The sequence below is a fragment of the Novosphingobium ovatum genome (genome assembly GCF_009909235.1).
GTDB lineage: Bacteria > Pseudomonadota > Alphaproteobacteria > Sphingomonadales > Sphingomonadaceae > Novosphingobium > Novosphingobium ovatum.
The window spans coordinates 114,460-229,802 of record NZ_JAAAPO010000001.1 but is presented as its reverse complement, the minus strand read 5'-3'; the positions used below and the strand labels follow the sequence as shown (position 1 = coordinate 229,802).

Annotated in this window: 101 protein-coding genes, 2 tRNA genes and 1 pseudogene (1 of these 104 running past the window's edge); 51 read left to right on the top strand and 53 right to left on the bottom strand. The window is 64.4% G+C overall.

Annotation, left to right across the window (positions count from 1 at the left end; translation table 11 throughout):
* The first annotated feature begins 58 nt into the window (after positions 1 to 58).
* Positions 59 to 793: an HD domain-containing protein gene (locus tag GTZ99_RS01005; protein WP_161716422.1), complete on the top strand. Its 735-nt coding sequence runs from the start codon at positions 59 to 61 to the stop codon at positions 791 to 793.
* 79 nt (positions 794 to 872) lie between these two features.
* On the top strand, positions 873 to 1,802 hold the full coding sequence (locus GTZ99_RS01000) for an energy transducer TonB (protein WP_161716421.1): 930 nt from the start codon (positions 873 to 875) through the stop codon (positions 1,800 to 1,802).
* 42 nt (positions 1,803 to 1,844) lie between these two features.
* Here GTZ99_RS01000 and der read toward each other — a convergent pair whose 3' ends face one another.
* Complete coding sequence (der, locus tag GTZ99_RS00995; protein ID WP_161716420.1) at positions 1,845 to 3,227, bottom strand: ribosome biogenesis GTPase Der; 1,383 nt, start codon at positions 3,225 to 3,227, stop codon at positions 1,845 to 1,847.
* A 185-nt stretch (positions 3,228 to 3,412) separates the two neighbouring features.
* Between der and GTZ99_RS00990 the strand changes: the two genes are divergently transcribed.
* Entirely contained in the window at positions 3,413 to 4,051 is a 639-nt protein-coding gene (locus GTZ99_RS00990) for a CHAP domain-containing protein (RefSeq protein ID WP_227711013.1), read from the top strand.
* A 256-nt stretch (positions 4,052 to 4,307) separates the two neighbouring features.
* Here GTZ99_RS00990 and GTZ99_RS00985 read toward each other — a convergent pair whose 3' ends face one another.
* Positions 4,308 to 4,625 carry a DUF3297 family protein gene (locus GTZ99_RS00985; RefSeq protein ID WP_406818572.1) on the bottom strand — a complete coding sequence of 106 codons (318 nt, stop codon included), beginning with the start codon at positions 4,623 to 4,625 and terminating at the stop codon, positions 4,308 to 4,310.
* Between the two features lie 103 nt (positions 4,626 to 4,728).
* Between GTZ99_RS00985 and GTZ99_RS00980 the strand changes: the two genes are divergently transcribed.
* A tRNA-Val gene (locus GTZ99_RS00980) sits at positions 4,729 to 4,803 on the top strand.
* A 159-nt stretch (positions 4,804 to 4,962) separates the two neighbouring features.
* Here the strand turns inward: GTZ99_RS00980 and GTZ99_RS00975 are convergent.
* Both GTZ99_RS00975 and GTZ99_RS00970 read right to left on the bottom strand, forming a co-directional pair.
* On the bottom strand, positions 4,963 to 5,931 hold the full coding sequence (locus GTZ99_RS00975; RefSeq protein ID WP_161716418.1) for a sugar phosphate isomerase/epimerase family protein: 969 nt from the start codon (positions 5,929 to 5,931) through the stop codon (positions 4,963 to 4,965).
* Positions 5,928 to 6,884 (bottom strand): sugar phosphate isomerase/epimerase family protein, encoded by a 957-nt coding sequence (locus GTZ99_RS00970; RefSeq protein WP_201742329.1) that lies wholly within the window; start codon positions 6,882 to 6,884, stop codon positions 5,928 to 5,930. Before GTZ99_RS00970 ends, GTZ99_RS00975 begins: the two co-directional genes overlap by 4 nt.
* A 256-nt stretch (positions 6,885 to 7,140) precedes the next feature.
* Here GTZ99_RS00970 and GTZ99_RS00965 point away from each other — a divergent pair, with 256 nt between their 5' ends.
* From GTZ99_RS00965 to arsH, 7 genes are all read left to right on the top strand, one after another.
* A complete protein-coding gene (locus tag GTZ99_RS00965) occupies positions 7,141 to 7,812 on the top strand; it encodes a TetR/AcrR family transcriptional regulator (protein ID WP_161716417.1) in 672 nt (223 codons plus the stop codon).
* Between the two features lie 206 nt (positions 7,813 to 8,018).
* Positions 8,019 to 8,378, top strand: a complete 360-nt coding sequence (locus tag GTZ99_RS00960) for an ArsR/SmtB family transcription factor (protein WP_161716416.1) — start codon at positions 8,019 to 8,021, stop codon at positions 8,376 to 8,378.
* Positions 8,375 to 8,896, top strand: coding sequence for an arsenate reductase ArsC (locus GTZ99_RS00955; protein WP_161716415.1), 522 nt, complete (start codon positions 8,375 to 8,377; stop codon positions 8,894 to 8,896). The genes GTZ99_RS00960 and GTZ99_RS00955 overlap by 4 nt, the downstream gene beginning before the upstream one ends.
* The gene (arsC, locus tag GTZ99_RS00950; RefSeq protein WP_161716414.1) at positions 8,893 to 9,336 is read left to right on the top strand and encodes an arsenate reductase (glutaredoxin); all 444 of its coding nucleotides are present in this window, start codon (positions 8,893 to 8,895) and stop codon (positions 9,334 to 9,336) included. Before GTZ99_RS00955 ends, arsC begins: the two co-directional genes overlap by 4 nt.
* An 8-nt stretch (positions 9,337 to 9,344) precedes the next feature.
* Complete coding sequence (locus GTZ99_RS00945) at positions 9,345 to 9,851, top strand: arsenate reductase ArsC (RefSeq protein ID WP_161716413.1); 507 nt, start codon at positions 9,345 to 9,347, stop codon at positions 9,849 to 9,851.
* Positions 9,848 to 10,507, top strand: coding sequence for an aquaporin (locus GTZ99_RS00940; RefSeq protein WP_161716412.1), 660 nt, complete (start codon positions 9,848 to 9,850; stop codon positions 10,505 to 10,507). Before GTZ99_RS00945 ends, GTZ99_RS00940 begins: the two co-directional genes overlap by 4 nt.
* Positions 10,504 to 11,244: an arsenical resistance protein ArsH gene (arsH, locus tag GTZ99_RS00935; protein WP_161716411.1), complete on the top strand. Its 741-nt coding sequence runs from the start codon at positions 10,504 to 10,506 to the stop codon at positions 11,242 to 11,244. Before GTZ99_RS00940 ends, arsH begins: the two co-directional genes overlap by 4 nt.
* A gap of 98 nt (positions 11,245 to 11,342) precedes the next feature.
* Here arsH and GTZ99_RS00930 read toward each other — a convergent pair whose 3' ends face one another.
* Complete coding sequence (locus tag GTZ99_RS00930; RefSeq protein ID WP_161716410.1) at positions 11,343 to 12,332, bottom strand: aldo/keto reductase; 990 nt, start codon at positions 12,330 to 12,332, stop codon at positions 11,343 to 11,345.
* A 114-nt stretch (positions 12,333 to 12,446) separates the two neighbouring features.
* On the opposite strand from GTZ99_RS00930, the gene GTZ99_RS00925 reads away from it, so the two are divergent.
* From GTZ99_RS00925 to GTZ99_RS00910, 4 genes are all read left to right on the top strand, one after another.
* Positions 12,447 to 13,340: a LysR family transcriptional regulator gene (locus GTZ99_RS00925; RefSeq protein ID WP_161716409.1), complete on the top strand. Its 894-nt coding sequence runs from the start codon at positions 12,447 to 12,449 to the stop codon at positions 13,338 to 13,340.
* A 106-nt stretch (positions 13,341 to 13,446) separates the two neighbouring features.
* Positions 13,447 to 13,989: an RrF2 family transcriptional regulator gene (locus GTZ99_RS00920; protein ID WP_161716408.1), complete on the top strand. Its 543-nt coding sequence runs from the start codon at positions 13,447 to 13,449 to the stop codon at positions 13,987 to 13,989.
* Between the two features lie 153 nt (positions 13,990 to 14,142).
* Positions 14,143 to 15,351, top strand: a complete 1,209-nt coding sequence (locus tag GTZ99_RS00915) for an NAD(P)/FAD-dependent oxidoreductase (protein WP_161716407.1) — start codon at positions 14,143 to 14,145, stop codon at positions 15,349 to 15,351.
* Between the two features lie 295 nt (positions 15,352 to 15,646).
* Positions 15,647 to 16,315, top strand: coding sequence for a spermine/spermidine synthase domain-containing protein (locus GTZ99_RS00910; protein WP_161716406.1), 669 nt, complete (start codon positions 15,647 to 15,649; stop codon positions 16,313 to 16,315).
* A 6-nt stretch (positions 16,316 to 16,321) separates the two neighbouring features.
* On the opposite strand, the gene GTZ99_RS00905 is transcribed toward GTZ99_RS00910, so the two are convergent.
* From GTZ99_RS00905 to GTZ99_RS00855, 11 genes are all read right to left on the bottom strand, one after another.
* Positions 16,322 to 16,546 (bottom strand): hypothetical protein, encoded by a 225-nt coding sequence (locus tag GTZ99_RS00905; RefSeq protein WP_161716405.1) that lies wholly within the window; start codon positions 16,544 to 16,546, stop codon positions 16,322 to 16,324.
* 55 nt (positions 16,547 to 16,601) lie between these two features.
* Complete coding sequence (locus tag GTZ99_RS00900) at positions 16,602 to 16,739, bottom strand: hypothetical protein (protein WP_161716404.1); 138 nt, start codon at positions 16,737 to 16,739, stop codon at positions 16,602 to 16,604.
* A 227-nt stretch (positions 16,740 to 16,966) separates the two neighbouring features.
* Complete coding sequence (locus GTZ99_RS00895; protein WP_161716403.1) at positions 16,967 to 17,173, bottom strand: cold-shock protein; 207 nt, start codon at positions 17,171 to 17,173, stop codon at positions 16,967 to 16,969.
* A 331-nt stretch (positions 17,174 to 17,504) separates the two neighbouring features.
* Complete coding sequence (locus tag GTZ99_RS00890; protein ID WP_161716402.1) at positions 17,505 to 18,383, bottom strand: tyrosine-protein phosphatase; 879 nt, start codon at positions 18,381 to 18,383, stop codon at positions 17,505 to 17,507.
* A 23-nt stretch (positions 18,384 to 18,406) separates the two neighbouring features.
* Positions 18,407 to 20,764, bottom strand: coding sequence for a TonB-dependent receptor (locus GTZ99_RS00885; protein WP_161716401.1), 2,358 nt, complete (start codon positions 20,762 to 20,764; stop codon positions 18,407 to 18,409).
* Positions 20,765 to 21,111: 347 nt separating this feature from the next.
* Complete coding sequence (locus GTZ99_RS00880; protein ID WP_227711061.1) at positions 21,112 to 21,324, bottom strand: ketopantoate reductase C-terminal domain-containing protein; 213 nt, start codon at positions 21,322 to 21,324, stop codon at positions 21,112 to 21,114.
* Positions 21,325 to 21,343: 19 nt separating this feature from the next.
* Complete coding sequence (locus GTZ99_RS00875; RefSeq protein WP_161716399.1) at positions 21,344 to 21,628, bottom strand: ketopantoate reductase family protein; 285 nt, start codon at positions 21,626 to 21,628, stop codon at positions 21,344 to 21,346.
* Between the two features lie 99 nt (positions 21,629 to 21,727).
* The gene (locus GTZ99_RS00870) at positions 21,728 to 22,747 is read right to left on the bottom strand and encodes a cyclase family protein (protein WP_161716398.1); all 1,020 of its coding nucleotides are present in this window, start codon (positions 22,745 to 22,747) and stop codon (positions 21,728 to 21,730) included.
* A 3-nt stretch (positions 22,748 to 22,750) separates the two neighbouring features.
* Entirely contained in the window at positions 22,751 to 25,429 is a 2,679-nt protein-coding gene (locus GTZ99_RS00865; RefSeq protein WP_320076607.1) for a TonB-dependent receptor domain-containing protein, read from the bottom strand.
* Between the two features lie 278 nt (positions 25,430 to 25,707).
* Positions 25,708 to 26,724, bottom strand: coding sequence for an MBL fold metallo-hydrolase (locus GTZ99_RS00860; protein ID WP_161716396.1), 1,017 nt, complete (start codon positions 26,722 to 26,724; stop codon positions 25,708 to 25,710).
* Positions 26,725 to 26,741: 17 nt separating this feature from the next.
* On the bottom strand, positions 26,742 to 27,836 hold the full coding sequence (locus GTZ99_RS00855; protein WP_201742328.1) for an MBL fold metallo-hydrolase: 1,095 nt from the start codon (positions 27,834 to 27,836) through the stop codon (positions 26,742 to 26,744).
* A 170-nt stretch (positions 27,837 to 28,006) separates the two neighbouring features.
* On the opposite strand from GTZ99_RS00855, the gene GTZ99_RS00850 reads away from it, so the two are divergent.
* Genes GTZ99_RS00850 through GTZ99_RS00835 form a run of 4 tightly spaced genes read left to right on the top strand, consistent with a single transcriptional unit; the run spans position 28,007 to position 33,844 of the window.
* The gene (locus GTZ99_RS00850) at positions 28,007 to 29,305 is read left to right on the top strand and encodes an MFS transporter (protein WP_227711012.1); all 1,299 of its coding nucleotides are present in this window, start codon (positions 28,007 to 28,009) and stop codon (positions 29,303 to 29,305) included.
* A 42-nt stretch (positions 29,306 to 29,347) separates the two neighbouring features.
* Positions 29,348 to 32,158: a TonB-dependent receptor plug domain-containing protein gene (locus GTZ99_RS00845; protein WP_161716395.1), complete on the top strand. Its 2,811-nt coding sequence runs from the start codon at positions 29,348 to 29,350 to the stop codon at positions 32,156 to 32,158.
* A gap of 34 nt (positions 32,159 to 32,192) precedes the next feature.
* Positions 32,193 to 32,873 carry an RraA family protein gene (locus tag GTZ99_RS00840; protein ID WP_264960534.1) on the top strand — a complete coding sequence of 227 codons (681 nt, stop codon included), beginning with the start codon at positions 32,193 to 32,195 and terminating at the stop codon, positions 32,871 to 32,873.
* Positions 32,870 to 33,844 carry a hydroxyacid dehydrogenase gene (locus GTZ99_RS00835; RefSeq protein WP_201742327.1) on the top strand — a complete coding sequence of 325 codons (975 nt, stop codon included), beginning with the start codon at positions 32,870 to 32,872 and terminating at the stop codon, positions 33,842 to 33,844. The genes GTZ99_RS00840 and GTZ99_RS00835 overlap by 4 nt, the downstream gene beginning before the upstream one ends.
* A gap of 16 nt (positions 33,845 to 33,860) precedes the next feature.
* Here the strand turns inward: GTZ99_RS00835 and GTZ99_RS00830 are convergent, their stop codons facing one another.
* Positions 33,861 to 34,586, bottom strand: coding sequence for an IclR family transcriptional regulator (locus tag GTZ99_RS00830; protein WP_161716393.1), 726 nt, complete (start codon positions 34,584 to 34,586; stop codon positions 33,861 to 33,863).
* Positions 34,587 to 34,766: 180 nt separating this feature from the next.
* Between GTZ99_RS00830 and GTZ99_RS00825 the strand changes: the two genes are divergently transcribed.
* The 6 genes from GTZ99_RS00825 to GTZ99_RS00800 all read left to right on the top strand — a co-directional run bounded on the left by GTZ99_RS00825 (position 34,767) and on the right by GTZ99_RS00800 (position 40,130).
* Positions 34,767 to 35,543 carry a helix-turn-helix transcriptional regulator gene (locus GTZ99_RS00825; protein WP_161716392.1) on the top strand — a complete coding sequence of 259 codons (777 nt, stop codon included), beginning with the start codon at positions 34,767 to 34,769 and terminating at the stop codon, positions 35,541 to 35,543.
* A gap of 139 nt (positions 35,544 to 35,682) precedes the next feature.
* Complete coding sequence (locus tag GTZ99_RS00820) at positions 35,683 to 35,871, top strand: hypothetical protein (protein WP_161716391.1); 189 nt, start codon at positions 35,683 to 35,685, stop codon at positions 35,869 to 35,871.
* A 189-nt stretch (positions 35,872 to 36,060) separates the two neighbouring features.
* The gene (locus tag GTZ99_RS00815) at positions 36,061 to 36,834 is read left to right on the top strand and encodes a TIM barrel protein (RefSeq protein WP_161716390.1); all 774 of its coding nucleotides are present in this window, start codon (positions 36,061 to 36,063) and stop codon (positions 36,832 to 36,834) included.
* A 37-nt stretch (positions 36,835 to 36,871) separates the two neighbouring features.
* Positions 36,872 to 38,176 carry an MFS transporter gene (locus GTZ99_RS00810; protein ID WP_161716389.1) on the top strand — a complete coding sequence of 435 codons (1,305 nt, stop codon included), beginning with the start codon at positions 36,872 to 36,874 and terminating at the stop codon, positions 38,174 to 38,176.
* Positions 38,177 to 38,229: 53 nt separating this feature from the next.
* Positions 38,230 to 39,186 (top strand): sugar phosphate isomerase/epimerase family protein, encoded by a 957-nt coding sequence (locus GTZ99_RS00805; RefSeq protein WP_161716388.1) that lies wholly within the window; start codon positions 38,230 to 38,232, stop codon positions 39,184 to 39,186.
* Positions 39,187 to 39,206: 20 nt separating this feature from the next.
* Positions 39,207 to 40,130 (top strand): sugar phosphate isomerase/epimerase family protein, encoded by a 924-nt coding sequence (locus GTZ99_RS00800; protein WP_161716387.1) that lies wholly within the window; start codon positions 39,207 to 39,209, stop codon positions 40,128 to 40,130.
* Positions 40,131 to 40,194: 64 nt separating this feature from the next.
* Here GTZ99_RS00800 and GTZ99_RS00795 read toward each other — a convergent pair whose 3' ends face one another.
* A complete protein-coding gene (locus tag GTZ99_RS00795) occupies positions 40,195 to 41,433 on the bottom strand; it encodes an MFS transporter (protein ID WP_320076606.1) in 1,239 nt (412 codons plus the stop codon).
* A gap of 114 nt (positions 41,434 to 41,547) precedes the next feature.
* The gene (locus tag GTZ99_RS00790) at positions 41,548 to 43,821 is read right to left on the bottom strand and encodes a TonB-dependent receptor (protein WP_161716386.1); all 2,274 of its coding nucleotides are present in this window, start codon (positions 43,819 to 43,821) and stop codon (positions 41,548 to 41,550) included.
* A gap of 346 nt (positions 43,822 to 44,167) precedes the next feature.
* On the opposite strand from GTZ99_RS00790, the gene GTZ99_RS00785 reads away from it, so the two are divergent.
* Positions 44,168 to 46,795, top strand: coding sequence for a glycoside hydrolase family 2 TIM barrel-domain containing protein (locus tag GTZ99_RS00785; RefSeq protein WP_227711011.1), 2,628 nt, complete (start codon positions 44,168 to 44,170; stop codon positions 46,793 to 46,795).
* A gap of 141 nt (positions 46,796 to 46,936) precedes the next feature.
* On the opposite strand, the gene manD is transcribed toward GTZ99_RS00785, so the two are convergent.
* A complete protein-coding gene (gene manD, locus GTZ99_RS00780; RefSeq protein WP_161716384.1) occupies positions 46,937 to 48,145 on the bottom strand; it encodes a D-mannonate dehydratase ManD in 1,209 nt (402 codons plus the stop codon).
* Positions 48,146 to 48,255: 110 nt separating this feature from the next.
* Between manD and GTZ99_RS00775 the strand changes: the two genes are divergently transcribed.
* From GTZ99_RS00775 to GTZ99_RS00760, 4 genes are read left to right on the top strand one after another with little or no spacing between them, the layout of a single operon-like run.
* Entirely contained in the window at positions 48,256 to 49,011 is a 756-nt protein-coding gene (locus tag GTZ99_RS00775) for a FadR/GntR family transcriptional regulator (RefSeq protein ID WP_161716383.1), read from the top strand.
* 20 nt (positions 49,012 to 49,031) lie between these two features.
* Positions 49,032 to 50,450: a glucuronate isomerase gene (gene uxaC, locus GTZ99_RS00770; RefSeq protein WP_161716382.1), complete on the top strand. Its 1,419-nt coding sequence runs from the start codon at positions 49,032 to 49,034 to the stop codon at positions 50,448 to 50,450.
* Positions 50,447 to 51,820 (top strand): mannitol dehydrogenase family protein, encoded by a 1,374-nt coding sequence (locus GTZ99_RS00765; protein WP_320076605.1) that lies wholly within the window; start codon positions 50,447 to 50,449, stop codon positions 51,818 to 51,820. The genes uxaC and GTZ99_RS00765 overlap by 4 nt, the downstream gene beginning before the upstream one ends.
* Positions 51,817 to 52,830 (top strand): sugar kinase, encoded by a 1,014-nt coding sequence (locus tag GTZ99_RS00760; RefSeq protein WP_161716381.1) that lies wholly within the window; start codon positions 51,817 to 51,819, stop codon positions 52,828 to 52,830. Before GTZ99_RS00765 ends, GTZ99_RS00760 begins: the two co-directional genes overlap by 4 nt.
* A 7-nt stretch (positions 52,831 to 52,837) precedes the next feature.
* On the opposite strand, the gene pbpC is transcribed toward GTZ99_RS00760, so the two are convergent.
* From pbpC to GTZ99_RS00740, 4 genes are all read right to left on the bottom strand, one after another.
* Positions 52,838 to 55,000, bottom strand: coding sequence for a penicillin-binding protein 1C (gene pbpC / locus GTZ99_RS00755; protein ID WP_320076604.1), 2,163 nt, complete (start codon positions 54,998 to 55,000; stop codon positions 52,838 to 52,840).
* Positions 55,001 to 60,742, bottom strand: coding sequence for an alpha-2-macroglobulin family protein (locus GTZ99_RS00750; protein ID WP_161717012.1), 5,742 nt, complete (start codon positions 60,740 to 60,742; stop codon positions 55,001 to 55,003).
* 106 nt (positions 60,743 to 60,848) lie between these two features.
* Entirely contained in the window at positions 60,849 to 62,930 is a 2,082-nt protein-coding gene (locus GTZ99_RS00745) for a discoidin domain-containing protein (protein ID WP_161716380.1), read from the bottom strand.
* Between the two features lie 234 nt (positions 62,931 to 63,164).
* Positions 63,165 to 64,112, bottom strand: coding sequence for a transferrin-binding protein-like solute binding protein (locus GTZ99_RS00740; RefSeq protein ID WP_161716379.1), 948 nt, complete (start codon positions 64,110 to 64,112; stop codon positions 63,165 to 63,167).
* A gap of 228 nt (positions 64,113 to 64,340) precedes the next feature.
* Here GTZ99_RS00740 and GTZ99_RS00735 point away from each other — a divergent pair, with 228 nt between their 5' ends.
* Complete coding sequence (locus GTZ99_RS00735; RefSeq protein WP_161716378.1) at positions 64,341 to 65,534, top strand: hypothetical protein; 1,194 nt, start codon at positions 64,341 to 64,343, stop codon at positions 65,532 to 65,534.
* Positions 65,535 to 65,614: 80 nt separating this feature from the next.
* On the opposite strand, the gene GTZ99_RS00730 is transcribed toward GTZ99_RS00735, so the two are convergent.
* Positions 65,615 to 66,613 (bottom strand): MBL fold metallo-hydrolase, encoded by a 999-nt coding sequence (locus GTZ99_RS00730; protein ID WP_227711010.1) that lies wholly within the window; start codon positions 66,611 to 66,613, stop codon positions 65,615 to 65,617.
* A 109-nt stretch (positions 66,614 to 66,722) separates the two neighbouring features.
* Between GTZ99_RS00730 and GTZ99_RS00725 the strand changes: the two genes are divergently transcribed.
* Positions 66,723 to 67,346, top strand: coding sequence for a TetR/AcrR family transcriptional regulator (locus tag GTZ99_RS00725; protein WP_161716377.1), 624 nt, complete (start codon positions 66,723 to 66,725; stop codon positions 67,344 to 67,346).
* On the opposite strand, the gene GTZ99_RS00720 is transcribed toward GTZ99_RS00725, so the two are convergent.
* Positions 67,343 to 68,281, bottom strand: a complete 939-nt coding sequence (locus tag GTZ99_RS00720; protein ID WP_161716376.1) for a LysR family transcriptional regulator — start codon at positions 68,279 to 68,281, stop codon at positions 67,343 to 67,345. The genes GTZ99_RS00725 and GTZ99_RS00720 overlap by 4 nt on opposite strands.
* Positions 68,282 to 68,730: 449 nt before the next feature.
* Here GTZ99_RS00720 and GTZ99_RS00715 point away from each other — a divergent pair, with 449 nt between their 5' ends.
* The gene (locus GTZ99_RS00715) at positions 68,731 to 71,142 is read left to right on the top strand and encodes a TonB-dependent receptor (protein WP_161716375.1); all 2,412 of its coding nucleotides are present in this window, start codon (positions 68,731 to 68,733) and stop codon (positions 71,140 to 71,142) included.
* 89 nt (positions 71,143 to 71,231) lie between these two features.
* On the opposite strand, the gene GTZ99_RS00710 is transcribed toward GTZ99_RS00715, so the two are convergent.
* From GTZ99_RS00710 to GTZ99_RS00695, 4 genes are read right to left on the bottom strand one after another with little or no spacing between them, the layout of a single operon-like run.
* A complete protein-coding gene (locus tag GTZ99_RS00710; RefSeq protein ID WP_161716374.1) occupies positions 71,232 to 71,597 on the bottom strand; it encodes an ArsR/SmtB family transcription factor in 366 nt (121 codons plus the stop codon).
* Positions 71,594 to 74,791 (bottom strand): efflux RND transporter permease subunit, encoded by a 3,198-nt coding sequence (locus tag GTZ99_RS00705; RefSeq protein WP_161716373.1) that lies wholly within the window; start codon positions 74,789 to 74,791, stop codon positions 71,594 to 71,596. Before GTZ99_RS00705 ends, GTZ99_RS00710 begins: the two co-directional genes overlap by 4 nt.
* Positions 74,788 to 75,765, bottom strand: a complete 978-nt coding sequence (locus GTZ99_RS00700) for an efflux RND transporter periplasmic adaptor subunit (RefSeq protein ID WP_161716372.1) — start codon at positions 75,763 to 75,765, stop codon at positions 74,788 to 74,790. The genes GTZ99_RS00705 and GTZ99_RS00700 overlap by 4 nt, the downstream gene beginning before the upstream one ends.
* A 28-nt stretch (positions 75,766 to 75,793) precedes the next feature.
* Positions 75,794 to 76,132, bottom strand: coding sequence for a rhodanese-like domain-containing protein (locus GTZ99_RS00695; RefSeq protein WP_161716371.1), 339 nt, complete (start codon positions 76,130 to 76,132; stop codon positions 75,794 to 75,796).
* A gap of 113 nt (positions 76,133 to 76,245) precedes the next feature.
* On the opposite strand from GTZ99_RS00695, the gene GTZ99_RS00690 reads away from it, so the two are divergent.
* Together GTZ99_RS00690 and GTZ99_RS00685 are read left to right on the top strand one after the other, a co-directional pair.
* Entirely contained in the window at positions 76,246 to 76,593 is a 348-nt protein-coding gene (locus tag GTZ99_RS00690) for a carboxymuconolactone decarboxylase family protein (protein ID WP_161716370.1), read from the top strand.
* A gap of 108 nt (positions 76,594 to 76,701) precedes the next feature.
* A complete protein-coding gene (locus tag GTZ99_RS00685; protein WP_161716369.1) occupies positions 76,702 to 77,712 on the top strand; it encodes a LacI family DNA-binding transcriptional regulator in 1,011 nt (336 codons plus the stop codon).
* A gap of 51 nt (positions 77,713 to 77,763) precedes the next feature.
* Here the strand turns inward: GTZ99_RS00685 and GTZ99_RS00680 are convergent, their stop codons facing one another.
* The 5 genes from GTZ99_RS00680 to GTZ99_RS00660 are packed head-to-tail and all read right to left on the bottom strand — an operon-like array spanning position 77,764 to position 86,249.
* Positions 77,764 to 79,683, bottom strand: a complete 1,920-nt coding sequence (locus GTZ99_RS00680; protein ID WP_161716368.1) for a sulfatase family protein — start codon at positions 79,681 to 79,683, stop codon at positions 77,764 to 77,766.
* Between the two features lie 8 nt (positions 79,684 to 79,691).
* Positions 79,692 to 81,497: a sulfatase family protein gene (locus GTZ99_RS00675; RefSeq protein WP_227711009.1), complete on the bottom strand. Its 1,806-nt coding sequence runs from the start codon at positions 81,495 to 81,497 to the stop codon at positions 79,692 to 79,694.
* Positions 81,498 to 81,499: 2 nt separating this feature from the next.
* Positions 81,500 to 82,978, bottom strand: coding sequence for a sulfatase family protein (locus tag GTZ99_RS00670; protein WP_161716367.1), 1,479 nt, complete (start codon positions 82,976 to 82,978; stop codon positions 81,500 to 81,502).
* A gap of 5 nt (positions 82,979 to 82,983) precedes the next feature.
* Positions 82,984 to 84,420, bottom strand: a complete 1,437-nt coding sequence (locus tag GTZ99_RS00665) for a sulfatase-like hydrolase/transferase (RefSeq protein ID WP_161716366.1) — start codon at positions 84,418 to 84,420, stop codon at positions 82,984 to 82,986.
* The gene (locus GTZ99_RS00660; protein ID WP_227711008.1) at positions 84,417 to 86,249 is read right to left on the bottom strand and encodes an arylsulfatase; all 1,833 of its coding nucleotides are present in this window, start codon (positions 86,247 to 86,249) and stop codon (positions 84,417 to 84,419) included. Before GTZ99_RS00660 ends, GTZ99_RS00665 begins: the two co-directional genes overlap by 4 nt.
* A 203-nt stretch (positions 86,250 to 86,452) precedes the next feature.
* Here GTZ99_RS00660 and GTZ99_RS00655 point away from each other — a divergent pair, with 203 nt between their 5' ends.
* Entirely contained in the window at positions 86,453 to 88,855 is a 2,403-nt protein-coding gene (locus GTZ99_RS00655; RefSeq protein WP_161716365.1) for a TonB-dependent receptor, read from the top strand.
* 104 nt (positions 88,856 to 88,959) lie between these two features.
* The gene (locus tag GTZ99_RS00650; protein WP_161716364.1) at positions 88,960 to 89,883 is read left to right on the top strand and encodes a formylglycine-generating enzyme family protein; all 924 of its coding nucleotides are present in this window, start codon (positions 88,960 to 88,962) and stop codon (positions 89,881 to 89,883) included.
* Between the two features lie 7 nt (positions 89,884 to 89,890).
* Here the strand turns inward: GTZ99_RS00650 and GTZ99_RS00645 are convergent, their stop codons facing one another.
* From GTZ99_RS00645 to GTZ99_RS00630, 4 genes are all read right to left on the bottom strand, one after another.
* Positions 89,891 to 90,715, bottom strand: a complete 825-nt coding sequence (locus GTZ99_RS00645; protein WP_161716363.1) for a Rossmann-like and DUF2520 domain-containing protein — start codon at positions 90,713 to 90,715, stop codon at positions 89,891 to 89,893.
* Position 90,716: 1 nt separating this feature from the next.
* On the bottom strand, positions 90,717 to 91,499 hold the full coding sequence (gene map, locus GTZ99_RS00640) for a type I methionyl aminopeptidase (RefSeq protein ID WP_161717007.1): 783 nt from the start codon (positions 91,497 to 91,499) through the stop codon (positions 90,717 to 90,719).
* 1 nt (position 91,500) lies between these two features.
* Entirely contained in the window at positions 91,501 to 91,704 is a 204-nt protein-coding gene (locus GTZ99_RS00635) for a ParD-like family protein (RefSeq protein ID WP_161716362.1), read from the bottom strand.
* Positions 91,705 to 91,786: 82 nt separating this feature from the next.
* The gene (locus tag GTZ99_RS00630; RefSeq protein ID WP_161716361.1) at positions 91,787 to 92,287 is read right to left on the bottom strand and encodes a DUF3237 domain-containing protein; all 501 of its coding nucleotides are present in this window, start codon (positions 92,285 to 92,287) and stop codon (positions 91,787 to 91,789) included.
* Positions 92,288 to 92,421: 134 nt separating this feature from the next.
* Here GTZ99_RS00630 and serS point away from each other — a divergent pair, with 134 nt between their 5' ends.
* The 3 genes from serS to GTZ99_RS00615 all read left to right on the top strand — a co-directional run bounded on the left by serS (position 92,422) and on the right by GTZ99_RS00615 (position 95,769).
* Positions 92,422 to 93,696, top strand: a complete 1,275-nt coding sequence (gene serS, locus GTZ99_RS00625; protein WP_161716360.1) for a serine--tRNA ligase — start codon at positions 92,422 to 92,424, stop codon at positions 93,694 to 93,696.
* 238 nt (positions 93,697 to 93,934) lie between these two features.
* Positions 93,935 to 94,699 (top strand): 5'/3'-nucleotidase SurE, encoded by a 765-nt coding sequence (gene surE / locus GTZ99_RS00620; RefSeq protein ID WP_161716359.1) that lies wholly within the window; start codon positions 93,935 to 93,937, stop codon positions 94,697 to 94,699.
* A complete protein-coding gene (locus GTZ99_RS00615; protein WP_161716358.1) occupies positions 94,696 to 95,769 on the top strand; it encodes a M23 family metallopeptidase in 1,074 nt (357 codons plus the stop codon). Before surE ends, GTZ99_RS00615 begins: the two co-directional genes overlap by 4 nt.
* Before the next feature lie 16 nt (positions 95,770 to 95,785).
* Here GTZ99_RS00615 and GTZ99_RS00610 read toward each other — a convergent pair whose 3' ends face one another.
* A complete protein-coding gene (locus GTZ99_RS00610) occupies positions 95,786 to 96,196 on the bottom strand; it encodes a DUF1761 domain-containing protein (RefSeq protein ID WP_161716357.1) in 411 nt (136 codons plus the stop codon).
* A 47-nt stretch (positions 96,197 to 96,243) separates the two neighbouring features.
* Between GTZ99_RS00610 and rimO the strand changes: the two genes are divergently transcribed.
* The 4 genes from rimO (at position 96,244) to GTZ99_RS00590 (ending at position 99,902) form a co-directional block, all read left to right on the top strand.
* Complete coding sequence (rimO, locus tag GTZ99_RS00605) at positions 96,244 to 97,650, top strand: 30S ribosomal protein S12 methylthiotransferase RimO (protein ID WP_161716356.1); 1,407 nt, start codon at positions 96,244 to 96,246, stop codon at positions 97,648 to 97,650.
* A gap of 306 nt (positions 97,651 to 97,956) precedes the next feature.
* Positions 97,957 to 98,745 carry a competence/damage-inducible protein A gene (locus GTZ99_RS00600; protein WP_161716355.1) on the top strand — a complete coding sequence of 263 codons (789 nt, stop codon included), beginning with the start codon at positions 97,957 to 97,959 and terminating at the stop codon, positions 98,743 to 98,745.
* Positions 98,745 to 99,284 (top strand): hypothetical protein, encoded by a 540-nt coding sequence (locus GTZ99_RS00595; RefSeq protein ID WP_161716354.1) that lies wholly within the window; start codon positions 98,745 to 98,747, stop codon positions 99,282 to 99,284. The genes GTZ99_RS00600 and GTZ99_RS00595 overlap by 1 nt, the downstream gene beginning before the upstream one ends.
* Positions 99,285 to 99,341: 57 nt before the next feature.
* Positions 99,342 to 99,902 (top strand): YqgE/AlgH family protein, encoded by a 561-nt coding sequence (locus tag GTZ99_RS00590; RefSeq protein ID WP_161716353.1) that lies wholly within the window; start codon positions 99,342 to 99,344, stop codon positions 99,900 to 99,902.
* 3 nt (positions 99,903 to 99,905) lie between these two features.
* On the opposite strand, the gene GTZ99_RS00585 is transcribed toward GTZ99_RS00590, so the two are convergent.
* The 8 genes from GTZ99_RS00585 to GTZ99_RS00550 all read right to left on the bottom strand — a co-directional run bounded on the left by GTZ99_RS00585 (position 99,906) and on the right by GTZ99_RS00550 (position 105,589).
* Positions 99,906 to 100,256: a hypothetical protein gene (locus GTZ99_RS00585; RefSeq protein ID WP_161716352.1), complete on the bottom strand. Its 351-nt coding sequence runs from the start codon at positions 100,254 to 100,256 to the stop codon at positions 99,906 to 99,908.
* A gap of 113 nt (positions 100,257 to 100,369) precedes the next feature.
* Positions 100,370 to 101,071, bottom strand: a complete 702-nt coding sequence (rplA, locus tag GTZ99_RS00580; protein WP_161716351.1) for a 50S ribosomal protein L1 — start codon at positions 101,069 to 101,071, stop codon at positions 100,370 to 100,372.
* A 4-nt stretch (positions 101,072 to 101,075) separates the two neighbouring features.
* Positions 101,076 to 101,507, bottom strand: coding sequence for a 50S ribosomal protein L11 (gene rplK / locus GTZ99_RS00575; RefSeq protein WP_161716350.1), 432 nt, complete (start codon positions 101,505 to 101,507; stop codon positions 101,076 to 101,078).
* Positions 101,508 to 101,682: 175 nt separating this feature from the next.
* Positions 101,683 to 102,663, bottom strand: a complete 981-nt coding sequence (locus GTZ99_RS00570; protein ID WP_161716349.1) for a nucleoside hydrolase — start codon at positions 102,661 to 102,663, stop codon at positions 101,683 to 101,685.
* 142 nt (positions 102,664 to 102,805) lie between these two features.
* Complete coding sequence (gene nusG, locus GTZ99_RS00565) at positions 102,806 to 103,342, bottom strand: transcription termination/antitermination protein NusG (RefSeq protein ID WP_161716348.1); 537 nt, start codon at positions 103,340 to 103,342, stop codon at positions 102,806 to 102,808.
* A gap of 32 nt (positions 103,343 to 103,374) precedes the next feature.
* Positions 103,375 to 103,542, bottom strand: a complete 168-nt coding sequence (gene secE, locus GTZ99_RS00560; protein WP_227711058.1) for a preprotein translocase subunit SecE — start codon at positions 103,540 to 103,542, stop codon at positions 103,375 to 103,377.
* 195 nt (positions 103,543 to 103,737) lie between these two features.
* Positions 103,738 to 105,342, bottom strand: a complete 1,605-nt coding sequence (locus GTZ99_RS00555; protein ID WP_161716346.1) for a hypothetical protein — start codon at positions 105,340 to 105,342, stop codon at positions 103,738 to 103,740.
* Between the two features lie 171 nt (positions 105,343 to 105,513).
* Positions 105,514 to 105,589 (bottom strand) — tRNA-Trp (locus GTZ99_RS00550).
* Positions 105,590 to 105,633: 44 nt separating this feature from the next.
* Between GTZ99_RS00550 and aat the strand changes: the two are divergent.
* Positions 105,634 to 106,551, top strand: a pseudogene (gene aat, locus GTZ99_RS16745) (leucyl/phenylalanyl-tRNA--protein transferase); the annotation flags it as partial.
* Between the two features lie 71 nt (positions 106,552 to 106,622).
* Here the strand turns inward: aat and GTZ99_RS00540 are convergent.
* The 3 genes from GTZ99_RS00540 to GTZ99_RS00530 all read right to left on the bottom strand — a co-directional run bounded on the left by GTZ99_RS00540 (position 106,623) and on the right by GTZ99_RS00530 (position 108,560).
* Positions 106,623 to 107,282 carry a DUF2155 domain-containing protein gene (locus tag GTZ99_RS00540; protein ID WP_227711007.1) on the bottom strand — a complete coding sequence of 220 codons (660 nt, stop codon included), beginning with the start codon at positions 107,280 to 107,282 and terminating at the stop codon, positions 106,623 to 106,625.
* An 8-nt stretch (positions 107,283 to 107,290) separates the two neighbouring features.
* A complete protein-coding gene (locus GTZ99_RS00535; protein ID WP_161716344.1) occupies positions 107,291 to 107,683 on the bottom strand; it encodes an NADH:ubiquinone oxidoreductase subunit NDUFA12 in 393 nt (130 codons plus the stop codon).
* 166 nt (positions 107,684 to 107,849) lie between these two features.
* Positions 107,850 to 108,560, bottom strand: a complete 711-nt coding sequence (locus GTZ99_RS00530; RefSeq protein WP_161716343.1) for a regulatory protein RecX — start codon at positions 108,558 to 108,560, stop codon at positions 107,850 to 107,852.
* A 161-nt stretch (positions 108,561 to 108,721) separates the two neighbouring features.
* Here GTZ99_RS00530 and GTZ99_RS00525 point away from each other — a divergent pair, with 161 nt between their 5' ends.
* The 4 genes from GTZ99_RS00525 to GTZ99_RS00510 all read left to right on the top strand — a co-directional run bounded on the left by GTZ99_RS00525 (position 108,722) and on the right by GTZ99_RS00510 (position 112,647).
* A complete protein-coding gene (locus tag GTZ99_RS00525) occupies positions 108,722 to 110,503 on the top strand; it encodes a fatty acyl-AMP ligase (RefSeq protein ID WP_161716342.1) in 1,782 nt (593 codons plus the stop codon).
* A gap of 197 nt (positions 110,504 to 110,700) precedes the next feature.
* Entirely contained in the window at positions 110,701 to 110,994 is a 294-nt protein-coding gene (locus GTZ99_RS00520; RefSeq protein ID WP_161716341.1) for a YggT family protein, read from the top strand.
* The gene (folD, locus tag GTZ99_RS00515; RefSeq protein ID WP_161716340.1) at positions 110,991 to 111,899 is read left to right on the top strand and encodes a bifunctional methylenetetrahydrofolate dehydrogenase/methenyltetrahydrofolate cyclohydrolase FolD; all 909 of its coding nucleotides are present in this window, start codon (positions 110,991 to 110,993) and stop codon (positions 111,897 to 111,899) included. Before GTZ99_RS00520 ends, folD begins: the two co-directional genes overlap by 4 nt.
* 22 nt (positions 111,900 to 111,921) lie before the next feature.
* Positions 111,922 to 112,647 carry a hypothetical protein gene (locus tag GTZ99_RS00510; RefSeq protein WP_161716339.1) on the top strand — a complete coding sequence of 242 codons (726 nt, stop codon included), beginning with the start codon at positions 111,922 to 111,924 and terminating at the stop codon, positions 112,645 to 112,647.
* Between the two features lie 104 nt (positions 112,648 to 112,751).
* On the opposite strand, the gene GTZ99_RS00505 is transcribed toward GTZ99_RS00510, so the two are convergent.
* Positions 112,752 to 113,465 (bottom strand): tetratricopeptide repeat protein, encoded by a 714-nt coding sequence (locus tag GTZ99_RS00505; protein ID WP_161716338.1) that lies wholly within the window; start codon positions 113,463 to 113,465, stop codon positions 112,752 to 112,754.
* A gap of 114 nt (positions 113,466 to 113,579) precedes the next feature.
* Between GTZ99_RS00505 and GTZ99_RS00500 the strand changes: the two genes are divergently transcribed.
* Positions 113,580 to 114,209, top strand: a complete 630-nt coding sequence (locus GTZ99_RS00500) for a MarC family protein (protein ID WP_161716337.1) — start codon at positions 113,580 to 113,582, stop codon at positions 114,207 to 114,209.
* 29 nt (positions 114,210 to 114,238) lie between these two features.
* Entirely contained in the window at positions 114,239 to 115,150 is a 912-nt protein-coding gene (locus tag GTZ99_RS00495) for an energy transducer TonB (protein ID WP_161716336.1), read from the top strand.
* Positions 115,151 to 115,170: 20 nt separating this feature from the next.
* Here the strand turns inward: GTZ99_RS00495 and argB are convergent, their stop codons facing one another.
* Positions 115,171 to 115,343, bottom strand: the 3' portion of a protein-coding gene (gene argB, locus GTZ99_RS00490; protein ID WP_161716335.1) for an acetylglutamate kinase. Its footprint extends 754 nt past the window's final position; 173 of the gene's 927 nt are visible here — the last part of the coding sequence; the start codon falls outside the window, past its right edge; it ends in the stop codon at positions 115,171 to 115,173.

The window sequence follows — 115,343 nt, the reverse complement described above, 5'->3', positions numbered from 1 at the left end:
GGCTTGCCTTGGACGGCGCGCGCGCCATATCCTGCGCCCCGCAGACAGGAGAGGCAGCATGACCGACGACACCCGCCCTTGGCCACAGGAAGGGCGCGAACGTCAGATCTATCCCAGCCCGGTGGGATGGGTGGGTACCGATTTCGTCGATAACGAAATGGAGTTGCTGGCGCGGCTGAACCCCAAAACGGTGATGATGATGGGCGACAACCCCGCCCTGCCCCGTATGCCCGAACGCCCCTGTCTGCTGGATTTCTTCCGCCTGCGCTTTGGCGAATTGACGCGGCGGCATCTGCTGGTCTCGGCCAAACGGGCGCTGGATGATGGGCAAAGCGAGACGGTGGTGATCGCCTGTCTGTTACATGACATCGCCAATGGCTGTCTGATCCGGTCAGACCACGGTTACTGGGGGGCGCAACTGATCGCGCCCTATGTGTCCGAAGAAGTGGCGTGGGCGGTCAAGTATCACCAGGCCTTGCGCTATGTACCCGATCCGGCGGTGGGCTATGCCTATCCTGACAGTTACCACCGCTTTTTCGGGGCAGATTATCAGCCGCCGGAATATCTGATGCGCGACGCGGCCGAGGCGCAGGGCCACAAGTGGCACGCCACAGCGCGGGCGGTGACACTGTATGATACGTATTTCTTTGACGATTTTCCCGATGTTGACCCGTCCGAACTGGAAGGCATCATCGCCCGCAACTTTCGCCAGCCGGCCGAAGGGTTGGGCTTTGACGGGTCGCCCGTGGCGCATATGTGGCGCACGATGATCTGGCCGAACAATTTCCTGTAATCGTAAGGACAGCGACCGATCAATACAAGGCAATACATGCGATAACCGACAGTCGGATGCGTATATTACTGTATTTCATTTGACGAAGCCGCACAATCGCATCACCCTGTGCCGCCAACAGGGGATGGAGGAAGAATTGCGCATCACGCAGCCGCGAAAGTCGGGGGTGTGGATCGCTGGCATGGCGTGGCTGGGCCTGACGCTGGGCGCGCCAGCGACCGCCCATGCCCAAACCGCGCCGCTGGAACTGGCCCCGTCCTCGCGCTGGAACCTGAATTACAGCGACGACAGTTGCCGCCTGATGCGCGAATTCGGTCAGGGTGAGGACAAGGTGATCCTGATCATGGATTCCTATGCCCCCGATATGGACGGCTATATCACCTTGGTGGGGAAACAGTTTGTCGGCTCCGACCCGTACAAGAAGGTCAGCTATGGCTTTGAGCCGGGCGAGCCAAAGAGCGGCGCGACCGCCATACGCGGGGTGATTGGCGCACAGGCAACGCCCTTGTTGATTCTGGGCATGGCCCTGCCCAAGATACAGGCGATCTGGCAAAATCAGGACATCCTGTTTCGCCTGACGCCCACCAGCGGCCGCGCCATGACGCTGAAAGTGGGCCCCATGGCCGAGGTGGCCAAGGCGCTGAACACCTGCACCGCCGCGCTGGTGACGCAATGGGGCTTTACCCCCGAACAACAGGCCGCGTGGAAGCGCCTGCCCGAACCGATCGGCGAGCCGCAAAAGTGGATGCGCGATGGCTGGGACTATCCGCTGACCGCGGAAATGCGCAATTTGAATGGGGTGGTGCATTACCGCCTGATGGTCGATGCCGCCGGCACCCCCACCCGCTGCATCCTGCAAAGCGAGACGCAGCCAGCCGAGTTCGGCAATGAGGTGTGCACGGTGCTGATGCGCCGCGCCCGGTTCAAACCCGCGCAGGACCGCGCCGGAGCGCCAGTCGCCAGCTATTTTACCGGCACCGTCCGCTTTTTCGACGATCCTGACCACTGAGCCCCGGTGACCACAGCCACCGGGCACAGGCACCGTTTTGCCTCAGTCCTTTTTGGCGAACGGGTTCTTGGGCGTGCGCAGGAACAGGCGCACCGGCACCGCGTCAAAGCCCAGCTCGCGGCGGATGCCGTTGACCAGATAGCGCTGATAGCTGACCGGCAGATCGTCCAGACGCGTGCCGAACAGCACAAAACCGGGCGGGCGGGTCTTGGCCTGGGTGATAAAGCGCAGCTTGATCCGCCGTCCACCGGGCGCTGGCGGCGGGTTGGCGGCCAGCGCATCGTCAAACCAGCGGTTGAGCGCGGCGGTCGGCACGCGCTTGCTCCACGCCGCGCGCAGTTCAAATGCCGCCCCCAGCATCTGGTCCAGCCCCTTGCCCGTGCGGGCCGAGACCGCCAGCAGCGGCAACCCACGCACCTGCGCCAAACCTTCGTCCAGCGCGGCGCGGATGCCGTTGAACAGGCTGCTCGCCTCCTCGGCCACGTCCCATTTGTTGATGGCGATCATCAAGGCGCGGCCTTCTTCCAGCACCATGCTGGCAATCTTCAGGTCCTGATGCTCCAGCCCGCGGGTGGCGTCCAGCAACAGCACCACCACCTCGGCAAAGTCGATCGCGTGGCGTGCATCGGCCACGGCCATGCGCTCCAGCTTGTCAGTCACCTGTGCTCTTTTGCGCATCCCGGCCGTGTCGATCAGGCGGACGGGACGGTCCTCGCCGGTCTTGGGATCGCGCCACTGCCAATCGATGGCGATCGAATCGCGCGTGATGCCCGCCTCTGGCCCGGTCAGCAGCCGGTCTTCGTTCAGGATGGCGTTGATCAGCGTCGACTTGCCCGCATTGGGGCGGCCCACGATCGCCAGCTTCAGCGGCGCCGCGTTCAGCGCTTCCTCGTCCTCGTAATCGATAGGGGCGATGTCGTCATCGTCCTCACGCTCGACGTGGGGCAGCAGCGCTTCGAACAGGTCGGCCATGCCCTCGCCATGCTCGGCGCTGATGGCAACGGGTTCGCCCATGCCCAGGCTGAACGCCTCATACAACCCGCTTTCGCCCGCGCGCCCCTCAGCCTTGTTGGCGCACAGGATCACCGGCACCGGCTGTTCGCGCAGATAACGCGAGATTTCCTCGTCCAGCGGAGTCAGTCCGGCACGCGCGTCGATCACAAACAGCGCGACATCAGCGCCCACCAGCGCCGCCTCGGTCTGGGCGCGCATGCGGCCGGGCAGGCTGGAGGGATCGTCCTCCTCCCAACCGGCCGTGTCGACGATGGTAAAGTCCAGCCCCAACAAATGCGCCTCGCCAAAACGGCGATCGCGCGTGACGCCAGGCTGATCATCCACCAGCGCCAGCTTCTTGCCAACGAGTCGGTTGAACAGAGTCGATTTGCCGACATTGGGTCGGCCGATGATGATCACTTGGGGTAACATTTCATGTTCCGATTGGCCCGAATGTTAGCCCTTGGCAAGGGCGACGATGCCGCTTTTCGCTCCATCTCGGCCAAACCGCTGCTTTTTCATGGTTAACGCCGGAATTGCCGGCGGCACAACGTTGCCGATTTGGTAACCAAACCTTGCAGGGCGGCCATAACGGCTGGGGGTTTATCCCAATATGCATGATGCAAAAGCCCTTCACCTCGGCCCGTCACACGTCCCGCCCCCTGCTGCGGGCGGTGCTGTGGCCCCTCGCCATCGGCTGCGCGAGCCTTGCCCCACAGGCAATCGCACGCCCCGCGATCGAGTTCGTCGACGTGCGTGGCGGAGGATCGACGGCGCTGCCAACCTATCTGCAATGTGTGCCTTATGCGCGGGCCGTGTCGGGCATCCAATTGTTTGGCGACGCGCGCAGCTGGTGGTCGCAGGCCGAGGGCCGCTATGCCCGCGGGACCACGCCGCGGGTGGGCGCGGTGATGACGTTCAAGCCGCATGGCAATATGGTGCTGGGCCATGTCGCCGCCGTCAGCAAAATCATCGATGCCCGTACAGTGTTGTTACGCCACGCCAATTGGTCGCCCATCGGCGGTCAGCGCGGGCAGGTGGAGGACAATGTCCGCGCGGTTGACGTCTCGCCCAACAACGACTGGAGCAGCGTGCGCGTGTGGTTCGCCCCCAAGGCGGGATTGGGCAGCACTGCCTGGCCGGTGCAAGGGTTCATCTATAACCGCCCCGTGCCTGCCGGCAGCCACGGCCTGACCCGCAAAGGCTGGCAGGCCGACCCGATCGGCGCGATCATCGCGGCTTTTGTCGGGCGCTGACCTTCGGGCTGATTATCGAACAACCGGGCGGCCGAGACACCGCCCCATTTTCCAGCCCTTGCCAACAGGGAGCGGCACAAGTGTGCCGGCGGGGTGAATGGGACCACCCGCCCGGTGCCTTGCGCTCGCCAAGCCTCAAGCGGTTAACAGCGGCCGGAAAAGACGAAGGCCCCGGACCAATATGGCCGGGGCCTTTTGTCATGCGCGAAACAGGTGGGCGCCGGGTGATTCGCGCGAATCACCTGACACAGGCAAATCAGGCCTTGGCGACCGGCGCGCTCTCGCCCAGATCCTCGTACCACGCTTCAACCGGGCCGTTCAGTTTGATGGTCAGGGGATTGCCCTTGCGGTCGACCGCCTTGCCGGCCTGAACGCGCACCCAACCTTCGGAAATGCAATATTCCTCAACGTTGTTGCGCACGGTGCCCTTGAAACGGATCCCCACGCCACGGCGCAGCAGATCCATGTCGCAGAACGGGCTTTTCGGGTCGATCGCCAGACGATCGGGCGGAGTGTCGGCACCGCCAGTGGCGGGGGTGCTGTCGGGCGTGTCAGATGCATTGTTCATGGGCATCGCAATAATTTTCAAAAAGTTCTTGTCAACGCTGGCGAACCCCATTAAAGGCGCGGCTCCCGGCAACGGAGACGCTTCGCAACGAAGCAACGTCGAAGCCAGTGGGCGCGTAGCTCAGCGGTAGAGCACACCCTTCACACGGGTGGGGTCACAGGTTCAATCCCTGTCGCGCCCACCATAAAATCCCGATAAAGCAGGATTTTATGGTGACCGATTTTACCGGGAAAATTTTCAAAGCAGAACGCAGCAGCGGACTTTGGACCGCAGGGCGAAAGCGTGGAACGCTCCCCCGCGCGCAGGGTAACGCCGCCCGGACGGCAGCGCCCCCATCCACGCCTCAGGCCAGTTCCGCGTGCTTGAGCCGATTTTTCACAAACCACCCATTGAGCATCGCGCTGGTGGCCGGAACCGGGCTCTGGTCGCTTTCGACCACCACCCATCCGGCATAGCCCTGCGCGACCAGCGCTGCATGGCAGGCGGCGATATCGACAATGCCGGCCTCACTCTCCAGTTCGCCATACCAGCGCGCCACCTTGCGCGCGCCGCCACCGGCCAGCATGAACTTGTCGGGAAAGGGCAACCTGTATTCGCCCAGCGTGTCACGTTCGAGCGCGTTCTTGAGTTGAACATGCACCAAGCGCCCGGCAAACCGGCCCATCAGCGCCACCGGGTCCAGCCCCATGATCGCCGCGTCCGCCGTGTCCAGCGACAGGCCAACCGTTTCGGGATCGCACAGGTCGAGCAACAGCGCCATGTCATCCCCGGTGCGAGCCATGGTCACGCAATCAAAATTCAGCGCCAGCTTTACCCCATGCGGCGCCAGCATCGCCCCCACCGCGTTCCAGCCATCAGCCGCCACCTGCATCGTGGCGAGGTCGACCGACGCCTTCTCGCTCCAGTTCGGCAGCGCGCGCACCACCAGCGTGTCGCCGCCCAGCGCGGGCAACAGTTCGGCATATTGGCGCAGCGTGTTCACAATCCGACCGTGATCGGCGGGGTTCAGAACCGACAGGCCATAGGCGCCTTCCTCGAAGATCGGCTCGGCAGGATTGAAAAGGAAGCTCGACGCGGCCTTGATGCCGCAGGCTGCCATGTCCGCACGCAGCCCTGCGACCGAGCCGTAGAACTTCTCGATCCAGTCCTTGCGCCCCAAAGGCTCCCATCGGCCGGAGCCGCAGGGGATTTCCACCGCGTCAAAACCGCTTATCGCCAGCGTCTTGAACGCGTTGGCATGAGCCTCGCGCAAGACGAAGCGGTCGTGGCCATTGTTCCACTGGTTCAGGGCATAGCTCCAGCGCAGGGTCATGCTGCGGCCTTTCCGTAAAAGATCGGTTCCAGCACATTTTGCGCATACCACATGGCCAGCGCGGTGCTTTCGGGATAGTTGCCACCGCCAACGTCGGCCTTGTCGTGCTCGACGCCGATCCAGCCTTCGTAGTTGTTTTCCTTCAGCGCCTGCATCAGCGCGGGGAAATCAACCAGCCCGCCCGGCGTGCCCATTTCCCAGAACCAGCGCGGCGTGGTGCTGGCGCAAAGCTCGGGGTCAGGCTGGCTGCGATAGTCTTCTACCGTGTCGACGTGGCGGGTATCCTTGAAATGGAAGCCGTTCACGCGCTGGGCATATTGGCGATACAGCGCCACCGGATCGACGCCTGCGATCACATGTTGGGCCGTGTCGATATACAGGTGCACATAGGCCGGATCGGTCAGCGCATAGAACTGGTCGATCTCGTCCTGTGATCGGATGCCGCACCAGAATTCGTGGTGGCAGCCCAGCTTCATCCCGTGCTTTTCCAGAGACATGCGGCCCACCGCGTTCCACAGATCAGCCAACACCTTGATGCGGTCGGCGTCCACCGGCTGCGTGTCGACATAGCCATGCGCGGGCATGACGATCAGGTTTTCAACGCCCAGTCCGCCTGCAAGGCCGGCAAAGTGATCCAGCATGCCCATCACGCGCCCGGCGTGTTCGGGCTTGTGGAGAGTCATGCCGGGGCTCGCCTGAGGCTGGCACCAGAACAGATCGACGATCTTCTCGATCCCGCGCTCGGCAAGGAAGGCGTTATACGCGGGCAACCCGCCAAACATCGCCGAGACCGCGCCCAGATTCCACGCGAACATGCCCACCCCGCGCAGACCAACGGCGGCGATCTGCTTGATAAAGCGGTCCATTTCCGCGCGGGAGGCAAACTGGTTGACCGGCCCCTTGGGCGAATCTGTTCGCCAGTGGTCGGCATATTGCCATTTGATTTTGCTCACTTTCCCCTCCGCCTCGGCACAGCAATGACCTTGCCTAGCTCGAATCACTTTATAGAATTATATTCTAATTACACAAAGGGGAATCGTTGACGCCTGCAGGCGCGATGTGATTGTGTTGACATAGGGAGTGAAGGGAAGCTCTGTTCATTCACCTAAGTCGCGTGACAGGCGCGGTATGGACAGATGCCCCGCACCACCTCAATTGAAGAGGTGTAATCCGCGCGGTCTTGAGAGTGCGGCATCAAGGTGAGTGGAAATGGCAAGGGCCGTCAAATCAGTAGCGGGCAGTGAAAACGCTGATGATGGTGCGCAACGATCACGCAAGCCAACACAGCCGCGCAGCCGCGCCTCACTCGATCGCATGTTGGCGGCGGCACGCAGGCTGATGGTGGAAAGGCAGAGCGAGGATTTCACCCTGCAGGACGTCAGCTTTCTGGGGAAAGTGTCTATCGGCTCGATCTACTTCCGTTTTCAGAACAAGGATGATCTGGTCCGCGCCGTGATCGGGCAAGATTTGGCACAAATGGCGACCGATGAAACTGACGCGATTGCCGCCTCGCTAAAAGCAGCCAGCAGCATTGAGGATTTCATTCTGGCCTACGTCCGGGCGCAGGCCCAGATCGTCAAGGCCCATGCCCTGATGCTGCGCCTTGCCATGCGCAAGGCTGCGGTCGATCGAGCCATGTCAGACGCCGGAGAGCAACAGGAAATGGCTGCGGTCAAACGCTTTGCGGCCGCTCTTGCGCAATATGGCGATCAGGCCCCGCCCAACCTCGAGATGCGCGCGCAGGTCGTCTTTCACGTGTTGTTCGCCACTTTTGCGCGGCATATCAGCCAGGATGCCCAGTCCTCCTCTCTGCAAAGGATGGAATGGGACGCCATGATCGACGAAATCAGCCAAATGATCATCAAATATATTCTGGCGTAATCGTGGTCTGCGGGCCTGCGCCGCTCGGCGCATGGGCCGCGCGCGGCCACCCATTTTCAGACAGCGCCCAGGATCACCCTCGCCGGACCCTCCACCGCAAATCGCTGCGTGGCCCCATTCGCCACCGGGGATCAAGGGATGCGCGCGCTCTTGACGGCGCGGGTCAATGTCATATTTCCATAACAGTTGAAATTTAGGAATGTGCCATGGATTCCACAATGGTCATCCGCGCCTTGGGCGCCTTGTCTCAGGAACATCGCCTTGCCGCCTTCCGCCTGCTGGTGCAGGCCGGTGGCGCAGGGATGCCTGCGGGCGCGATTGCCGAGAAGCTGGGCCTGGCGGCCTCCTCGATGAGCTTCCATCTGGCCGCCCTTGCCAACGCGGGCCTTGTCACCCAGCGCCGCCAAAGCCGCCTGATCATCTACAGCGCCAACTATGACGTGATGAACGCCCTGATGGGCTATCTGACCGAGAATTGCTGCGGCGGCGTGCCCTGCACCACGGAAGAGATGTGCTGCCCGCCCCCTATGCCCACTGCCATGACATGCAAAAAGGATGTCGCATGACCGACCGTGTCTTCAACGTGCTGTTCCTATGTACCGGCAATTCGGCCCGGTCGATTTTCGCGGAATCGCTGCTCACGCATTTGGGTGGTGGTCGGTTTCGCGCCTTCAGCGCCGGCAGCCACCCCAAGGGTGAGGTTCACCCGATGGCCCTCGAACTGCTCAAGGAATATGATTTCCCGCATGAGGGCTTCCGTTCCAAGAATTGGCGCGAGTTCGAGGCGGACGGTGCGCCTGAAATGGATTTTGTGATCACGGTCTGCGACAATGCGGCCGGCGAGACCTGTCCGGTGTGGCCCGGCCAGCCCATGACCGCGCATTGGGGCATCGAGGATCCGGCGCAGGTTGAAGGCCCGGGCCAGAAACTCGCCTTCTACAAGGCGATGAGCCACCTGCGCCGCCGTATCGAACTGTTTGTATCGCTGCCGACTTCTGGCCTCGCCCGTCTCGAACTCGAGCAGCGCGTGCGCAAGATTGGCAAGGAAGAAGGCGCCACCCAGATGGCCAAGGATGCACAATGACCACGCAAATCACCGACATCATCATCTATCACAACCCGGAATGCGGCACGTCGCGCAACACGCTGGCGATGATCCGCAATGCCGGGATCGAACCGCATGTGGTCGAATATCTCAAGACGCCGCCCTCGCGCGCGCTTTTGCAAAGCCTGATTGCGCGGGCGGGAATCGGGGCGCGCGCGCTGCTCCGCGAAAAGGGGACACCTTTTGCCGAACTGGGGCTTGGCGATCCCGGCCTGACGGATGCGCAACTGGTGGATGCCATGATGGCACATCCGATCTTGATCAATCGCCCGCTGGTGGTCTCGCCGCTGGGCGTGAAACTGTGCCGCCCTTCCGAAGACGTGCTGGATCTGCTCCCCGCCGCCCAACAGGGCGCCTTTGCCAAGGAAGATGGCGAGCAGGTGGTTGACGCCAACGGCAACCGCATCCCCAGCGCCTGAGAGAGCCCATGACCAAGCCTGTGTTTTCCATTCTGGTGCTGTGCACCGGCAATTCCGCGCGCTCTATTCTGGGCGAAGCGATTTTCAACACCCTTGCCCCGGGACGGGTTCAGGCATTCAGCGCGGGCAGCAAGCCCAAGGGTGTGCCGCATCCCGGTGCCCTGCGCCTGCTGGCGCGGCGCGGGATCGACACCACCACGTTCCGTTCGAAAAGCTGGCTGGAATTTTCAGCCGCCGACGCGCCGCATATCGATCTGGTCATCACCGTTTGCGGCAATGCCGCCGGTGAAGCGTGCCCGGTGTTTCCCGGCACGCCATTGCGCGCCCATTGGGGCCTGCCAGACCCGGCCGATGTCGAGGGCGGGGAAGCCGCCGAGGACGCCGCGTTTGAAGAGACGTGGCGGTGGCTGACGATGCGCGCACAAGCCCTGTTGGCCCTGCCGTTCGAAACGATGGACCGGGCCGAGATTCAGGCCAAACTGGCCGAAATCGGGCAGATGGAAGGCGCGGCATGAGGCAAAAACTGACCAGTGAGGCCATTGGCAGCTTTCTGTTGTTCGTCACCGTGGTCGGCTCTGGCATCATGGCCGAAAGCCTTGCGGGCGGGAATGTGGCGGTGGCGCTGCTGGGCAATACCTTTGCCACAGGCGCGATGCTGTTTGTGCTGATCACCATGCTGGGGCCGGTGTCGGGCGCGCATTTCAACCCGGCGGTCACCCTGATCATGCGTCTGCGGGGCGAAGTCACCACCGCCCAAAGCGTGGGCTATGTCGCGGCGCAAATGGCGGGGGGCATTCTGGGTGTATGGGCCGCGCATGTCATGTTCGACCTGCCGGTGCTGGAATTCTCGCGCCACGCCCGCACAGGCCCCGGCCAATGGCTGGGCGAGGCCATCGCCACCTTTGGCTTGATCCTGACGATTCTGGGCACGGTCAAGCATCGCCATGTCTGGGTACCGCCCAGCGTCGCCTTCTATATCGTGGCGGCCTATTGGTTCACCTCCTCCACCAGCTTTGCCAATCCCGCAATCACAATCGCGCGGTGTTTGACCGATACCTTTGCCGGTATCGCGCCGGCCGATGTGCCCGGATTTATCGCGGCGCAAATCGCGGGCGCGCTGGCCGCACATTTCATCGCCGCGGGATTGTTCCCGCATGAGGATAGCCAATGACCCGCCTGATCGACCTGTCCGACCCGCATCACCTGCCCGCGCTCAAGCCCGAATATGCCCACCGCCGACCCGCCGAGGGTCTGGGCGAGATGACCCCGCCGCCGCGCATCCTGTTGCTGTACGGATCGCTGCGGGCGCGGTCCTATTCACGATTGGTGGTGGAAGAGGCCGCGCGGCTGCTGATCCATTTTGGCTGCGAGGTACGGATTTTCAATCCATTCGATCTGCCTTTGCCCGATCAGGTGGCAGGCGACGATCACCCGGCCGTGGCAGAACTGCGCGCCTTGTCGCTGTGGTCCGAGGGCCAGGTCTGGTGCAGCCCCGAGCGCCACGGCCAGATCACCGGCATCATGAAAACCCAGATCGATCACTTGCCGCTGGCCATGAAAGGGATGCGCCCGACACAAGGTCGCACACTGGCGGTGATGCAGGTGTGCGCCGGGTCGCAATCGTTCAACTCGGTCAACACGCTGCGGGTGCTGGGGCGGTGGATGCGGATGTTCACCATCCCCAACCAGTCCTCGGTTGCCAAGGCCTATGAGGAATTTGACGAGGCGGGCCGCATGAAGCCCTCGTCCTATTATGACCGCATCGTCGATGTCTGCGAGGAACTGGTGCGCTTTACCGTGCTGCTTCGCCCCCACGCCGAACAATTGGTCGATCGCTATTCCGAACGCGTGGAGCAAGATCACCCCGTCGACACCCCCGTAGAGAAGGCCGGCATCGCCCGATCATAGGCGCGGTGGCGCTGTTCATGGCGGATACCGGGGGCTGCCCCACAGGTTATCCGCCTGAACAAGGCCGGTTCGGGCCGGAAACGAGCCTTCGCCCCCGATCACAGATAGGACATTTTGAGCACGGCCTCGGGCAACCGCGCACCTTGCACGTCCAGCTTGGCGAAACCGGCCTCGATGGCCGCGATATCGGCAGAGCCAAGCGCCACATCGGCCGCGCCAAGGTTTTCCTCCACGCGCGCCAGTTTGCGCGTGCCAAAGATCGGCACGATAAACGGCTTACGCGCCAACAGCCAAGCCAGCGCAACCTGCGCCGGTGTGGCCCCCTTTTGCGCCGCCATGTCGCGCAACAGATCGACCACACCCTGATTGGCCTCTCGCGCCTCGGCCGAGAAGCGCGGCGACCACGAACGGAAATCGGTGGCGGCCATTTCCGTCTTGGCAGTGATCGTACCGGTCAGGAAACCCGCGCCCAACGGGCTCCACGGAACAAAGCCGATGCCCAGTTCCGCGCACAGCGGCAGCACTTCGGCCTCTGGCTCGCGAGTCCACAGCGAATATTCGCTTTGGATGGCGGCCACCGGAAGCACGGCATGGGCGCGGCGGATGGTGGCAGCGCTGGCCTCACTCATGCCGAAATGCGCGACCTTGCCTGCCTCGATCAGCGTTTTGACCGTCCCGGCCACCTCCTCGATCGGCACAGCCGGATCGACGCGGTGCTGATACAACAGGTCGATATGGTCCATGTTCAACCGCTGCAACATGGCATCAACCACCCGCACGATATGCTCTGGGCGGCTGTTCAGGCCCGCCCCGCGCTCGCCCGTGACCGGGTCAATGTCAAAACCGAACTTGGTAGCGACGATCACCTTGTCACGCATCGGGGCCAGCGCCTCGCCCACCAAAACCTCATTGGTCCACGGACCATAGGCCTCGGCTGTGTCGAAAAAGGTCACGCCAAGGTCATAGGCGCCGCGAATGACGCGGATGGCTTCTTCCTGCGAGGGTGCCTCGCCATAGGTGGCGGCGAAACTCATCGTGCCAAAGCCGATTTCGGAAACATTCAGGGGGCCAAGTTGACGGGTCCGCATAATGCAGCATCCTTTCGATCTGTCGTGATGGCCATGATAGACGCCCAGCGATCTGCCAACTAGACAGGGTAAAGCGCTTGAGCCTATGACCTGACGTCATAAGCGGGAGTTGGCATGGAAAGCGATGATCTGGGCAATCTGGCCAAATTCATGAGCGTGGCACAGGAGGCCAGCTTTACCCGCGCGGCGGCCAAGCTGGGCGTTTCGCAATCGGCGCTGAGCCATTGCGTGCGGCGACTGGAGGAAAAGCTGGGCCTGCGGCTGCTCACCCGCACCACCCGCAGCGTGGCCCCGACCGAGGCGGGCGAAAGCCTGCTGGAGACGCTGCGCCCCGCCTTTGCCGCGATCGAGGACAAGCTGGCCATATTGACGGCCATGCGTGACAAGCCGGCAGGCACGGTGCGCATTACCTGTTCCGCCCATGCCGCAAGATTGGTCCTTTGGCCCACGATCAACCGGATCATGCATGAACACCCCGATATCCACATCGAATTGAACGTCGATTCAGGCTTTGCCGATATTGTCAGCGGCCGTTTTGATGCCGGGGTGCGGCTGGGCGAAAGTCTGGACAAGGACATGATCGCGGTGCGCATCGGGCCAAGGCTGCGGATGGCGGCCTATGCCTCGCCCGCCTATCTGGCGGCGCGCGGCCTTCCCCGTACCCCGCATGACCTGCACAAACACGCCTGCATCAACCTGCGCCTGACCACGTCGGGCGCGTTGTATGCGTGGGAATTTGAACAGAACGGGCGAGACATCCGCGTCAAGGTCGAAGGCCATCTGGTGGTCAACGATATGGATCTGATGGTCGAAGCGGCGCTGGCCGGCCATGGCATCGGTTTCAGCATCGAAAACCATGTCGAACACCATCTGGCCAGCGGGGCTCTGGTGCGGGTGCTTGATGATTGGTGCGAGCCTTTTGACGGGCTGTACCTTTATTACCCCAGCGCGCGCCAACCAACGATGGCCTTTCGCCTGCTGCTGGACGCGCTGCGCTATCGCGATTGATGATTTGGCCTCATGGCACATGAGCGCACCGGCCGCCCAATAACACAGACCAATATTGTCGCCGTTCACCCTTGACCTGAAACGCTGACCAAGTTAGTCAGCGTTCATGGCGCATATCACAGCAAGTGTCGAATATGGCATTCACTGCCTGCTCTGGTTGGTTGGGAACGACGGGCGGCCCGTCAGCAGCCGCGATCTGGCCGAGTTGCAGGGCGTCTCGCCCAGCTTCATCGCGAAAATCTTCCCCAAACTGGAAAAGGCCGGAATCCTCAAGGCCAGTGAAGGCGTGCGCGGCGGCTATTTGCTGGCCCGCCCGGCGCAGGACATTTCGTTCCTTGATATCGTTGATGCCATCGAAGGCGACAAACCCCTGTTCGAATGCCAGGAAGTCCGCGAACGCTGCGCTCTTTTCACCGCTGGTGCGCCGGACTGGGCAACCCATGGCCCCTGCGCCGTGCATGCCGTGATGATGCAGGCAGAACAGGCCATGCGCGCGGCCCTTGCGGCCCAGACCCTGGCCGATGTCGGCGCCCGCTTTCACCAAAAGGCCCCTGCCGCCTTTCTGGCCGAGGCCAATGACTGGATAGGCCAGCGTCTGGCCGATCGCACCCTTCGCACAGGCCGCCGATCCCGCGACGATCCGGGCTGACCCTCCGACAAGGCGCTTCTGCCCTTCTCCACCACATAACAAAACGCACATTCGCGGGCTCTTTGCCGGGCCGGTCGGCGAATGCGCCCTCGCGCCCGACGATCGCATGGCGCGCGATGACCTGTGCCCGGCCGATTCACACAGGATATTGGCATGAAACACACCATCCTTGTTGCAGGCTCCGGCTTTGCCGGGCTTTGGGCGGCCCTGTCGGCCTGCCGGATCATCGCCCTGTCCGGGCGTCAGGACGACATTCAGGTGCTGGTCGTCTCGCCCGCACCGATGCTGACGATCCGTCCCCGCCTGTACGAGGCCCCTGTCGATGCCATGACGCCCGACATCGCGCCACTGTTGGCGGCGGTAGGGGCCAAACATGTGGCAGGCGCGGTCGAAAGTCTGGACATTGCCGCCCGCCAGGCCACGGTACGGCTGATCTCGGGCGAGACTGCCACGATCCCCTATGACCGACTGGTGCTGGCCACAGGCAGCCGGTTGCATCGCCCGGCGGTGCCCGGCCTTGACGCCTTCGCCTTCGACAATGACACCTATGCGCAGGCATTGGCGCTGGAGCAGCATATCCAGTCGCTGGCCTCGCTGCCGCCTTCGCTGGCGCGTGATACCGTGATCGTGGCGGGCGGCGGACTGACTGGGGTGGAGACGGCGACCGAAATGCCGATGCGGCTGCGCGCGGCGCTCGACCCAGCGGCGCGGATCCGCGTGGTGATGGTGGATACAGGCCGCCTACCGGGCGAAGCGCTGGGCGCGGCGGCAGCAGCCCATGTGCAGGCGGCGCTGACCCACGCCGGAGTGGAGTTGCGGCTTGGCACCCGTGTCACGGCGATCTCGACCGAGGGGGTGACGCTGTCGTCGGGTGAGCATATCGCCGCGCGCACGGTAATCTGGAGCGCGGGCCTGCGCGCCCACCCGTTGGCCGCCCAAATTCCCGGCCAGCACGATGATCTGGGCCGGGTCCACGCCGATGCATGGCTGCGCGCGCCCGATGCGGCGGGAGTCTTTGTCACGGGCGACATGGCCCATATCGCCACGGATGATGTGGGCCATGTCGCGCCCATGTCGTGCCAGCATGCCCTCAGCCTGGGGCGGGTGGCCGGCCACAACGCGGCCGCAGACCTCATGGGTTTGCCCATGCATGCCTATAGCCAGCCCAAATATGTCACCTGCATCGATCTGGGGGCATGGGGAGCGCTATATACCGAAGGGTGGGACCGTCAGGTCCGCCATACCCACGCCGAGGCCAAGGCCATCAAGCAGGAGATCAACCGCGTCTGGATCTATCCCCCGGCCCCCGATCGCGACGTGGTGTTCGCCATCGCCAATCCTGATCATGTGATCGTGCCATAACTTGGTGCCGCTTTTCTGCCCCGGTGTGATTGCCGGGGCAGAAACAGCATGGCCCAAGACGCAGGGATCGGTTAGGGACCATGCATTGTTTGCGCCGTTGTGGCGCGCGCCGCACTGGCGGTTTCTTTCCGGGCATCTCCTGCCCTTCGCAGCGCCAGCGCTACCTGCGTCCTTGCCCCCGGAGCCTTATGCCTATCCCCCAAGTGGCCCTCCGCTTTGCCGGGCGCACCGCCTGCCCTTTTCCTCCTGCCGCCGGCCCAGCATCATGCGGCATCCGCGCCAAGGCGTGGTTTTGATGTCTGGCTATCAACTGGTCGATACCGCCCATGTCCCCGGCGGGGCGGAACTGCGCCTGATCCGCAAGGGGGACGAATTCGCCATCGTGCTGGAACAGCACGAGTTGATGAGCACCGATATTGTCGCCTCCGAAGAGGCGCTGGCCACGATGACCTGCGAAAGGTTGGACCGGCCTGCGGCGCAAATGCTGATCGGGGGCTATGGCATGGGCTTTACCCTGAGGGCGGCCTTGGCCGCGCTGGGGGCTCAGGCAGAGGTCGTGGTCGCCGAAATTGCTCCCGCGATCATCGCATGGGCGCGCGGCGCGATGCACCAGATCACCGCCGGGTGTCTGGACGATGCCCGCGTGACGCTGGTAAATGACGATGTGGGCCTGTTGATCCATTCGGCGGTGGATGGTTATGACGCCATTCTGCTGGATGTCGACAATGGCCCCGAGGGGCTGACCCGCCGCCGCAATGACACGCTTTATTCGCCCGCCGGACTGGCGGCGGCGCGCATGGCGCTGCGGCCGGGCGGCATTCTGGCGATCTGGTCAGCCAGTGGCGAGCCTGCCTTTACCCGCCGGTTGGAGCGGGCAGGGTTCGAGGTCAGCGAAGTGGGCGTGCAAGCGCGCAAGTCCGGCGAAGGCGGGCTGCACCATATCTGGTTTGCCCGCAATCGCTGAACCGCGTCAGTTTGCAACCGTGGCGAGCGCCGGCATCGGGTCGGCCTCTGCCGCCTTGTCGGCCAGGCGGATCTGGCGGTTGGTTTCGATTTCGACCGCGCGATCGGCCAGATCCTGCCATGCCTTGGCAGAGCGCAAATGGCGATCGCGCACGTTGGTCAAGGCACTGGCGCTGGCTTCGCGCAGGGCGGCATCGGCGCAGGCTTGATAATGGGTGGCCGGAGCGGTCATGGCATGCCTCGTGGATTGTGCCTGTGCCCGCCTGGCTGATGATGAAAGACCTGGGTCAATCCACCATATCGGCTACCAGACGCCGCAATTCGGCGGTCGACAGCAGGCCGGAAGGGGGCGCATCAGCCGGGCGGCTGCGGCGGGGGGACAGGGTCTTCAGGGAAAAGCGGATAGTCTTCAAAAGCGTATGCATGTCTTGTGTTTGATGAACTCGGATAAGGGATGCGGCAAATGCGCCGCAGGATTGCAGGAAAAAGGATAGATGTGAAAAACGCCCGGTCCGGGCGATTTCCCGCACCCGGCCCGCGATCACGCAGCAGCGGATCCAGCAGGCCGAATGCGGGCCGTCTTGTCGAGAGAGGTTCTTTCGCCAAGACGGACAGTTCCCGAGGCCCCTGCGGAGCCTCGGCGAACCTCGGGTCAGGCCGAAGCCAGATTTACCGCAGACTGCTTGCCACGACGATCGGTTTCGATCTCATAGCTGACGCGCTGATCCTTGTTCAGGGTCGCCATGCCGGCGGCCTGAACAGCGCTGATGTGGACAAAGCTGTCATCGCCGCCGTCAGCCGGAGCGATAAAACCATAACCTTTGTCAGTATTGAAGAATTTGACGATTCCGATAGGCATAGGGCGTTCCTTTGCACGAAACAGAAAACCCGCCCGCATGAGTGCGAGCGGAGCTGGGAAGCGTGAGAAAGGAAGGAGAGCGCTTTAGGCGTCAAATTCCGTCGCAGGCGACGATAGCACGAAATCCTATGCGGCACAGGTGCCCAAGAGTCAAGCGACAACTGCAAATGTTGAAATTTCCATTCAGGCTGCAACAATAATTTTGTCAGCAATGGCGGGCTGACGCAGATTTATTGCCATGATTTGAAAAATCCCTGCCCAGACCTGCCGGGGCACAAACCAGACCAGGAGCCGCCGAACGCGTTGTCTTGGCGTTCGGCGGCGTCCCGGCTTAACGGGTGTACAGATTGCGCAGGCGGCGCAGGGCCCGCGCATCCAGCCCCAATTCATCACGCAAATAGCCTTCGGCCCCGCCAGCATGGGCATCAACCACGGCAAAGGCCGCCTCGATATACGAGCGGTCGGCTGCCATCATCGCGCGCATCACTTCGGGCGCGAGTTGCGCCCAGGCGCTGTTGGCGGTTGCCGCCCCACGCATCAGGGTTTCGGGACGCAAATAGGTGTTGGTCAGTAGATAATCCTCGATCACGGTGGCGCGCGGCACGCCCAGCGCCGTCAGGATCAACGCCGAGGCAATGCCCGTGCGATCCTTGCCCGCCGAACAATTGACCGCCAAAGGCGCATGGCCGGCCAGCAATTCGCCAAACATGCGGCGGTATTGACCATTGAACTGGACCAGCATCCGCGGATAGGACGAAGCCAACCGCGCGCGCGCTTGATCGGCGGTCCATTCGCGCATCGGGCCTTGCGGCATGAAACCCGCCGAATCTAGCGCGTAATCATCAAACAACACCCGCGGCGCGCCGCGTTCGGGCCAATGCACCGGTTCGGCCCCGCGCTCACGCGTGTCGCGCAGGTCACACACCACGCGCAGCCCCCGATGCTGCAAATAGGCGTAATCGGCCAGCGTCAGATTGGTCATCGAGCCTGAACGATACAGCTGTCCCCAAACGACCTTGCGGCCATCAGAGGTGCGATAACCGCCCAGATCGCGAAAATTGCGCCCGCCCTGCAGCGGCAGTTCGCGCACATGCGGAACCGCCGCCACAGGCCGGGCGAATGTCGAGGGAACCGGGAGCAGCGTCACCGCCCCCACAGGCACAGCCACCAAAGCGGCCAGAAAAATGCGCAAATGGGTGCGAGCAAACATGTCAGATTCCCCCCTTCGTCAGATCAGAACTTGATGTTGATTTCGCCGCCAAACGTGCGCGGATCGTTGAAGAAGCCACTGGTCCCGCTGGTGGCCGACAGCGACTTGTAGAAAAGGTGCTGTTCGTTGAACATGTTGCGCACCCACAGCGCCGCGGTCAGGCGGGCGTCCGACCGGCCAAGGCCGATATCAGCAAAGGCCAGACGACCATTGACCACAAACGCCTTGTCACCCTTGGGCTGATAGACGTTGCGGGCATCGCCGGGCGCATAATACACCGGGTCATAGTTGTTCCCGTAAAACCCGGAGTCAAAATTGCCATCCAGGTGCAGGCGCAGCTTGTACCCGCTCATCTGCGCTTCATAGTCGATCGTGCCACTGGCCGAATGGCGCGGCGTATAGGCCTGATAGATCGGCACAGGATTGGTGTTATACACGCCCGAGCTGTTCGGGAACGGGTTTACCGTCGAGGGAATGCGCACATAGGTATAGGCATAGGACAGGCCCAGCGTCAGCCCATCGACCGGATTGATCGCAAATTCGGCTTCGGCGCCACGCAGAGCGCCAGTCCCAGGCGCATTGATCGTTTCGGTGGTGGTGCGGGTCGAGCGGGTCAGTACGCCGCCCACAAATGTTTCATACAAACCGAAGAAATCGACCTGAATGTTCTTGTAGGCCCCCGCATAGACCGACAGGTTCAGGCGGGCGCGGCGGTTCCAGAACTCGTTCTTGGTGCCGATTTCAAAGATCGACACGCTTTCAGGGTTAAACGCCGAATAGGTCAGCGAACGCGAATTGGCGCCGCCCGAACGATAGCCCGTGCTCCATTTGACATAGACGTGGTTGTCGCGGGTGAGGTCATAGGCCAGATTGACCATGGGATCGATGCGCGACCATGCCGCATCCAGATTGCGCGGGCCGGTCACGCCAAAGGCCACCGGCGTAGCGCCATTGACGATGAACAACTGCCCATGCTTCATGTCGCGGGTCCAGCGCAGACCGCCCGTCAGGTGCAACTGATCGTGGAAATAGGCAGGCGTGAAGGTGGCCTGACCATACAGGCCCGCGCTGGTGGTGACGACATGGCTGGCGCGGTCGATGCGCTGCGTGGCGGGATCGATGTTGTTCACCACATAGGCGCTACCGGCGGCATCGGTGAAGGCGTTGGTGTTATATGCCTGCGCATTGTCCTGCACGCGCTCTTGATACCACATGGCGCCGCCCACGAATTTCAACTGCGGGATTTCGCCAATGGCCTGAAATTCCTGGCTGACCTGGTTCTGGCGGAAGGCGGCCAGTGAATTGCGGGCAAAGGCGACACCGGTAAACACGCCCGTCGCATTCGACATGCCGCTGGCGGCCGAACCGTTGTCGAACTGCGACTGGGTCAGGTCGCGATAGGCGGTGATGGACTTCAGCGTCAGGTTTTGCGCCACCTGCCAATCCAGCGTCAGGCGCTGACCAAAGGTCTTGCCAATGCTGGGCTGTTGCGCGACGCCGACATTGGCAACGCGGGCGCGCTCGGTCTGGATCGTGCCAGCCGCCGCCTGACGCAGCGAGCCGGGCGCCACCAGTTGCAGGTAGAGCGAGGTCGATGCGTCATAGGACACATCCATCGCGTAATCGGCGGTGAAATTGGGGGCGGCATGCCACAGCGCCTCGATATGGGCGCCGCGCTTGTCATATTGGTTGAAGCCCGCAGCGCCATTCAACGGGTTCAACACCATCGGATCGCGGTGCGCGGCAACGGCATCAATTTTCAGCGCAACACCATGATATTCGGGCAGATCAAGGTGCAATTCCCCCTTGTACGCGCCAAAATTGCCATAGCCCACCGTCGTCGACAGGTGGAACTGGCCGGTGGGGCGACGGGTGGTGATATTGACCGCGCCGCCTTCGGTGTTGCGGCCAAAGAGCGTGCCTTGCGGGCCCTTCAGCACTTCGACATTTTCGATGTCATAGAGCGCCGTGCCCAAGCCCTGAGCACGGCCCATATACACGCCATCAACATAGACGCCCACGCCCTGATCGCGGGCCGGCTGGTTGGAATCGCCCAGAACGCCCACACCGCGAATGTTCACAATCAGCGCCGAATTGCGCGAATAGAACGGCGCGACCTTGAGGCTGGGGATGGCGCCATCGCCCAGATCCACCAGCGAGGTCACATGGCGCTGTTCCAGCGCGGTAGCGGTCAGCACCGAGATCGAGATCGGCGTGGTTTGCAGGTTTTCGCGACGCTTTTGCGCGGTAACGACGATGGTTTCCAGACCATCGCCGCCCATCGCGGCCGGAACCGCCGGCGTGATTTCATCGGCCATGGCAGGCGTGGCGACAGCCAGAGCCAGCACCGAGCACGCGGCGATCAGGATTGAACGAGTCATGTGAGAAGCCCCCCTTGGTGATTCGGGGGCCGAAATGCACGTGCAATGCGACAGGCCGGATTCAATTATGAACGGTTTGTTACGCCCAAGTAATTAAATTCACTGCGATTTACTTCAGTCGTAATGCGCGAACACCCCCCTTTTACCCCCGCCATGACGAGGCGACATCACATGTATTTTTCACACATGCGTCCATGAATTGTTCATAGTAACGCTGCCATAATGGGACAAGTCAGCCCACCGCCCTCTGCGCCATCATGGCCTGAGCGCAGAGCGCGACGAACGATACCGGGCTATATGGTCAATGCTGCGCAGCAATGCGGCGCAATGGGCCAATGCGGGCGCGGTCACGCCATGGCGCTGCGCGCGTCTAGCAAACCACCCTGAATGGCATCTACTTCGGTGAGCAGCCCCACCTCGACATCCTGCAGCATCGAAGGCTTGTGCGCGCGATGGTGGGCCATGACAAAGGTCACACTCTGCCGCACACGTTCAGGATCAACTGCCACGCCCGCGGCAAAAGCGATGGCAATGGCCTCGTCCACCGCCTGCCACGCCATATCACGGGCCGGGGCAAAATCACCCACCCCACCCCACCGTCATCCGGGTCAACGCCCAAATGTCGTTAAGCGCCGCATTGACGATCACTTTTGCCCAGATCGCAATCGTCACCAATGGGGCCGCGCTGCCCCCCAGCCCGGCGTTGGCCAAAGCGGTCGCGACCCTGTACGCCATGGCCGTTTTCGCGCTGGTCAGGGTCCAGAGCTTGATCTCGCCGTCGCCCGTGACATGGATATGCCTATGCTCCACAAGATACGCCGGCCAGTTGGTGATGCCCGCCAAAACGCGCCCGGCGCCGATCACCCCGACAAGGAGCGACAAGCCGCGTAAACGTGTTTCAAGTGGAACGCCGTCAAAAAAGCCCGGGAGGCCGTGCGGCTTCCCGGGCAGGGTGGAGGCGGTTTAGAAGGTTGCGATTGGATTGACCGGCACACCGGTGCCCGTCGTCACACGAATAGGTGAAACCGTCAGCAGAAACGTCCAGCGCTTCAGCTTTTGTGCGGTCTTGGCGACCAGCCCCAAATCGGTATTGTCAATCAATGGCATACCAAACGCTACCAGTGCGAAATTATGCACCGGCAGGTAGTCATCGGGGTTGGTGATGGTGGTCGATGCGGGGAAAGGCAGCACGCTCAACGCGGATTCGCTGCCCAACAGCGCAATGTTGCGACGGCGCAACCAAGGGATGGTTGACGCATCAAGCCCGGCAGCCAATTTGCCGATTTCCCATTCGCCCTTGGCAGCCTCGCGCTCCCAGCGGCCAGTGCGGATGAACACCGCATCCCCGGCGCCAATCTTGACGCCGGAAAAGTGCTCCCACGCCTCCAGATCCTCGACATAGATCGGGGTGCCCGGCTCCAGATAAGGAACCCCCTTGAGCAGTGGCAGGTCAACCAGCACCCCGCGCGTGAACACGCCCTCGGCATAGGCGGCAATGCTGCCCCGCGTCAGGCCGTTGTCCATCGAGAGGTGTTCACTGGCCGCATAGCCATTGTACATCTTGCCATCGAACAGATGGTGGCCCAGCGCGTCGAAATGCGTGATCGTATAGCCATGCGCGGCAATCGTCAGGCTGTCGGTCGAGCCTGTGGGACGCTTGGGCGGGCCAGACAACATGCGCTGCTGAACGGGCGACGGGGTGGCCGGGGCGGTGGCGCCGACGTGCTGAGGCACGATCTCACGCGACATGGAAACCGCCGTGCCGCTCCGAACCAAGGCCGCCGCGCGCTTGCGCACCGCCGGCGTAATCAGGTTCAGCGTGCCTTTCTGATCGTCTTTGCCCCACCGTCCCCAATTGCTTTGGGTCTTTTTCCAGTTGTCCATGGTTTGCTGGGTCACCGTATGGTCGGTCTTGGCGCTGGCGCCGGCAGGAGCCAGCGCCAGCATCGCGCAAACCAGCGCAAGCCTTGCATTGTCAGTCATGGCTTAGAACCCCGCCTTGATGCCGATCCGGAACATGCGGCCGACCGTGTCATACAGGAATGGATTGGTGTCGATCGCCAGATTGCCCGCCAGCGGCGCAATGCGCGGCGTGCGGTCAAACAGGTTGCGCACGTTCAGATAGATCTGCCCATCCTTGCCCAGCGCGGGCAGCGTAAAACTGACCTGACCGTCGAACACGGCATAGTCCGCCACTTTTTGATACCCCAGTTGGGCGGCAGAGCGAGAAACGTCATAGGTCCCGCCGCTGACATATCGGCCGATCAGCGTCGCGTTGAATGGCCCGTTGGCATAATCGATCATCGCCTGACCGCGCCATTTGGGCTGGCTGTCGACGATGGAACCGGCCACATCGCGCGTCACCAGACCCGGGGCCGAAGTGACATAGTGGTTCACCCGATTGGCCACGGCGCGCAGCGTCAAACGGCCCTTCCAACTGGCAAACAATGCCTCCATCGGCACGCGATACGAGGCCTCGATGTCGATGCCACTAGTCCGCAGCCGCGAATAGTTGATCGGGGCCGAACGGAACGAGGTCAGATTGCCCGCCGTATCGCGGCTACTCAGTGTGCACAGGCTGGCAACGCCTGCAAAACATTGATCAAGCGCGACCTGATCGGTGACGGTGGCGATCGCGCCGTCGATGGTAATGTCGTAATAATCGACCGACAGCTGGAAACCAGGCGCGAAACGCGGACTGAAGACCGCGCCATAGGTCAGCGTGTTGGCGATTTCGGGAGTCAGCGCGGGGTTACCCGTCGTCAGGCTGGAGACATTCGACACGGTCGCGTTGCCCTTGAACGGATCGCGCACCGTCGAGACGCCCTGACGGCCACGCGAATACAACTCGTTCAGGTTGGGCGCGCGAATGTCACGCGAACGGGTCAGGCGAAAACGGATCCCGTCAAGCGGCGTGTAGTTGACGCCCGCCTTCCACGTCGTGACCGTGCCGCTGGTGCTGTAATCGGTCAGGCGCACGGCCGCGTTCAGATCCAGCTTGCGCAACAGCGTCAGGTCATGCGCCAAAGGTACAACCGTCTCAAAATACCCCTCACGAATCGTATAGGCGCCCGACCACGGCTGCTGATTGCCGATCTTGTAACCGTTGGCCACCGACAGGGCATCGGAGGTCACATCCGCCGTCTCGCGCCGATATTCGCCGCCCAACGCCACCGACACCGGCCCCGCCCATGTCGAGAACGGTTCACCAGACAGGTTCAGCGCCGCCACCTGTTGGCTGGTGCGGATATAGGCTGGGCTATCCCCGTTGACATAGGCCAGCGCCGCGGCCGAAGGGCTGCCCACGCCGAAGGGATTGAACGGCACACAGCCATTGGACGGATTGGCCAACGTCGATCGGCAGACGATCTTGCCGTCGGCCGGGTTGACCACAGCATCGACGGCCAGCGCGAAATTGCCGATCTTGTTGGTGTTCTTGACGATATTGGTGTTCCGGTTCTCGCCCCACTGGAAATAGCCGTCCAGCTTCCACGATCCTCCCAAGCGCCCCGAAAATCCGCCCACCAGACGCAGGGTCTTGTTCAGGTTGTCGGTATGGGTCAGCCCATCCTCCAGATCCCAACGGGTCATCGTCAGGCTGGTGACACCGGCAGATGTCATCTGGTTGCGCACGCTGACAGGCAGATAGGCATTGTCGCGTTGAATGGTGATATAGGCGGTTTGCGCGGCGGTGCTGTTGTGGACGTTGGGCCCGTTGATATAGTCGGAATGCACCTCGGAATAGCTACCCTCGGCAAAGACCTGCCACTGTGGGGTCACATCAAACAGGGCATGAGCAAAGATCGACTTGCGCTCGAGCGGGCGGTTGATCTGCTGAATGATGCCGTTGTCCACACCATCACCGCCCACCTGTGTGCCGCTGGACGTCAACGAGCCAAAGTTGAACGCGCCGACAGTGCCGCCGGGACCAAAGGTAATGCCGCGAAAGCTGGCATTGGCGGTTGCGGTGCCGCCATTGCCATTCAGGATCAGGCCGCCATAGCTGGTGACAAGCCGCACATTGGGAGCCAGAATCTGCGAGGGATTGTCGGGCGTGCCCGTGCCGGTCGGGTTGGTGATGATCTGATAGCCGGCTCTGGCCCAATCGCGGGCATCGCCCGGCACGCCACCATTCTTGAAATATTCACCGCTGACCACGATGTGCCCGCGCCCGCCGGCAAACCGTGAACCGGCCGTCATTGTGGCCAGAAATTCGTGGTTGTCGTCATGCGAGGACAGGCCATATTGCACCTGTCCCTTGACCCCCGAATAGCGGGTGTTGAGCACGAAATTGACCACGCCCGCGATCGCGTCCGAACCATAGGCCGCCGACGCGCCGCCCGTCACCAGATCGACACGTTCAACCAGCGCCCCCGGGACCAGATTGGCATCAACGCTGCCGGTGATGTTGGTGGAGACAAAACGGTGGCCATTGATCAGCGTCAGCGTGCGACTGGCGCCCAGCCCGCGCAGATTGAGAAAGCTTTGCCCGCCGCCGGTGCTGCCCGAATTGCGCTGGGTGCCCGACGTGTTGGTCAGCGCGGGCAGCGTGCGCAGCGCCTCGGAAATGGTCGAGGGAGAAGCCTTGGCCAGATCCACGTTCGACAACATGGTCACGGGCGTGGGCGTGGTAAAGCCCGAGCGCGCGATGCGCGAACCGGTCACGACAATCTCTTGTGCAGACGGGGTTTTGTCGCTGGCCGCGGCGTCTTGCGCCTGGGCCGCTCCCGCCGTCGCCAGCCCGATAACTGCAAGGGCAGAGGACGTAGCTAAGCGGGTCTTCGAATACAATGTCATCAGGCATGCCTCCCTAGGCAGGGTCGTCACCTTTACCGGCGATGATCACCTCTTTGGCCTGCATAACGCCGATTCCATTAAAACGCAATGTCGTTGCATAAATGAGGGCAGAGGGGGACTTCCCCCCCTCTGCCCAATACGCTGTTTTAAAAGTCGCCCCGGTCCGCCATGCGGGCACGGCTGCAAAGCCGGTAGACCTCCTCGAACCGCAAATAGCGCTCACGGCCGGCCACGAAACTATTGCCCTTGCCGGCGCGCAAACGCTCCAGCCGCCCGATCAGATCATCGTTGTCGCCATGAATCGACAGTTCCACATCAACACCGGCCTTTGCCGTGTAACCGGCAAAATGTTCGATCGATTCCAGAAAGGTAAAGCGATCCTTGATCGCCGAGGGAAAGCCGTTACCGCCCCATGTCGCCGCCATATGCTCCACACCATTCAAGCGGGCGGGATAGATGAAGGACATCGTGCCCGGCGTATGCCCCGGCGTCAGCACAGCGGTCACACTGGTATCGCCCAGCATGATTTTCGCCCCATCCTCCAGCACCAGATCACGCTCGGGGATCGGCGAACCCTCCTTGGCCTTCTGACGGGCAAGCCCCTGCCACGCGACCTCGCTCATACCAATCTTGGCGCCTGACAGACGCTTGAGCAGGCTGGCGCCGCCGAAATGGTCGAAATGTTCGTGGGTGACGAGAATATACCGAATGTCACGCGCATCCAGACCGACCGAGCGCAGCCCGTCCACCACCAACCGCTGCGCGTCCGCCTCGGTCGTCAACGCGTCGATCAGGATGATGCCTTGGCTTGTCTTGATTGCCCATGACGACACATCAGCATCGCCGAGATAATAGACATTGTCGAACACCTTGGTCGCCGGTGGCGCTTTCAGGCCGGATTCCACATGGCCACCATTGGAATAGCAGCGAAAGGACACCGTATCAGGCCAGTCCTTTCCAGCCACATCCACCGCCATACGCCCAAAGGCCAGTCCGGCTGGGGTCTTGAGGCCGGTTTCGCGCTCAAGGTCTTGATAGGTGCGCACCGGCTTGGGCGTGGTGCGGGCATGAGGCGCCTGTGCCACCGCGCCACCGCCCACCGCCAAAGCGGTCAGAGCCACAACCGAGGTCGCGATCAGACCTGCGTGTTTACGGATTGCCATTGTCTAGCTCCCTTCCCTCACTTGACCGCATCGGGTCTGGCGGCCGCATTCCATGCGATCTGGTCGATGTCGGCGCTCAGACAGGCCTGCCACAGCGCGCTATAGCGGATCACGCCCTCGCGCCCCGCCACATAGGGATTGGGCTGCCCCGGCTTGCGCTTGGCCAACAGGGCAACCTTGGTCAGGCCGTCATCGCCCACGGTGTGATTGGACAGGACCACATCGGCCTGCATCGCATCGGTCACATCGGCAAAATGGTCGAGCGATTTACGGAACTGTTGCAATGCGGCCAGATTCTTAGGCGATCCCTGACCACCAAACAGCGATGCGACATGAGGCTGACCCTTGTCCGTCACCGGGAAAACCAAGGACACCGTGCCCGGCGTATGCCCCGGCGTCAGCACAACCGAGATCGTGCGCCCGCCCAGCGTAATCTTTTGCCCATCGGTCAAATAGAAGTCATCGGCGGCCTTGACCGGCATCGGCGCGCCCAACGCCTTACCCTCCCAATCCTCGCGGCTCATGGCCAGATGCGCGCCCGACAGCGACTTGAGATAGGCCGCGCCACCATAGTGGTCGCCGTGGTTGTGGGTAATCAAAATGTAGCGAATCCGAGCGGGGTCAAGCTTCAGCTTGCGCATGTTCTCGACGATGACCCTCTTGGCATCTTCCTCGTTCGACAAAGCGTCGATCAGAATGATGCCCTCGGCGGTGTCGATCGCCCAGACATTGTTGGCGTCATCGCCGATGGAATACACGCCGTCGAACACCTCGATTGGTTGAGGCATCGGCGCGTGAATGGCGCTGCCGCCCGGCACATTGCGGCAACGGTAAAACAGCGTAACTGGCCACTGTCCGGCGCTGGCGTCAGCGGCCATCGCGGCATAGGCCTTGGCCCCCGGCGCGGTATAGCCACTCAGGCGCTCCATGTCCTGACGGTTGCGAATCTCCTGACGGCCACCATTGGGGGTGTTGATCCGCGCGGCATCCGCCCGGCCCTGACGCGCCGGCGGGATGTCACCCGACGCCAGAACCGGCCCTGCCAGCCCGGCACAAGCCAGACCCAATCCCAGCAGCCATTTGCCACGTATGGCTCGCAATTCCCTATGCATGTCCCCAACCTTCCTGACGGCGCGTGATCGGCGCATTCTCTCCATGCCGGTGTTGCCCGGCCTTGGGTGGTTTACCGCTGAATTTTCTATATTGCAACGCCATTGCAAAATAGGCTATCGCTTGCAGCAGTCAGAACAATGCCGCCACATGTGGCGATGGGAGAGATGCCTTGTCCGATTACGCCATGGAACGAGCGGTGATGAAGAAGGTGCGCTGGCGCCTTTTGCCGTTCCTTGTCGCCTGCTATTTGCTGGCCCTGATCGATCGCACCAATGTCGGCATGGCCTCGCTACAGATGAGCGCGGACATCGGCCTGACCAAGGTCCAGTTCGGCTTTGGCGCCAGCCTGTTCTTTGTTTCCTATTTCGCGCTGGAAGTGCCCAGCAATCTGGCGCTGGAACGTTTTGGCGCGCGGCGCTGGATCGCGCGCATCATGATCACATGGGGGCTTGTCTCGGCGGCGACCGCACTGGTGACAGGGCCAACCTCCTTTTATGCGCTGCGCCTGATCCTTGGCGCTGCAGAGGCGGGCTTTTTCCCCGGCATCGTGCTGTATCTGACCTATTGGATGCCGTCGGCCTATCGCGGGCGGGTGCTGGCGATGTTTGCCGTGGGCATTCCGGTGGCCAGCTTCATCTCGTCGCCCCTGTCCGGCGCGCTCTTGTCGCTCGATGGCGCGCTGGGGCTGCAAGGTTGGCAGTGGCTGTTCATCGTAGAGGGCCTGCCAGCAACCGTGCTGGGGGTTGCGTGCCTGTTCTGGCTGTCAGATCGCCCGGATCAGGCCCGTTGGCTGACCGATGACGAGCGCGCGTGGCTGCGCCAAGCGCTCACGCCCGCCAACGCTCCGGTCGCCGGACCCACGGTGTCCAAATGGGCGCTGTTGAAAAGGCCTCAGTTCTGGGCGCTGGTGCTGGCCTGTTGCGGCGCCTCGGCGTCGGGTTCGGTGCTGGGGGTGTGGCAGCCCCAATTCCTCAAATCCTTTGGCCTTACGGATTTTGCCACGGGTCTGGTCAATTCCATTCCCTATGGCGTGGCAACGATCGCGATGGTCCTGTGGGGCTACAGCTCTGACCGCCAGAACGAGCGGGGCTGGCACACCGCCATTCCCCTGCTGCTGATCGCGCTGAGCGCGCTGCTCATCTCGCTGTCGAGCGGTCTGGTGATGGTGGTGGTGTTGCTGACCGGCGCTTTGGCGGGGGCCTATTGCTTCAAGGGCCCGTTCTGGAGCCTGGCCTCGGGCTGGCTGAAACCGTCAGAGGCGGCTGTGGGCATCGCGGCGATCAATGCAACGTCAAATCTGATCGGCGGAGCGATCATGGTGAACCTGTATGGCTGGGTTTACGATGCGACGCACAGCTATGCGCTGGCGCTTGCGCCGCTGGCGGCATTGGCGGTGGCCAGCGCGCTCTCGATCCTGGCCGTGGCGCGTTCAGCCCAGACGGCGGCATTAGCGCCAGCCAAAATCTAAACAAATTTTCAAACACGTAGATTGAGAAATCAGGAGAGGACGATGTTTTCCATTCGTAACCGGCTGACCGCCGTTCCCTGCGCGTCGCTGATCGCATTGGCCGCCAGCCTGAGCGGCACCTCGCTCGCCCATGCCGCCGAACAGGACAGTGCCGCACCTGCCGCCGCGCCGACCCGCCCGGCCGAGCCGACGGCACCCGACATCGTTGTGACGGGGTCGCGCATCGCGCGTGCCGGCTTTACCGCCCCTACCCCCGTAACGGTCATGGGTGCCGAGCAATTGACCAAAGCCGCCCCCTCGACGCTGGCGGAATCGCTGCGCCAATTGCCGTCCCTGACCAATACTTCGGGGCCACAGCGCAATTCCGGCTCATCCCGTGTCGGGCAAAGCTTCCTGAATCTGCGCTCACTGGGGCCCACCCGTACGCTGACGCTGTTTGACGGACGCCGCATGGTGTCCTCCAGCCTGACAGGCAGTGTCGACGCGAACATCCTGCCCTCGGCCGTGGTTCAGCGAGTCGAGGTTGTCACCGGTGGCGCATCGGCCGCCTATGGGTCTGACGCGGTGGCGGGCGTCGTCAACTTCATTCTGGACAAAAAGTTCACCGGCCTGAAGGGCGAGATCAATTACGGGCTGGCACAGGAAGGCGACAACCGCGAGATCCGCGCCACCTTGTCCGCCGGCCTGAAATTTGCCGAAGGGCGCGGCCATATTCTGGTCAGCGGCGAATATTTCCGAAATGATGGCGTTGCCCCGAGCGCGCGCCCATGGGCCAGCCAGGGGTGGGGCTTGATCAACAACCCCAGCGGCACGCCCACGCTTGTGCTCAAGCCGAATGTGTTGACCGTGGGCACGTATGGCGGCCTGATTATCGGGGGCAATGGCGGCACCGCCGCAAACAACGCCCTGTTCAAGGGTATCCAGTTCATGCCTGGCGGCGTGGCGGCGGCCTATAATTACGGCACCTATACCACCAGCACGCAGCAGGTGGGAGGCGATGGCGTTCCGACCGAAAACATTCAGGAAATCAACCGTCCGCTGGAGCGCGGCAGCGGTTATGTCCATGTCGGCTTCGATGTCTCGGACGCGCTGAGCCTGTATGCCGATGCGATGTATGGTCGCTCCTCATCGACCGTGAACAACACCTATAACCGCCGCCAAACCGCCAACCCCTTCACGATCCAGCGCGACAACGCCTTCCTGCCAGATGCCATCCGCAATCAAATGCAAGCGGTGGGTGTCACCTCGCTCACCATGCTCCGTTTTTCGCGTGAGCGCGGCTTTATCGTCACGCGCGGCGACAGCGACACGATGCAGGGCACCATCGGCGCCAAGGGCACCATCGCGGGTCTGTCGTGGAACGCCTATTACCTGCGCGGGCGAACCTATCAAACCAATGCGACGATGAATGACGAAATCACCGCTCGCTTCAACTCTGCCATCGATGCCGTGGTCAGCCCGAGCACCGGTCAGATCGTCTGCCGCTCCAGCCTGACCAACCCCACCAATGGCTGCGTCCCGTTCAACGTCTTTGGCGAAGGCTCGCCGTCCAACGCGGCGCTCGATTACACGCGCGGGGTCAGCTGGTCGCACGCCACGATTGACGCCGATGTCGGCTCGTTTGCGGTGTCGGGGCCTTTGGCCAACGGCTGGGCCGGGCCGATCCGCTTTGCCATTGGCGGCGAATACCGTTCAGAAAAGGTCAATGTGACCACCGACGCCCTGTCGCCCACCGGGGCCTTCCTGCTGGGCAATCCCAACCCGTGGAGCGGCCGGTACAACGTCAAGGAGGGCTTTGTCGAAATCATTGCCCCGCTGGCCAAGGATCTACCCCTGATCCGCGAACTGGAATTGAACGCAGCCGGGCGTGTGACCGATTACAGCACCAGCGGCACCGTCAAGACCTGGAAGCTGGGCCTCTCGTACAAGCCGTTCGATGATCTGCGCCTGCGCGGCACCCGCTCGCGTGACATTCGCGCGCCCAACCTGTCCGAACTGTATCAAGCCGGTCGCCAGAGCATTGCCTCGGTCAACGATCCGTTCAAGAGCAATGTCCGCGTCACCGGCATCCTGCAAAACAATTCGGGCAATGCCGGGTTGAAGCCGGAAATCGCCGACACGCTGACCTTTGGCGCGGTCTATAGCCCGTCATGGGTGCCGCATCTGAACCTGTCGGTCGATTTTTACGACATCAGCATTGCCTCGGCCATTGACAACATCGCGGCGCAAACGGCGGTGGATCAATGCTATGTCGGCACGGCGGCGGCCTGCGCCCTGTTCACGCGCGACACAGCGGGCAACATCACCAGCTTCTCGGCGTTGCCCATCAATCTGGCATCGGCCAAAACGCGCGGTATCGATTTCGAAGTGGGCTATAGCGCCCCCAATGGCCTGTTGGGGCTAAAGGGCAATGTCACGCTGCGCGCCGTGGCCACCTATCTGGCAAAACAAGAGACCACCACGCCGGGCGGTGCGCCGATTGACCGCGCGGGCGAGGCTGGCGTCAACCCCTATCCGCGTTGGCGCGGGGTAGCCCAGTTCAACTATCAGGGCGAAACGGTCGGCGGCTTCCTGCAGGCCCGCTATGTTGGTGGCGGCGCGTATGACGTGACGCGCGGCCCGGCGGTCGTCGATCTCCAGAATGTTTCCGCACAGGTCTATTTCGACGGCCAGATCAGCTTCAAGCCGAAGATGAGCGGGTCGGAAATCGAGTTGTTCCTGAACGTGCGCAACATTTTGGACAATGCGCCGCCCATCGCCCCCGAAAATGCCAACGTGCCGGTCGCGTTCAATGCGTTCCTGCATGACGTGATCGGTCGCACGTTCCGCGTCGGCGCGCGTTTCAAATACTGACCTTACCTGCCCCCTGTAGAAGTGGAATGAAATGATGACTGGATTGTGCGTAAAGCAGCGCGAATCTGCCGTCAGCCTTGCCGACGTCGAGCGGTTTCGCACGCTGCCGGTCGCCAACATCAGCGATGTGATGAGCCGCATGTCGGCAGGGGGGGCGCGTCTGCGCCCCCTGCACCGCGAAGGCGTGCTGATCGGTCCGGCGCTGACCGTGCGGACCCGACCGGGTGACAACCTGATGGTGCACAAGGCGCTGGACATGGCCGTGCCGGGCGATGTCATCGTGGTGGATGCGGGCGGTGACCTGACCAATGCGCTAATCGGTGAATTGATGATTGCCTATGCCCGGTACAAGGGGGTGGCGGGCATCGTCATCAATGGCGCGGTGCGTGACTATGCGGCGATCTCTGAGGGCAATTTTCCGATCTTTGCCGCCGGTGTCACCCATCGCGGGCCGTACAAGGACGGGCCGGGCGAGGTGAATGTGCCGATCTCGCTGGATGGCATGGTGATCCACCCTGGCGATCTGATGGTGGGTGATCTGGATGGGCTGGTCGCCGTGCCGCAGGACGAGGTCGATGCGATCTATCGCGCCGCATCGGCCAAGCATCAGGCCGAGGAAGCGCAACTGGCCGCCATTGCGCGCGGCGAAAACCAGCGGGCATGGGTGGACAAGGCCTTGCGCGCGATCAACTGCCCCGGCGTCGAAGGCGCATGATGGCGGCCCCACATATCGCGATCTTTGGCCGCGCCCTCGCCCCTCAGGCGATGGCGTTGGCCCAAGAGGCAGGCGCGCGTGTCACCACCACCGACACCTATTTGCGTGGGCCCGATCTGGAACGCTTCATGCAGGAGAACAACCCCGACGCGATCATCCTGCGTCTGGGTGAAGTGACCGAAGCGGCCATGGCCAACGCGCCCAATCTGCGCATTATCGCCAAGCACGGCGTAGGCTATGACACGATTGATGTGGCCGCCGCCACACGGCGCAACATTCTGGTGACGATTGCGCGCGGGGCCAATGCGATCTCGGTGGCGGAACATGCGCTGGCCCTGATTTTGGGGGTGGCGCGGGGCATCGCCTATCAGGACGCGCGCATCCGTTCCGGCCATTGGGACAAAGCCTTTTTCATGGGCAGCGAACTGAACGGCAAGGTGTTGGGCGTTGTGGGGCTAGGCGCGATTGGCCATGCGCTGGCGCGGATCTGCGCGGCGCTGGATATGGCTGTGCAGGTGTTTGATCCGGCCCTGCCGCAGGATGCGCCACTGGACTACCGGCGGGTGGACTCGCTGGATCAGTTGTTGGCCACCAGCGATGTGGTCAGCCTGCATTGTCCATTGACGCCCGCCACGCGCAACATGATCAGCGCGGACAAGCTGGCGTTGATGAAGCCGGGGGCCATTCTGGTGAACACCGCGCGCGGCGGGCTGATTGATCTGGAAGCGCTGGCGGACGCATTGGAAGGCAAGCAGATCGGCGGCGCGGGGCTGGACACGTTCCCGGTCGAACCGCCCGAACTTTCCGAACGGGTCCGCGGCTTATCCAATCTGGTAATCAGCCCGCATATCGGTGCCAGCACCATCGAGGCCGGGCAGCGGGTGGGCACGATGGTGATGCAGCAGGTGCTGGACCATCTGGCCGGACGCGACATTGAACGCGCGGTGGCGGTCAACGCGATCGCGGGCTAAAACGCATGGCGGGGGATCAGGCGGGCGCCTGCAAGGCGCGCAGGAATGCCGCCTCCCCGCCTAATTGCCGGCTGAGCGACAGCGCGGACGAGAGCATCAGATCACTGTATTGTTCGGCGCGCTCCGCATTCAGGCGATTGCACGGGCCTGCCAACACCAGCGCGCCCAGCATCGCCCCGCCGCCCTGAAACACCGGGATCGACATCGACGCGGCATAGGGATCGGACGCCCCTTCGGTAAACAAGGGCAGCTTGATTGCCACCTTGTGCTCACCATTGTCGCCAAAATTGCGCAGGATAATCGCCGAGGAGGCTTCATCCATCGGGCGCACGTCACCCGGCTGCTTGTGCACGCCCAGTTGATGCGGTGAGTTCACCCTGTATTGGCACAGTCGATAGCTGCCGTGGCGTATATAGATCGACGCGGTCTCGCCGGTATGCTCCACCAACGATTGCAGCACCGGAATGATATAGTGCTCCATCCGCATCGCTTCGGTGTAGATCAGATTGAGCCGCGCGATTTCGGGCCCCAGACGATAGTCGCCATGAATGTCGCGCACCAAAAATCCGCTATCCAAAAGCGCGACTGACAGGCGCAGGACCGTGCTTTTCACCAATTCGGTGCGGCGCGTGATTTCGGCCAGACTGAGCGCCTCATCGCCACGCTCAAAACAAGACAGGATCGTCAGAATGCGCTCCGCACTGGCGCGGCCAGGGGGCAGGGTTTCCGGTCCAGAATTCATGCCTGTCCGCTAGGCCATATTGGCAATCTTGTACAGGTCGGGAATCAGCGCCAGCCGATCACGGGCCGTCAATCGCCACCCCCACCCGAAAATCCCTCTTCCCGCACCGGCGGCAAGGACGTACGTGATAACGCTTATCAAGGCGGATATTGCCCCCAATATGTCGACAAGGTCTGGTGCATGAATATTGGCGAACACGACCTGAGCACGATCGTCCACAGCTTTGCCAAGGCCGCGCTGGACCCGGCCCAATGGATGCCGGCGATGACGTCGTTAAGCGAGGCCATGGGCGCGGTGGGATGCGCGCTGGAACTGACCGACCTGAACACGGGCGCGGCCTATGTGGCCAATTCGGCCGCGCTGGACGGGGCGGTGCGGCGCGATTACGAAGAGCGCATCTTTCACATCAATCCGCGCATCAACCGGGCGTTGTCGATGCCGCTGGGACAAGTGGCCGACGACAGCGTGCTGATGGCCGGGGACGCCCCCCACAAGGGCGAATTCCTCGATTGGCTGGAGCGCGCGCCCTATCACTACATCATCGGCGGCAAGATACTGAACGCTGGCGGTCATGTCGGCTTTCTGACCGCCAATTACGCCAAAAGCCATGGCATGGTCACACAGACCCACCACGATGTGTTTGCGATCCTGACGCCCCAGTTGATCAATATCGTCGAGGTTGGGCGGGCCCTGTCGGCCAATCGCCTGCGCCATGACCTGACCGATCTGGACGCGCCATTGCGGGTCCGGCGTCAGGAACTGGCCAGCCTGTTCGGCCTAACCGAGCGCGAGGCCGATGTCGCCGCGCTGATCAGCGAGGGATGCAACATCGAGCAAACCGGCGAGCAACTGGCCATCAGCGCCTATACCGTGCGCCAGCATCTCAAGGCGGTGTTCGGCAAGGTGGGCGTGTCGCGTCAGGCCGAACTGGTGGCGCTGGTCTCACGGCTGGGTTGATCGGCGCGAATAGTGCTCCTTGGCCACAATGATTTTGCGCACCCAGCCACGCCGCGTCAGCCTCCGTACCAACCGCGCCACGCCTTCTGTTTCTTGGGGCGTAAAACCCTGAAAGGCTGATCGTGGAGCGTGGTGATGATTGTTGTACCACCCGTCGCCCAGCGTGACCCACGCCAGCACGCGGTTGTTCCGACTGTGGCCGGCCCTGACAAAGAGCGCGGGAGGCGGCGGACTGTTGTTCGACGCGCTGGGGTTTGGCGCGGCCTTGCTGCTGGACGCGCTGCTGCTGGCGGGGGCGGCGCGGGCGACGTCTGCCACGGCCGCATAAAGTGGAATGAGGCTCGGCCCGAGCAAGAACGCGCTGCGAGTGGAATTGCCGGTGCCATGGCTTTGCATCAAAGCATATTGACCTGCGCCGCAAATGGGGCGAAGAGAGCGCTAACAAAATAGCGGGAATGATCCTGCCAGGCAAACGCGCGCCATGCGCAGCGGGGCCGTAGAATGGGAAAAGGATCCTATGTCTGCGCGCTACGCACTTTCTTCCTGCATTGAATGGCAATTTACCGACGCGGGCGATCTGGACGCGCGCCTGCGTGCCGCCAAGGCCGCCGGTTTTGCACTGGCCGAATTCCACCTGTGGCGCGACAAGCCGGTTGCGGCGATCGCGCAGGCCCTGAACGATACGGGCATGCGCCTGACGGGGTTGTGCGTTGATCCGCGCCGCTCGATCGTCGACCCGGCCGAGCGTGAGGCGATGGTCACCGCCGTGCGCGAAACGATCGCAGCCACCGCCTGTCTGGGCAAGCCTGACCTGATCGTCGCCTCGGGCTTTCGCGTTGAGGGGTTGAGCGAGGAAGAGCATTTCACCAATGCCGTCACCGCCCTGCGCGCCGCCGCCGACGCGGCCGAGGAAGCGGGCGTCACTTTGTTGCTGGAACCGCTGAACACGCGCCTGTTTTCGGCGATGTATCTGGTCAGCACCACGCTGGGCCTTGATCTGGTCGAGGCGGTGAACAGCCCCAACCTGCGCCTGCTGTACGACGTGTGGCACAGCGCCTGTATGGGCGAGGACATGGCGCAGGTACTGGCCGGCCGCATTCATCTGGTTGCGCATGTGCAAGTGGCCGACATGGATGCCCGCAACGAGCCGGGCACCGGCAGCCTTGATTGGGGCCAGATCATGCAGACGCTGTCGGACCTTGGCTATGCCGGGGCGATCGGGCTGGAATATTTCCCCACCCTGCCGATGGACCAATCCCTTGCGCTGACCCAACAAAAGCTGGGCTGCTAAGAACAGATAACCGCCGCCACTCGGGAGAGATGTGGGCATGCGACACGCAAAATTGAGCCTTTCCGAAAGGCTGAGCTATGGCTTTGGCGACATGGGAACCAGTCTGGCCTATAATATGGCCAGTGGTTTCCTGTTGTTTTATTACACCAATGTGGTGGGCTTGCCCGCGGCATCGGTCGGCACGGTGTTTCTGGTTGCGCGGCTGCTGGATGCGGTGATCGACGTGATGGTCGGCATCTCGGTGGACAAGACGCGCAGCCGCTGGGGCCGCACCCGCGTCTATTTCCTGTTCACCGCGCTGCCTTATGCGCTGATGTCTGTGGCGGTGTTCCATGTGCCGGCATGGGGTCAGGGGGCGCAGTTGGTCTATGCCTTCCTGACGTTCAAGGCGCTGGGCATCCTGATGTCGCTACAGGCCATCCCCTATACCGCGCTGATGCCGATGATGACGCAGGATGGTGGCGAGCGCCTGAAACTGTCGGGGATGCGCTCGGTTGGCACGTCGGTGGGTGTGGTGCTGGGCACGGCAACCGTCATGCCGCTGGTTCAGGCCTTTGGCGCGGGCGATCAGCAGCGTGGGTTTGGACTGACCGCAATGCTGTTCGCAGGCGTTGGCTTTGCCTGTACCGTGGCGCTGTTCCGCAATTGCCGCGAGCGCCACGAGGACGACGCCAGCCCGCGCTTTGCCATCTGGCCCGCGGTGCAAGAGATGCTGCGCAACCGGGCGTGGCTGGTCGTGTTTGGCGCCTGCCTGCTGTATTTTGCGCGCTTTGGCATGATGATGGCCGCCACCGCCTATTTTGCCATCGACGTGCTGGGGCGGCCGTGGATGATCTCGGTGATGCTGCCGGCAGTGGCGGGGATGCTGCTGCTTTCGGCCTTTGTCGCGCCCGCGATTCTGGCCCGCGCCGGTATCCGCAATGGCACGGTGGGCGCGCTGACCATCGGCGCGGTGCTGTTTGCCGCCCTGCCCTTTGTGCAGGACCATGTGGGCCTGTTCCTTGGCCTGTATATCGGCGGCTGTCTGGCCACATCGATCACCACCACGGCGGCCTTTGCCATGGTTGCCGAAACGGTGGATTACCACGAAGCCAAATTCGGCGTGCGGCGCGAGGGCCTGCTTTCTGCCGGGATCAGCCTGGCGACCAAGCTGGGCATGGCGCTGGGCACGGCCGGCTTTGCCTATGTGCTGGGGGCGTCAGGCTATGTCCCCGGCCACGTCACTGACACCGCGCGCGAAGCCATCCGCTGGACCTATAGTGGCGGGGCGGTGGTGCTGCTGATCGCGCAAACGCTGGTGATGTTGCTGTGGCCGATTGGCGCGCGCGGCACATCCGCCTGACTCTCACTTCTCCCGAAACACACCCCGGTCTCCCGAGGAAACGGAACACAGACATGCATACGGACTCGATCTCGATAAGCCTCGATCTGATCAATCGCCACCATCAGGAACCCAACCGCAACCGCTATGAAAGCCGGTATTTCTGGGAGGAACTCTATACGCTGATTGCCACCGCTGGCTTTACGGGGATCGAAATCCCCTATGAGCCGGTGTGGCAGTTTGGCGGGCGCAGCGGCGTGCCGATGAACCGCTATTGCGTGAACACCAAATATGGCGACGCGGCCGGTTACCGCGCGCTGTTGCAGACGCGCGGCATCGCCCGCGTCACGGGCATCACATTTGATCCCAACCTGTTCATGCGCAATGACAATCTGGGCTTCTTCTTTGGCGCGACCGGCCATTTCGCGGGCGAAGCGCTGGCCCATGCCGCCGATCTGGGCGCGGACTATTTCGCCATCAGCCCCTCGGCCTATTATGGCCGCATCGCGCAATACCACCCCGATCTCGACAGCCAGATCGAGATGTTCACCCAGCGCACGCTGGACCTGCTGGGCAATCTGGCAAGCAAGGCGGCGGAACTGGGCGTCACGCTGGTCCTGCGCAACGATTATTGGGGCCTGTTTGGTGGCGAGAAGATCCTGCCCCTGCTGGACGCCCTGCCCGACACGGTAAAGCTGGATCTGGACACGGCCCATCTGCATGTCGCGGGCATTGACGCGGCCGGCTTTGCACGCGCGCATATCGGCCGGATCGGCTGTGTGCACCTGACCGACACCGACTTTGTCGATACTGCGCAGATCTGGAAAACACCCAACCCCGAATTCCCCGCCAACCGTGCAACGCAAGTGTTCCGCGATCCGGGCACGGGGTCGGTCGATCTGACGGGCATCGCCGCCTTGCTCGATCAGCTCAACTATCACGGGCCGGTCACCTGTAGCGCCCGCCAGACGCGCGACCCGTTCCGCGCCCTGCTGCGCAGCCGCGCCCTGCTCAACCAGTTCCAGAAATAAGCCGGACGGAGACTTCCGCGATGCCCAACATCCGCTATGCCAACATGAGCCACTGGAAATCGATTCCGTACAAGCAGATCGAGAATTTCCGGGATTTCTATTACGAAGACAAAACCAACGGGGCCTATTATTCCGATTGGGACAACATCCTGAAATATCAGTCCGCTTTGGGCTTTGACGGGATCGAGATCGCGCCATGGGACATGGCCGACATCCTGCCCCTGTTCGGCTCGCCCGAGGCGTTCACCGAATTTGCCAAGGCGCGCGGCGTCGAGGTGATCGGCATGTTCCACGGCGCCCATGCCTCGCATGCCGCGGACCATTATGACGAAGCCGTCCGTTCAGGCCGCGAGGCGGTGGACACCATCGTGCGCTTTGGCGGCAGCTATATGAACACCTGCCCGACGCAGAACTATTTCGGCACCGGCCCGCTGTCCCGCGAAGAGGTGCAGCAATGCGCCAAGGTGATGAACGAGATCGGCGCCTATGCCACCGATCACGGCGTCAAGATCGGCCTGCACAACGAGTTTTTCTGTGCGATCAACCTGCCCAACCACCGCGAACTGATCGAAATCACCGACCCGCGCTACGTGCATTATTGCATCGACACCGCCCAGATCTCGATCATGGGTGAGGATCTGCTGACCTTCTATGATGACTATCACGACCGAATCAGCACCTTCCACCTGAAGGACACCGCATCGTCCAACCAGCCCGACAGCGTGCGTTACGCGCAGGACCCCGAAATCACCGATGACGGGACGCGCTGGTTCTGGGAACCGGGCAAGGGCGAACTGGACCTACAGGGCCTGTACCACCTGCTGAAAAAGCATGCGTTCAAGGGCTGGATGTCGATCGAATATGACGGCTCGCCCGACCTGCTCGCGTCAATGGCGATGACCCGCTATTACCTCGATAACACTCTGCGCCCGATCTACGACTAAGCGCCAAATCCGTGCCTGCACCGGCCCCACAACGGGGCACGGGTGCAGGCACCATCGCGGCCATTCACCCGCGCAGCATCTTCCACAAGACGACGCAGCCCAACAGATCCAGCACGCCAAAGGCGGCGAACAAGGGGCCATAGCCAAAGCTGTCCGCGCTTTGCCCGATGATAAAGGTGAACAGGATGCCGCCGATCCAGCCTGCCGAACCGATCATGCCCGTGGCGGTGCCCACCGTCTGACGCGGGAACACGTCCGAACACAGTGTGATCAGCGCCCCGCTTAACATCTGATGCGCAAAACCGCCGACGCAGAACAGCGCGATCGCCATCTGGGCGCTGTGCGCCAGCCCCATGCAGGCCGGGCCCGCCATCAACAGCGCGCCCACCGCCATCGTCACCTTGCGCGACGGCACCAGCCCCACCCCGCGCCGCATCAGCGCGTTGGGCAACATGCCCGCCGCCAGCGATCCCAGATCCGCCGCCAGAAACGGCAGCCACGCCCAGATCGCCACCGTCTTGAGGTCCAGTTTCCAGACCGTCACCAGATACAGCGGGATAAAGAAATTGAACGTCTGCCACGCCGGTTCCGCCAGAAAGCGCGGCACGGCAATCGCCCAGAACGCGCGTTCACGCAGCAGTGCCATGCGCGATGGCGCGGGCTGAGTGGCATCCACCAACGGCTCGTCCTGCGCGATCAGGTCGCGCTCTTGCGGGCTGAGCGCAGGGTGGTCCTGCGGCCGGCGATAGGCCACCCACCACAGCATCGCCCACAACAGGCTGATCGCCCCCGTCACCACAAAGGCCGAGCGCCACCCCCACAACAGGATGCAAAACGTCACCAGCGGCGGCGCGATCATGTTGCCGATGCTGGTGCCCATCTGAAACCCGCTGGTCGCCAGCGAGCGCTCCTTGGCCGGGAACCATTCGGCCACCACCTTGGCCCCGGCGGGGATTGCCGCGGCCTCGCTGGCGCCCAGCAGCCCGCGAAAGAACGCCAGCCCCGCCCAGCCCCCGGCAAAGGCGTGCAGCGCATTGGCCAGCGCCCAGCCCACCGCAAAGATCATGAACCCGACCCGCGTCCCCAGCGCATCCAGCACCGCGCCAGACACGCTTTGCATCACGGTATAGCTGGCCTGAAACGCCATCACGACCCAGCTGTATTGCTGTGTGGTGATGTGCAATTCGGCCTTGAGCGTGGGGGCCGCCACCGACAGGGTGGAGCGCGCCAGATAGTTCAGGATCGTCCCCAGCGTGACCAATCCGATCATCCACCAGCGCAGCGACGTGATCATGCGGGCCATGGCGCACAGCTTCCTTTTGATCGCCCGTCCGTGATGGCGGGGCCATTTCTTTTCGTTCCAGACGCGCAAAAGCTCCGGATGACACGTCACCCGGAGCCTTTACCGCATATGTGATCAGAACTCGACGTGCGCTTTCAGCCCGGCGTAACGACGCGAATCGCGCCCCAGCGTCTGGCTCAGCAACCCGATCGAACCGCCCGTCGCCATCGCGATGTTCGAGGCGTAATGCTTGTCGAACACGTTGTTGACGAAAACCGTCAGCGCCACGCCGCGCCCCTTGGGCGTGATGCCAAAGGAGGCATTCAACACGCCATAGGGCGCCAGTTGCGTCAGCGGGTTCTGCAACAGGTCAAAGTTGACGCGCGACTGATAGTTGTAGTCCAGCTGGACAAACCCGTCGAACGCGGCCTTGGGCAGCGCGATGGTATAGGTGCCGCCGATGTTGAACTTCAAACGCGGCGCATTGGCCAGACGCTTGCCCGACAGGTCCTGACCGGTGGTGGTCGAGGGCCCCGCGCCATCCAGATCGACACAGCCCACCGTCTGACCGGTATAGCACTGCGCGCCGGGGAAGGAGCGGATCATCGCCTCGGTATAGCTGACCGAACCGTCCAGACGCAGCGCCGGGGTGGGCTTGGCGCTCAACTCGATTTCAACGCCGCGGGTGCGCACGCGGCCCACATTGTTCAGCGTCAACTGGATCGTGTTATCGGGCAACAGAATGCCCGACTGTGCCTGGAAGTTGTTGAAGTCGCTCCAGAAGGCGGCCACGTTCAGCTGCAGTCGATTGTCCAGAAAGCGCGACTTGAGGCCGATTTCATAGGCGTTCGAGGTTTCCGGCTTGACCGGATTGGCCGCCCGGCGCGGGGTAAAGCCCGAGGAGATGTCAAACCCCTGCCCCTTGTACCCGCGGGCATAGGAGACATAGCCCATCACGCCATCGGCCAGATCGCGGCGCAGCGCGACCTTGGTGGTCACGACGCCGTCATTGGCCACGCCCGAACAGGTGGCCAGACAGGTGGCATTGGCCGCCGGCGGTGAGGCATTGGGCACCAGATTGATGAAATCAGCCGACACCTTTTCATGGTTATAGCGCAGGCCGACATCGATGTGGTTGCGATCAAGGAAGCTATAGGTGGCCTGACCAAAGGCGGCATAGCTGATCGTCCCGCTGCGCGAGCTCCAGCGCGCCACCACCGGCCCCGATGGCCCGCGATCAAACGTGCGCGTGGTCGCCCCGTCCGAATAGAACAGCCCCAGCACATAGGTCAGCGGCTTGCGCGCGGGCGAGACCAGCCGCAATTCCTGCGTGAACTGCGTGGCGTGATAGGTGCTGTTGGCGACAATGCCGCCCGACAGCCCCAGCACCGTGCCGGTCAGATAGTCAAAGTCCTCGGCAAACCGGAACTTCCAGTCCTGATAGCTGGTGATCGACACCAGATCGGCAAAGCCCAGATCATAGGACGCCTTGCCGATGAAGGTGCTCTGTACGCTCTTGTTATACAGCGGCCCGTCGATACGCACGGCGTAATTGCCATAGCCGGGGGCAATATCGGCAATGCTGGGCGCGACCGCCGCGCCAAACACGGTGGCGCCCGTCGGCACCTGCAGGAAAGTGCGCGCCGTACCATTGCTGGAACTGACAGAATGCCCGGCAATCAGGTCGATCTTCAACCCGGCCGCCGGACGGATTTCCAGCCGCCCGCGCAGGCCATAGCTGGCATCGTTGTTAAAGCGGCGACCATCGGTCAGATTGTTGATGTACCCCTTGCGATCACCATAGAAGCCATTGATCCGAAAACCGATATTGTCACCCAACGGCCCGGCCAGCGTGGCATCAACGCGATATTCCTCGTCCGTGGTGGCACGCAAAGTAGCCCCGCCCGACAGCACCTTGCTGGCGCCGCGCGTCACGATATTGATCGCGCCGGCCGACGAATTCTTGCCGAACAACGTGCCCTGCGGGCCGCGCAAAACTTCGATCCGGGCGATGTCGCTCAACCCCGAAAAGGCCTGCGCCTGCTGCAACAGCGCAACGTCATCCACGATTACGGCCACCGACGGCTCGATCCCGGTACTGAAAGCCGAGGTGCCGATACCGCGCAGATTGATCGAGTTGTTGGTGGGCACATTGCCCTGCGTCACAGTCAAGCTGGGCGCCAGACGAGGCAGATCCGACACGGTGGCGACATTCTTGCTGGCCAGCGCATCGCCGCTCAGCGCGGTCACGGCCACCGGCACGCTCTGCAGGTTCTGTTCGCGCTTTTGCGCGGTAACAACGATCTCTTCCAACCCGGCCTGCGGTGCGGCGGGCGCTGTTTGCGCCTGCGCCATCGCCGGCAGGAATGCGGTCAGCGCGGCTGCCGAGAGTAGTCGATAGAGTGTCATAGGCCCCTCCATGCTTATTGGCTCTGATAATCCTCGCGGCGGCAGTTCGACCAATCCACCGATTCTGTCAAGCCAATTGTCCGCGGACAACGGCTCCGCGCCGACAAAAGAACAGCTTCTCCGCGCCGCGATGCAGGGAGCGACCCATCAAGGAAATGCCTTAAAATGCTGTTTTTACGTTATTTCTATTTTCCACACCGTCCGAATCTGTCCGATATCTGACGCATTTTCAGGCTGACCAGTTGCTTGAAGTTCGGAGAAAAATGCCGTACAGGTCTGGCCAATGCACAACGGGATAGGACGAGCAATCATGGCACGGCACCGCGTTTTGGCCGCAACAGCGTTGATGACCGCGATGGGAATGGCCACGGCGGCACAGGCACAGCGCGCCGAACAGCCTTTGGCGAAAGGCTGGCGTTTTCTAAAAGCGGACGCGCCGGACGCCAGCCAACCTCAATTCGACGACAGCGCATGGCAGCAAGTGCAAGTGCCCCATAGCTGGAACCGCGTCGGCTACTATCTGGACAGCACTGGGACGGGCCGTAACACCGCTGCCAACGTCGATAAATACCAGGGCGTTGGCTGGTATCGCCTCAGCTTCGACGCCCCGGTGGATACCGTCGACAGCCGTCACTGGCTGGAATTCGACGCCGCAAGCCGCGTGGCGCAGGTGTGGCTGAACGGCGTCTATCTGGGGGAACATCGGGGTGGCTTTTCACGCTTTCGCCTGAACATCGCAAAGGCCTTGCGCCCCGGAGTCCGCAACGTTCTGGCCGTCCGCGTCGACAACAGCCGCCCCACCGCCGACAGCCCTACCGCAGATATCCTGCCGTTAACCGGCGACTTTTTCGTCCATGGCGGATTGTATCGCCCCGTTCGTCTGGTCACCACTGCCCCGCTGCATCTGGCCATGGACGATCATGGCGGCCCTGGATTTCGCGCTACCACGCTGAATATCAGGAATAACATCGCCCATCTGCGCGTTTCGGCACAGTTGCGCAACGACCACGCCATGCCCGTTGGCGCAAAGCTGCGCATCCGCCTGATCGGACGCGACGGACGCGTTGTCGCCAGCACCCTGCGCAACATCAAGCTGAACGCCAATGCTGATGAAGTGGTCAGTCAGGATCTGACCATCGCCCGCCCTCACCTGTGGTCGGGTGTCGCTGATCCCTACCTCTACCGCTTGTCGATCACCGTTCTGAACGCCCAAGGCCAGATCACCGACACGGTCGAGCGCCCCTTTGGCATCCGCACGATGCGCTTTGACGCCGATCACGGGTTCTTCCTGAATGACAAGCCTTATCAGCTACATGGTGTAGGCTATCATCAGGACGTCGAGGGCAAGGGCTGGGCCATTTCCCCCGCCGACGTCGAGCGCGATGTGGCCATCATGCGCGAAATGGGTGTCAACTCCATCCGGCTGACCCATTACCAGCATGGTCAGACCATTCACGATATCGCCGATCGCGTCGGCCTTATCGTGTGGAATGAAATCCCACTGGTATCAGCCTGGACACAGGGCAACGCCACCGACGCGTCGCCCGCGCTGGTCGCCAACGCCCGCCAACAGTTGCAAGAACTGATCCGTCAGAACGCCAACCATGCCTCGGTCGCAACATGGGGTATCGCCAACGAGGTCGATTTTGGCAACTCATTGCCGCTGTTTCTGACCGGACGGACAAATGGCCAAACGCCCGACCCCATCCCCTTGCTGCAGGAACTGAACAGTCTGGCCCATGCCGAGGACCCCTCACGGCCCACCACCCTTGCCACCTGTTGCGAAGGTCGACTGTTTGACGCAACGGTGCAGGTCCCCGTTGTCTCGCAAGTTACTGATTTAGGCGGAGCAAACCGCTATTTCGGCTGGTATTTCGGCGCGGCAAATGACCTCGGTCCACAGCTTGACCAGTTGCACGCCACCCGTCCGCACCAACCGCTTTCTGTCACCGAATATGGCGCCGGCGGCGCGGTCACGATGCACACTGACAACGTGTTCGGCGCCCCGGTCGACTCTCGCGGCCGCACACAACCCGAAGAATATCAAAGCTATATTCACGAAACGGCATGGGCGGCGATCAAGGCACGCCCCTATCTCTATGCCAGTTGGTTATGGAATTCCTTCGACTTTGCCACCACCATCCGAGCCGAAGGTGACGGACAAGACATCAATACCAAAGGGCTGGTGACCTATGACCGCGCGATCCGCAAGGACGCTTGGTTCTTCTATAAAGCCAATTGGACTACCGCCCCGACAGTGCATATCAATGGACGGCGCTACATCGACCGGGCCTACCAAAGCAACGATGTGAAAATTTATAGCAATGCGCGACATACCACTCTGTACCTGAATGGACGATCGCTGGGCGTGCGGAGCGCTTGCCCGAATGCGGTATGCGAATGGAAGGGCGTGCGGTTGGACGTCGGCAAGAACAGCCTGCGCGCCGTAGGGCAGTTTGCCAATGGCAGACGCGCGCAAGATTCGGCGACTTGGCAATGGGATGAAGAGCGCAGTCGACACTATGCCATTGATGCCGGGACGCTTGTCGCGGCCAAGGGGCGAACGATCGGCTTTGGCTCTGACACATTTTTTACGGGAGGCGAAGCCCGTAGTGCCGATCGTCCGGCGGATTATGGCCGTCCCGCCCAAGCCGTGCCGATCGCAGGATCGGTTGAGCGCGATGCCATGGCGACCTATCGATCCGGTGCATTTTCTTATGCCATTCCGGTCGCGGCCGGACAGGCAAAGATATCACTGTGGTTCCTGTCAGGTCCCCGCCCCAAAGGCGGCACGTTCGACGTTGTGATCAATGGTCAAACCGTAATGCAAGCCTATGATCCCGCGAAGGAATTCGAAGATCTTCGGGCCATTCAAAAGACCTTTGCGGTGACATCCAACGGCACCGTCCGCGTGACGTTCAAACCCGTTTCCGGCGAAGCGATGGTTTCGGCGATCGAGATCGATCGGCGATAAGTCGCTCTCCGGCGAGCGAGGAAGGCGGGGTAGCAGGGGGCTGCCCCGCCTTTTTTCATGCGCACAGGCATTTCGCCAACAAAAAGGGCCAGGCTAAAACAGCGCTGGCCCTCAATACTGTGCGAACTCGGCTACGTGGACTTACCAATTCCACATGGTGCCATCCTCCAAACGCGCCACCGGCAGATATGCAGGCTTGTACGGATATTTGGCAGCCAGTTGCTCATCGATATCCACCCCGTGGCCGGGCGCTTCGCCGCAATACAGCATACCGCGATCAAAGCGGTAATCATGCGGGAAAACCGCATCCGTTTCAGCGGTATGGCGCATATATTCCTGAATGCCGAAATTCGGAACCCAAGTGTCGAAATGCAGCGCCGTCCCCATCGTGACCGGCGACAAGTCAGTCGCTCCGTGGCAGCCGGTGCGAATCTGATAAAGGCTCGCCAGATCGGCAATCCGGCGTAAATGGGTCAGGCCACCTGCCCCCACGATTGTCGCCCGGATATAGTCGATCAGCTGGTTCTGAATCAGGTCCTTGGCGTCCCAGATCGTGTTGAAAATCTCCCCCACGGCCAAGGGCGTGGTCGTGTGCTGGCGGATCAGCTTGAACGCTTCCTGATTTTCGGCCGGAGTAACATCTTCCAACCAAAACAAGCTATAAGGCTCCAACGCCTTGCCCAGTTGCGCTGCCTCGGTCGGGGAATAGCGGTGGTGACCATCGTGCAACAGATGATGATCAAAGCCATAGGTCTCGCGCAGCTTTTCAAACAGTTTTGGAACATAATTCAACGCCTTGCGCGTATCCCAACCAGTCAAACTCGGCAATGCGGCGTCCGCTGGTTCATAATATAGCTTGCCCCGGCCCACGCCATAGGCGTCCTTGACTCCCGGCACACCGGTTTGCGCCCGGATCGCCTTGTAACCCATGTCGATATAGGCCCCAACCGCGTCAACCGTTTCAGCAATGTCGCCGCCATTGGCATGACCATAGACCATCACGCCATCGCGGCTGCGTCCGCCCAGCAACTGATACAGCGGCATACCCGCCATCTTGGCCTTGATATCCCACAGTGCGACATCGACAGCGGCAATCGCGCGCATCGTCACCGGCCCTCGCCGCCAATAGGCGCCCCGGTACAGATATTGCCAGATATCCTCGGAATTCCGGGGATCCATGCCGATCAAACAGGGGACAACATGGTCCTCCAGATAGCTGACAACAGCCTTTTCCCGACCGTTCAGCGTGGCATCGCCGATGCCATAAACACCCTGATCGGTCTCGATCTTCAAGGTGACGAAATTGCGCCCCGGGCAGGTGACGATGACGCGGGCAGATGTGATTTTCATGACGCAAGGTTTCCGGATTGGTCTGCTTATGTTAGACAAGACTCTTGACCAATTCCATCTGGCCTGTCAATTTTGAAATAAGAGGTAAGGCCATTTTAGGAGAATGCAGAATGACCGAAGCCCATCCCAGCCATGACCGCCTGTATCAGGATCTGGCGCGTCGCTTGATGGATGAGCTTGTCAGCGGGCGTTATGCCGTGGGCGACCGCCTGCCCGCGGAGCGCGAATTGTCCGCCCAATTCAACGTGTCGCGCCCAACCGTGCGCGAGGCGGTGATTGCGCTGGAAGTTCAAGGCCTTGTCGAGGTACGCGTGGGATCGGGCGCTTATGTCAAGCGGCTGCCCGGCAAGGAAGACATCCCCGGCTTCAACATCTCCGCCTTTGAATTGACCGAAGCCCGCCTGTTGTTCGAAGGCGAGGCGGCCGCGCTGGCCGCGACTCAGATCACCAAGGATGAACTGGCCGAACTGGACGGATTGGTCAGGGAAATCGAGCGCGAGAACCAGAACCCCCACGGTTCGGAAGTGGCCGACCGCGCCTTTCATCTGACCATCGCCCGCGCCACCCGTAACAGCGCCGTGCTGGAGGCGGTGGAGCGCTTGTGGGAACTGCGCGCCATTTCGCCCGAAAGCGCGCTGCTGCACGAAAAAGCCCGCAGCGCCAACATCAAACCCGTGGTCGAAGAGCACACCGCCGTGCTGGACGCTTTGCGCGCCCGCGACCCGGCCGCAGCCCGCGCGGCGATGCGCACCCATCTGGCCGCCGTGCTCGACAGCCTGCTGTTCGCCACCGAGGAAAAGGCCATTCAGGAGGCGCGCCGCGCCTCGCAAGCCCGGCGCGAGCGCTATGCCCGCGTCACCAGTTGATTGAAAACAGAAAGCATTCCATGTCGCAAAGGTTAGAGCTGCACCCCGACCGCCTGTTTCCGACAGACCCGGCGGTCAGGGATGTGGCACGCGCATTATACGCCGAAATCGCCGGCCTGCCGATCGTCAGTCCGCATGGCCACACCGATCCGGCATGGTTTGCCACCAATGCGCCCTTTGGCAATGCCACCGACCTAGTGCTGCGGCCTGACCACTATCTGTTTCGCATGCTCTATTCGCAGGGCGTGGCGCTGACCGATCTGGGCATTGGCGTGCCCGCCGACCAACGCAACCCGCGCGCGGCGTGGCGCATTCTGGGCGAAAACTGGCACCTGTTTCGCGGTACGCCGTCGCGCATGTGGCTGGATTGGGTGTTCACACAGGTCTTCGGGCTGGACGTGATGCTGTGCGCGCAAACCGCCGACCTGTATTACGACACGATCACCGATGCGCTGGCCACGCCCGCCTTTGCTCCGCGCGCCCTGTTTGACCGCTATGGCATCGAGGTGATCGCCACCACCGAAAGCCCACTGGACGATCTGGCCCACCACGCCGCCATCCGGGCGGACAATGCGGCGGGCGTGTGGCAGGGCCGCGTCATCACCGCCTATCGCCCCGACCCGGTGGTGGACCCCGAATTCGACGGTTTCCGGGCAAATCTGGCCCGGTTCAGCCAGATCACCGGCGAGGATTGCCTGACGTGGAGCGGCTATCTGGCCGCCCACCGCCAGCGCCGCGCCTATTTCGCGGCGCATGGGGCCACCAGCACCGATCACGGCCACCCCACCGCCCAAACCGCCGATCTGCCCCCGGCGCAGGCCGAAGCGCTGTTTGCCAAGGTCGCCCATGGCAGCTTCACCCCGGCCGAGGCCGAATTGTTCCGCGCCCAGATGCTGACCGAAATGGCCGCGATGAGCATCGAGGACGGGCTGGTGATGCAGATCCACCCCGGATCCTTCCGCAACCACAACGCCGCGCTGTTCGCCCGCCACGGCCGGGACAAGGGCGCCGACATCCCCATCCGCACCGAATATGTCCACGCGCTCAAACCCTTGCTGGACCGGTTTGGCAATGACCCGCGCCTGTGCGTGATCCTGTTCACGCTGGATGAAAGCAGCTATGCCCGCGAACTGGCGCCGCTGGCCGGGCATTACCCCTGCCTGAAACTGGGCCCCGCATGGTGGTTCCACGACAGCCCCGAAGGGATGCGCCGCTTCCGCCACGCCACCACCGAAACCGCCGGATTCTACAACACCGTTGGCTTCAACGATGACACGCGCGCCTTTTTGTCGATTCCCGCGCGCCATGACGTGGCCCGGCGCATCGACTGCGGCTTTTTGGCGCAAATGGTGGCCGAACACCGCATCACCGATTGGGAAGCCGCCGAACTGGCCCATGCCCTGACCTATGGTCTGGTCAAACAGGCGTACAAGCTGTGAACCGCCTGTCTGTCAGCCACTGGGGCGGCGATCAGACCCCCGCCTATGACCGCGCGGCAAAACGGGTGGGGATCGTGCATTTCGGGCTGGGCGCGTTCACGCGGGCGCATCAGGCGTGGTACACCGACCGGGCAATGGCGCTGGCCGGTGGCGACTGGATGATCGCGGGCGTATCGCTGCGCAGCCCCGATGTGGGCGATCAGTTGAACCCGCAGGATGGCCTGTACATGCTGGCTGAAAAGTCCGGCTCTGGCACGCGGCTGCAACAGATCGGCAGTGTGGCAGAGGTGCTGTTGGCCACGCGGCAACGCGCCAGCATCGCCATCATGCTGATCGCGCCATCAACACATATGGTCACCTTTACCGTGACCGAAAAAGGCTACTGCCGCCGCCCCGATGGCAGCCTTGACCTCGATCTGGCCGAGGGCGGGTTCTATCCGCTGCTGGCCGATGCCTTTGCCCGGCGCAAAGCGGCGGGGATCGGCGGGTTGACACTGTTGTCCTGCGACAATCTGGCCGATAACGGGCGACAATTGCACCGCTTGATCACCGCCTATTTGGTCGCCCGCGCGCCCGATCTGGTGGATTGGTTCCACACCCAATGCCGCTGCCCCAACAGCATGGTCGACCGCATCGTCCCGGCCACCACCGACACCGACCGGGCCGAGGCCGCCGCGCTGACCGGCCTGCGCGACGAAGGGCTGGTGGTGACCGAACCGTTCAGCCAATGGGTGATCGAGGACGATTTTGCCGGCCCCCGCCCCGCGTGGGATCAGGTGGGCGCGCAGATCGTCGCGGATGTCGCCCCCTATGAAATGGCCAAGCTGCGGATGCTGAACGGGGCGCATTCGGCGCTGGCCTATCTGGGGCTGGCGCGCGGATATGCCTATGTGCATCAGGCGGTGGGCGATCCGGATCTGGCCGATCTGGTGCGCCGGTTGATGCTGGACGAGGCCGCACCCACCATCCCCGCGCCGCCGGGCATGGATCTGGCGGCCTATGCCGTGGCGCTGCTGGCGCGTTTTGCCAATCCGGCGCTGAACCACCGGCTGATCCAGATCGCCATGGACGGCAGCCAAAAGATCCCGCAGCGCTGGCTGGCGACGCTGGCCGCGCATCAGGCGCGGGGGCGCGCCTGTCCCGCGATCCGTGCCGCGCTGGCCGCGTGGCTGCGCCATGTGCGCGGCGACAATGGGGCGCATTGGGGCGCGGTGGATGATCCGATGGCCGCCGATCTGGCCGCATTGTGGGCGCAACACGGCCCCGGCGGCATTGTGGCGGCCCTGTTTGGCGCGGGCGGACCGCTGGCCAGCGACTGGACGCCAACGCCCGAGGACATCGCCGCCCTGCAACCGGAGATCACCGCATGACCGGCACCATCGTCTGTTTTGGCGAACCCTTGTTGCGCCTGACCACGCCGGTCGGCCAGATGCTGACACAGGCCAGCGCGCTGGACATCACCGTTGGCGGGGCGGAGGCCAATGTCGCGGTGGCGTTGCGGGCAATGGGGCATGGGGCGCGCTATGTCTCGGCGCTGCCGGCCAACGCCCTGGGCGACAAAGTGCTGGGCGCGCTGGCCGGTGCCGGGGTCGACACCGGCCATTGCCTGCGCGCGCCCGGGCGGATGGGCCTGTATTTTCTCGAAGCGGGCGCCTCGCTGCGGCCATCGGCGGTCACCTATGACCGCGATGGCTCGGCCTTTGCCACGGCGGATGCGGGGGCTTTCGACTTTGCCTCCGCATTGCAGGGGGCCCGCCTGTTGCACCTGTCGGGGATCACGGCGGCGCTGGGGCCCAATGGCGTGGCGCTGGCCCGCGCGGCGATCGCGGCGGCGCGGGCGGCCGATGTCCCCATCAGCTTTGACTGCAATTATCGCGAGCGGCTGTGGTCGGCATGGGACAGCCAGCCCCGCGCCATCCTGATGGAGCTGTTGCAGCACGCCACCATCATGTTCGGCAACCACCGCGACATGACGCTGTTGTTGCAAAAGCCCTTTTCCGGCGATGGCCCCGAACGCCGCCATGAAGCCGCACAGGCCGCCTTTGCCACTTTCCCACGGTTGCAGGTGGTGGCCAGCACCGCGCGCACGCCGATGACCCAAACCCATCACCGCCTGTCGGCGCGGGTGGACCGGCGCGGTGACCACCACCAGACCGCCGATATCGCCATCACCGATATCATCGACCGCGTGGGCAGTGGCGATGCCTTTGCCGCTGGCGTGCTGACAGGCTGGCTGGAGGGCGGCGATGCGGCGCAGATGGCGCGGCTGGGGCTGGCGATGAACGCGCTCAAACATTCGCAGCATGGCGACTGGTTGCGGGTCACGCGCGCGGATGTGCTGGCCTTTGACGGCGATGGCGGGGGCGACGTGCGGCGCTGACCTGGGCCTATCGCACCGAAAAGCGCACCTGATCCACCATCCGCCCCCGGCCATCGGCCAGCGTCAACAGATGGCTGCCGGGGATCAGCGGCACCTGCTGACTGGCCCCGGCGGGCGGCAAGGGTCGGCCGTCCAGCCGCAATTGCAACAGGCTGACGTCCCCGGCCAGCGTCACGCCGATGGTCTGGCGCGCGGGGGGAATGTCGGGATCAATGGCATAGACCGCGCCCGACACCGGGTTGGTAATATGCGGCTTTTCGGCAAAACCTGGGGCGGGCGCGATCAATGCCTGTTGCGTCCCGGCCAGAAACCATTCCACGCGCGGCGGTTCATGCCCCACGGCAAAGGTCACTCGCGTGGGCACGACATTGGCCGGACGTGGCGGCGCATGCGCCGTGCCCCTTGCGTGCAGCGCCAGCATGATGTCACGCCACACGGGCGCTGCCCCCGCCGTGCCCGACACCGCCCGCATCGGGTCGCCCTCCAGATTGCCCACCCAGACGGCCACGGTATAGCGGTCGGAATAGCCCACGCACCAATTGTCGCGCATCGCTTTGCTGGTGCCGGTTTTGGCCGCCGCCCAAAATGGCAGGCGCAGCGCCGAATCGATCCCGAACGTGTTCGCCCGCGCGCTGGCATCGGCCAGCATATCGCCAATGATCCATGCCGCGCCGGGGTCCAGCACCTGCCGGGGGGGGGCCACAGGCTCGTCCGCGCGCAGCCGGATCGGCGACCAGCGCCCCAGATTGGCCAGCGTGCGATAGGCATTGGCCTGCTGCAACAGGCTCACCTCGGCCGAACCCAGCGCCAGCGAAAAGCCATAGAACGCCCCGTCCCCTTCCAGATCATCATAGCCCAGATCGGCCAGACGGTCGCGGAACGGCTGAACCCCGGCCAACAGCAATGCCCGCACCGCCGGCACGTTCAGCGAATTGGCCAGCGCCCGCCGGGCAGAAACCGGCCCCATGAACTGATTGTCGTAATTGCGCGGCACATACAGGCCCGAAGCGGTGTCCAGCTGCACCGGGGAGTCGTCCAAAATCGACGCCGCCGTCAGCCATTTTCGCTCGATCAGTTGGGCGTAGAGATGCGGCTTAAGCGTCGATCCCGCCTGTCGGTGCGCCGCCGCGCCATCCACCATTGCCGCGGTCGAGCCCAGCCCCACCCCGCCAACATAGGCCAGCACATCCCCGCTGGCATTGTCCAGCACCACCACCGCCCCATCGCGCACCCGCCTTGCGCCCAGACCCTGCAACTGATGGCGCAAGGCCGCGATCGCGGTGCGTTGAAGCCCCGCGTCCAGCGTGGTGGTCACCTTCATCCCGGCCCGCGTCAACAGATGCGCGGCCAGATGCGGAGCCAGCCCCGGCCCCTGTGTCCTGTTCCGCGCCGCCTCGCCCGTGCTATGCGCCAGGGCGGTCAGGGCGGGGCAATCGCCCGGGATCAGACGGCAGGCGCGTTTGGCCAGCGCCGCAGGCTCGGCGCCGGGGTTGGGCAACATCGCCACCAGCAAAGCCACCTCGCGCCGGTCCAACTGCGCGGGCATTTTGCCAAACAGGTTTTGCGCCGCCGCCGCCACGCCCTGCGCCTCCCCCCGGAATGGCGCAAGGTTCAGGTATGCCTCCAGAATTTCGTCCTTGCTCCACGCGTCTTCCAACGCGCGGGCGGCGCGGATCTGGCGCAACTTGGCCCGCCAGCCGCGCTGGCCCGGCGCGCCGATCTGTGGCCAGACATAGGCGGCCGTCTGCATCGTGATGGTCGAGGCCCCGCGCAACCGCCGCGCCCGCCCCTGCGTCAACCAGTCGCGCAGTGATCCACCCAGCGCCAGCCAATCCACCCCGCCATGCCAGCGGAATCGCCGGTCCTCGGCCGCGATCAGCATCGCGGGCAATTCAGGCGGCATCTCGCTCAGCTTCGTCCAGCCCAGCCGCTGCTGGTCAAAGTCGATCCGCTGCTCTTCCAGCAACCGCCCATGCCGGTCATACAGCCACGCCGCGCTGGACTGCCACTGGCGCTGCTGCGCCGACAGGTCGGGCACGGACGGCGGGTGCGTTGCCCAATCCAGCGCCAACAGCACCGCCAGCGCCGTGACAACGCCCCCCGCGATCCAGCGCTGACGCACACTCATGTCGCGCCACACGCCCCGCCATGTGGCCAGCCAACGCCGCATTTACGGCGCCAACACGCTCATCGGCGCCACCGGCAGCTGCGCGTGGATATCGGGGGCATACATCGCCTCAACCCGCGCGGGTGGCAGGGTAAAGCGCCCCGCCCCGTTCAGCCGGACGGTATATTCCACCACCGTGCGTCCACGCGGCAGCCATTCAAAATAGGCGCGCCAACTCTCCCGCCCGTTTTCGGTATAGCTGGGCGATGGGCCCGCGCTGTCCTTGCCTTCGTCCTTGCGCAGCATTTGCGACTGCCCACCCAGACCCGAGAGCACCGTTGCTCCCGGTGGCAAGGGATCGGCCAGCACCACCCAATTGCGATCCGCGCTGGCGTCAATCGTCAGCCGTACCCGCAACACATCGCCCTGCGTCAGATGGGCCGGATCGCGCGCCGCCACCACGCTGACGCTGCGGCTCAGGCGATAGCCCGCCGCCAGCGGCTGCGTCAGCGGCACGGCGGCATGCACCGACACCACCGCCCAAGGCGCCGCCCCGCCGCCATGCGTCAGGCTCAGCCCTCCCGGCGAGAGCGGCAGGCGCAAAGGCTCGACCACGCCCATACGCGGCCATGCCTGTTGCACACCATGCCCACCCAGCGTCACGCGGGTAATGCCCGCCACCGCGCTGGCCGGATAGGCCGCGGCAAAGCGGCGGCTGACCAGCGCCCCCCAAGCATTGGCGGGCGTGGTGTCCCAATGCCCGCGCAATTGCCGCGCGGCCAGCCCTGTCATCAACCGGGGCGTTTCGGCCGCCCAGCCGGGCTTGCCCAGCACCGCGTCCAGCGTCAGCGCGGCCATTTCATCGGCGCTGACCATCATCCACCACGGCGCGCGCGCGCCATCGGCCAGATCCAGCCGCGTGCCCGACCACACCAGACGCTGCCGCAACTCACCCTCGGCCGCCGCGCGCAAGGCAGCGGCACGCGGCGCGCGCGGCAGGCGGTCCAGCGCGACGATCCATTGCGCCAGTGTCGATGTGGGCATGGCGGCGGGCACCATGTCAATCCGCGCCACCAGCGCCGGATCGGCCGCCCCCGCCCGCGCCAAGGCCGACAGCGCGGCGATCCGCACCACGCGCTCATCCACGCGCATGCCGCGCTGCGCGGTCAACCGCCCTTCGACCACATTGCGCAAGGCCCGCAGCATCCGCGCCTTTTCCGCGTCGGGCAGCGGCAGCCCCGCCGCGCTGGCGATACCCACGGCATAGGCGGTCAGTTCAGGCGACCCCTTGGCCCCGGCATCGGGCCAGTAACGCAACAGCCCATCGCCATCCAGATAGGTGGGCAAAGCCGCCGCCAGCGAAGGCCACCCCGTCCGATCCCCCGTCGCCACCATGCGCGACAGGCGCTGTTCAAAACAATTCCACGGATATTCGCGCATATAGCTGCGCACCCCGCCCAAAGGCGCGGCCAGACTGTCGGTCAGATCAACCGTGACATAGCCGCCAGGCAAAGCGCCCAAAGGCGCGGTGATCTGCGTGACCGGACCACCCACCTGCATCAGGCTGGCCGCCCATACCTCCACCGGCACGGCGGGGACCACTGTCTGGGTCACCTCCAACCGGTCCTGCGCGCCGCCATCGGCCCGCGCCTGCACGTCCCATGTCAGCACGCCCGACTGCGGCGGCGCCTCCACGCTCCAGCGCAAGGTGCCCGCCGTGCCCGCCGCCAGATCCAGCCGGATCGGGGGCAGTTTCGCGGCCTGCGGGTTCAGGCTGGCTTGCGCTGTGATCTTCATCGCCTGATCACTGTCATTCTTGACCGTGAACACCGCGTCATAGTGGTCACCCGACCGCACCAGTTCCGGCAGGCCCGCATAAAGCGAGAGGTCCTGCGCGGTGCGGATCACCGCTTCGCCGGTGCCAAACAATTGCGCCCCCGACGTTGCCACCGCCACCAGACGGAACCGCGACAGCGCGTCCGACATTGGCACCGCGACATGGCCCACGCCCTGATCATCCAGCGTCACATGGCCCTTCCACAACAGCACCGGCTGGAAATTCTGACGGTTGACGCCCGAGGCATCGCCGCCACCGCCGCCGCCCGCCGCGACCGCCTTGCGGCCATAGTGGCGTTTGCCCACCACCTGCATCTGCGCGGTCGAGGTTGTCACCTCCAGCCCGCGCGCGCCCATCATCGCCTCCAGCGCCTGCCAACTGGGATTGGGCATCAGTTGCAACAACGCCTCGTCCACCGCGACAAAGGTGACATCAGCATCCCGCGCGGGCGCGCCGCCCGGTTCATGCACCGCCACCGTCACCTGCGCCGTTTCCCGCACGCCATAACGTTCGCGATCCGCCTTGACCGCCACGTCCAAACGGTGCCCTTCCCAACCGACCTGCACCTTGGCCATGCCCAGACGATAGGCCGGTTTGGCCAGATCGACGGTCGACGTCACCGGTTCGCGGTTCAGCAATTGCCCCCATTTTTCCGCCATTTCGGCCAGCCAAGCGCGCCATCCGGTCACCCGCCCGCGCACCGCCATCACTGAAACATAGACATTGGGCGCATAGGCGGCGGGCATCTTGACCTCGACCACCGGGTCGGTGCCCGACAGTTCGGTGACGAAAGAGGAGAGCACCCCCTCCCGCTCGACCGTCACCAGCGCGGTGGCGGCGCGGAACGGCATGCGCACCTGAAACCGCGCCGTGTCCCCCGCGCGATAGGCGGGCTTTTCCGGGATGACGTCCATCCGGTCGCCATTGTCGCCGCCAAACCACCAGTCATCCTTGCCCGCCAGCCACACGGTGGTGACCGCGCGGGTTTCACGCCCCGCCGCATCGGCCACGCGCGCCACCACCGTCACCTCGCCCGATACGCCCGGCGCGATCTGGCACGCGGCCCGCCCCTGCGCATCACTGGTGGCGGCGCATTGCGCGTCCAGCTTCGTCACCTTTTCCTGATTGTCATAGGCATAAAAACCGCCGATCAACCGCCGCCGCGCCGTGATGATCTGGCGCGAGTACAGCTCCACCGTCACCTTGCTACCGGCCATGGGGCGGCCATCCAGATCCAGCACGACCGTTTGCAACCGCAAATCATCGGCCCGCATCAGCCAGCCATCGGTTTTCAGCCCCAATTGTACCGCCGCCGGGTACAGATGGATGCGCCGCCCGGCGGTCATGGTCTCGCCATTGGCGTCGGGATAATCCATCTCGATGTTCAGCGAGATGGGGCGCGTGATCGCCTCACCCACCGCCACATCGGCGCGCGCCGTGCCATCCGCGCCCAGCGTCACCGGCAAGACCTGCGCAAAGGGCAGCTTGGGCGCGATCCCCTCGCCCGATCCACCCATGGCGCGCGTGCCTTCGACCACCGCCTCGCCGCCAAAGCCATAGGCCTCCCACCCCTTGGGATGGGGCGACCAATCGGTAAAATCGGTGCGCAGCGTGACCGGCAAACGCCCCGCGCCCCCGCCCGACATATAGCCGACAAACAGGGAAAGCGGCACGCTGGCGGGCCGCACCATCGCCTCACGCGCGGCCGATGCCAGGGTGATCGCCGCGCGCATCGTGGGCAGCTTGTATTCGTCCACCCGCACGCTTTGCTCGGTCGAGAAGCTGCGGCCATCGACCTCGAATGCCAGGGCATAATCGCCCAGCGGCGCGCCCTGCGGCACCTTCCACGCGCCCTCGCCAAAGCCGCCGGTGCTTATTTCGAGCGGCAGGGTAAAGCTGATGTCCGAGCCCATGTGGCGCAGCACCAGCTTACCCTTGACCCCATCGGCAAAGGCAAAGCCATTGCCCACCTTGCGGCGCAGGATATGCTTGAAATGCACCGTTTCGCCCACCCGCACCAGTGTGCGGTCGAACAGGGTATGGATGATCTCGCCCTGATCATCGCGGCCGAAACTCAGGTCGAAATCATAGGGCGAAATGCCCTTGTTCCAATTGCTGAGGGTAAAGCTCATGTCGTCGCCCGCGCGGGCCGAGACCATCAGCGGATGGCCGCTCCTGTCGCTGCAACTGCCATCGGTGCCCGGTTCAGGCAGGATCGCGCCGATATGCAGCCGACCGCTGGCATCGGTGCTGCCCTGTGCCAGCAACCGGCCATTGCAACTGTCGGTCACGCGCACAGCGGCATCGGCCACCGGCTTACCCGAGGCCAGCGCCGTCACCCACACCAGCGAGGATTCGCGCCCCCATTTGAAATGCACCGCCATGTCCGTCACCAGCGCGCCCGCCGCGACATAGCGCGGCGCCGGGCGCCCCAGCAGCGAGGCGCCCAGCACGGGGCTGGCATATTCCACCACATGGAAACCCTTGCCCGCCAGCGGGATGCCGATCACCTCGAAATCGCGGCCCTTGCCCGGCAAAGGCAGGCTGACCGGCCGGATCGCCCCCTGACGCGGAGCGGGCGTCAACAGCGGCTTGTCGCGGGTGTGGTTGATCACGCGCTCATTGGGCTTGTCGACATTGACGCGCACGTAATTGGCCGTCTCGGCCCCCTCCAGCTTGCGCACCCATGCGGCGATGCGGGCGTCATCATCGGCCACCTTGGCGCTTTGCCCCGCAACGCTGGTCATGCGGCCCGCCAGCACGGGTTCCACCGCGCGCACGGTTACGGGCAGGACCGGATCGGACGCCTCGACAATGCCAAAGGGCGCGGCGAATTTGACCAGCGGCGGCTGGGCGGCAAAACGTACTGGCAGCGGGAAGCGCGCCGCATTGGCCAATGCCCGCCCCGCCAGATCGCGCAGCCCGGCCGGCAACGTCAGGCTGGCGCGGGACAGCGCCGGGAACGGCCCGTCAAAGGTCACCGATCCCACTTCGCGCGCGCTTTTGTCATCATCGGCCAGACGCGGCGCGCGGGTGGAACCATCTGCAAACACCAGCCGCGCCCGCAGCGCCGTGGCCGCATCCACCGGCGAGGTGAACGAGACCGTCGCCGCCGTGATCGGGCTGCAGGCGGCATCGCCATTGGCGCGGCTGCATTCCCAGCGCGCCTCGAAGGCGGCGCGCACCTTGAAATCGAAACGCTGATCAAAGCCCGCCGGTTTTCCCTGAAGATTGGCGATCGTGGCGGGCCAGATCAGCGACATGTCATGCGCGGGCGTCAACGGGCGGCGGCAGCGCAGCGCCATCAGGCGCGGATCGCTCAGCTTCTTGTCCTTGATCTGCGCCGTTTCCAGAAAATCGGTGACGCGCCAATTGTCATCACCCAGCCCCGACAGCACCGAGGCCACCGTGCCTTCGGGCAGGACATCGACCGCTGCCATCTCGCCCAGACCCGACACCGCGCAGCCCGCCTTGGCCGCAACCGAGGCGCGATCGGCAGGGGTGTTGGTGGCAACGATGAACACCTGATCCTCGTCAACGGTGTCGCCGTCCTCACCCGGCGCCAGCACCGCGCGCAGGGATGGGCCGCCCGTGTCGATCGTCCAACTGGTGATGCCGCGCACCTGTGCTTTACGCAAAGTGGCCAGTCCATCGCGCAGCCGCACCTTGCAGGTGATACCGCCGGGCAGTGGCTGATCGAAATCCAGCACATAGGTCTGTTGGTCGACCCAGTGGCCGCTGGCGCCCTTGGCGCAATCGGTCGTGGCGGGGGCGCTTTTGCGCGGGTCGCCCAATGGCACCATCGCTTCGGAAAAGCGCAGGGTAAAGCGTTCGATCGCCCCGCTGTTTTCGCCCGCGCCGCCCGGTGTGGCCATCGTCACGCGCGGCGCGATATCGCCCCGCGCCGCCAAAGGCAGCATCGCCATCAGCAAAACCAGCCAACGCCCGCGCCGCTTGCCTGAAAACATGGCCACTCCCCCTCTGGCTCGTGGGGGGAGTATGTTGGTCAACGGGGCGCTTGTCTATCGGCGTCTTGCCATCAGGGGCAAGAATGCCTGCGACATGCCGCCACGCTTACTTGGCCGGAGCAATCACCGTGGTCAGGCTCAGCGGCTTCACCACAATCTCCAGATCGCGCACATCGGCGCTGTGGCTGGCCGCGGGCAGCGAGCGTCCCGGACGGCTTTGCGGGCCCTGATCCAGCCAGACATATTGGTCCGGGCCAAACGTGCTGATCCGCACCCGCCCGCTGATCGGCCGCGCCGCGCCCACCCCGCCTTGGGCCGAAACCCGCAGCGACACCGTGCGATCGGTGCTGCGGTTGATCGCCAACAGGCCCAACCGCCCATCGGGCCGCCGCAAGGCATACAGCCGCAGCGAGGGATCGGCCCCATGCGTCACCTCGACCGGCAGGAAACGATGCCCCCCACGCGGCATCATCCAATCGCCCGTCAACATCCGGGCCGTGTGATAGCTGGGCAGCGGCGTGCCCGCCTGCGCCTTGGGATCGGCCATATGCAGCATCATGTTGCCATAACCGGCGCAAGGCATGTTCTGATTGATCGGCCAATTGGGCACATAGCCGAACAAATATGCCGCATCCCCGCCCTCCTGCAAAAACTGGGCGATGATATTGGCCATCAACAGCGCGCTGGGCATTTCGGACATGGCCCGCCCGGAATAGGCGGAAAAGCCATATTCGGTGATGATCCGGGGAATGCCGGGGCCAACGCCCTCATCGCTCAACCGCTGCATCAGCGTGTGCATCAAAGCCTCCTCCTCGATCAATTTCGGAGGGATCGCGCCGCAGATGTCATCAAACGGATAGAATTCAAACGAATAGAATTGCAGATCGGCCAACCGCCCGCGTGCCTTCAGCGATTGGATAAACAGCTTGTTCCACGAACGCTCGGGGTTGGAGAGCAGCCATGTGTCGCTCAACGCGCTTTGCGCGCTGGGGCCGCCAAATTGCACGCCGGGGGCATGGGGCCGCAGCCGGTCCACCCACGCCAGATACAGCGCGGCATAGTCATCGGGCTCGCCATACTGGCCATCGGGTTCTTCGCCCAATTCCACCTGAGTTACCGGATATCCCCGCCACCGCACATAGCGCAAGGCGGCCGCCGCGTTCTCGGGCGTGTCATACAGCACCCCCACCGGCAGCATCACCGGCCGCCCGCCGCCCAGCCCGCTGCGGAACACCCGATCCAGCCCGGCCTGTTCCAGACGCGGATCGCGGTCAATCGCGCGGTGCCACGGATCGGTGGACGACACATGGGCAAAGGTCTGCCCGTTGTGGTCGGCGGCATGGCGGACGACATCAACCAGCCGGCCATCCGCGCCCATCCGCCCCGCGCCGATCTCGCGCACGGCAAAACCGGCCCGGTCGCGCCAGTCCCTGGCACCGGCCGGCGCGGTGTTCGATCCCTGCTCCAGCAGCACCCGCAGATATTTCACGCTGACCGGGCGATCGGCCAGTTTCAGCACCACCTCGCCGCCCGCCCCGGCGGTTATGTTGCCTTGGTCAAAGGTGATCCAATGCGCGCCCTCGCCATAGTCATTGTCGCTGGACCAATATTGCACCTGATAGCGGGTGGCATAAGGCGTGCCCCAGGCAATCCGCACCGCGTCAATCTGGGCCGGGGTGTCAAAGCGCAGCAGCAGCCATTGCGCATGGGGCCGCCCATCTTTCAGGAAAGCCGGGTCGAGATAGGGGTTCGATTTCCAGAAACTGGTCTCATCACCATCGGTCAGGCGGGAATAATCGCTGTTATTGGCGTTGTCATTGGTGTCGCCCCGCCGAGGCAGCTTGTACCCCCATGACACGCCGATGGGCTTGGCCGCGCGGTCGCTCGACGTCCAATAGCCTTGGCTGCGGGCCGGATCGCTCCATTGCCCGGTGGGGTTCCAGTGCCAGTTCTCGATCCCCAGTTCGGTGCGCAGGCGATAGGTCAGCCGGTTGAGCCGGGCGCTGCGCAGCGCGGCGACATTGTGGCGCGTATACAGTCGCTTGGCATCGCCGTCATAGCCGCCATCAACACCCCCGCCCAGCGCGTCGGACGGGTCAAAGCGGGGACCGGCCGCATGGTCAGTATGCACTACCGCGCGCACCGCGTGGATCTCCTGCGCCAGCGCCAACCCCTGACTCAGGCCCATCCCCAGACAGGCAAGACCAAGGGCACAACGCGTGACATGACGGCGGCGAAGCTGGGAGAAAAAAGGCATGCCCTATTAAACCCGCCCGCATGATAATCAACAGCGCCGCGCAAGGCCCGGTCACCATGGGCGGGGGGGGGGGCGGCAATACGCCAGCCCCGCCGCGCGCGCCAATTTTGTTGTAAATGATAGCAATATGATGCGCGTTAGATCCCCTCAACGCGCATCACCCGATCAGTGCCGCGCGCCCAGCACCACGCCCGCGATCGAAATGTCGCCCGGCGCGACCGTGGCCCCGGCATAGGGATCGGCATTGTGCCCACGGATGGCAAAGGCATAGGCCATCTCGGCCGCCGAGGGGCCAAAGAAGCCGCCGTTGAACGTGCCGCTGACAAAGGCGTTGGTGCCGGTGGTGAATGTCCCGGCAAATGTGCTGCCCGAAATCGTGCCGGTGCCGCCATACACGCCCGCGCTGCCCGCGATCGCCCCGCCCTGTGGTTGCAGCGACAGGCTGGTGGCGATGGTGCCATTGGCGAAATTGGCGGTAAAGCTGGCCGTGCCGGTCAGCGCCGTCCCGCTCGTCGGCACATAGTTCGATTGCAGCATATAGGCCGACACGGTGGTGTCATAACTGGCCGAACCGCTGACCGGCATGCTGTTGGTGGCGGTGGGCTGACCATAGGCGTAATAGGTCAGCGTGGTCTGGTTGGTGGCCGCGTCCGTATGCGTCCATAGGGCAAAGCTGGCATAGGTCAGCGTGACCGGCGCGGTGCCGGTGGTGCCCGCCACGGCATTGCCATACAGGCTCAGGCTGTCGCCGCCGCTGACGTAATTGGCGGCATAGCCACTCGCGGCGGTCTTGCTGGCGGGGGCAAAGCTGGCCGAGGCGCCGCCTGCCTGCACGGTATAGGTGTCCGAGGTGGCGTTATAGGCCAGCGTGGTCGCGCTGGCCTGCGCGCTGACCGCCGGAGTGACGGTGGCGCTGCTGCCGCTGACGCCGCTGGCCAGCGTGCCGTTATAGCCCATGGTCGCTGTGGCCCCGGCATAGCTGACGCCGCTTTTCACCGGAAAGGGCGCGGTGGCCGCCGGGGTGGAATTCACCCCGCCATCGCCGCCACATCCCGCCAGCCACACACTGGCCAGCAACACCACCAAACCTGCGCGCCCAGGATTCCCCGCCATATTGCACCCCACCCCCGAATTTGCCCAAAAAAATCTGTCTGTTGCGTCACATAGCACACTTGGCCCCCAGCCTATAGCGACCCGGCGCCAAGATCCAGCGGCATGCCGTCCCACCGGCCCTGACCACACGCCCCGTGGGGAAAAGCGCCTTGCCCAAGCGCCGTGATTGCCCCATCCTGATGCCATCGGCCACGCCGCGAGAGACAACACCAAAAGGGGGGGAGCGTTTTGCGCAAGGGCGCGCCTGATGATGCCGTCGCAGAGCGCGGCCTGACGGGGCGGGCCAAAGTGGCCGTGGTGCTGTGCTGTCTGTTCGGCAGTTGCGCCACGCTGCTGCAACCCTTGCTGCTGGGACGACTGGTGCAATCGGGCGCGCTGACCCCTGCCCAGTTGGGCCATGCCGCCGCCGCGCAGGCCGCCGGCATGCTTTTGGTCAGCACCCTTGCCGCCACCTTTCTGGCCAAAACCCAGTTGCGCCTGAAAGCGGGTCTGGCGATGGTGCTTGGGGCGCTGTGCAATGGCCTCACCCCCTTGCTGCACGATACCGCCATCATCCTCATCCGCTTTGCCAATGGGTGCAGTTCGGGCCTGTTGATCTGGCTGTTGATCTCGATGTTGACGCGCGACAATGCGCCCGCCTTGACGCTGGGGCTGTTCAACGCGTTGCGCACCGGGGTGGCGCTGGTGATGGCCGGGCTGATGATCCTGCAGATCCCGCTGTGGCTGTCGGCCGATTCCGGCTATCAGCTGTTTGCCCTGTTGCAGGCGATCAGCGCCATCGCGGTGATCGGCCTGCCCGACAGGCTGGCGCCCGACACCACCCAGACAAGCGGCGCGGCGCGGCCTTGGGCGGCGCGCTTGCCGGGATTGCCGGGGCTGTTGGGGCTGGCGGGATCGCTGCTGTTCATGGCGGGCATCATGGGCTTCTGGATCTATGCCGAACAGGTGGTCGAGGGGCGCAGTTTCAGCGGCGCGAATGCCTCCTATCTCCTGCCGCTATCGCTGTTTGGGCAAATGCTGGGGGGCATGCTATCGGCGCTGATCGCCCGGCACGCGGCGCCCTATTGGGCGATCCTGTGCGGCATTGGCGCGATCTGTCTGGCGATGGTGACGGTGGCCGGTCTGGACCACCCGCTGGCCCATGTGCTGGCCTTTCTCGAATTCGGCTTTTTCTGGATCTTTGTCCCCACCTTCCAGATCCCGCTGCTGATGCAACTGGACGGAGGGCCGCGCGCGGCGCTGTTGAACCCGACGGCGCAAATGTCGGGCAGCGCGATGGGGCCGTTTCTGGCCGCGCAACTGGTCCATTGGCACAGCGCGGACAAGATCCCGCTGCTGGCGATGGCGTTGGTGCTGGGGGCGGCGGGCGCGATCACCATGGCGCACCGGCTGGCCAGCCGCCGCAGGACGATGCAGGCCTAAAGCTTTTTCCGTTCAGGCTGACGCGAAAGCACAAGTGACGCTCAAGCGCCGCGGGCGCTATCACGGGTCAGTGGCGCCGGTCAGTAGCGGGCCACGTCCCGCGCCATCACCACCGGCCCGTGATAGCGCGCGGCGATCTGTGCCCGCATCCGCGCCACCAGCGCCGCCGATGGATTGGACGGGGCGTAATGCGTCACCACCAATTGCCGCACCCCGGCCGCCTGCGCCATCCGCCCGACCTCGGCGGCGGGCAGGTGGTGGTGGCTCAGATGTTGCAGCATGCCCGCTTTGCCCTGCGCGCTCATGTTCGGGTTTTGCCGCTGCACCAACCCGACGGTGGCATCCAGATCGATGATCTCGCTGATCAGCACATCGGCCCCGCGCGCCAGATCGATCACCGCCTGACTGGGCCCGGTGTCGCCGGTAAAGACATAGCTGCGCCCGCCCGTCTCGAACCGCCAGGCCAGCGAGCGAAAGCGGGCGTCCTCGGCGCTGCCGGGGGCGAAGGAATAATGCGTGTTCTGCGCATTGGCAAAGCGCAGGCCGTTCAGCGCCCCGCTTTCTCCGCCGCGCATTTCGGTGACACGTACCGTGGTGGCCGGATCAATCGAAGGCACACCGGGCAGGCCATAGCCCAGTTCGGTAAACGGGCGCATCGCCGCGATCAGCCCATCGACCATCGCCTGTGTGCCGGGCGGGCCATAGATCGGCAGCGGCGCGTAATTGCTGGTTTGATGGCGCAGCCCCAGCAGCGCCGACACGCCGCCCACGTGGTCGTAATGCAGGTGGCTGATAAACAGGCCCTTTATGCGGTCCAGCCCGATCCCCGCCTTGGCCAGCTGTTCGACACAGCCATCGCCGCAATCCACCAGATAGACGCCATCGGGCGTCACCAGCGCATTGGCGGGCTGGCTGCGCGTGGGCGAGGCGACCGGCCCTCCGGCCGTGCCCAGCGTGATCCAGCCGGTTGTCGGCACCCCGCCAGCCAACACCGGGCCTGCCGCCATGGCTGGCACCGACGCCAGCGCCCATGCCAGTGCCATGGCCAGCGCCGCCATGGTCCACCCTGTTTTGCGCATGCTTGCCTCTCCCCATCCGCGTGCCGATACCTTCTACAAATGTAGAGGTTTGGCGCGCTTGTCAAGCGACCCCAAACCCCGGCATGGTCGCGCGCAAAGGACACGCCCCATGCCCACTGCCGATCCCTGTGCCCCCCCAGACCGCCGCGCGGCGATCACCGATGCGGCCATCGCCATTCTGGGCGAAGGCGGCAGCAAGGCTTTGACCCACCGGGCGATCGACCGCCTGCTGGGCTATGCCGAAGGCACAACATCGGCCTATTTCCGCCGCCGCGAGGATCTGGTGATGGCCACGGTGCGCCATCTGTTTGCCGCCGATTTCCGCCGGATCGACATGCTGTTTGCCGCATGGGCCGACAAGGATGACGCCCCCTCGCCCGATGATCTGGCGCAATGGTTTGCCGACACGCTGGCACAGGTGCGGGCAACACAGGCGGAGAGCGGGCGGGGCGACATGGGGATGCTGGCGCGCTATGAATGTTTTTTGATGGCGCGGCGGCATCCCGAAACCAATCGGTTGCTGCGCGAATCCTTTGCCCGGCGCACCGGGCATACCGCGCAATTGTTCGCCCGCATGGGCGCCCCCCACCCCGACCGCGCCGCCACCCAGTTTGAAATCGCCCTGCGCGGGGCGTTCTTTTCGGCCGCCTTTGTGCCCGATCTGATGGACGAGGCCGGGCTGTTGAATGCCGCCCACTTCCGCCGCGAAATCGACGCGGCGATGCTGGCCTAGGGCGCGCAGACGAGGCCGGGGACGGTCATGCCCAGCCGGTCGCGCAGGATTGCCATGGCGCGCAAGGCCTCTGGTCCGGGGGCCAGCGCGGTCGGGCGAATGATCGCCAGGGCATAGTCAAACACCAGATCGGGCGCATCCACCAGCGCCCATGCGCCGCTGGCCAGATCATCCCCCACCATGCTGCGCGGCATCAGCCCGATCAGCCCCCAATCCGCAATCGCCGCCCGCATCAGCCCCATGGATGTGGTGTTCAGCCGCTCTTTGGGCAGCGCGAGGTTCTGGCGAAAGAACACCGATTCAAAGCGGTAGCTGACAGACATCTGGTGCGGCACGGCCCAATCGCACTGGCTTAACCGGCCCAGCGTGGGGGCATCATCAAACACCGGGTGGTCACGGCGCGCCACCGGGATCAGCGTTTCATGGGCGATCTCCTCAAACCCACAGCCTTCATAGCGGTTCAGGTTCTGCATCAGCCGGGTAGCGATCAGGCAGACGGCAAAGGTGATCTCGCCCGCCTTGACCTGATCGATCAGGCTTTCCATCGTGCCGGTGCTGGTGGCGACATGGGTGCGGCCATCACCGGCCAGAATTGCGCCAATCGCCGCCGCCCCCGCGCCATGCAACAGATGCGGCGACAGGCCGATGCGCAATTGGGCAAAGCTTTCGGTGGCGGGCGATTCAAACAGCGCCTGAGCCCGTTCCACCCCGTCGATGATCATCGTGGCATGCGGCAACAGGCGCATGCCCGCGCCGGTGATCGCGGTGCCTTTGGTGCTGCGGTCAAACAATTGCGCGCCCAATTGCTGCTCCAGCAGGGCGATCGAGCGCGACAGGCTGGGCTGGCTGATACGCAGGGCACGCGCCGCGCGGGCAAAGCCACCCTGTTGATTGATCGCCAGAAAATGCTGAAGAGCACGCAGATCAAGCGTCATGGGGCATCACTTTCACGATCCGGTCTTGCGCCAAGGCTTATGCGCAAAGCGTATAAGGCCATCCATACAAGCCATCTAGCCGCAGGCCCGCGCAAGCCGTTGAATAACCGCCAATCGGGCAATGGCGGGTCGCGCCACCACCCCGTCATCGCAGCATTTGACCACAGGCGGGCCACGGCACGGCATAACCCCCCTTTTCCCCACGTCCCAACGACCTGCGGCGCAAGCTGGCGGGCACGATCCTGTGTTTCCGAAATTTTACAGTAACAACAATAATTTATCCACCATGCGAATAGTAATTTGCAAAAGGAATACCGATAGCCACAAAACAGTAACCTCAATTGATCCGAATCAAATGAATATGTCGCAAGGAAAACCTTCCTTTCGAAACGAGTAATTGCGCCTTTTTGTTTATATTCGGAGGCAATACATTGAGGGAATCACAAATCATGACCGGAACGACATTCTCCGCACTGTTGTCTTCTACGGCACTGGCGCTGGCACTGCCCGCCACGGCGGCCGCTGCCGCGCCTGCCGCCCCCGCGACGCAGGATGACAACGCCATCACCGTCACCGCGCGCAAGCAAAAGGAAGACATCCTGACCGTGCCCGTCACGGTGCAGGCGATGACCTCGGCCCAGTTGGAGCAGCGCGGCATTGCCTCGGTCACGGGTGTTGTGGCCGCATCGCCCGGCATCAACGTCAACAACGCCTCGTCGGGGCGGTCGGACCGTTCGTTCCAGCAGATCAGCCTGCGCGGCTTTACCCCGCAGTTTGCCACGGTCACCACGGTGGCGATGTTCATCGATGGCGTGGCGGTGTCCTCGCCCTCGCAGCTGACCTCGATCACCGATCCGGCGCAGATCGAAGTGCTCAAAGGCCCGCAAAGCGCGTTCTTTGGCCGCAACACCTTTGCCGGGGCGATCAACGTCACCAACAAGGAACCGAGCGGCCGCTGGGGCGGCGACCTGATGGTGGAACTGGGCAACCACGCCGCGCGCAAGGTGCAGGGGAGCATCGAGGGCGGCTTCCTGAACGGCGACATCGCCTTTCGCCTGACCGGCCTGTACTGGACCAAGGACGGCACCTATCGCAATTATGACGGCAGCACGCTGGGCGATCAGTCCAGCCGCAATTTCACCGCCATGGTCGTGGCCAAGCCCACCAGCGACCTGACGATCAAGCTGTTTGGCATGATGGGCCGCGATGATGACGGCATTTCGGCCCAGACGCGCATTCTGGCCTATAACGTGACGGCCAATGCCGATGGTACGGGCGCTGTGCAACAGGTCAGCCAGGCCAATTGTTCCTTCGCCAATGCCAGCGGCACCGGCACGCATCCGTGGATCTGCGGCACGCTGCCGGCCTATACCAATGCGGTGGGGTCGAACGCTGTGATGACCGACACGCTGCGCACCCGCCTGGCCAACCGCACGCTGCTCAAATCCAGCGATCTGGTCGACCACTTTGGCCTGTTGCGCAATTCGCAGCATGCCCATGGCGTGATCGATTACAAGTTCAGCCAGCAACTGAACCTGCAACTGCTGGCCGGCTATAACCACGAAACCTATTCCAGCCTGATCGATCTGGACGGCTTTGGCACCTCCAGCTTCAACTGGCCGTATGAGGTCGACCGCTGGAGCCGCGACTGGTCAACCGAAGGCCGCCTGAACTACAAGTTCGGCAATCTGCGCGGTGTGGTCGGCGCCAGCTATCTGAGCGCGCAGACGCAGGGCGCGCTGGGCAGCTATGCCGACACGTTCCTGAGCTATTCGGTGTCTGGCCGCAGCGCGACCAAGACCTTCGGCGCGTTCTTCAGCGCGACCTATGACGTGACGCCGCAATTGTCGGGCAGCTTTGAAGGGCGCTATCAGATCGACACGATCGCGGCCTATCAGTCGGCCACGCCCTATACCGCCACCAGCGCCAACCTGTATATCACGCCCGGCTATTACGCGGCCGGCGCCTTGCTGGGTGAAAAGACGTTCCGCAACTTCCTGCCGCGCGCCATGCTCAGCTATCAGTTCAGCAAGGCGGCGATGGTCTATCTCTCGTGGTCCAAGGGCGTGAACCCGTCCTCGTTCAACAGCGGGGTGGTGACGCAATCGCAGGCCGTGCAGACCGCCGCGCAGGCCGCCGGGGTCAAGCTGTATGCCGACCCGGAAAAGGTCACCAACTATGAAATCGGCGCCAAGGGCAAGCTGCTTGATGGCCGCCTGCGCTATACCGCCTCGCTGTATTACGCCCAGTGGAAGAACCAGATCAACTCGACCAACTTCCCCTATTACTCGGCGACGGGTTCGATCCTGCTGGCATCGGCCAACCTGAACACGGGCAATGCCGACATGTACGGCGCCGAAGCCAATCTGACGTACAAGGTCAATGACCTGATCACGGTGGATGCGGCCGCCGCCTATACCGGATCGCGCATCATCACCTATGCCAACGCCTTGCTGACGGCGCTGTACGCCACCAGCAATTTCTATGGCAAGGAAATGGGCGGCGTGTCCAAATACTCGGCCAACATGGGCGTCACCTTTGGCGGCGACATCAAGGGGTTGGATGACGCCACATGGTTCTTGCGCACCGACTGGAATTTCAAGTCGGGCGTGTGGATCGATGCGGCCAATGTGACGCGCACCCCTGATCAGCACCTGTTCAACACCCGTCTGGGCATGACCAAGGGGCGCTATTCGGCCAGCGTCTATGTCAACAACATCTTCAACAACCACACGGTCAGCGCCGCGACCTCGAACTACACCTATAACTCGACCAGCAGCTATTTCAGCCAGCTCTCGGCGATTCAGCTGGGCCTGCCCGAACTGCGCAGCTTTGGCGTGCAACTGAAGGTCAAGATGTAATCACCCTTTCGTTGGTGTAGCCCTGCACTGCTGGACCAACGGGTTGACTGCCGCGAGGAGGCGGATCCCTCATCTCCTCGCGGCTTTTTTTATGGGTGTGACGCGCTGGCGCTGTCGGGCGCGGCGTGCTGCCCCACCACATCGCCAACCACTCCGGCCGCGCATAGCGCACACATGGCATGGATCACGCCCGATACCACCGGGTCCTTCAGACTGTACCAGCGGATCTGCGCGTCGATGCGCACATGCACCAGATCCTCGGCGCGCAACAGCGCCAGATGCTGTGACACGCCCGATTGCGACAGGCCGGTCATCGCCACCAGTTCGTTCACGCTCACCTCGCCCTCGTCCATGCGGCACAGCATCAACAGGCGTTCAGGGTGGCTCATCACCTTCAGGCGGGCGGCCATATGGGCGGCATTGGCCTTCAGTTCGGACAGGTCGGCGGGTTTCATGATGCGCCCTCATGTAAGGCGATGCCATCGTCGCGCAAGACGACGTAAATCGCCGGGATCACCAGCAGCGTCAGCAGCGTCGAGGACGCCAGACCAAACAACAAAGAGATCGCCAGCCCCTGAAAGATCGGATCGGTGAGGATCACACTGGCCCCGATCATCGCGGCGGCGGCCGTCAGGGCGATGGGCTTGACGCGGATGCGCCCGGCCTCGATCAATACGGCGCGCAGCGGTTTGCCCGGCGTTGCGGCATGGCGGATGAAATCGACCAGCAGGATCGAATTGCGCACGATAATCCCCGCCAGCGCGATAAAGCCGATCATGCTGGTGGCGGTGAACGGCGCGCCAAACAGCATATGCCCCGCCACAATCCCGATCAAAGTCAGCGGCACGGGCGTCAGGATCACCAGCGGCAGTTTGAAACTGCCGAACTGGCCCACCACCAGCACATAGATCGCCAAGAGCGCCACCATGAACGCGCCCCCCATGTCGCGGAACGTGACCCAGGTGATCTCCCATTCCCCATCCCACAACAGGCTGGCGCGCGTTTCGTCGGCGGGTTGGCCATGCAGGCGGATGTCGGGTTTGACCAGACCGGCCGCGCGCCAGTCATAGGCCTCGATCGCGCGGTCGACCGCCAACAGGCCATAGACCGGCGCCTCGTATCGGCCCGCCAGATCGGCCATCACCATCGTCGCGCCCCGGCCATCGCGGCGGAAAATGGCCTGCCCGCCCGCCTCGCGCCGGGCATCGACCAATTCGCCCAGGCTCAGCAATTGCCCCCCCGGCGCCACGGCCACCGGCGTTGCGGCCAGAGCGCCGTTCCATTGGCGCTGCGCCTGATCCAGCCCGATCTCGATCGGCAGGGGATCGCGGTCCACCCCGCGCGGCACATAGGCCAGCGTCTGATTACCCATCAGCGCGGCGATGCTGTCCATCACCTGCCGCTGCGACAGGCCATACTGGTCCAACCGCGCGCGATCGGGCACCAGCCGCAGGCTCGGGCGCGGTTGGCCATAGGAATTGTCGGTATCGACGATGAACGGCACCGAGCGGAAGATCTGTTCGACCACGCGGGCGGTTTTCTGGCGCGTCGCCTCGTCCGGACCATAGATTTCGGCCAACAGCGTGGCCAGCACCGGCGGGCCGGGGGGCGTTTCGACCACCTTGATCACCCCGCCCGTGGGCAAAGCCACCGCGCGCAACCGCTGGCGCAGGTCGACGGCGATGGCGTGGCTGGACCGGCTACGTTCGCCCTTGGGGGCCAGCGCCACCATCACATCGCCCATCTCTGGCCGCGCGCGCAGGAAATAATGCCGCACCAGACCGTTGAAATTGAACGGTGCGGCCGTGCCCGCATAGGCCTCCATCGCGGTGACTTCGGGGATCTGGCGAGCGATGGCGGCGGCCTGCTCGGCCACGCGCTGCGTGGTTTCCAGCGCGCTGCCCTCGGGCAGGTCGATCACCAGTTGCACCTCGCTCTTGTTGTCAAAGGGCAGCAGTTTGACCGTCACCGCCTGCACATAGAACATCGCGCCAGCCACCAGCGTGGCCACGCCCACGCCCCACAGGAAGCGCCGGGCACCGGCGCGGGTAGCGATGACGCGCCCTGCATAACGGGCATAGATCGCCCCCAGCCGGCCCCCATCCTCATGCCCGTCATGCGCCAAGGCGCCGCGCGCGAAACGGATCATCAGCCACGGCGCAATCACCACCGCCACGAAAAAGCTGAACACCATCGCCGCGCTGGCATTGATCGGGATCGGCGCCATATAGGGCCCCATCAGCCCCGAGACGAACAGCATCGGCAAGAGCGCGGCCACCACCGTCAGCGTGGCGATGATCGTGGGATTGCCCACCTCTGCCACGGCGTCGATGGCAGCCTGTTGGCGGGTTCGGCCATCTGCCATGCTCCAATGCCGGGCGATGTTCTCGATCATCACGATGGCGTCATCCACCAGAATGCCGATGGAGAAAATCAGCGCGAACAGCGACACCCGGTTGATCGAAAAGCCCATGATGCGCGAGGCAAACATGGTCAGCATGATGGTGGTGGGGATGACGATGGCGGTGACGCCTGCCTCGCGCCAGCCGATGGCAAAGCCGATCAGGATGACGATCGACACCGTGGCCAGCGCCAGATGGAAGATCAGCTCGTTCGCCTTGTCATTGGCGGTTTCGCCGTAATTGCGGGTGATGTTCACCGCCACGCCATCGGGGATCAGCCCCCCCTGCAAGGCTGCCACCCGCGCGACGATGGCCTGTGACACCTCCACCGCATTGGCCCCGTTGCGTTTGGCAATGGCGATCGAGACGGCAGGCGTCATGGTCCACGCCCGCCCCTCGCGCGCCCAGCGCCAGCTGTGGGCCTGATCGTCGGCCGCGCCCTGCACCACCTGCGCCACATCGCCCAGCAGCACCGGCGCGCCGCCCGCCGAGCGCAGCGTCAGCCGCCGCAGCTCGTCCGCGCTGGACAGCGGCAGGCCCGCCGTCACCGCCAGCCCCGCGCCGCCGTCGCGCAACACGCCCGCCGGGAACGCGCGGCCGCCCTGTGTGATCGCCTCGGTCAGGCTGGAGAGCGGCACCCGCGCCGCGGCCAGCCGCGCCGGATCGGGGATCACCCGGATCGCCTCACGCGCGCCGCCGGTGACAAAGGTCAGGCCGACATCGTCCACCTTGGCCACTTCGCTGCGCAACTTGGTGGCCAGCGTATAGAGGCCGCGCTCGTCCCAACCGGCGTGTTTGGGCGTCAGCGTCAGCACCACGATCGGCACGTCGGAAATGCCGCGCACGGTGATCTGTGGCATGGGGATGCCGGTGGGGATGCGCTCGATATTGGCCTTGATCTTTTCGTCGATGCGGGTGGCGGCGGCCTCGGGGTCCTGCCCCACGGCAAAGCGGGCCGTCACCAAAACGCCGTGGTCTTCGGCCTGGGTATAGACATGCTCCACCCCGTCGATGCTTTTGACGATGGTTTCCAGCGGTTTGGCCACCAGCTCCACGCCGTCGGCCGCCGACAGGCCGGGGGCCGCGACGCTGATGTCGACCATCGGCACCTTGATCTGTGGCTCTTCCTCACGCGGGATGGTCAGCGTGGCGATCAACCCGACCAGAATCGCCGCCAACAGGAACAGCGGCGTCAGCGGGCTGGCGATGGTGGCGCGGGTGATGCGGCCCGATATGCCCAGACTCATGGCGCAGCAGCGGCCAGAACATCGCCGGGATTGACCCCCGACAGGATCTGCACCCGGCCATCGGCCACAGGCGCGGGCGCGGTTTGCACCGGCACCTGTGCGCCACTGCCGTCACGGGCCACGATGGTGACATAATCCAGACCATAGCGCGTGGTGACAAAGGCGCGCGGGACGATGATCGCGCGGGTGTTGCCCGCCGCCACCTGCGCCACCATGCGCCGCCCGATCAACCGTGCGTCCAGCCCGGCGATGGCGACATCGGCCTGTACCTGTCCGGCCTGCACCGCCGGGTACACCCGCGTCACGCGGCCCGGCATGGGCAGATCGGCCACGCGCACCTGTGCGCCGGGCATCACCCGCGCGGCCAGCGCTTCGGGCAGGTCCAGACGCAACAACACCGGGCCAGAAGTGATCGTGGCCACCACCACCCCGGGCGCCACCGGCGCGCCCATCGGCACATCGGCGCGCAGCACCCGTCCCGTGGCGGGGGCCACCACCGCCAGAGTCGCCCTGATGCCCGACACCTGCGCGTGGGCGATCCGGGCCAGCGCCTCGGCCTGATCCAGCCGGGCCTGCGCATAGACGCCGTTCTGATACAGGAAGCGCACGCGCTTCAATTCGGCCTGCGCCAGTTCGGCCTGTGCCATGGCGGCCGCGCCCGCCGCATTGCCGCCGCCCAGACTGTCGCTGATGCGGCCGATCACCTGCCCGCGCCGCACGCTGTCGCCCGCGCGCACGCTCAACCCCGATAGCACGCCGGACGCGCGCGCCAGCACCTGCGCCTGATCCTGTGACGTCACCTCGGCCGGGACGGTTTGCCAATCAGCCGTGTCGGCCAAGGCCACGGTCAGGCGCGGCCCCGCCACCGCCTGACGCGCGGGCGGAGTGGTGGGTTGTTCCCGCCCACAGCCCGACAGCGCCACCGCCAGAACCGGCGCGATCCATGCCGCGATGATGACCCTTGCCCTGCGCATCGCCGCCTCCCTGTTGCGCCCGGCCCGCTTAACGCTCAACCGGCAAGCCTGCCTTGGCCCAAGCGCCAAAGCCGCCGGCCAGATGGGTGTCGACCACCGCCTGCGCGGCGGCGCATTTGTCCAGCGCCATCCCCGAACGCTTACCCCCCAGACAGTTCAGGATCAGCGTTTTGCCCCCGGCATCGGGCAACTGGCTGGCCTGAAAGGTCGAGAGCGGCATGTTCACCGCGCCGGGGATGTGGCCGGCGGCAAACTCGTCCACCTCGCGCACATCGACGACCATGGCCGCCCCCGCGTCGATCATCTGGGCCAGTTCGGGTGCCGAAATCTCGCGGTGCTGGGACGTTTTGCCAAAACCGAAAACCATTGTGCCGCTCCTTTGCGCGGGGACCGGATGGCCCCTCGAAATCACGCCTTGCTTATATTTGATATTTGGAATATTCGTCAAGCACGATTTACACCACACACCGGAGACGACTCATGCACAAGGACTGGCCGCAGATGGCCAAGGAACTGTCGGGCGCGATCAAGGAAGTGCGTCTGGGCGCGCCCGATGTGATGAAGGCTTTTTCCGCGATGGCGGCTTCGGCCACGGCCGAGGGCGCGCTGGACGCGCGGACCAAGGAGCTGATCGCGCTGGGTATTGCGGTGGCGATCCGCTGCGATGGCTGTGTGGCGTTCCACGCCCAGGCCGCGCAAAAGCATGGCGCCACCCGCGAAGAGGTGATGGAGACCATGGGCATGGCGATCTATATGGGCGCCGGGCCCAGCCTGATGTACGCAGCCCAGGCCGTCGAGGCCTATGACCAGTTCGCCGCCAAGGCGTAACATGCCTGCCCCGACGCAGTATGGTTGCGATAACGCTGGCAAATCCGTATGGTCGAAAACTTCTCAGCGCCCCCACTTGCGGCCGCCTGACCAAAGGGCCTCCATTTCGTGCCGACCATCAAGGATGTTGCCAAACTTGCCGGCGTTTCCTTCAAAACCGTGGCGCGCGTGGTCAATGGCGAGCCTTCGGTGGGCAAGGATCTGCGCGAAAGGGTCGAGGTGGCCATCCGCGAACTGGGCTATCGCCCCTCGCTGGCGGCGCGACAGTTGGCTGCGCAGAAAAGCTTTATCATCGGTCTGATCGTGCCGCGCGCGGGGATCAGCTATATCGCGCGGATGATGATCGCGGTGGCCTCGGCCTGCCGTGAACAGGGCTATCAGGTCACGACCGAAACCATCGATTGGCGCGGCGACAACTACAACGCCGCCGAAAGCCTGCGCTTTGCCTCGCGGCCCGATGCGGTGATTGTCGCGCCGCCCTTCTGCAACGATGCGGTCTTTTTGCAGGGGCTGGCCGATCAGGGCCTGCCGATCGTGCGTATCGCCGGCGTCACCGACGCCCCCGGCATGGTCATCCCCGTCCACGAAGCCCCGATTTCGATCCGGCTGGTCGAGCATCTGATCGCTTTGGGCCATACCCGGATCGGCATGGTGGCCCCGCCCCTGCCGATCCGCGCGTCAGAGGAACGCCTGGTTGGCTATCGCGCGGCGCTGGCGGCGGCCGGCATTGCCTATGATCCCGATCTGGTGATCCGTGGCGATTTCAACTTTGCCGGTGGCGTGCGCGCCGTGACCGAGATGCTGGCCCTGCCCCAGCGCCCCACCGCCGTGTTTGCCGCCAGCGATGACATGGCCGCAGGGGTGCTGGCACAGGCGCACAAGCTGGGCTTTCGCGTGCCCGATGATCTGGCGGTGGCCGGTTTTGACGATGCGCCGCTGGCCCGCATGGTATGGCCGCCGCTGACCACCGTGCGTCAGCCGGTGTCGCAGATCGCGCAGGCCGCCGTCCATGCCGCCATCCACCAGCGCGTGCCCGAGGTCAGCTTTCAGCATGAGCTGATCATTCGCGGATCGACCAATGGCGATCGGCAGCATTGTCTGGACATATACGCCTTTTGACCGGCCCAACCCGGCCCGGCCACTGGCCAGACCGGGCGCGGGGCAACGCGATCAGGCCACGCCTTTTTCGCCAGCCGCCATTCGGCGCATCATGCGTTCATAGTCAAAGATCGGCTTGGCAGGCGTATAGCTGCCATCCAGCACCGAGGTCAGGTAACGCGCCGCATTGCGGACATATTCCTGATTGCTTTGCGCCGCTTGCGCGATCACCGGGGTGGCGGGACGAGCGGCCTCGCCGACATAGGTCAGCGCGTTGAGCGCCTGTAGCTGCAACGGCCACGCCGCCTGCTGCGCCACCTGCGCCGCCAGATAGTCCACCAGCGGGGCGGGCGCCGCCTTGGCGCGGATCAGCGCTTCGGCCAGACAGATGCGGACGTGGTCGCTGGTTTCGGCGGCAAAGGCAGCCTGCATCGCGCCCATTTGCGGCGCGGCGCGCGCCCCCGCGATCAACAGCCCCATCGCCGCCCAATAGCGCACCACCGCCACGCCATCGCGCAACAGCGCGGCCAGTTGGGCCGGACTCTTGCGCCCCGATGCCGCGTCCCCGGCCACCGCCATCACCCGCGCCAGCGGATAGATCGCCGCGTTGCGACTGGCCACCAGCCCTTCGCCCGCCATGCCTTCGGGGATGAAGCCATTGTCATGGATCGCCACCATATGCGCGTCCAGCGCAGCCCGCAGCCGCGCCAGTTGCGCCGCATGGGCGGGCGTGCCGGCCAGATTGGCGATCTCGTGCGGGTCGGCGTGCAGGTCGTACAATTCCTCGAACGGCTTGGTCTGGAAGAACCGGTCCTGCACCGCGTTCAGCCGCCCTGCGCGATGCGCCGTTTCCCAGTCCTGATAGCCCTTGGCCAGCCATTCGAACGCCTGATGCTGCCCCCACGGGCGGTGCGGCATGTAATTGCGGATATAGCGCCAGCGGCCATCGGTGACGGTGCGCTGAAAGTCATAGCGTTCGTCCATGCGGTTGCGCATGCCAAAGGCATAGCGCTGCGGCGCGGCCCTTTCCCCCAGGAACGGGCGGCCGCGCATCTGGGCGGGTTGGGCCACACCCGCCAGCGCCAACAGCGTGGGCGCCAGATCGATAAAGCTGACCGGGCTCTTGATCTCGCTGCCCGGCGCGGCGGGCATCAGGTGGCGCCATTTGGGCGGGACATAGACCACCATCTCGCAGCGCAAGCCTTCGTCATAGCAATAGCGTTTGGACCGGGGCAGCACGCCGCCATTGTCGGAATAGTGGAAGACGATGGTGTCATCGGCCAGCCCATCGGCCGCCAATTCGGCCAGCCGGGCGGCCAATTGCCCGTCCATCTTTTCCATCATGTTGTAATAGCTGGCAAAGTCCTGACGGATGCCGGGCGTATCCGGCAGGAACGGCGGCAGGCTGACCATATCGGGCGTGACGCGGCCCGGCGTTGGCTGGAACAACCGGCTTTCATGCGTGGTTTCGTGGTTGAACACGGCCATGAACGGCTTGCCTGCCGGGCGCCGGCGCCAATGGCCCGCCCCCCCCTGCAAGTCCCAGATCCGCTCTGGCTCGATATCGCAATTGTAATCGGTCTTGCTGTTGTTGCTGACGAAATAGCCCGCCTGACGCAGCAGTTCGGGATAGGTTTTCAGCTCGCGCGGCCAATGGGCGTTGGCGCGCATGTGGTTGGCGGGCGCACAGCTTTCGGGATAGGTCCCCGTCAGAATGCCAAAGCGTGACGGCGCGCAGACGGGCGCGTTGCTATAGACATTGCGGAACAACAGCCCCTTTTTCGCCAAACCGTCGATCGTGGGCGTATGCGCCAGCCGGTCACCATAGGCCCCGACATAGGGATTGTTGTCCTCTGACACGATCCACAGGATATTGGGGCGTTCGCCCGGCTGCGCGGCCAGCGCGCCGGTGGCCGCGGTGGATGCCGCCACCGCCGCCACCGCGCGCATCGCCCCGCGCCGCGTTACCTGCGGGCTGTTATCCTTGCTCATCATGTCACTCACTTCTGCGGGATCTGCTTGAACTGCTGGTCGACGGTCGGGGCAACCATGAAAGGCCGCCCGGCGGCGCGCGCCTGCACCTTGGCCGGGCTGTCGGGCATCATGTCATCCATGCGGTCATCGCGGTTGGGCCCCACCTGCCACTCGGCCGGGAAAGGCGCGGGGCCGGTCCCCCCCTGCATCCGCCGCACCGCGCCAATCGACAGGCGCTGCGAATAGGGGATCATGTGCTGCCCGCGATTGTTGGCCATCTGCTGATACAGCGCCCGGCGCAGCGTCACCTTGTCCTGCACATGGGCCGGGTCATCGGCCAGATTGTGCATCTCGGTCGGGTCGGCGGCCAGATCATACAGCTCATCCCGGTCATAGATGCCGTGATACTGAATATATTTCAGGTTCCCGCGCGTGATGGCAAAGGTGGTGGGCGTCTGCGGGAAGGTCCATTCCCAGTAATATTCATAGATGAAGTCACTCGGGTTCCACTGGGCCGGGGTCATCGCTCCGGTCAGCAGGCCCCACGCGTTCTGCCCTTCGAATTGTTGCGGCATGGTGGGCACGCCTGCTGCCGTCAGGAACGTGGGGGCAAAGTCCAGCCCGCGCAGACGCCCGCTGTTGACGGTCGCGGCAGGCACCGTCCCCGGCTCCCAGATCAGCAAGGGCACCCGCACCGAAGCCTCATAGGCGGTGCGTTTGTCGATCAAGCCATGGTCGCCGATCTGAAAGCCATTGTCGCTGGTGAACACCACCAGCGTGTCCTTGTCCTGACCCGTCTTGCGCAGATAGGTCATGATGCGGCCCAGACTGTCATCAATGGCGGACAAGGTGCCATAATAATACTTCAGATACTCGGTCATCTTCATGTCCGAGTTGTAGAAGAAATCGATGCCGTGCCAGGTGTTGCGCTGGTTATACACCCACATCGGCTTGCCGCGATAGTTCTCGGGCGTGTTGGCGGCGCTGGCGGGCAGGGTGAACTGCGCCTTGTCATATTGATGCGCGTAACGCGGCGGCGGCAGGGGGTCGGAATGGACGCCCTTGTGGCTGAGGTACAGGAAAAACGGCTTGGACTGATCACGCCCACGCTCCAGCCAGTCCATCGCGTAATCGGTCAGTTCGTCGGTGATATAGCCCTTTTGCGCGACCTCCTGCCCGTCAACGTTCAGCATGTGCCGCTTGCCCGCCGCGATGTCGGCCGGACTGATGCCGGTGGTGGGGTAATAATCCCCCTGCCCCCGGAAACTGATCCAGCGGTTGAACCCCGCGCGCGGCCCGGCCGAGGCCTGCCCCATGTGCCATTTGCCGATATAAGCCGTCTGATAGCCCGCCTGTTGCAGATAGGCCGGGAAGAAGGTCAGCCCCGCCTCTGAGCTGTCGTTATTGTCGACGATGCCGTGGTTGCGCGCGGTCATGCCGGTCAGGATCGTCGCGCGGCTGGGGCTGCACAGCGACGAGGTCGTCACCGCATTGGGAAAATAGGTGCCCTCGCGCGCCATGCGGTCGATGTTGGGGGTGTGCAACAGGCCCGGTTGCAGGAACCCCATGCCGTCAAAGCGCAGATCGTCCACCAGCACAAAAATGATGTTGCGCGGTCGAGAAGCCGCCCGCCCCGGCTGCGCGGACGCGGCAGGGACGGGCGTAGGTGAGGGTTTGGCCGAGGCAGGCGCCGCAGGACGCGGCGTCTGGGCATCGGCCCGCCCTTGGAGGAACGGCACAGCGACAAAGGTGGCGGCGGCCATGCACAGGCTCAGGCTCAGGCGCAGACGCGGGCGTGCGGGGGCGGCAACAGGCAAATTCGCGGAAGGCATGATCAATACACCAGCTCTGTTTCGCGCGGGCCAATCTGGACCCGGCGGGTGAAATGGGGGTCCCACAACGGGGCAGGCAGGCTTTTGCGCCAGGCGTTCAGGCGTTGGTCCAGCAGGGCGCGCGTGGCGGGCTGTTGGGCGGACACATCGGTCATTTCGGCCGGATCAGCGGTCAGGTCATACAGATGGGTTTCGCGCCAGTCGTCCGAATGCCACAATTTGTACCGGCCCAGCCGCGCCGCCGCGACCGGGGCCTGCGCCCATGTCAACAGGCGCGGGGCCGCCGGCGCGCGGGTGGCGCTGCGCACCAGATCCACCCCGTCCAGTTCACGCGGCAAAGGCCGTCCGGGCGCCGCCGCGCGCAGCACCGTGGCGGCAATATCCACCGATGACACCGGCGTGTCGACAATCCCCTGCGGCTTCATCCCCCCCGGCCACGACATCAGGAACGGCACACGCACCCCGCCTTCCAGATAGGTGAACTTGCCCGCGCTCCACACATGGTCAGGATTGCAGAAACCGAACTGCACCGGACAGCCATTGTCCGACAGGAACACCACGATCGTGTCGCGCCGGACGTGGTTGGCCTCCAGCGTGTTCAGGATCTGGCCCACGCCATCATCCATCGCCGCGATCATCGCCACATAGGTGCGGCGCACCGGGTCCTGAATATGGGCAAAGCGGTCGTACCACGCCTGTGGCACCTGCAACGGCCAATGCGGCGCGTTATACGCCACATAAGCCATGAACGGCTGCCCGCCCCGCGCCGCCCGGTTGATAAAGCCGACCGCGTGATCGGTGATCTCATTGGTCAGATACTTGTCGAAATTATGGACCGCGCGCCGGTCGGGGCCTTCGACAATCACGCCGCCACCGCGCCGCGTGTCGAACGCGGGCTTGCCCTTGTCCGCGCGGGTGGGGGTGGTGACGATGCCCGGCGTGCGCGGGTCGACATAGACCGTCTCACCCGCGACAAAGCCAAAGAATTCGTCAAAGCCGCGATTGGTGGGGTAAAAGCGCGCCTCGGAGCCGACGTGCCATTTGCCAAAGGCCCCCGTGCGATAGCCCAGCGGTTTCAGACGCTGGGCGATGGTGGGCTGACTTTCGGGAATGCCCGCGCCCCGGTCGCCTTCGTCATTGATGTTATAGGTAAAGCCGAATTGCTGTGGGTTGCGCCCGGTCAACAACCCGGCGCGCGACACGGCACAGACCGATGCCGTGACATAGCCGCTGGAAAAGGCCACGCCAGTCTGGGCGATGCGGTCGATATTGGGCGTGGGCACGTCATGGCGCCCATAGGCCGAGACATCGGGCCAGCCCAGATCATCGACCAGAATGACCACCACATTGGGCTGACGCGCGGGGACGGCGGGGCGCGAAACGGCGCGCGGGGCGGCGTCAGCGGGCACCACCACCGGCGCGATGGCCGTGGCGCATAATGCCACCCCCGCCCCCATCAGCACGCGGCGCAATCTGGACATTCGGCTCATTCCTCACCTCCCGGCGTGATGGCGCAACCGGCCTGTGTCGCGGGCAGCGCGGGATCGCGCGAGGCCTGCCCCGCGCACCACGGAAAACGATTGGCCGCCAGCGGCCCGTCCTGCACCGATGCCATCGCCTTTTGCAGGGCGGCATAGTGGCGCGCGGCTTCGCCCTTGCGCTGGTCGGCGGGGATGTCGGTTTCGCGGTCGGTGGCCGGGTCCAGCGCGACAAAGCGGCCGTCACCATACAGCTTGTACCCCGCGTCAAACACGAAACGCATCGGCGCGAATTGCCATTCGGGAGCGTAATGCTGGAAGATCCAGTCGCGCGCCTTGGCCTGTTGCCCGGTGATCACCGGCCATTGGTTGACGCCATCCAGCCCTGCGGGCGCCCGCGCCCCGCCAATCTGGGCCAAAGTGGGCAACACATCGGCCAGGTCAAACAACCCTTCGCGCAGCTGCCCGACCGGCACGCGGCCCGGCGCCCATACCATCAACGGGACATGGGTCCCGCTCAGCGTGGGCGTACCCTTGCCGCCCTGCACCGCCACCCCGTTGCGGGTCGAGGTGATCTGGCGGTTGGTGCCATTGTCGGCGGTAAAGATGACGATGGTGTTCTGGTCCAGCCCCTCGGCCTTCAGGCGGTCCATCACCTGCCCCACCAGATTGTCCATATAGGCCACCATATTGGCAAAGCGCGGCTTGGCCCCCTGTGTGTCCATATGGCCCGGCACCGGCACAAACGGGCTGTGCACCAGCACCATCGGGTAATAAAGGAAGAAGGGCCGGTCCTTGTTGCGGCTGATGAAATCCAGCGCGAAACGGCTGTCAGCGTCCGGGCCAAAGCCTTCCTCGGCAATGCGGTTGCGGCCATTGACCACCCGCGTCGGCCCCCAATAGCGCGACCCCTTGGCGTCCAGCGCCTTGAGTTGCCAAAGGTGGTGTTCGTCAAAACCGGCGGCCTGTGGGGTGATCCCCACCCGCCCGTCATAGCCATTGCCCATCAATTGCCATTTGCCGACAATCCCTGTGGCATAGCCTGCCGACTTCAGCACATTGGCAAAGGTGGTCTGGCCCGGCGCCAGATAGCCGAAGGCTTCGTAATTGCGGTGGTTGTCCTGACCCGTCATCAGCCGCAAGCGGGTGGGGCTGCACAAAGGCATGGCATGGGCGTTGGCAAAGCGCACCCCCTGCGCGGCCAGCCGGTCGATGTTGGGCGTGGGATATTCCCCGCCATAGGCGCCAAAGCCCTCAACCCCAACGTCATCGGCCAGAATCAGCACGATATTGGGCGGGCCACTGGTGCGCGGCGCGGGCGCGGCGACAGGTGCCGGGGCTGCAGGTGCCGGGGCTGGCGCGGCGGGCTGAGCCAAAGCGCTGAACGGGGCCAGCGCCACGGCCATCGCGGCCAGCGCGGTCAATCGGTGCATACGGGCGCTCACTTGCCCTCTCCTTCCAGCCGGACCATCGGGCGGTCGGCACTTTCGTCAAAACTCTCGCGCCCGGCAAAACGCGCGGGCGGCTCGGCCAGCGCGGGGGTGGAATACAGCCGCGCCTGCGCCCACCACAGCGCCTTCATCGCCGCCAGCCGGGCCGGATAGCGCGCGGCCAGATCATTGGCCTCGGCAAAGTCGGTCACGGTGTCGAACAACATCCAGCGATCCTGATCAAAAGGCGTGCCCTGTTTATGCACCGCCACCGCGCGCCAGCGGCCATCGGTGATCGCCCGGTTGCCGCGCAGTTCGAAATATTGCACCTGTCGCGCCGCCGGGGCCGCGCCGGAAAACAGCGTCGCGCGGATCGATTTGCCCGCCACCGGCAGTTCAGCCCGCCCGGCCACCGCGCGCGGGAATGCCGTGCCCGCCACATCGGCCAGCGTCGGGGCCAGATCGACCACATCGACATATTGCCGCCGGATCGCGCCACCATCGCGAATTTTGCCCGGCCAGGCGATGATCAGCGGCGTGCGTACCCCGCCCAGATAAGGCCACAGCTTGTACCGGCGGAACGGCGCGCTGCCCGCCATCGCCCACGGGCGCTGATATTCCGACTGCGTGCGATCGGTGCCCAGATCATCGATCCGCGCCAGCATCTGTTCGGGCGTCATGGTGTTGGGCGCGTACAACCGCTGGAACGATCCGCGCTGCCCGGCCTCGGATGCGGCACCGTTGTCCGACATGAACACGAACAGCGTGTTGTCATACTGCCCCGTGGCCCTGAGATGCGCGACCAGACGCCCGATCTGTTCATCGGTATGGGTCAGGAACCCGGCATAGGTGGCCATGAACCGGGCATAGACCTGTTGCTCCACCGGGGTCAGATCGGCCCACGCCCGATCACCCGGATTGCGCGGCGGCAATTGGGTGTTGGCGGGCACGATGCCCATTTTCCGCATCCGCGCCAGCCGTTCGGCGCGCAGCGCGTCCCAGCCCTGTTCATACACCCCGCGATAGGCGTCGATATAGGGGCGCGGCACCTGAATCGGCGCATGCCCCGCACCATAGGCCAGATAGAGGAACTGGGGCTTGCGCGCCTGCCCCTTGGCCGGGGTCAGGGCGGCGATGGCGCGATCGGTGATGTCGGTGGAGAAATGATAGCCCGGCGTTTCTGGCGCGGGGATGCGGCGGTTCCCCTCGATCAGCTTGGGGTGGTATTGGTCGGTCCAGCCCAGAAAAAAGCCATAGAAATCATCAAACCCGCGCTGCAACGGCCAAGAGGCATTATGCCCGTCCGAGCCATCCTCGGATTCAGGGGCAAGGTGCCATTTGCCCAGCCCATGCGTCTGATAGCCTGCCGCACGCAGCACCTGCGCGATGGTTTGCGCGTTATGCGCCAATTCGCCCCGGTCGCGGGTGTGATCATCGCGGTTCAGCACATTGGCGGGCAGATCGGCCATCCCCACCGTTTGCGGGTTGCGCCCGGTCAACAGCGCGGCGCGGGTCGGGCTGCACACCGCCTTTGTATCAAACCGGTTATAGCGCAGCCCGGCCGAAGCCAGCGCATCAATGTTGGGGGTACGGATCTCCGAACCAAATGCGCCGATATCGGCATAGCCCACATCGTCCAGCACGATCAGCACGATGTTGGGGCGGGCATCGACCGCGCGCGGCGCGGGGGCGGCATGATGCGGGGCCAGCCCACGCGCCTGCGCCGCCTTGCCCGGCGCAAAACCCGCGATCAGCCCCAGCACGCCCGCCAGCGCCCCCACCGATGCGGCAATCCGCAGCCTGCGCCCGCCACCCATCGACCGGACCGATTGCCTGTGCCGCATGCCATTCCCCCACACATTCAGCCTTTGCCCACGGCGCGCGCACAGAATCGCGGCGCCGCTGGACAGCGTTGTATGACCTATCTATGAATGGGCCACATATCCTGTCAATTAAATAGTGACAGCGTTGTCCTACTAGGGCATTAGCGCGACACGATGCGGATTCAACCGCTTTGGAAAACCGTTTCTTTTCAGGGGGAGACACCATGAATATCCGATTCGCCACCCTTTTGCTGTCCGGCGCTGCCGCCTGCGTTGTCGCACAGCCCGCCATGGCGCAGCAAACCCCGGCCGCCGCACCCGCCACCGCCGAGCCCGCCGCACCGGGCGACATCGTTGTCACCGCACAAAAGCGTTCCGAGCGCCTGCAGGACGTGCCGCTGGCCGTGACCGCTGTGACCGCCGATGGTCTGGCCACGCGTGGCATCACCGATACCAAGAACCTGACGCAGATCTCGCCCACGCTGACCTATCAGCAGGGCAACAACGCCTCGAACTCCTCGTTCCGCATCCGTGGCATCGGCACCGCCGTGTTTGGCCAGGGCACCGAAAGCTCGGTCTCGACGGTGCTGGACGGCGTGGTGATGGCGCGTCAGGCGCAGGGCTTTTCCGATCTGGCCGACATCGAGCGCATCGAGGTCCTGCGCGGGCCGCAGGGCACGCTGTTTGGCAAGAACTCGACCGGCGGCGTGATCAGCGTGGTCACCGCCCGCCCCACCAACACCCTGACGGGCAAGGTGAACGTGACCGTTGCGGAAAAGGGTGAGTACCACCTGAACGGCACCATCGCCGGGCCGATCAGCCACAACGCGCGCGTGCGCATCTCGGGTTTCTACAACTCGGACGACGGCTACATCTACAACACCACCCTGCGCCGCAAGACCAACGGGTCGGACAGCTGGGGCCTGCGCGGCAAGCTGGATCTGGATCTGGGCCGCCTGAACCTGCTGCTGACCGCCGATTACAGCAAGGCCAAGGCGTTCTGCTGTCAGTCGGTGGTGGTGCGGTCCGACAACGCCAGCCTGACCACGCTGCTCAGCCCGGTCGTGCCGGGGCCGGACAACACGCAGGTCGCCTCGAACGGCGACACCACCAGCAGCACCACCTCGCAGGTCTACTCGCTGGAGGCCAAGTATGATCTGGACTTTGCTAGCCTGACCTCGATCACCGCGTGGCAGTATTACAGCTTCAACAACACGGTGGACGTCGATGGCCTCAACACCGCGACGCCGATCTATACCGGCACGAACGCTGTGGCCCAGTATGACGTCAACGGCGGCCCCTTCACGCTGGGCGGCCTGAGCCAGGAACTGCGCCTGTCCTCCAATGGCAAGAACCGCCTGAACTATACCGTGGGCGGCTATTTCTCGGACGTGACGCTGGATCGTGAATTCACCCGCCGCTTTGTCAACTGCACCGCCAGCGGGTTGACGCTGGGCGCGGTGTGCCCTGCCACCAATCTGGCGGGCTTCTCGGGCCACCATCAGGCGCATCTGCGCCAGAACCAGATCGCCGGTTTCGCACAGGCCGATTTTGCCATCACCGGCGGGCTCAAGGCGCTGGGCGGGCTGCGCTGGCAGCATGAATTCATCTCGGTCTGGGGCAAGCAGGACCGCACCGCGCCGTTCGCGGGCGATTCGATCCTGGCCAGCGGCTATCCGCTGACCGAAGGCTACACCGGCGCGTCGGACTCGGTGCTGACCGGCAAGATCGGCCTGCAATATGAATTCAGCCGCCGCGCGCAGATGTACGCCACCTATACCCGCGGGTATAAGGGCCAGTCGCTGGGCACCGAATTCACCCAGACGTTCAACAACAACGTGGTGGTTGATCCCGAAACGGTGAACGCCTTCGAAATCGGCTTCAAGGGCAGCACCGCCGATCGCAAGATCAGCATCGCGGCCGCCTTCTTCATGGCCAAGTACAAGAACCTGCAGGTGCAGGCCAACCGTTCGGACCCCTCGACCAACACCTTTACCTTTGTCACCACCAACGCGGGTGCGTCGGAAACCAAGGGCGTGGAAATCGAACTGACGCTGCGCCCGACCGAGGCGCTGACGATCAACCTGACGGGTGCCTATACCCACGCGCGGTTTGATGCCGATGGCATCGGCTGTCCGTTGCAGAACCAGGCCGCCTTTGCCACCATCGCCTATGGCGCGGCGCAACCGGCCAACACCTGCTTCAAACAGCGCAGTTCGACCGGCACGCTGTCGGGCGCGATCCAGAACGTGCGCGGCGGGCTGTTGCCCAACACGCCCGAATGGCGCCTGACGTTCAACCCGCGCTATGAAATGCCCGTGGGCCATTTCACCGGCTATGCCGACCTGAACGTGGCGTATCAAAGCAGCGTCAACTTCAGCCTGGAGCAGGACCCGCTGCAAACGCAGCGCGCCTATACCACGGTGGACGCCACGGTGGGCCTGCGTCAGGACCGTGGGCTGTCGCTCTCGCTGTTCGTCAAGAACCTGACCGATCAGCGTTACTACACCTCGATGGGCACGCCGGGCCTGTTCACCACGCAGACCGTCACGCCCACCAACCGGACGGCATTCCTGCCCAAGGGCGCGTTCCGCTATTTCGGCGTGAACGTGGGTTACAAGTTCTGATCCATCAGGCATGAGGGCAAGGGGAGGATGGCGCAGGCTGTCCTCCCCTTTGTCATATGTAAAGACGGCGGGAGTGTGGGATGCAACAAGGGCAGGCTGGAGCGATGGCACTGATACCGGGCGGGGTGTTCGCCATGGGATCGGACGCGTTCTATCCAGAAGAAGCCCCGGTGCGCCGGGTGCGGGTGGATGCCTTTCACATCGACGTGACGCCGGTGACCAACGCGCAATTTGCCGCTTTTGTCGCGGCGAGCGGGTACCAGACCTTTGCCCAGACCCCGCCCGATCCGGCGCAATATCCCGGCATGGACCCGGCATTGGCGGTGGCCGGATCGCTGGTCTTCACAATGACGGACCGGCCGGTGGATCTGGGCGATCCGTCGCAATGGTGGCGATGGGTGCCGGGGGCCGATTGGGCCCACCCCACCGGCCCCGACAGCGGCATTGACGACATTATGGACCATCCCGTGGTGCATGTGACGCATCAGGACGCGGCGGCCTATGCCGCATGGGCGGGCAAGCGCCTGCCGACCGAGGCCGAGCATGAATATGCCGCGCGCGGCGGGCTGGAGGGCGTGGAATATGCTTGGGGGGATGAACTGACGCCCGGCGGGGTGCATCTGGCCAATACGTGGCAGGGCCTGTTCCCCTTTGCCAATACACTGGAGGATGGCTGGGTCCGTACCAGCCCGGTGGGCCATTACCCGGCCAATCCCTATGGCCTGTACGACATGATCGGCAACACATGGGAAATCACCGAAGATTGGTGGAGCCTGCCCGCCAACCTGCCCCGCCCCAAAAAGAAGGCCGGGTCATGCTGTGCCATCGACAACCCGCGCGGCGGTTTCCGCGCCAAAAGCGTTGACCCGGCCGAACCCACCAACCGCATGGCGCGCAAGGTGATCAAGGGAGGCTCACACCTGTGCGCGCCGTCCTATTGCCAGCGTTACCGCCCGGCGGCGCGGCACCCGATGGCGCTCGATTCCTCGACCAGCCACATCGGTTTCCGCTGCGCAGCCGACGCCTGAGCGCGGACTAATCCGCGATAGCGCGCAGGATCGCATCGCGGCTGTCGGGCGATCCGGCCTGTTCCAGCGCCCGCACCGTGGCCCCCGCCATCGCCTGATAGGCGGGCCACACCTGTGGGCAATCGGCGCGCAGGGCGGCGGCATGACCGGCGATGGTTTGCGCGTCCCCGCGCAGCACCGGGCCTGACAGCGCCGCCATGCCGCCTGCCAGCGCATTGTCCAGCGCCGCCCGGACCAAAGGCCCCAGCACCCCCGCGCCATCCGCCACCCCCGCCGCGCGCAACACCGCGCAGGCATCCGCCACCAGCGTCACCAGATGGTTCGCCCCATGGCACAGCGCGGCGTGGTAAAGCGCGCGCTGTGCCTCGGCGATCGCCACCGGCACGCCGCCCAGCGCGGCAACGATCCGTTCGGCCATGGCCTGTGCCGCGCCGTCCGCCCCGGTGATGGCAAAACGCGCGCCCGCCATCCGCGCCACCTCTGCCACAGGGTCGCCGGTAAAGGTCATTGCCGGATGGATCGCCGCCAGCCCCCCGGCCAACCCCGCCAAGGGCGCCAAGGGCGCAACCCCGCTGCGCCCGCTGACATGCGCGACAAAGGGGCGGTGGGTGGCGGGCACCTGCGCCAGCGCCGCCACAACCTCGCCCAGCGCGTCATCAGCCACCGCGATCAGCCACAGGTCGCACCCCGCCAAATCGCCCAGCCGGTCGGTCGTCCCCGCCCCTGCCCGGCGCGCCCATTGCACCACCGGCGCGTCCGACCGCTCCGCCAAGGCCACAGCCAGCGCCCGCCCCACGCGGCCCGCGCCGATGATGCCGATGCGTTGAAACATGTTACGCCGCCCGTTTGCCGCGCGGGCGCCGCTCATCGGCGCGCAGGGTCAATACCTCCACCCCGTTGGCGGTGACCGCCACGGTGTGTTCAAACTGCGCCGACAGAGCGCCATCGTCGGTCACCACCGTCCAGCCATCGGCCAAGGTCGAGACTTCGGCCGCGCCCTCTGTCAGCATCGGTTCGATGGTGAACACCATCCCCTGCCGCAGCGTCAGCCCGGTGCCGGGGCGGCCGAAATGCAGCACTTGCGGCTCTTCGTGCATTTGGCGGCCGATGCCGTGGCCGCAATATTCGCGCACCACGCCATAGCCGTGACGGGTGGCGTGGCGTTCGATCGCATGGCCGATATCGCCCAGCCGCGCGCCGGGGCGTACCTGCGCGATGCCCTGCCATAGCGCCGCCTGTGTCACTTCGACCAGCCGCCGCGCGGCAGGCGTCACATCGCCAACCATGTATGTCTTGCTGGAATCGGCGATAAAGCCGTTCTTTTCCAGCGTGATGTCCAGATTGATGATATCGCCATCGGCAATCGCCCGGCGGGCGTCCGGCACGCCATGGCACACCTCGTCATTCAGCGAACAGTTCAGCACATAGGCAAAGCCATACTGCCCCTTGCTGGCGGGGCGGGCCTGTAGATCGTGGGTGATGTAGTGATCCACCAGATCGTTGACCGCCATGGTCGTCATGCCGTTCAGATCGATCCCGTCCAGCATCTGGAACACCTGTGCCAACAGGCGGCCCGATATGCGCATCAATGCCAGTTCATCGGCCGATTTCACCATGTCAGGCGGCCACTCTGGGCGATTGGACATCGGCCCGCGCATATTGCGCCTGCACGATGTCGTTGAACGAGAGGGTGGGGTTCGCCTCGGCCAACATGCCGATTTTCATCCAGAATTCGGCCTGAGCATTGATGGAACGGCACATCACGGTGCTGGCCCGGCGCACATCTTCGTGCAGGGAGTCGTCGATTTTCACAATGCCCATGGGGTATCCTGACAGCGGTTCATATACATTCCGCATACGAACCGTATATCCCCACGTCAACATACCCCCGCGTCAATGCGCCCTATGGCCGCGCGCGGTAAAAGCGGATCACCACCGAAGGATGCGCCGGATCGCTGCCGCCGCGCAACTGGCTGATCCACGCGCCATGGTTCAGCCAGCGATAACGCCCCACCGGCGCCTCGATCCGGGGCGAGGTAAAGGCGGGCATGAACGGCTGCCCCTTGTCCAGACAGAACTGGCCGTGGTTGACCACGTTGAACATCACGCCATCATCGGTTTGCAGGAAATAATCCGCGTGCAGGCTGGAGCAGCCATCGCCGGTCTGCAATTGCCAGTCCCAGCCGCCCGGCACCACCCGCCCCTTGATCGCGGGACCGGCAAATTGCCCGCCAATGATCGGGATATAGCCGCGCTGACCAAAGGGCGTGGTGCCCACATCCACCTTGGGCGCCAGCAACGCCTCGACCTCGAACATGAATTCCAGTTGCGGCGCGGGCGGTTCACTTGCCCCCATCAGCATCACCGCGCCCACCAGCGCGGCGGCGCCCTTTGCCATCGCCATATCGCCTCTCCCTGTGTGCCTGGGCCATCTGCGCCCTTGCGCGCCAGCATAGGGCCAGCCCGCGCGCGCGCAACCGGCCCCTGTGGCGATACGCCCGCTTGACCTGACGGCGCGGCGGCCATAACCCGGCGACCATGCACGATATCAAATTCATCCGCGAAAACCCGTCCGCCTTTGACGCTGGCCTTGGCGCCCGTGGGCTGGCCCCGCAATCGTCCGATATTCTGGCGCTGGACGCTGATGCGCGCGCCGCGCAAACGGCGGTGGACACGATGCTGGCCACGCGCAACGCCGCGTCAAAGCAGATCGGCGCGTTGATGGGCAAGGGCGACCGCGAAGGCGCCGACAAGCTGAAGGCCGAGGTCGAGGCGATCAAGACCGAACTGCCCGCCAAGGAAGAGGCCAAGCGCAGCGCGGACAAGGCATTGGCCGATGTGCTGGCCAGCCTGCCCAACCTGCCCGTGGCCGAAGTGCCGCAGGGCGCGGACGAAAATGACAATGCCGAGGTCAAGCGCTGGGGCGAACCCCGCCCGGCCGAGGGCGCGCGCGAGCATTTCGACATTGGCGCGCCGCTGGGGCTGGATTTTGAAAGCGCGCAGGCCGTGTCGGGCGCGCGCTTTGTCTATTTGCGCGGGGCTATCGCCCGCCTGAACCGCGCGCTGGGCCAGTTCATGCTGGACACCCACACGCTGAAATATGGCTATGAGGAAGTCGCCCCCCCCGTGCTGGTGCGCGACGAGGCGGTGTTTGGCACCGCGCAATTGCCCAAATTCGCCGAGGATCTGTTCAAGACCACTGATGGCCGCTGGCTGATCCCCACGGCCGAAGTGTCGCTGACCAATCTGGTGCGCGAACAGATCCTGGATCTGGACAAGCTGCCGCTGCGTTTCACCGCGCTGACGCCCTGTTTCCGCAGCGAGGCGGGCGCGGCCGGCAAGGACACGCGGGGCCTGATCCGTCAGCACCAGTTTGACAAGGTCGAGATGGTGTCGATCACCACCGCCGAACAATCCGCCGACGAGCATGAGCGCATGACCGGGGCGGCCGAACATATCCTGGAAAGCCTTGGCCTGCCCTATCGCCGGATGTTGCTGTGCACTGGCGACATGGGCTTTTCCGCGCAGAAAACCTATGACCTTGAGGTCTGGTTGCCGGGTCAGGGCAAGTATCGCGAGATCAGCTCTTGCTCGAACTGCGGCGATTTTCAGGCGCGCCGCATGAACGCCCGCTATCGCCCCGAAGGGTCCAAGCAGACGCGCAACGCGCACACGCTGAACGGGTCGGGTCTGGCGGTGGGGCGCACGCTGGTGGCGGTGCTGGAGAACTGGCAGCGCGCCGATGGCAGCGTGGAAATCCCGCCCGCCCTGCGCCCCTATATGGGCGGGGCAGAAGCGATCACCCCGGCCTGAGCCAGCCACAACGTTAAAGCGCAACAGGCGTCGCCTGCCCCTTGGCAGCGGCGCCTGTTGTGTGTCGGGTTGCGGCCGGGGCACGGCCGATAGGACGCAACTTGCTGCACGCGCGAAGAAATTTGCGAGAATTAACACCAAAGCCGCGCAAAAATCTGATGATTTGCGCCCCTCGCTGCATTGCCGTAGGCTGCGCCCGATTGTAGAGCCGATGGTTAAGAAGAATTGAAGGGGTCGCATGCGCATCCTGCTTACCAATGACGATGGCATTCACGCTCCGGGTCTGGACGTGCTGGAGGCGATTGCCCGCCAATTGTCGGATGACATCTGGATTTGCGCCCCGGCCGAGGAACAGTCGGGCGCGGGCCATTCACTGACGCTGACCCGCCCGGTGCGCCTGCGCCAACATGACGCGCGGCGCTTTTCGGTCACTGGCACGCCTACCGATTCGGTGACGATGGCCCTGCGCAAGGTGTTGCCCGCAGCGCCCGACCTGATCCTGTCAGGCGTCAATCGCGGGGCCAATCTGGGCGATGACGTGACCTATTCGGGCACGGTGTCGGCCGCGATGGAGGGGACGCTGGCGGGCATCCGCTCGATCGCGCTCAGCCAGGTTTACGCGCGTGAAGGGGTGGGCGACGATGTGTCCTTTGACGCGGCCACCACATGGGGGGCACGGGTGATCCGCCCGCTGCTGGACGCGCCCTTTGCGCCGCGCACGCTGGTCAATATCAACTTTCCACCGCTCAGCGGCGCCAATGTGGAGGGTATTCGCGTGGTGCGTCAGGGGTTTCACGATTACGCGCGCGGCTCTGTGGTGCAGGGCACCGACCCGCGCGGCTATGACTATTACTGGTTCGGGCTGCACGGGATCGAACATACCCCCGGTCACGCCACCGATCTCGAGGCGATCGCCGATGGCTTCATCTCGGTCACGCCGTTGCAACTGGACCTGACGCATGAAGCGTCGCTGGCCACGCTGGCGCAAAGGTTCCCGGCATGAGCCGCCGGACCACACAGGCGCTGTGGGCCTGCGCCGCGCTGGGGGCGCTGATCGCGGCGCCGGCATGGGCCGCGGCCGAACGCGATGACGCGCTGGTCAGCAAATCGGGGGGCAAGCTCAAGGCGGTGCCTTCGCCATCAGCCGATGCGTCACAGGTGATTTCGCCCGAGGACGAGACCGAGCATGTCGTCCGCCCCGGCGAGACATTGGGCGGCGTGGCCAATCGCGCCCGCGTCCCCCGCGTCCTGATTATCGAGGCGAACCGCCTGAAACCGCCTTATGAGGTGCGCGCCGGGCAACGTCTGGTCATCCCCCGCACCCGCCGCCATGTGGTCAAACCCGGCGAGACCGGCTTTGACATAGCGATCAAATATGGCGTGCCGTTTTCGGCGATCTCGGTGGCCAATGGACTGCCGGCCAGCGGACATTTGCGCATCGGGCAAACGCTGTTGATCCCCTCGGTGATCAAGCCCAGCGCCGCCCCGGCCGCCACCCCCGCGCCCCGCCCCGCCCCAACGGAAAGCCCGGCCGCAGCCCCCGCCCCGGCCCCGCGTGACGATGCCCCCGCCGCCGATGACGCCCGCCCGCCCAAGTTGTCGGTGCCGGTGCAGGGAGTGGTGCGGCGCGGCTTTGTCGACCGGGCGACGGACGGCAATGTGCATGACGGGCTGGACATCGTTGCTCCCGCCGACACGGCGGTGCGCGCGGCGGCGGGCGGCTTGGTGGCCTTTGCTGGCCGTGAACCGCTCAGTTTCGGCAATGTGGTGGTGATCGACCACGGCAATGGCTGGCAAACGGCCTATGGCTTTTTAAGCAAGATCACTGTGCAGCGCGGCGACCGGGTCAAGGCGACCGAGCGGGTGGGCATGGTGGGCCACACCGGCAAGGCGACCCGCGACGAGCTGCATTTCGAGCTGCGCCACCGCAACAAGCCGGTAAACCCCGTGCCGTTCCTGCCCAAGATGAAGGGCGTGGCGACAGGTGGGGCGGGCGATACGGGCCGCGCCGCGCCTTTGCCCAGCGGCCGCCCAGCGTCGAGCAGCCCCAGCGGCAAGCAAAAACCCGATTGAGCCGGTTGGCAGGCGTTCAGCCCGCCACCGGCCCCATCACCATGAACACCGCGCCCATCAACAGGAAGGCGGCCAGAATATAGGTCGCGTCCGCCCATGCCTCACGCGGGGGCATGGGGTGGCGGCCATAGGCCATGGCCAGCACGGGCAGCACGATCGCCAGCGCCCATCCGCCCGACATCATCGCATAGAGCTTTGGCTTTTCAGCCAAATGTTGCAGGCCGACACGGGCGAAATTGTGGCCGATCATCGCGGCGGGCAGGATCATCAGGGCCATCCGCCAGCCCGCCGGGCCGCGTGTGGACCGCCACAGCCCATACCACGGCCACGCCAGCCCCGCCGCCAACAGCGCCGCCACGCCCACCGCCAGCCAGTTCACCGCGCCCATCCGTGCCTCCTGTACCGCGCCGGAACGGGCGGATCTCACCCCTACCCTAGCCCTTTGGCGCAATTGCGTGTAGGGGGCGCGCCATCATGGCCGAAAATTCCTCCTCCCCCACCCAGATCCCCGACAGCCCCAAAGTGGGCATGGTCTCGCTTGGCTGCCCCAAGGCTTTGGTCGACAGCGAGCGCATCCTGACCCGCCTGCGCAGTGACGGATACCAGATGAGCGCCGATTACGCGGGCGCGGATGTCGTTCTGGTCAACACCTGCGGCTTTCTGGACAGCGCCAAGGAGGAATCTTTGGCCGCCATTGGCGAGGCGATGGCCGAAAATGGCCGCGTCATCGTCACCGGCTGCATGGGCAACGAGGCCGAGGCGATCCGCGCCCGCTTCCCTGACGTTCTGGCGATCACCGGGGCGCATCAGTATGAGGATGTGGTGGGCGCGGTGCATATCGCGGCGCCTCCGACACGCGGGCCGTTTGTCGATCTGATCCCCGCCGACCGCGACACCGGCGAGGTGAAACTGACGCCGCGCCACTATTCGTACTTGAAGATTTCGGAAGGCTGCAACCACTCTTGCGCCTTCTGCATCATCCCGCAATTGCGCGGCAAACTGGCCAGTCGGCGGGTCGACGCGGTATTGCGTGAGGCGGAAAAGCTGGTCGCGGCCGGCACCCGCGAATTGCTGGTGATCAGCCAGGACACCAGTGCCTATGGCGTTGATATCCGCCACGAAACGCGCGAGTGGAAGGGCCGCGAGGTGCGCGCCCACATGACCGATCTGGCCCGCGAACTGGGCGCGCTGCGCAGCCCCGACGGGACGCAGCCCTGGGTGCGGTTGCACTATGTCTATCCCTATCCGCATGTCGATGATGTCATCCCGCTGATGGCGCAGGGGCTGATCACGCCCTATCTGGACATCCCGTTCCAGCATGCCGCCCCCAATGTGTTGCGCGCCATGAAACGCCCCGCCAACGAGGCCCGCGTGCTGGAGCGGATCAAGGCGTGGCGGGACATCTGCCCGGATCTGGTCATCCGCTCGTCTTTTGTGGTGGGTTTCCCCGGCGAGACGGAAGCTGATTTCCAATATCTGCTGGACTGGCTGGACGAGGCGCAGTTGGACCGCGTTGGCGCGTTCAAGTTTGAACCCGTGGACGGCGCGTCCGCCAACGACCTGCCCAACCCCGTGCCCGAAGCCGTGAAGGAAGAACGCTTCGCCCGCATCATGGCGAAAACCGCCGCGATTTCAGCGGCAAAGCTGGCGGCAAAGGTGGGCCGCGTGATCCCCGTGATCATCGACGAGGTGGGTGAGGAGGACGAGGATGGCGACATCGGCGCCACCGCCCGCAGCCAGGCCGACGCGCCCGAAATCGACGGTCAGGTGCTGTTGCGCAATGTGCCGGCCGATCTGGCCCCCGGCATGATCGTCATGGCCCGGATCGAGGACGCGGACGAGCACGACCTGTTTGGCGTGATTGAAAGTGATTTAACCTGATTGCTATCGCACGTTTAACCAGATTGCATTTTACGCAAGAGTCGCCTCCCATTTCGCACTTGCGATAAATTAAGGATTAGGGCTTAAGGAAGAGGCCTTTCAGGCATCCTCTCCCAAGACTTTCAAAGGGCCGGTCGCAAGACTGGCCCATTTTTTTCGCGCCCGCCGCGCCGCGCCCGCATTTTTGTTGTCAATGATAGCATTATGGTGGCGTTTAGGCCGCGTTACGCAGGCCGCGGCTGCCGCCTGCCGATTTCCCCATGGCACAGGTTTGCGCGAAGGCTCCCGGCGGGCTACCCCTGCGCCATGACCGACTCTGCAACCACGCCCGCCGCGCCCCGCGCCGACCGCATTTTCACCGCCGCGCTGGTGGTGATCGGCGACGAGATCCTGTCCGGCCGCACCCATGACAAGAATATCGCGCAGGTGGCCGCGTGGCTGGGCGTGCAGGGCATAAGGCTCAAGGAAGTGCGGGTGGTGTCCGACGATCAGGACGCCATTGTCGAGGCGGTGAATGCCTTGCGGGTGCGCAACGACTATTTGTTCACCACCGGCGGCATCGGGCCGACACATGATGACATCACGGTGGACGCCATCGCGGCGGCGCTGGGCGTGCCGGTGATCGTCCACCCAGAGGCCCGCGCCATTCTGGAGGACTATTACGCCACCCGTGGCGGTGTGACCGAGGCGCGGCTGCGCATGGCCCGCACGCCCGAAGGCGCCAGCCTGATCCCCAACCGCTATTCCGGGGCGCCGGGTATCTGTTGGGGCAATATCTTTATCATGGCGGGGGTGCCGACGATCACGGCGGGGATGCTGGACGCGCTGACCGGCACGCTGGAGGGCGGCGCGCCGGTATTGTCGGAAACCATCGGCTGCTGGGTGGGTGAAAGCGAGGTCGCCGACCTTTTGCGCAACACCGAAAAGGCGCATGAGGGCGTGGCGATCGGCTCCTATCCGTTCTTTCGCGAAGGCAAGACCGGGGCCAATTTCGTCATCCGCTGCACCGATGCCGACCAACTGGCCACCTGCGCCGCCGCCTTGTCGCAGGCCTTGGCCGACCTCTCGCGTGAGCCGGTGGCGGGCGGCATTTGATGCGATTCGCGCTGATCGGGGCGCTGCTGGCGGCAGCCTCCACCCCGGCCCATGCCCGCGTCAGCCAGCGCGGGATCGACGCGCTGGAGGCGGCGCTGAACGCGCAGGACAGCGCCACGGCGGTGCTGACCGCGCGCTGTGCGTCTGGCGCGATCACCGCCACCCCGGTGCGGGGCGAGGACGCCCTGCCCGCCCCCGACCTGAACGACACGCTGAGCATGGCCGAAACGGACGAGCCTGGATACCGCCATGTCCGCCTGTCCTGCGGCGGAGTGGTGCTGTCGCAGGCGCATAACTGGTACGTGCCCGCCCGCCTGACGCCCGAAATGAACGCCGCGCTGGCCACGACCGACACGCCCTTTGGCAAGGTGGCCGCGCCGCTGCTGTTCCAGCGCCAGCGGTTGAACACGCAGCGCGGCGCGGCGCCCGGCTGTCCGACCGACACGGTGCTGTCGCAACGCGCGCTGTTGCGCCTGCCCGATGGCCGCCCGCTGGCGCTGGTGGTGGAATGCTATACCCCCGCAGCCGCCGCGCAATAGGCCACGCGCGCGCAATCGCTGGTTGCGCGGCGGGCTTGCTGTCCCTACCTTATCCCCATGACTAAGGCGCAATATCTGGGCGGGCGGTTGCTGTTGGCGCTGCCCGGCATGCCCGATCCCCGCTTTGCCGGCGCGGTGCTGGCGCTGTGTGTGCATGACGAAAACGGCGCGCTGGGCATCGGCATCAGCGATGTGCTGGACGGCATCACGCTCTACACGCTGCTGGATGATCTGGGGATCGACCGGGGCGTCGCCCCCGACGTCGAGGTGCACCATGGCGGCCCGGTCGAGCCGCAGCGCGGTTTTGTCCTGCATTCGCCCGATTGGGGGGCAGACAGTTCCATGCGCGTCAATGAACATTGGAGCCTGTCGGGCAGTCGCGACATCCTGCAAGCCATCGCCGATGGCACTGGTCCGGCGCAATGGCTGATTGCCTTGGGCTATGCCGGATGGGGTCCCGGACAACTGGACGGCGAAATGCGCGAACATGGGTGGTACGCTGCCGAAGGGCGCGGCACGATCCTGTTCGACACGGACACCGATGACCGCTGGACGCAAAGCTGGGCGGCCGAAGGGATCGACCCGGCCCACCTCTCGATGCAGACCGGCCGCGCCTGAGAGCTATTGCGCCGGGGCGGTGGCGACCGCTGGCACCGCGGCATCGCGGCGCAGCACCGGCAAATAGCGCAAGGCCAGCGTCAGCACCAAAGGCCAAACCACCGTCGCGGCAACATCGGCGCCGGTTTCGGCCCACTGCCAATCGCCATATTGCAGGCGATCAACGCATTCATTGGCCGTTTCAGCCAGCACCACCATCAGCATCGGCCAAGGCGTATGCAACCCACGCCGCAACACCATCCCGGCCACCAGCCAGATGATCAGGCCGGCGCACACATGCAGGAACTTGTCCGGACCGGGGACAAAGGTCTCCAGCCAGTTGGTCAGGTCGATATAGCGGTGAACCAGCGTCATGGCGCGTGGTATGCTGCGCCGCATTATGGAAGTCCAGCCCCAAGCGGCACAACAAAAAGGCCGGGAAGGTTTCCCCTCCCGGCCCTTTGATCGGGGCATATGCCCGTCGGCTGTTAGCCGCCGTGCACCTGCGCCACGTCAACCTTCAGGCCGGGGCCCATCGAGGTCGACAGCGAGATCTTGCGGACATACTTACCCTTGGCGCCCGACGGCTTGGCCTTGACGATGGCGTCAACGAAAGCGTCAAAGTTGGCGCGCAGCGCTTCGTTCGAGAACGACAGCTTGCCCAGACCACCATGGATGATGCCGGCCTTTTCGACGCGGAATTCGATCTGGCCGCTCTTGGCAGCCTTCACGGCGTCGGCGACGTTCGGCGTCACGGTGCCCAGCTTGGGGTTCGGCATCAGGCCCTTGGGACCCAGCACCTTGCCCAGACGGCCAACGATGCCCATCATGTCGGGGGTGGCGATCACGCGACCGTAGTCGAGGTTGCCAGCCTGCATGTCTTCCAGCAGGTCCTCGGCGCCCACGCGGTCAGCGCCAGCGGCCAGAGCGGCCTCGGCCTTGTCGCCACGGGCGAACACGGCGACCTTGACGGTCTTGCCGGTGCCCGAAGGCAGCACGACCATGCCACGCACCATCTGGTCGGCGTGACGCGGGTCAACGCCCAGGTTCATCGCGATTTCCAGCGTTTCGTCGAACTTGGTGCTCGACAGATCGCGCAGCGACTGGATCGCTTCGTCGATGCCGTACAGCGCCTGGTTGTCGCCCAGCTTCTCGTTCAGCGACTTCTGCTTCTTGGTCAGCTTTGCCATCGGATCAGCCCTCCACAACCTGAATGCCCATCGAGCGGGCGGAACCAGCAATGATCTTGATCGCCTGATCCAGATCGTTGGCGTTCAGGTCCTTCATCTTCAGCTGGGCGATTTCGGCCAGCTGCGTGGTGGTGATCTTGCCAGCCGAATCCTTGCCGGGAGCCTTCGAACCCGACTTCAGGCCCAGCGCCTTCTTGATGAAGAAGGTGGCGGGCGGCGTCTTGGTGACGAAGGAGAACGACTTGTCCGAATAGACCGTGATGATCGTGGGCAGCGGCGTACCGGCTTCAACTTCCTGCGTCGCAGCGTTGAATTCCTTACAGAAGCCCATGATGTTCACGCCGCGCTGACCCAGAGCCGGACCGATCGGCGGGCTGGGCTTGGCTTGCTGAGCTGCGATCTGCAGCTTGATGTAACCGTCAATTTTCTTGGCCATGATGGCCTCCTTTCACTCTGTCGGGGCGGCGCTCGCCTCCCCCTCAAGTCAAGCGGTCAGACAGCACCAGACGATGCCGGCGCCTCCCGCACGGATTCCCGGATCGCTCCGGAAGCGGCGTCCCTTACCCGGATTCGCGCAAAAAGCAAGCCTTAGAGGCCGCCCGCCGCCTGCGTTACAGGTCGCCTGCGGCGTGCAGGCGCATCAGTGCATGGAAATCCTCGAAGGTCAGCCGCGCGTCCAGCGTGTCAAACACCCGCAACTTGCGCCCCGGCACCACCGCGCCATAACGCCCATCGGGCAGGATGCGCCGCGCGGGCAGGTCGCGCGCCACGCTGCTTTCCGCTGTCAGCGCGGTCAGCAACACCGTCGGACTGTCGCCCAGCGGCCACGTCCCGCCAATGTCGATCCACTCTGGCGGGGTGGTGAAACGGTCATACAGCCACGCGCCAAAGTCCGAAACCGGCCGCAGCCGCGCCGCCAGATCGGCATTCGACGCCTGCATCTGGCGATAGGCCCCCTGCGGGATCTGCCACAGGGGCACCTTGTGGCGCTCGATCACCTCGCGCGCGGCGGCGATGTCGGTGTTGAGATTATATTCCCAGCCCCCCGCGGGATAGGCCCCGCCGCCGATCCACACCACCGTCATGCGCCGGGCGATCTGTGGCGCCATTTTCAGCGCGGCGGCCACATTGGTCAGCGGGCCGCCACAGGTGACGAACAGTGGCAGAGGATCCTCGCGCAGCGCCTCGGCGACGATGGCGCGGGCTGCTTCTGTTGGGGCCAGATCGGCACTGACCGCCTCTGCCCCGGCGATGACGGGCGGATTGGCGGCGACCCCGGCACGGCGAATCAGTTCGCGCGCGATCTGCGCCCCCATCGTGGAGGATCGCCCCTGCATCTCGGGCGGGGTCAGTTTGGGCGCGGTGGGGCTGACGGTGATCAGCGTGGTGCGCGTTTTGGGCGTCAGCAACTGATGCGCCAGCGCGATCAGGCTGTCGGGATCGCCGGCAAAGTCATTGTCCACCACCACCCGCGCCGAGGCCCGTTGCGGGATCATGCGATAGGGCGCGCCCATGGCGGGAGAAGCCAGCGCGCCCGCGCCACTGGCGGCCAGCGCGGCGATCATCTGGCGGCGGTCAATGGCAAAGGACATCACGGCTCCCTTTCGATATTTTCGCTTTACACCCACCAACATAAAATAACGAAACACCGCGCACAAGGCCCGCCCGCCCCACACGCGAAAAGGGCGCCGCAGGCCATGCCCGCAGCGCCCCTTTTGCGTTTGGCGTGTCGCCTTACTTCGACAGCTCGACGTGCTCGAAGTCCAGCTCGACCGGGGTGGCGCGACCAAAGATCGACACCGACACCTTCACGCGGCTCTTTTCGAAGTCCAGCTCCTCGACAATGCCGGTAAAGCTGCTGAACGGACCGTCCAGCACCTTGACCGAATCGCCGATCTCGTAATCGACGGCCACGTGCTTCTTGACCTGCGTGGCCACCGCCTCGCGCGCGCCAAAGTAACGCGCCGCGTCACGTTCGCTGATCGCCTGCGGCTTGCCATTGTTGCCCAGAAAGCCGGTCACCTTGGCGGTGTTCTTGACCAAGTGATAAACGTCATCGTTCATCGTCAGCTTGGCCAGCACATAGCCGGGCATGGTCTTGCGCTCGACCTGCACCTTCTTGCCGCGCTTGACCTCGGTGACCTGCTCGCTCGGCACCTCGACCTGCTCGACCAACTGCGACAGGCCCAGGCGCTCAGCCTCGGCGATGATCGCTTCCTTGACCTTGTTTTCAAAGCCGGAATAGGCGTGGATGATATACCAACGGGCCATGTTCGCCTCTTTTATCCTAAAACTTGTGTGGCTCAGGCCAGCGACAGCAGCGTGCGCACGACATAGCCGAACAGCGAATCGATCCCCAGAAAGAACACCGCCAGAATGAACATCAGGATCGCCACGAAGATCGAGGTCGAGATGGTTTCCTGACGGGTCGGCCACACCACCTTGCTGGCCTCGACGCGCACCTGACGCATGAATTCGCCCGGCGAAACGCCCGGCTTCTTCTCGGGCTGCGGCTTGGCCGTGGCGGCGGGGACCTTGCGATCGTCCATTCGAAATATCCTTGCGGGTTCTGACCGGTGCGTCTGTTTCCGCCATGGGGCTTTCGCCGCCCCGGAAGGTGTCCGGGAGGGGCAGTGAAAGCTCCGATGTCGGGAGATATCCGCCATCTAGTGGCTTTGCGCGGATTTTGCAAGCGGCGCTGACGGTTCGGGCGCGGGTGGGGGATTGGCGCCGCCCGGCACCACCACCGCCGGCGCCAGCCGCGCGATCAGCGTGCCTGGCGCGCTCCACACCACCACCGCGCCCAGCGGCAGGCGATCAGGCAGGCGCTGCCCCACATACCACAGCCAGTCCGCCTCACGCGCGGGGGCGAAATCGGCCAGATCCACGGGCCGGTCCGCAGCCTGCAAAATGCGGTGCGAGGGATCGACAAACCCGCGCGAGGCATCGCGGATGCGCAGCATATGCACATTGGCCACGGCGAAATTGGCATTGCTCAGCGCTTCGCGCCGGACCACGGCATAGGCGCCGATATGTTCAAAGCGGTTCAATTCCCACCGCCCCGAATCCACCACCACCGCCGAGGCCACACGGGCGCCGCGCGGAATATGGTCCAGCGCCTGCAAATAGCGCTCCATCTGCGCCGCGCCCTGCCCCCATGTCAGCGTCGTCACCGCCAGCCGCGCCAGATACAGCGCCGACACCGCCAGCGTGCCAACCCGCGCCCACACGCCCAGCACCGTGCCCGCGCGCGGCCAGTCGATCGCCAGACAGGCCACCATCAGCCCCGATGTCACCAGCCGGTAATCGGCATAATCCCCGCCCGAGATATGGCGCGGCACGGCAATCGTCATCGCCAGCAGCATCAGCGCCGCCCAGCCCAGCCGGTCATCAATCCAGCGCTGTGCCGTGGCCAGCGCCACCGCCGCCAGCACCGCCACCAGCCCCAGAAAATCCAGCGCATAGGAGGTGTCGCGCATCGCCTTTAGCCAGATCGCCTGTTTGTACACCCACCAGTAATTGCCATAGGAAAACGCGCCTGACGTGCCCGGCAACAGCGCCATCACCACCAACGGCCCCAGCAAGGGCCAAGGCGCGATGAACGCGCGCCACCATGGCGCGCCGGTGGGGTTGGCGGCGGTGCGGCGCTGGCTGAACTCGTATCCGAACACCAGCACGCCCAGAATCGCCCAGGCCGACAGGTGGAACACCCAGACCAGCACGCCCGCCGGCACCATCAGGCTGTCGCGCCACCAATACCGGCGCAGCGCCACCCAGCCGGCAAACACCCATAGCGCCAAGGCCTGCCCAGCGGCAAAATTCAGCAATCCGATCAGCATCATCGGCGACCAGACAAAGGCCATCGCCAGCAGCGTGCCGATGCCCACCCGGCGGCGCAGCACCCATGACACCGCTACCAGCGCCAGCCCGGTCAGCGGCGGGATGATGCCCGTCAGCACCCGCCCGGCCTGCTCCAGCCCAAAGAGCTGCGCGAAGGGGCCGATCAACAGGTCGATCCCGACATTGCCCGTCCATTGCCAGACAAAGCCATAGTGGCGCGCCAGATCGGGATTGGCCCCGCCATCCAGCATCACGCGATAGCGCGCCAGATGGGCGGGATAATCGCTCATCATCGGATAGCGCGCGACGATCACCGGCAGCGCCGAGATCAGCGCCAGCACGATCCCCAGCCACAGCATCGCCCTTTCCCGCCCGGAATCGCGCGGAAAGGCCACAGGGTTGATCGGGGCAAAGGGCAGATTATGGCTCACAGGTGGGACGGCTTTCGGTCACGGGCGCTGGGCCAGCGCAAAAGGGACGCCATTGTCCCTAATGCCGCCGCGTGGCGATGCAAGGCCCGCCTGCGCCCCGCCGCGTGCCATATGCGCACAATCGGCCCCGCGGCAAACGCCCTGTTTTTCAGCGATGTGACGGAAATACCCTGGCAGGAGTGGAGGGACTCGAACCCACGGCCCTCGGTTTTGGAGACCGATGCTCTACCAACTGAGCTACACTCCTGCGGGAAGCGCGCCTCTAGCCAGCCGCCGCGCCGATGGCAAGCCATGAATGCGCGTTGGGCGCGGAAAAAATGCATGGCGGCCATGATGATGCACGCGCGCAAAGCCCGGCGACACAGCGGCGGCGGCGGGAAAGGGTGGCATTTTCCCCCACCCCCGCCGCCCGGCAAAAAGACGCAAAAATGCCAATGCCGTCCGAAAAATCACCGTCAACCCCGCAAAAACCCGCAGTTTGCGGCCATTTGCCCGACAGGCGAAAAGTGCATCATGCCCCCTCTGGTCCTGCGGACAAAATGGGCTATGTTCCGCCGCGTGAAGGCCATGACAGATCCCATCATCGACCCAACCTTGCTGATGAACGCTTATCGCAGCGGGATTTTTCCAATGGCCGATTCGCGCGACGATCCCGAAGTCTATTGGATCGAGCCGCGGCTGCGCGGAATCCTGCCGCTTGATGGGTTCCATTGCTCGCGCTCGCTGGCGCGCACGCTGAAACGTGGGCGGATTACCGTCACCTGCAATCAGGCGTTCGAAGCCGTGATGGAGGAATGCGCCGCCCCCCGCCCCCCCAAGGAAGGCGAGGAAGAGGACGATTTTGACGATCTGGACGATCTGGACCCCGGCGACAGCGCCAGTGGCACATGGATCAGCCACCGCATCGCCGCCACCTATCACCAATTGCACCGGCTGGGCCATGCCCATTCGATCGAATGCTGGATCGATGCCCCCGATGGCACACGCCAATTGGTCGGCGGGCTGTATGGCGTGGGGTTTGACCGGGTGTTTTGCGGCGAAAGCATGTTTTCGCGCGTGCCCGATGCGTCCAAGGTGGCGCTGGCATGGCTGGTGGCCGCGCTGCGCATCGGGGGCGCGGATCTGCTGGATTGCCAGTTCATGACCGGCCACCTGTCATCGCTGGGCGCGGTGGAGATCTCGCAAGCCGAATATCTGACCCGCCTGTACCGGGCCCAACGCCCCGAAGGCGCCGAATATCGCGCGCCCACCATGGACATGGGTCAGGCCGGGGACAGCACTCAGTCCGGGGCGGCGGGGGCGGCAGGCGCCTGTGGCGCGGGGGCGTCCTGGGACGCCGGCGCGCTGTCGCTGCCCGATGCCTTTGGCGCCCTCTTGGCCGCGGCAAAGTCCTCGGGCTTCTCTTCCTCGCCCGGAAAGCTCATCGCGCAATCCTTGACCCAGACGTCATAGACCGGGTGTTCCACCACGTTCAGGGACGGCGATTCCTTGAACAGCCAGCCCGAAAACACCTTGCGCCAGCGCAGCGGCTCGGACACGCTGGCGCGCTCCTCGACAAACAGCTGGACAAAGGCGCCCGTCTGCTGCGGGCGCTCCCACGGCAGGCTGCGCTCACAGCTCGACAGCTTGACCACCACATTGCCGATGCGGCGGGCCTCGCCCGGCTTCATCTTCAGCTCGGTGGTCTCGTTGTTGCGCTTGTTCAGCAGGCCCAGCGTGGCAACGCGGTCCTTGACCGGCGTGCCAAACTCGCTCTCGACCAGACCGCTGGGCGCGGGGCCAACGCTGCCGACGGCCTGCGGCACATCGCTGGACGACGAATCAGCACCATCGCCCCCGCCACATCCCGCCAGCGCCATCAGCGAGAGCGGCATCAGCCAGCGCGCCACGCCAAGGCCCGCCAGACGACGGCCCGCCACATTGGGGTCGCTGGCGCGCATGGGGTGGATCAGCCTTCCGGGGTCCAGGCTTCGTAAGCGGCGGCAGCGCCGGGCTTGGCCAGTTCGGGGTGCGGGCGGTGGGCGTTGGCCGTACCGGTCGCGTTGGGGGTATATTCCACCTCCCAGATGCGCGGCGGCGGCAGGTGGCTTTCGGGCACACCGTCATAGGAATGGTGCAACCAGCCATGCCATTCGGCCGGCACGCGGCTGCTGTCATTCGCACCGTTATAGATCACCCAGCGACGCTCACGCCCGGCAAAGGGGCTGTTGGCGGTGGCGGGGGTCTTTTTGCGGGTGCGGTAATACTTGTTGCCCTGATGATCGGTGCCCACATGCTCACCGTTGCGCACGGTGTTGAGCCAAGTGCCAAAAGTGGAGCCGTTCCACCACGTAAAGAGCATGTGCCAAGTTCCCTGATCGTCAGCGGCCAGTGCAAACAGGTTGCACCGATGCAAGATGTCCGGCGCCTAGCCGATGGTGGGGGCATAGGGCAAGAGCGATGCGCGCGCCACGGCGCAAAAGGCGCCCCCATCCCCGCTTTTTCCCGATTTGGGCGCGGCGCGCGGGTCAGAAATCGCCGGTCGGGCCGTCCCAGTCCTCCTCTGCGTGGCTGGATTCGTCACCATCGACGGCCTGCGCCCAGCTTTCGGCCGTGGCGATATCGGGCGAATCAAGCAGCACCCGCACAATCCCCAGCCCATGCCCGGCCCGCACCATCGCGGCCACCTGCTTTTCGCGCTCTTTTGGCTCCATCCGGCCCGCGTCCGCGTCGCGCCGCCATGGGCCAAAGCGTTTGCGCCGGGCCAGCGCCAGCGCGGCCGCACGGGCGGCGGCCTCGTCCGGGCGGACATCGGTGCGAATCGGTTCGGCAATGCCCGCCTGCATCAAGGCCTGATCGATCCGCCTTGCGCCAAATCCGCGCCGTTGCAGGCTGGCCGATCGCGCCTGCGCGAAACCGGCGTCATCCACATAGCCCGCGCGGATAAAGCGCGCGACGATATCGGCAGCGGCCACCTCGCCCTCGTGGGGCGCCTCTCCCGCCCACCCACGCTCGCGCAGCTTGCGCCGCAAATAGGCCTCCAGCTTGGCCGCACTGGTGGCGAAACGCGCCACATGATGCAGCGCCAAGGCCTCGAAGGTGGCGATATCCAGCGGCCGGGGCGCGCGCTTTTCCCGTTGCCCGCGACGCGCCCGCCCGCCGGTCCGGCCGCGCGGGTCGTCCGATTCGCCCGGCGGCTGATGCGGGTCGCCCGATGATGATTGGTTAACATCCTGCATGTGGCCTTATTCGTGCCACATAGTGCGGCGAAAGGGGACCCCGTTTCGGATCGCCCCCCGTCTGGCCCCCATGGTGTGGGGCGGCCCGATTTGACCTGCCCGCCGATGACGCCTAACGGCGCCGCTTTCGGCCCTCAGATCACGTGAAAGTCGCAAAGCCCATGACCGAAACCGCCCAGATGGACCGCAAGGCTGATACGCCCGCTCTGGTGCCCACCCCCAACCTGTGCGATCTGCCGCGCCGCTATGCCGATTTCGCCACCTTTGGCGAGGCGCTGGATTACGCGGCGCAGGGCACGCGCGGGCTGAACTTTCACGATCCGCGCGGCAATCTGGCCCGCCCCTATCCGTTCCGCGAACTGCGCGAGGACGCGCTGAAGATGGCGTACCGCCTGATCGCGCGCGGCGTGAAAAAGGGTGACCGCATCGCGCTGGTGGCCGAAACGGGCGCCGAATTTGCCGCACTGTTCTGTGGCGCGGTCTATGCCGGCGCGTGGCCGGTGCCACTGCCGCTGCCGACCTCTTTCGGGGGCAAGGACAATTACATCGACCAATTGGCGGTGCAGTTGGCCAGCTCGGACCCGCTGTATTTCTTCTATCCGCCCGAAATCGCCGCGATGGGCGATGCGGCCACGGCCGCCCACAATGCCAAGGGCGGCGCCTGCACCGGGCAGGGCTGGGACGTGCTGGCAGCCGAAGCGGCGGTGGAATGCGAATTGCCGCAAGCGAGCGGCGATGACATCAGCTATCTGCAATATTCGTCGGGATCGACGCGGTTTCCGCATGGCGTGGCGGTGACGCACCGTTCGCTGTTGAACAACCTGCGCGGGCATTCGCTGGGGATGCATATTGACGGCGATGACCGCTGCATCAGCTGGCTGCCGTGGTATCACGACATGGGTCTGGTCGGCTGTTTTCTGGGCGTGATCGCCAATCAGATCAGCACCGATTACCTCAAGACCGAGGATTTCGCCCGCCGTCCGCTGGCATGGCTGGACCTGATCAGCCGCAACAAGGGGCATAGCGCGTCCTTCTCGCCCACCTTTGGCTATGACATCTGCGCCCGCCGCATTTCCAGCCAGACCAATGTGGCCGAACGCTTTGACCTGTCGCGCTGGCGCATTGCGGGCAATGGCGCGGACATGATCCGGCCCGATGTGATGCAAAGCTTTGTCAACGCCTTTGCCCCCGCCGGGTTCAAGGCGTCGGCCTTCCTGCCCTCCTATGGTCTGGCCGAGGCGACGCTGGCCGTCACCATCATGCCGCCGGGCGAAGGCATCCGCATCGAGCTGGTCGAGGAAGAGCGCCTGTCGGGCACCAAGCGCGACCTGTCGCGCCCGGCCCGTTACCGCGCCATCGTCAATTGCGGCAAGCCGGTGCTGGACATGGCGGTAGAGGTGCGCAAGGCCGATGGCAGCGTGCTGGGCGACCACCAGATCGGCAAGGTGTGGTGCAAGGGCATCTCGGTCATGCACTCCTATTTCCGCGACCCGGAATCGACCGATGCCTGTCTGGTCGATGGCTGGCTGGACACCGGCGACATGGGCTATCTGAACGCCGAGGGCTATCTGTTCATCGTTGGCCGCGCCAAGGACATGATCATCATCAACGGCAAGAACCACTGGCCGCAGGACATCGAATGGGCCGTGGAACAGCTGCCCGGCTTCCATCAGGGCGACATCGCCGCCTTCAGTCTGGAGACGGAAAGCGGCGAGGAAACCGCCGCCGTGCTGGTCCATTGCCGCGTGTCCGATCCGGTTGAGCGGCAGAAGCTGAAAACGGCCGTTGCTGAAAAGGTGCGCTCGATCCTGGGCCATCCGGCGGTGGTGGAACTGGTGCCGCCGCGCACGCTGCCGCGCACGTCCTCGGGCAAGCTGAGCCGCGCCAAGGCCAAGAAGCAATATCTGTCGGGCGAGATCGTGCCGTTTGAACTGGCCGCGTAAGCACAACGCCCCAAACAACAACAGCGCCCTGCCGGTGACGGCGGGGCGTTTTGTTTGCGCGCGCGACACTGGCGCGCCCCGCATTCCCCCTTGCGCTGATTGTAAGTGTTGCTTACAAAGCGCGCCACAAGCGCTCCGGTTGCGTCCGGCCCGGCCCTCGGCTAGGCAGGGCGCCGCCATCGGGAGAGGACGCGCCCATGTTGATTACCCTGATTCAGATTGCCGGCTATCTGATCGACACGCTGCGGATGATTGTCATTGTGCAATTCGTCTTCAGCCTGCTGATCAGCTTTAACGTCATCAACACCTATAACCAGTTTGTCGCTGGGGTGTGGCAGGCGCTCAACATGCTGCTCGAACCGTTTTATGGCCCTTTGCGCCGGATCCTGCCCGACACCCGCCCCATCGACTTTGCGCCGATGGCCCTGCTGGTGGCGCTGACCATTGTCGAAATCATCCTGAACAACGTGGCTAGGTCGGTATTATCATGACGGAATTCAACGAGAAGATCATCGACGGCAAGGCTTTTGCCGAAGGCTTGCGCGCGCGCATCGCGGTGCAGGCCGCAGCGTTTGAGGCCAAGGCTGGCCGCAAGGCGGGTCTGGCTGTGGTGCTGGTGGGCGAGGACCCGGCCAGCCAGGTCTATGTCGCCAGCAAGGCCAAGCAGACCGTCGAATGCGGCATGGAAAGCTTTGAGCACAAGCTGCCCGCTGACACGACGCAGGAAACGCTGCTGGCGCTGATCGATCGGTTGAACGCCGATGACGCGGTTGACGGCATTCTGGTGCAATTGCCGCTGCCCAAACATCTGGACGAGCAGACCGTGGTCGAGCGGATCAGCCCCGACAAGGACGTCGACGGCCTGACTCCGATCAGCACCGGCCGTCTGGCGCTGGGCCTGCCGGGTCTGGTGCCCTGCACGCCGCTGGGCTCGCTGATGCTGCTCAAGGATCGTCTGGGCAATCTGTCGGGCAAGGATGCGGTGGTGATTGGCCGCTCGATCCTGGTGGGCAAGCCGATGGTGCAATTGCTGCTGGGCGAAAACTGCACGGTGACGGTGGCCCACAGCCGCACACAGAATCTGGCCGATGTGGTGCGCCGCGCCGACATCGTCGTTGCCGCCGTCGGCCGCCCCGAAATGATCAAGGGCGAATGGATCAAGCCGGGCGCCACCGTGATCGACGTGGGCATCAACCGCCTGCCCCCCGAAGAGGGCAAAAAGAAGGGCCGCATCGTCGGCGACGTCGACTATCAATCCGCCATTCAGGTGGCGGGCGCCATCACCCCGGTGCCGGGCGGCGTTGGCCCGATGACGATCGGCGTGTTGCTGCGCAATGCCTTGGTCGCGGCGCACCGCAATGCGGGTGTCGAACTGGCCGACGGCATTCTGGACTGACCCTATCGGAGTGATCCCCGCCATGAAGCCCTTTGCCCCCGTCCTGACGCTGATGCTGATTGCGGGGGGAATGGCGGCGGGGATCGCCCCATCGGCACAGGCCCAAGGCGGGCCGGGCGGCGGCCCCGGTGGAAGTCGCCAACAGGGCCGCGGCTTTGCCCAGCCCAGCGACCTGATCGCCGCTGAAATCGCCGCGACACGCTTGGCCTCTGACAAGGGGCAGGCCTATGCCAGCGCGCAAACCTCGGTCGAGACGGCGCAGATGTTTGCCGGCATCGCCCCCACCCCCATCAACCGCAAGGCCAAGAAGGTTCCCGATCCCGCCACCGCGCTGACGTGGGGCACGCAACAGGTGTGGATGGCCTGTGACGGGTCCTATGGCGGCACAGCCGGCGCGTGGCGCGGGGCGGCTGCGCAGGGGTGGTACGCCACCATCTGGCAGCGGCAAAAGGTTGGCGGGTACAAATGGGTACTGCGCCATATGCAGGCCAGCCCCACCCTGCCCGAGGCACCCGAATGGATCGACGCGGTGGTGGGCGATTGCCCGCGCCCCGGCCAGCGCGCCGCACCCGTTGCGCCGCAGCCGGACCCGGCGAAAGACGCCCCCGTTGACCACCAGACCGGCCAATCGCGCGATGGCACCTTTGCCTGGGACAGCGCGGTGATGGATGGCGCGCGCGTGCTGCACCTGCGGCTGAAGCGCGGCGGGGAGATGACACAGGTGCTGACCCGGCGCATCGCCCCCTAGAGCGTTTTCCGATCATTCAGGATTGAAAAACGCGACCAGCCCGCGCGGCGATTGAGCGTCGCTTTTCCGTTCGCGTCAGCTTGAACGGAAAACGCTCTAATGCGCTATTTGCGCTGGCGCTGCTGGGCGATATAGGTCAGCTCTTCGCGGGCAACCTGGCTGTCGGGATCATCCTTCAGCGCGGCGCGATAGGCGGCCTCCGCCTCGTCCAGCTTGCCCCGCTCAACCAGAATATAGCCGATGCCGCGCAGTGCCCTTGCCCGCGCGCGCTTTTCCCCTTCGGGTGATCCGGCCATGGGGGCCGCGTCGCGCGCGCGTTCATAACTGGCCATCGCCGCGTCCATCTGCCCCAGCCGTTGTTGGGTATAGGCCAGCTCGCCCAGATATTGCGGGTTGCGCGGCGCCAGTTCGACCAATTGCTGCAACAGTGCCTGCGCCTCGTTGCCGTGGCCCATTTCGGTCTGCAAAAAAGCCGACAGATACAGCGTCTGGCACGCGGCGGCGGTCATCACGATGGCGGGCGTTTTCGTGGCGGCAGCGCCCATCAGATAGAACAGCGATTCGGTGGAGCTGGTGGCGCAATAGACCCCACCCTTGGCACGGGCGGCGGTGATGCGGGCGGCAACCTCCTTGCGCGAAGGCTCCAATGCGGCATAGGCATCGGCCGGGCGGCGCTGACGCAACAGGCCAATCGCATCGGTCAAGGTGGTTTCCAGCGGATCGACAGCGGCAGGTGAAGGTGCCGGCGCAGGCGCAGGCGATTGCGCGTTCGCCATCGGCGCGGCCAGCATCAGCCCCGCCGCAATCATGCCTGCCATTCGTGTCATGCCATCCCCCCGATATTCCAGCGCCCAGCCTATCGGCCAAACCCTGCTGCCACCAGTGTAAACAGCGCCCTTGCCTGTGGTTATGCGCCATGCGACACCACAGGGATGATCGAACTGTTCATCTCGACCTTTGCCACGCTGTTTGTGGTGATCGACCCGCCCGGCTGCGCGCCGATCTTTGCCGGGCTGACAGGCGGGCACAGCACCGCGCAGGCCCGCGCCACGGCCCTGCGCGCGGCGGGCATCGCCACCGCCATCCTTTTCGCCTTTGCCCTGTTCGGCAAAGGGTTGCTGGGCGCGCTGCATATCGAGATGAACGCCTTTCGCATCGCGGGCGGGATCATGCTGTTCCTGATCGCGCTGGAGATGGTGTTTGAAAAACGCACCCAGCGGCGCGAACAGCGCGCCGATCAGGTGCGCGCCGATCCGCATGAGCCGCATGAGGACATCAGCGTATTCCCCATGGCGATGCCGATGATCGCCGGGCCGGGCTCAATCGCGACGGTGATGCTGATGATGGGTCAGGCGCAGGATAGCGCGCAGGCGGGCGTGGTGATGGCGGCGCTCGCGCTGGTGATGGCGCTGACGGCGGGCGCGCTGGTGCTGGCGCGGCCGATCATGGCGCTGCTCGGCGCGCGGGTAGAGGCGGTGGTGACGCGGGTGCTGGGCGTATTGCTGGGCGCGCTGGCGGTGCAATATGTGATCGACGGGGTGCGCGGCGTCGTGGGATTGTAACCGCGCCGCGCCATGGCAAAAGGATGACCATGCACAAGCTGACCTGCGCCGCGCTGATGCTGGCGCTGCCCTTTGCCGGGCCGAGCGCCGCAAACGCCCAAGGCGCCGATGGCGCGGCCAGCGCCACCCCCTTGGCCAAAAGCAGCAAATGGGTGTTGAACGCCGACACCGAATTATGCGCGCTGGCCAGTGGTTTTGGCGATGGCGCGGACCGGGTGGTGTTGCGCATGGTGCAATATGCGCCGCATCTGCCGGTCGAAGTGCAATTGAGCGGCAAGCCATTGGCCACAGGGCTGGTAATGACGCCTTTGCCGATGATGCTGGGGGCGGACGCCACGGTGCAGGAAAGCGCATGGGCCGGTGTCACCGCCGCCGCGCCGGGGGCCGATCCGCTGCCGTTGCTGGTGCTGACGCGTGGGTGGCGCGCCGTGCATGGCCCCGCCCTGCCCGATGCCGATGCGGTGGCCATCAATGGCCGCATGCCCGCGGTGCAGGTGTCGGGCGAAACGGCCAGCATCACGCTGCGCACGCCCCATGGCCGCTGGCTGCGGCTGGAAACGGGGCGGCTGGAGCCGGGGCTGGCCGCGTTGCAACAATGCGCCGATACGCTGCCCGATGGCTGGGGCTATGCCCGGCAAAGCGGCGCCCAAGCCCCCCGCCCGGCCGAAGCGCCGGGGCGCTGGCTGTCCCCGCGCGACTTTCCCCGGCAGGACCTGCGCACCGGCGAAAGCGCGCTGGTGCATTTCCGGCTGGATGTGGATGAGGGCGGCAAGGTGACAGGCTGCCGCATCAGTTTTGCCATCGGGCTGGGCGAATTTTCGCAGGCCACCTGCGCCCGGTTGACCGAGCGCGCCCGCTTTACCCCCGCCACCGATGCCAATGGTCAGCCGACAAGGGGCTATTACGTGGGGACGGTGCGTTGGGGCACGGCGTTCAGGTAAACGCCGCGCCGTCAGAAACTTTACCCCTTGCGGATCAGCGTGCCCGCGCCCTTGCTGGTGAAAAACTCCAGCAGCATCGCATGCGGCACGCGGCCATCCAGCACCACGGCGGCCTCGCACCCGGCCTCAACCGCATGGGTGCAGGTTTCCAGCTTGGGGATCATGCCGCCGCTGATCGTGCCGTCCGCCGCCA

Coding starts and splice junctions, on each gene's coding strand:
- GTZ99_RS01005 (WP_161716422.1), top strand. CDS start 59: ATGACCGACGACACCCGCCCTTGGCCACAGGAAGGGCGCGAACGTCAG.
- der (WP_161716420.1), bottom strand. CDS start 3,227: ATGTTACCCCAAGTGATCATCATCGGCCGACCCAATGTCGGCAAATCG.
- GTZ99_RS00990 (WP_227711013.1), top strand. CDS start 3,413: ATGATGCAAAAGCCCTTCACCTCGGCCCGTCACACGTCCCGCCCCCTG.
- GTZ99_RS00985 (WP_406818572.1), bottom strand. CDS start 4,625: ATGCCCATGAACAATGCATCTGACACGCCCGACAGCACCCCCGCCACT.
- GTZ99_RS00975 (WP_161716418.1), bottom strand. CDS start 5,931: ATGACCCTGCGCTGGAGCTATGCCCTGAACCAGTGGAACAATGGCCAC.
- GTZ99_RS00965 (WP_161716417.1), top strand. CDS start 7,141: ATGGCAAGGGCCGTCAAATCAGTAGCGGGCAGTGAAAACGCTGATGAT.
- GTZ99_RS00960 (WP_161716416.1), top strand. CDS start 8,019: ATGGATTCCACAATGGTCATCCGCGCCTTGGGCGCCTTGTCTCAGGAA.
- GTZ99_RS00955 (WP_161716415.1), top strand. CDS start 8,375: ATGACCGACCGTGTCTTCAACGTGCTGTTCCTATGTACCGGCAATTCG.
- arsC (WP_161716414.1), top strand. CDS start 8,893: ATGACCACGCAAATCACCGACATCATCATCTATCACAACCCGGAATGC.
- GTZ99_RS00945 (WP_161716413.1), top strand. CDS start 9,345: ATGACCAAGCCTGTGTTTTCCATTCTGGTGCTGTGCACCGGCAATTCC.
- GTZ99_RS00940 (WP_161716412.1), top strand. CDS start 9,848: ATGAGGCAAAAACTGACCAGTGAGGCCATTGGCAGCTTTCTGTTGTTC.
- arsH (WP_161716411.1), top strand. CDS start 10,504: ATGACCCGCCTGATCGACCTGTCCGACCCGCATCACCTGCCCGCGCTC.
- GTZ99_RS00930 (WP_161716410.1), bottom strand. CDS start 12,332: ATGCGGACCCGTCAACTTGGCCCCCTGAATGTTTCCGAAATCGGCTTT.
- GTZ99_RS00925 (WP_161716409.1), top strand. CDS start 12,447: ATGGAAAGCGATGATCTGGGCAATCTGGCCAAATTCATGAGCGTGGCA.
- GTZ99_RS00920 (WP_161716408.1), top strand. CDS start 13,447: ATGGCGCATATCACAGCAAGTGTCGAATATGGCATTCACTGCCTGCTC.
- GTZ99_RS00915 (WP_161716407.1), top strand. CDS start 14,143: ATGAAACACACCATCCTTGTTGCAGGCTCCGGCTTTGCCGGGCTTTGG.
- GTZ99_RS00910 (WP_161716406.1), top strand. CDS start 15,647: ATGTCTGGCTATCAACTGGTCGATACCGCCCATGTCCCCGGCGGGGCG.
- GTZ99_RS00905 (WP_161716405.1), bottom strand. CDS start 16,546: ATGACCGCTCCGGCCACCCATTATCAAGCCTGCGCCGATGCCGCCCTG.
- GTZ99_RS00900 (WP_161716404.1), bottom strand. CDS start 16,739: ATGCATACGCTTTTGAAGACTATCCGCTTTTCCCTGAAGACCCTGTCC.
- GTZ99_RS00895 (WP_161716403.1), bottom strand. CDS start 17,173: ATGCCTATCGGAATCGTCAAATTCTTCAATACTGACAAAGGTTATGGT.
- GTZ99_RS00890 (WP_161716402.1), bottom strand. CDS start 18,383: ATGTTTGCTCGCACCCATTTGCGCATTTTTCTGGCCGCTTTGGTGGCT.
- GTZ99_RS00885 (WP_161716401.1), bottom strand. CDS start 20,764: ATGACTCGTTCAATCCTGATCGCCGCGTGCTCGGTGCTGGCTCTGGCT.
- GTZ99_RS00880 (WP_227711061.1), bottom strand. CDS start 21,324: ATGGCGTGGCAGGCGGTGGACGAGGCCATTGCCATCGCTTTTGCCGCG.
- GTZ99_RS00870 (WP_161716398.1), bottom strand. CDS start 22,747: ATGACTGACAATGCAAGGCTTGCGCTGGTTTGCGCGATGCTGGCGCTG.
- GTZ99_RS00860 (WP_161716396.1), bottom strand. CDS start 26,724: ATGGCAATCCGTAAACACGCAGGTCTGATCGCGACCTCGGTTGTGGCT.
- GTZ99_RS00855 (WP_201742328.1), bottom strand. CDS start 27,836: ATGCATAGGGAATTGCGAGCCATACGTGGCAAATGGCTGCTGGGATTG.
- GTZ99_RS00845 (WP_161716395.1), top strand. CDS start 29,348: ATGTTTTCCATTCGTAACCGGCTGACCGCCGTTCCCTGCGCGTCGCTG.
- GTZ99_RS00840 (WP_264960534.1), top strand. CDS start 32,193: ATGACTGGATTGTGCGTAAAGCAGCGCGAATCTGCCGTCAGCCTTGCC.
- GTZ99_RS00835 (WP_201742327.1), top strand. CDS start 32,870: ATGATGGCGGCCCCACATATCGCGATCTTTGGCCGCGCCCTCGCCCCT.
- GTZ99_RS00830 (WP_161716393.1), bottom strand. CDS start 34,586: ATGAATTCTGGACCGGAAACCCTGCCCCCTGGCCGCGCCAGTGCGGAG.
- GTZ99_RS00825 (WP_161716392.1), top strand. CDS start 34,767: ATGAATATTGGCGAACACGACCTGAGCACGATCGTCCACAGCTTTGCC.
- GTZ99_RS00815 (WP_161716390.1), top strand. CDS start 36,061: ATGTCTGCGCGCTACGCACTTTCTTCCTGCATTGAATGGCAATTTACC.
- GTZ99_RS00810 (WP_161716389.1), top strand. CDS start 36,872: ATGCGACACGCAAAATTGAGCCTTTCCGAAAGGCTGAGCTATGGCTTT.
- GTZ99_RS00805 (WP_161716388.1), top strand. CDS start 38,230: ATGCATACGGACTCGATCTCGATAAGCCTCGATCTGATCAATCGCCAC.
- GTZ99_RS00800 (WP_161716387.1), top strand. CDS start 39,207: ATGCCCAACATCCGCTATGCCAACATGAGCCACTGGAAATCGATTCCG.
- GTZ99_RS00795 (WP_320076606.1), bottom strand. CDS start 41,433: ATGGCCCGCATGATCACGTCGCTGCGCTGGTGGATGATCGGATTGGTC.
- GTZ99_RS00790 (WP_161716386.1), bottom strand. CDS start 43,821: ATGACACTCTATCGACTACTCTCGGCAGCCGCGCTGACCGCATTCCTG.
- GTZ99_RS00785 (WP_227711011.1), top strand. CDS start 44,168: ATGACCGCGATGGGAATGGCCACGGCGGCACAGGCACAGCGCGCCGAA.
- manD (WP_161716384.1), bottom strand. CDS start 48,145: ATGAAAATCACATCTGCCCGCGTCATCGTCACCTGCCCGGGGCGCAAT.
- GTZ99_RS00775 (WP_161716383.1), top strand. CDS start 48,256: ATGACCGAAGCCCATCCCAGCCATGACCGCCTGTATCAGGATCTGGCG.
- uxaC (WP_161716382.1), top strand. CDS start 49,032: ATGTCGCAAAGGTTAGAGCTGCACCCCGACCGCCTGTTTCCGACAGAC.
- GTZ99_RS00760 (WP_161716381.1), top strand. CDS start 51,817: ATGACCGGCACCATCGTCTGTTTTGGCGAACCCTTGTTGCGCCTGACC.
- pbpC (WP_320076604.1), bottom strand. CDS start 55,000: ATGCGGCGTTGGCTGGCCACATGGCGGGGCGTGTGGCGCGACATGAGT.
- GTZ99_RS00750 (WP_161717012.1), bottom strand. CDS start 60,742: ATGTTTTCAGGCAAGCGGCGCGGGCGTTGGCTGGTTTTGCTGATGGCG.
- GTZ99_RS00745 (WP_161716380.1), bottom strand. CDS start 62,930: ATGGGCCTGAGTCAGGGGTTGGCGCTGGCGCAGGAGATCCACGCGGTG.
- GTZ99_RS00740 (WP_161716379.1), bottom strand. CDS start 64,112: ATGGCGGGGAATCCTGGGCGCGCAGGTTTGGTGGTGTTGCTGGCCAGT.
- GTZ99_RS00730 (WP_227711010.1), bottom strand. CDS start 66,613: ATGCGCAAAACAGGGTGGACCATGGCGGCGCTGGCCATGGCACTGGCA.
- GTZ99_RS00725 (WP_161716377.1), top strand. CDS start 66,723: ATGCCCACTGCCGATCCCTGTGCCCCCCCAGACCGCCGCGCGGCGATC.
- GTZ99_RS00720 (WP_161716376.1), bottom strand. CDS start 68,281: ATGACGCTTGATCTGCGTGCTCTTCAGCATTTTCTGGCGATCAATCAA.
- GTZ99_RS00715 (WP_161716375.1), top strand. CDS start 68,731: ATGACCGGAACGACATTCTCCGCACTGTTGTCTTCTACGGCACTGGCG.
- GTZ99_RS00710 (WP_161716374.1), bottom strand. CDS start 71,597: ATGAAACCCGCCGACCTGTCCGAACTGAAGGCCAATGCCGCCCATATG.
- GTZ99_RS00705 (WP_161716373.1), bottom strand. CDS start 74,791: ATGAGTCTGGGCATATCGGGCCGCATCACCCGCGCCACCATCGCCAGC.
- GTZ99_RS00700 (WP_161716372.1), bottom strand. CDS start 75,765: ATGCGCAGGGCAAGGGTCATCATCGCGGCATGGATCGCGCCGGTTCTG.
- GTZ99_RS00695 (WP_161716371.1), bottom strand. CDS start 76,132: ATGGTTTTCGGTTTTGGCAAAACGTCCCAGCACCGCGAGATTTCGGCA.
- GTZ99_RS00690 (WP_161716370.1), top strand. CDS start 76,246: ATGCACAAGGACTGGCCGCAGATGGCCAAGGAACTGTCGGGCGCGATC.
- GTZ99_RS00680 (WP_161716368.1), bottom strand. CDS start 79,683: ATGAGCAAGGATAACAGCCCGCAGGTAACGCGGCGCGGGGCGATGCGC.
- GTZ99_RS00675 (WP_227711009.1), bottom strand. CDS start 81,497: ATGCCTTCCGCGAATTTGCCTGTTGCCGCCCCCGCACGCCCGCGTCTG.
- GTZ99_RS00670 (WP_161716367.1), bottom strand. CDS start 82,978: ATGTCCAGATTGCGCCGCGTGCTGATGGGGGCGGGGGTGGCATTATGC.
- GTZ99_RS00660 (WP_227711008.1), bottom strand. CDS start 86,249: ATGCGGCACAGGCAATCGGTCCGGTCGATGGGTGGCGGGCGCAGGCTG.
- GTZ99_RS00655 (WP_161716365.1), top strand. CDS start 86,453: ATGAATATCCGATTCGCCACCCTTTTGCTGTCCGGCGCTGCCGCCTGC.
- GTZ99_RS00650 (WP_161716364.1), top strand. CDS start 88,960: ATGGCACTGATACCGGGCGGGGTGTTCGCCATGGGATCGGACGCGTTC.
- GTZ99_RS00645 (WP_161716363.1), bottom strand. CDS start 90,715: ATGTTTCAACGCATCGGCATCATCGGCGCGGGCCGCGTGGGGCGGGCG.
- map (WP_161717007.1), bottom strand. CDS start 91,499: ATGGTGAAATCGGCCGATGAACTGGCATTGATGCGCATATCGGGCCGC.
- GTZ99_RS00635 (WP_161716362.1), bottom strand. CDS start 91,704: ATGGGCATTGTGAAAATCGACGACTCCCTGCACGAAGATGTGCGCCGG.
- GTZ99_RS00630 (WP_161716361.1), bottom strand. CDS start 92,287: ATGGCGATGGCAAAGGGCGCCGCCGCGCTGGTGGGCGCGGTGATGCTG.
- serS (WP_161716360.1), top strand. CDS start 92,422: ATGCACGATATCAAATTCATCCGCGAAAACCCGTCCGCCTTTGACGCT.
- surE (WP_161716359.1), top strand. CDS start 93,935: ATGCGCATCCTGCTTACCAATGACGATGGCATTCACGCTCCGGGTCTG.
- GTZ99_RS00615 (WP_161716358.1), top strand. CDS start 94,696: ATGAGCCGCCGGACCACACAGGCGCTGTGGGCCTGCGCCGCGCTGGGG.
- rimO (WP_161716356.1), top strand. CDS start 96,244: ATGGCCGAAAATTCCTCCTCCCCCACCCAGATCCCCGACAGCCCCAAA.
- GTZ99_RS00600 (WP_161716355.1), top strand. CDS start 97,957: ATGACCGACTCTGCAACCACGCCCGCCGCGCCCCGCGCCGACCGCATT.
- GTZ99_RS00595 (WP_161716354.1), top strand. CDS start 98,745: ATGCGATTCGCGCTGATCGGGGCGCTGCTGGCGGCAGCCTCCACCCCG.
- GTZ99_RS00590 (WP_161716353.1), top strand. CDS start 99,342: ATGACTAAGGCGCAATATCTGGGCGGGCGGTTGCTGTTGGCGCTGCCC.
- GTZ99_RS00585 (WP_161716352.1), bottom strand. CDS start 100,256: ATGACGCTGGTTCACCGCTATATCGACCTGACCAACTGGCTGGAGACC.
- rplA (WP_161716351.1), bottom strand. CDS start 101,071: ATGGCAAAGCTGACCAAGAAGCAGAAGTCGCTGAACGAGAAGCTGGGC.
- rplK (WP_161716350.1), bottom strand. CDS start 101,507: ATGGCCAAGAAAATTGACGGTTACATCAAGCTGCAGATCGCAGCTCAG.
- GTZ99_RS00570 (WP_161716349.1), bottom strand. CDS start 102,663: ATGTCCTTTGCCATTGACCGCCGCCAGATGATCGCCGCGCTGGCCGCC.
- nusG (WP_161716348.1), bottom strand. CDS start 103,342: ATGGCCCGTTGGTATATCATCCACGCCTATTCCGGCTTTGAAAACAAG.
- secE (WP_227711058.1), bottom strand. CDS start 103,542: ATGCGTCAGGTGCGCGTCGAGGCCAGCAAGGTGGTGTGGCCGACCCGT.
- GTZ99_RS00540 (WP_227711007.1), bottom strand. CDS start 107,282: ATGCGCGCCAGCGACCCCAATGTGGCGGGCCGTCGTCTGGCGGGCCTT.
- GTZ99_RS00535 (WP_161716344.1), bottom strand. CDS start 107,683: ATGCTCTTTACGTGGTGGAACGGCTCCACTTTTGGCACTTGGCTCAAC.
- GTZ99_RS00530 (WP_161716343.1), bottom strand. CDS start 108,560: ATGCAGGATGTTAACCAATCATCATCGGGCGACCCGCATCAGCCGCCG.
- GTZ99_RS00525 (WP_161716342.1), top strand. CDS start 108,722: ATGACCGAAACCGCCCAGATGGACCGCAAGGCTGATACGCCCGCTCTG.
- GTZ99_RS00520 (WP_161716341.1), top strand. CDS start 110,701: ATGTTGATTACCCTGATTCAGATTGCCGGCTATCTGATCGACACGCTG.
- folD (WP_161716340.1), top strand. CDS start 110,991: ATGACGGAATTCAACGAGAAGATCATCGACGGCAAGGCTTTTGCCGAA.
- GTZ99_RS00510 (WP_161716339.1), top strand. CDS start 111,922: ATGAAGCCCTTTGCCCCCGTCCTGACGCTGATGCTGATTGCGGGGGGA.
- GTZ99_RS00505 (WP_161716338.1), bottom strand. CDS start 113,465: ATGGCAGGCATGATTGCGGCGGGGCTGATGCTGGCCGCGCCGATGGCG.
- GTZ99_RS00500 (WP_161716337.1), top strand. CDS start 113,580: ATGATCGAACTGTTCATCTCGACCTTTGCCACGCTGTTTGTGGTGATC.
- GTZ99_RS00495 (WP_161716336.1), top strand. CDS start 114,239: ATGCACAAGCTGACCTGCGCCGCGCTGATGCTGGCGCTGCCCTTTGCC.